A 106,115-nucleotide genomic window follows, 5' to 3' on the forward strand; every position below is an offset into this window, starting at 1 on the left:
CACATCGCGGAGTTCTACGAGCTGAAGCGGTGATTCCTGTCTGATGCGGTTCCGGCATCCGCCGGAATCTTGAGCCTAGCCGCCCTCTCCCCCGCCCTTCCACCCTTGAGGATACACTGCCGGGTGGAAGGGCGGGGGAGAGGGCGGCTAGGCAGCGCGGCAGCGCCGCAAACAAGCAACCCGGCTTGGCCCGAGGTTCCGGCAGAGTCCGGACGCCCCCGCAAGCAAACACTCCCTAATCCAGTTTCCGCACCGCCTGATGCCCCAGCGGGCCGCTCCCCGCGCCATAGCCCGGCGCGTGCCGGATCGCCTCGAGCACGAAGCGCCGCGCAAGCCTCACCGCGTGTTCGAGGCTCTGCCCGTGTCCGATCAGCGTCGCGATCGCCGAGGACAGCGTGCAGCCCGTCCCGTGGGTGTGGCGGGTCTCGATCCGGGCGTGGTCGAACTGGACCGAGCGGCCCTCGGCGGGAATGAGGATGTCGATGATCCGCGCGTCCTCGGTGTGCCCGCCCTTCGCCAGCACCGCGCAGCCATATCCCGCGACCAGCTCGCGCGCTGCGCCCTCGACCAGTTCGGTGGTCCTGAGATTGCGTCCGGCGAGGTGTTCGAGCTCGGGCAAGTTGGGCGTCACCAGCGTGGCGCGCGGGAAGAGCCGCTCCTTCATCGCCTCGACCGCGTCCGGCGCGATCAGCGCCGCGCCCGAGGTCGCGATCATCACGGGGTCGAGCACCAGCGGCACGCGGCTGTCGACCTCCTCGAGCGCTTCGGCCACATGGGCGATTATGTCGGCATCGTGCAGCATCCCGATCTTGATCGCGTCGACCCCGATGTCGCGGATGCACGAGCGCACCTGCTCGGCGACGAAGGGCCCGGACAGCGGCGTGATCGCCTGCACCCCGGTGCTGTTCTGCGCGGTCGCCGCGGTGATCGCGGTCATGCCGTAGCCGCCGAGCATGGCGATGGTCTTGAGGTCGGCCTGGATGCCTGCGCCGCCCGAGCTGTCGGACCCGGCGATGGCGAGGATGCGGGGAGGGGCTTTCGTGGTCATGCGCGCGCCTTAGCAAGTCCGCGCGGCCGAGCGGGATATTTTTGCGCCGTCCCCTCGATCACAGGCGATAGGCGCGGCGCAGCACGCCGAGCGCCTCGCCGACCAGCTTCTCATCTCCGAGCCCCGCAAGGGCGAGCGCCGAGGAGCCACCGTTGAGAGCGAGGAGGACGGGTTCGCCGACGATGCCGTGCAGGTTGAGCCACTGGTTGAATTGCCCGCGCTGAAGGCCCGTGTCGGGCGTGTAGAGCCACGTCGCATCGTCCCAGAAGACCCGGTCGAACTTCAGGTAGAGCTTGTCGAGCACGCCCATCCCGATGCGCCCGATCGCCGCGCGCTTTTCCTCCGGTAGCGGCGGGTCAAAGGCGATGCTGCCTGCCTTCAGCACCCCCAGCGGGACGGTGACGAGGGCCGCGTCGAAAGGGCGGCGGCCTATGCCCTCGACCTCCAGCGTGACACCCGCCGCGTCGAGCCGGACCGCGCGGACCGGGTGCGAGAGGTGGTAGCCGTGTCCGCGCTTCAGCCCGCCCAGCAGGCGGTCGTATCCTTCGGGCAGGATCATGTCCGCGCCTTCGTAACCGTCGCCCTTGTCCAGCGCCTCGGGGGCGAGGAGGTCGATGTCCGCGCCGAAGGCGATCTGCGCTTCCGCCTCGCGGAACAGCCAGTCCGGCTGGTTCGCCGCGCGCACCCTGCGTCCGGCGCCGTCCCGCACCGCGTAGCTCTCGCCGGTCTCAACCCGCGAAAGGCCGAGCCCGTCGGCCAGCGCGGTCAGCGGATTGCCTGTCGCCCCGTGGATCCAGCTTGCCCCGAGATCGAGCGGGAGGCCGAGTTCGCGCGAGGTCCGGATGCGCCCGCCGATCCGCTCGCTTGCCTCGAACACCACCACCTCGTGCGCGCCCTGCGCGAGCGCCTGGGCCGCGGCCAGACCCGCGATCCCGGCTCCGATCACGGCGATCCGCCCGTGCCTTTGCGCGAGCATTCGGGAAGCGGCGGCGATGCCCGATTCGTAAGCCGCATGGACCGTGCCGCCGTAGTCCGGGTGGCAGGCTTCGCCGGCGAAGAACAGGCGGCCCGCGACCGGCTCGGCGAGGGTCCGGCGGTCATCCGGCCGCTCGCCCCTTGCGACATAGGAATAGGAGCCCAGCGCGAAGGGAGCGCGGCTCCAGTTCGTTCGCAGGTGGCCGACGAGCCGCGCGCCGCCGACCGGCTCCGCGCGGAGCGAGGCCGAAGGCAGGGTGAACCCGGCAGCGAGGGCGGCGAGCATGGTCCGGCGATCGAGGTTCATCGCACGGCCCCGTTCCTGTCAGCCCCTGAACTTGCGCTCTGCCGAGGGCGGAAACTTGCCGTGCAGCGCCTTCGCCCGGGTCGGCCGGTCCATCAGCTCGCCCCGGCAATTGGGGCACAGGTCGTCGAGCGCATCGGCGCAGGAAGCGCAGAAGGTGCATTCGAACGAGCAGATGAAGGCTCCCGGCGCTTCTGCGGGCAGGTCCGCGCCGCAGCGTTCGCAGTCGGGGCGCATTTCCAGCATCAGGCCGCCTGCCGCACGGCTTCGCAGATCGAATCCACCACCTGCTCGACCTCGCCGGGGTCGTCGCCTTCGGCCATGACGCGGATGACGGGTTCGGTCCCCGAGGGGCGGATGACGAGCCGCCCGTGGCCTTCGAGCACTCGCTCCGCCTCGGCGATCGCCGATTTCACCGCGCCGTCTTCGAGCGGCTTGCCCCCGTCGTAGCGCACGTTCTTGAGCAGCTGCGGGACGGGGTCGAACAGGTGCAGGATCTCGCTCGCCGGCCGGCCTTCGCGCACGAGGCTGGCGAGGACGCGGAGGGCCGCCACGGTCCCGTCTCCGGTGGTCGCGTGGTCGATCAGGATCATGTGGCCAGACTGTTCCCCGCCGACATTGAACCCGCCTTCGCGCATCTTCTCCAGCACATAGCGGTCGCCGACCTTGGTGCGTTCGAGCGAAAGGCCGATGCCAGAAAGGTATCGCTCGAGGCCGAGATTGCTCATCACCGTGGCGACCACGCCGCCGCCGGTGAGCGCGCCCTTTTCGTGCATCCGGGTGGCGATCAGCGCCATGATCTGGTCGCCGTCGACCGCGCGGCCCTTTTCATCGACCACGATCAGCCGGTCCGCATCGCCGTCCAATGCGATGCCGATATCCGCGCCTTCCTCGACCACTTTCGCCTGCAATGCCTCGATCGCGGTCGAGCCGACCTTGTCGTTGATGTTCGTCCCGTTGGGCGCGACGCCGAGAGCGACCACTTCGGCCCCCAGTTCCCAGATCGCGGACGGTGCGACCTGGTAGGCCGCGCCGTGAGCGCAATCGACCACGACCTTGAGCCCGTCGAAGCTGATGTCCGAGCCGATCGACCGCTTGACCGCGTGGATGTAGCGCCCGCGCGCATCCTCGATCCGCCGGGCGCGGCCGATCTTCTCGGCCGGGGCGAGCTGGGGCTCGGCATCCATCAGCCGCTCGATCTCGGCCTCGGTCTCGTCCGACAGCTTGAACCCGTCGGGGCCGAACAGCTTGATCCCGTTGTCGGGAAAGAGGTTGTGGCTGGCCGAGATCATCACGCCGAGATCGGCGCGCATTTCGCGGGTGAGCAGCGCGATGGCGGGGGTGGGCAGCGGCCCGGTCATGATGACGTCCATCCCGACGCTGGTGAAGCCTGCCACCAGCGCGCTTTCCATCATGTAGCCCGACAGGCGCGTGTCCTTGCCGATCACGACCCGGTGGCGATGTCCGCCGCGTACGAAATGCGTGCCGGCCGCCTGCCCGACTCGCATCGCCGTCGCCGCAGTCATCACGCCTGCATTGGTGCGTCCGCGGATCCCGTCCGTGCCGAAAAACCTGCGTGTCATGCGGGAAGCGTCCCCCTCGTTCCTCGTGCGATTTGCCAAGCGGGTCATGGCGCGGTTATCGCCGCAAGGGAAGGGCAGTAACCTTGAAAGCGGGCGGATTTCCTTGAACGAGACAGCGGAGCCTGCCGGTAGCGGCGGGCGGACCTATGAACTGGTGACGATCCGCCTGCCGGTGGCGCTGACTTTCGCCGCGCTGGTCGCGGGGCTGGCGGGAGGCGTGCTGCTGGCGGACAGCGGCCTGCCCGAATGGCTGCGCGAGACGCTGGCGCTGATCGGCACGCTGTGGCTGCGCGCTCTGCAGATGACGATCATCCCGCTGGTCGCCTCGTTGCTGGTGCTGGGCCTGACGCAGACCGTGCGCGCGGCCAGCGCGGGGCGGGCGGCGCGGCGGTTCCTGCTGCTGGTCTTCGGCGTGCTGATCGCAGGCGGGCTGTTCACGGCGCTCGCCCTGCCGGCGCTACTGGCGGCCTTTCCCATCCCGCCGAGCGCCTCGGGCTTTCTCGCCGAGGCGCGCGAGGCGCAGGAAGTGCCGGGCATTCTCGATTTCCTCGCCAGCCTCGTCGCGCCCAATATCATAGCCGCTGCCGCCGAGACGGCGATGCTGCCGCTGACGATCTTCTTCGCGCTTTTCGCCGTCGCCATCACCCGCCTGCCCGACGAGCAGGGCGAGCGCCTCGTCGGGTTCTTCCACGCGCTCGCCAATGCCATGCTGCTGGTGATCGGCTGGGTGCTGTGGGTCGCGCCCGCCGGCGTGTTCGCGCTCGCATTCGGGGTGGGGGCGAGGAGCGGGGGCGGGGCCTTCGCGGCGCTCGGCCACTACATCCTCGTCGTCTCTGCCATGGGGGGCTTCGTGCTGGTGCTGGCCTATGCGCTAGCGGCGGTTCTGGGCGGGATTTCGCCATGGCGTTTCGCGCGCGCCGCGCTGCCCGCACAGGCGGTGGCGGTGTCGACGCAGAGTTCGCTCGCAAGCCTTCCCGCCATGCTCGATTCGGCCTCTCGGCTCGGCCTGCGCGCGGCGACGGCGGAATTCGTCCTGCCGCTCGCGGTCGCCATTTTCCGCGCGACGAGCCCGGCGATGAACATGGCGGTCGCGCTTTATGTCGCGGCGCTCGCCGGCATCGAAATCACGCCGGTCGCGGCGCTTGCGGGGATCATGGTCGCGCTGGTCATATCGGTCGGCTCGGTCAGCCTGCCCGGCTCGATCAGCTTCGTCGTCTCGATCGGGCCGATTGCGCTTGCCATGGGCGTGCCGGTCGAACCGCTCGCGCTGCTGGTCGCGGTCGAGATGCTGCCCGACATCATGCGCACGCTCGCCAATGTCACGATGAACCTCGCGGTCACGAGCGCGGTCGACCGGACCGGCAGATGACGCAATATGCGCGGCACGATCCGCAATCCTCATCTTGCAACCCTTCGCGCGGCCGCGCGTTGGTGCTAGGAGCCCGATACAAGTTCATCCAAGCAAACCATCCGGAGGATTTATGGCATTTCAATTGAGCCCGCTTCCCTATGCCCCCGACGCGCTCGACCCGGCGATTTCGGCCGAGACGCTGTCGTTCCACCATGGCAAGCACCACCAGGCCTATGTCGACAAGACCAACGCCGCGATCGAAGGCACGGACCACGACGGCAAGTCGCTGGAGGCGATCATCGCCGCATCGCGCGGCAGCAATGCGGGCCTGTTCAACAATTCCGCCCAGACCTGGAACCACGCGTTCTACTGGAACTCGCTGTCGCCCGACGGCGGTGAGCCTTCGGCCGAACTCAAGGCCAAGATCGACGAGGCTTTCGGTTCGATGGACGAGCTGAAGAAGGCGCTCAAGGAACGCGGCGCGGGCCATTTCGCGTCGGGCTGGGTGTGGCTCGCGGAGAAGGGCGGCAAGCTCTCGATCGAGGAATCGCACGATGCCGACACGCTCGCCGACAGCGAATTCAACCCGCTGCTGACGATCGACGTGTGGGAGCACGCCTATTACCTCGACCACCAGAACAAGCGGCCGAGCTATCTCGACGCGGTCGTCGATGGAAAGCTCAACTGGGCCTTCGCCAGCGAGAATCTCGCGCGCGGATCGACCTGGACCTACGGCTGAGTTCATCGCCCGCGATGAAAGGAGAGGGCCCGCCGCGCTTCGCGCGAGCGGGCCCTTTTCTTGTGCGATTTGGCGCGCGGCGGCTTCAGCCCTTGGCGGCGGCGACCCCCTTGCCCGCGGCGACGTCGTCGAGCTCCTCGAGGATCGCGCGATGTGCCGTGTCGTCGTCGACCGAACGCTGGGGGATGTCCCCGTCCGCGAGCATCGAGTTCAAGGCGGCGCGGGCGCGGCCCACGCGGCTCTTGATCGTGCCGACCGCGCAGCCGCAGATCTGCGCCGCCTCTTCATAGGAAAAGCCGCCCGCACCGACCAGCAGCAGCGCCTCGCGCCGTTCGGGCGGCAGCGTGAGCAGGGCGCGGTGCATATCGGACAGGTGGAGCGGTTCCTCCTGCCCGGCGGGCGCGGTCAGGATGCGTTCGGCCACGCCTTCGTCGTATTCGCCGCGAAAGCGGTTGCGGCGCATATCCGTAAGATAGGCATTGCGCAGGATCACGAAGGTCCAGGCGCGCATCGACGTGCCGGGTTCGAACCTTTCCTGCGCGGCCCACGCCTTTAGCAGGGTCTCCTGCACGAGGTCGTCGGCCATGTCGGGCCGTCCGCACAGGCCGCGCGCGAAGGCGCGCAGGTGCGGCACGACCTCTGTCAGTTCGCGCTTGAACTCGGCCTTCTGGGCGGGGGTGCGCTTGATCGGTTTCTTGTTTTTCTTTTCGGCCATTACGCTCCGCCCCCTTTCGAAGGGGGCTTGTCGGAAGTCTCCCCGGCGTTGTCGGTTTCCGGGCCGACCTCGTCGGGGTCGGTTTCGTCGAGCTTGTCGAGCAGGGCCTTGAAACTGTCGGGGAGGTCTTCCTCCACCACCGAATCGTAAAGCTGCCTGAGGCCATGGCTCCAGTCGGGCTTTTCGCCTTTCGCGGGGTCGCCTGCGGGCTCGCCCGCTCCCGGCCCAGCCTTGCCGCTGCCCGGTTTCGCCCCTGCTTCGCGTGATGTTTCCTGTGACGCCATATGCGTGTCTGTCTGTCCTCGATCCCGTTCGGCGCGCCCTGTGCTTGCTCGCGGCCCCCCGCCGCTCATCTCGTGTCCCGGTCACAGGCGAACTTTCGCATGATGCCGGAAGGCGCGTGTTGTGGGAACGTAGCGCGCGGTGTTTGGTTCCGTCCACACACCAAGGCAAATCTATCCTCCATGACACCAACAGGCGCACCATCCGGCCCTTCGGCACAAGGCGAAGCCGCATCCGGCCCCGACCGGGCTCCGGCCCCGGTCGAGGGGCAGGCTGATGCGCGTGCCGGGGCGCTCACCGCGCCGCCGCCGCAGGCGAGCCGCGCGCGGCGCTGGCTGGTGAGCTATCCGCGGGCCATTCCGGTCGCGATCTTCATCGCCATCGCCGCGATCACCGCGCTCAGTGTCTTCGCCATCGAGAGCAATGCCCGCGCGCGCGAAAAGGCGCAGATGCGTGAATATGCGCAGGCCATCGCCTCGGCGCTGGACCGGAGAGGCACGAGCTTTTCTTCCTACCTGCGCGCCGGGGCGGCACTGTTCTCGAGCCTCGAGGAGGTCAGCCCGCGCACCTTTCGCCAGTTCGTGAGCGAGTTGCGCATCGACCTCGACTATCGCGGGGCGGAAGGGATCGGCTGGATCGAGATCGAGCAGGCGCAGGAGACGGGGGCAAGGCGCGCGGTGGTGCGCTATGTCTGGCCCGATACCGAACGCAACCGCCGCGCGGTCGGTTTCGATATGTATTCCGAAGGCGTGCGCGCCGCCGCGCTGGAAGAAGCGCGCCGGACCGTGCGCCCGACCGCTTCGGGCCGCATCGTTCTCGCGCAGGAAGGGGGCGGAAGCGAACCGGGTTTCCTCATCGCCATGCCGGTCTTCGCGGGCGATCCGACGATGCGCGACAGCGAACGGAGCCTTGCGGGCTTTGTCTATTCGCCCTTCGACGCCGACGAATTCCTCAGCTCCGCGATCGCACAGGCCGCGCCGGCAGATCTCGGAGTGAGGCTCTACGACGGGGACGCGCGGACCGACAACCTGCTGGTCGCCCATTCGCTGCGCGGCGAGAACGTCCAGCGGACCGAGCAGGAAGTGACCATCGCCAACCGCGAGCTTCTGCTGGTGGTCGAGGCCGCCCAGGCGCAGGCGCTCGCCCCGCTGTCGATGGTGACGCTGCTGTTCGGGCTCGCCGTCGCCAGCCTGCTGATGCTGCTCGCGCGGCTGTTGACCCAGCAGGCTTACGAGGACCAGGCCCGGCTCGCCTTCTTCGAGGAGCAGCATTCGATCCGCAATTCGCTGAGCCGCGAGCTCAACCACCGGGTCAAGAACACGCTCGCCAACGTGCTGTCGATCCTGTCGCTCACGCGGCGGCGGTCGAACAGTCTCGACGAATTCGCCGACAGTCTCGAAGGGCGAATCAGGGCGCTTTCCGCGACGCATGACCTGCTGACGGGGACCGACTGGAGCACGACCCCGCTCGAAGCAGTGGTCGACGCCGAATTGCAGCATTTCCGCGCAGGGTCCGATGATGCGGTGACGGTCGAAGGGCCGCCCGCGCAGCTCGCGCCGAACGATGCGCTCAGTTTCGGACTCGCTATCCACGAACTCGGCACGAACGCGGCGAAATACGGCGCGCTCAGCGTGCCGGGCGGGCGGGTGTCGATCACGTGGCGGCTGGTCGACGAGAGGCTCGCCGAGGTGGAATGGCGCGAGACCGGAGGGCCGCCGGTCGCGCCGGAGCGCAAGCGGGGCTTTGGCACGGAATTGATCGAAAAGATCGTCGCTCACGAACTGCGTCACAAGGTGACGCTTGATTTCGAGCCCGACGGGGTGCGCTGCGTCATGCGCGTCCCCGTCCGCCGCCGCGGCGATTTCCGTATCCGCGAGGGCGCGGCGCGGGTGCGCAAGCCCTAGGGCTTGCCGCCCACGCCGCGCCCCTGCTCAGCCGCCTTCCAGCGGGCGGCTCGATCCGAAGAACAACGCCTGGCTGATCGCCGCGCGCACGGTCGCTTCCTGGAAGGGCTTGGTCACGAGATAGGTCGGTTCCGGCCGGTCGCCGGTCAGCAGGCGTTCGGGATAGGCGGTGATGAAGATGACGGGCACGCTGGTTATGGCAAGGATGTCGTCCACCGCGTCGAGCCCGGATGAGCCGTCGGCCAGCTGGATGTCGGCAAGGACGAGCCCGGGGGTCTTTTCCGCCACAGCTTCCTGCGCTTGCGTGCGGGTCGCGGCGGTTCCCGCGATTTCGTGGCCGAGCGAGGAGACCAGGTCTTCGAGCTGCATCGAGATCAGCGGTTCGTCCTCGATGATGAGCACGCTGGTCGCCTGTTCGCGGTCGATCTCGGCGATGGCCTCGGCCACCAGCCGTTCGACCTCGGAGGTGTCGATCTCCATGATCTCGCCCGCCTCGCGCGGGGTGAAATCCTCGAGCGTGGTCAGCAGGAGCGCCTGCCGGTTCAAGGGCGTGATCGCCTTGAGGCGGTCCTGCGCTCCGGCTTCGTGTTCGCTCCCCGAAGCGCGGTCGGTCGCGGCCACATCGAGAAAGCCGGTCGACCAGACCTTGTTGAAGGCACGGTAGAGCGGGATGCGCCCGTTTTCGAGCGATCGCTTGACCTCGCTGTCAGCGAGCGCGGCTTCGAGCGTCGCGCGCACGAAGGCGTCGCCGGTGGCCTGAGAGCCGGTGAGGGCGCGCGCATAGCGGCGCAGGAACGGGAGGTTGGCGGCAACTTGCTCGCTCAGGGACATTGATGTCTCCCCTTGGAAAATATTCGTGTGGTCGCGTGATTCGAGGCCATAGCGGTTTGCGCAGCCACAGTCGCCCCCAGCACCCAGGCAGCGTCCCCGAAAGGGCCGCAGAACTGGGCCCGCCTCGCCCAATGCTCCATCCCGGAAAGGCCGACCTTAAAAAAAGTTGCAAAAAGGCTGGAACCGGTCCGCTCACCGCGCATTTAGCCCTTGTCACCGCCGAGACCCCCCTCCCGTCCAAGCGGCTGGTGATACGATCCCGAAGGCCCCCACCCGTTCGCGAGTGGGGGCCTTTTTTTCTCTTTCTTTCAGCCCGCCAGCGGCCTTTCGTAGATCGCATATTCGCGGTTGATCTCGCTCTCGATCGCGTCGGCGATGGCGACCATCCCCTTGTTGTCGTCGAGGATCCAGCCGATCTCGCCCAGTTTCGATCCATAGACCTCGTGCGCGTTGTCGCGGATCGCGCTGATCATCATGAAGGCGAGCTGGCTGGCGAGGCGCGAATTGTGGAGCTCCTTGAGCACCCCCATCAGCGGCACGCGCATATCCGATCCCGCCGGGTGCCGGAGCCAGCGCAGCATCTGCACCCAGCCGAGTGGGAAAAGCCGCCCGCCGATCCGCGCGAGCACGTCGTTGACGTCGGGAAAGGTCAGCATGAAGGCGACCGGCTTGCCGTCGAGCTCGGCGATCATGTTAAGGTCTTCGCGGATGATCGGTTTCAGCTTCTTGCCGGCATAGGCGACTTCTTCCGGCGTGAAGGGGACGAAGCCCCAGTTGTCCGACCAGGCATCGTTGAGGATCGCAAGTACGGTCTCGGCCTCTTCGTCCCAGCGCGCCTTGTTCACCCGGCGGACGGAAATGCGCGGGTTGCGCGCCCCCGACTGGACGATGCGCTGCACGATCGGGGGAAAGCCCTTCGGAATGTCGAGCTGGTAGGTGTAGAGCGTCTTGGCGCGGGCGTAGCCGGCGCTTTCGATCCAGGCGGCGTAATGGTCGGGGTGGTGGCCCATCATGATGCGCGGGGGATGGTCGCTGCCACGCACGAGCAGGCCCGGCTCCTCCCAGATCGACATCGAGATCGGGCCGAGCGCGCGGGTCATGCCCTCTTTCGCCAGCCATGCTTCCGCCGCGGCGAGCAGGGCGTGGGCGACCGCCTCGTCCTCGGCATCGAAATAGCCGAACATCCCCGTGCCGGGGCCGAAGCCCTGCTCGGCGGGCATGGCGAGCGCGAGTTCATCGATATGGGCGGAAATCCGACCCACGTCGCGCCCGCCGCGCGTCGCCACGAAGAGCTGCGCGCGGGCATGACCGAAGAAGGGGTTCTTCGCCGGGTCGACCAGTTCGAGCTGTTCGGAGCGCAATTGCGGCACGAAGTGTGGCACGCGGGCTGCAAAGGCGCGGCCGAGGTCCACGAAGCGCGCCCGGCCGCGCTTGCCGCCGACCTCTTCGATACCTATTTCAGCGTCCGTCACGCGGTCCTTCCCGTATTTGCCTCAGGTCAATGCACCTGTGCGGGGAAGCGGCAAGTCATGCAACCCGCCCGATCACTCTTGCCAACATTACCCGTTTGATAGCCGCGCCTGCATTGGGGTAAGGCTGCCACAAGCCGAGACGTTGCGACGATGAACATGGAACAGAACCTTTCGCCCCCCCGGGAGGCCCCGCCCGCAAGGGCCCGCGCGACGCGGCTCGATTTTCTGCACGCGGACGACAAGGCCATGCTGCGCGCCGCCCGCGACCTGACCAGGGGGCTGGGCGAGGCGAAGCCCGGCATCTACTGGCCCGACATGATCGCCTCGGCCCTCGTCGGCTATGGCGGCGTTGCGCTCGCCATCCTGACCGACAGCCTCGCCGTGGCGCTGGTTGCGGGGCTGATCGCCTCGCTCGCGCTCTACCGGGCGCTCATGTTCATTCACGAGCTCACCCATATCCATCGCGACGCGCTGCCCGGCTTCCGGCTGGGCTGGAACCTGATGGTGGGCATTCCGCTGCTGACGCCCAGTTTCATGTACGAAGGCGTCCACACGATCCATCACAAGCGCACGCAATACGGGACTGTCGAGGATCCCGAATACCTGCCGCTTGCCCTTATGAAGCCGTGGAGCCTGCCGGTCTTCGTGATCGTCGCGCTGCTCGCGCCTGTCGCCCTGCTGGTGCGGTTTGGCGTGCTGGTGCCGCTCGGTGCGCTGATCCCGGCGGTGAGGAAATTCACGTGGGAGCGGTTTTCCGCGCTCTCGATCAATCCCGATTTCCGCCGCAAGCCGCCGACCGGCGATTTCGCGAAGCGCGTGCGCTGGCAGGAAGCGGGGACGAGCCTGTGGGCGATCGCCGTCATTGCCGGCAGTTTCGCGATCGGCTGGCGGCCGCTGCTTATCGCGCTCGCCATCGTCAGCTTCACCGCTTTGCTCAACCAGCTGCGCACGCTGGTGGCGCACCTGTGGGAGAACGAGGGCGAGGCGATGACCGTCACCGCGCAGTTCCTCGACAGCGTCAACGTGCCCCCGCCCGGCATTGCCGCCGAGATCTGGGCGCCGGTTGGCCTGCGCTACCACGCGCTGCACCACCTCATGCCCTCGATGCCCTATCACGACCTGCCCGAAGCGCATCGCCGCCTCGCGCGGGAACTGGGTGCGGGTTCGACTTACGAAGGGGCGAACCATCCCGGGATGCTGACGCTGGTAGCCCGCATCGCGCGGAGCACGATGATCCGCCGCTGACGCGCGCGCACCGTCAGTAGTCGGGATCGGCCTTCTGCAATTTCGATCCTTGAGGCGGGGCGGTCGTCCCCGGCGGGTTCGATCCGCTTTCCATGGTCGGTGCCTCGGGCTCGCCGATCGTCTCAAGGTCGGGTTCGCCTTCGACCGTATCTTCACCCGCCTCCTCGTCGGCGGGAAGCGCGCCTTCGAGATCGCCCTCGGGCGGCAGCGCCTCGTCCGGCTGGTCGTTGCAGGCGGACAGGCCGAGCATGAGCGCGGCGGTGAAAAGGGCGGCGTGTTTCATCGGGGCGTCCTCTCTTGTGCCCGCGATCATAGCCGAACGCGCTCAGTCGAGAAAGCGGATCATCGCGCAGCGGCGCTCCGCCGGGAGACCGTGGTCCGCCTCCACGGCGAGTTCCCCGGCAAGCCGCGGATGGGCGTCGAGCGCGGTCACTTCCTCGAATCCGAGCCGTTCGTAGAAGGGCGCGTTCCACGGCACGTCGCGAAAGGTCGTCAGCGTGATCGCCCTGAAGCCCGAATTGCGCGCATCGATCATCGCCGCGCGCAGCAGGCCCGCCCCGATCCCGCGCCGCTGGTGATCGGGATCCACGTCGAATTCCCACACGTGCAGCTCGCGCCCGAACGGCTCGGTGACGATGAAGCCGATGATCGTGCCTTCCTCGTGCGCGACGAGGCAGTGGCCCTTGCGGATATAGCGCCGCAGCCGCTCGAGCGGGATCGTGTGCTGCCCCGCGATCCCGGCAAGCCCCTCTATGCCCTCGAACATCCGGCCCGCGCGCGCCTCTATGGGAGGCATCGCCTCGGCATCCTCGATGCGCGCGAGGCGCAGCGACCAGTTCTTCGCCTGACCCATGCCTATTCCTCCGTCCGGATGAGCACGGTTTCGCCCACCAGCAGGAACAGGAAGAACGGCGCCCAGGCGGCGAGGAAAGGCGGGTATCCGCCGAAGCTGCCCATCGCCAGCGCGGCGTTGTCGACCACGAAATAGGCAAAGCCCAGCGCCATGCCGATGATCGCACGCACGAAGAGCTGTCCCGAACGGGCGAGGCCGAAGGCGGCAATCGATCCCAGAAGCGGCATCAGCAGCGCCGAAAGCGGCCCGGATATGCGGTGCCACCAGCTCGCCTTCATCTCGCTGGTGCGCCGTCCGACCGCCTCGAACGCATCGATGGTTTCGGAAAGTTCTAAGAAGCCGAGCGAATCCGGGTCGAGCGCCTGCAGGTCGATGCGTTCGGGCGTCAGCGCTTCGCCCACCACCAGCGTCCCGACGGCCTCGGTCTCCGCGGTGCCGACGTCGAAGCGTTTCGCGTCCTCGAGCCGCCAGCCCGGCGCGGCATAGGTCGCGCGCGGCGCGCGGGTGAATTCGCGGATGATCCCGCCCGGCGCGCGCTCGTACCAGGTGACATCGGTGAACGTGATCTCTTCGCCCGAACCGACCAGCGAGGCGGCGGTGAGGATATTGGTCCCGTCGCTCAGATAGACATTGGCGCGCGCCCCAGTTTCGTCGGGGATGGCGGCGTATTCGGCCGATTCCCACGCCTTCAGCGTCGAATTGGCGCGGGTGACGATCCGCTCGTTGAACGCGAAACTGGCGAGCGACACCAGCGCCGCCGTCAACAGCAGCGGGGCGAGCACCTGGTGCGCGGACAGCCCGGCGGCCTTCATCGCCACGACCTCGCTGTTCTGGTTCAGCGTCACCAGCGTGATGAGGGTCGCGAGCAGCACTGAATAGGGCAGGAAACGGCTGACGAGCTGGGGCACGCGCAGGCTCACGTATTTCAGGACTTCGGCCTGCCCGTTGCCCTCGACCGCGAGGATCTTTCCGGTCGCCCCCAGCAGGTCGAGCGCCATCAGGACCACGACCAGCATCACGAGCACGGCAAGGATCCGCACGATGAAGAGCCGGGCGAGATAGAGCGTCAGCGTGCGCGACGGGAAGAAATCGAGCTGCATCGCGCGCCTATTCCGCCGGGGCGTATTGCGGGGCGGTGCCGGGGCGCTCGCGGCGCTTGAACAGCTTGCCGAGGCGCTTGGTCAGCTTGGCGAAGGCGGTTTCCAGCGCGCCGATCGCCTGTCCGCCCGGGACATAGGCGACGCGGTAATACATCCAGATTATCAGCGCCGCGAAGAGGAAGAACGGCCCCCATAGCGCGATGATCGGGTCTACCCGCCCGAGCGCGGCGATATCCTCGCCGTATTCGTTGACCTTGTGATAGGCGACCACCATCACGATCGAGACGAACACGCCCAAGGCGCTCGAGGACCGTTTCGGCGGGATCGCCAGCGCGACCGCGAGCAGCGGCATCAGCAGCATCATCACGATTTCGACCAGACGGAAATTGAACGAGGCCTGGCTTGCATCGCGCTGGCTCGGCGGGGCCTGCGCGCTCCAGCCGATGCGCAGCAGTTCGGGCAGGATGAACTCGCGCGTCTCATCGCCGCGGGCGCGGAATTCCTCGATCGCGGGAAGGTCGATCGGCAGGTCGTGACGGCTGAAGGAAAGCACGCGCGGGGTCTCCTCGCCCGCTTCGTCCAGTCCCTTGTCCTGCACGATGGTGCCTTCGGTCAGGCGCAGGATGATCGTGTCGGGATCGTCGCTGGTCGCAAGGAAGGCGCCTTCGCGCGCGCTGATCGAGAGGACCTGCCCCTCGCTGTTCGAGACGCGCGCGAAAATGCCCATCAGCCGCCGCCCGTCATCCTCGCTCGCCTCGATGCGCAGCGCCATGCGGTCGGCCAGCGTGGTGAATTCCCCGACCTTGATCGAGGCTCCGAGCGCGCCCGAGCGCAGGTCGTATTCCATCTGCTCGTAATAATAGCGGCTGACCGGCTGGATATAGAACACCAGCGCGACATTGACCGCGAGCAGGACCAGCGTGATCGCATAGGGCACGCGCAGCAGGCGGTTGTAGGACAGGCCCACCGCGCGCATCGTGTCGAGCTCGGAGGAGGTGGCGAGCTTGCGAAAGGCGAGCAGCACGCCGAGCAGCAGCCCGAGCGGGATCGCGAGGCTGGCGTATTCGGGAATCAACGCGCCCAGCATCTTGAACACGACCGCGACCGGGCCGCCTTCGACCGCGACGAAATCGAACAGGCGCAGCATCTTGTCGAGCAGCAGCAGCGAGGCGGCGAGTGCGAACACGCCGAGCATCGGCACGATCGTCAGCCGGAAGATATACCGGTCGATGCTGGGCAGGAAATTGAACACTTCGGGTCGTCGGGCCTTCTTGCCGGGCTTGCGCTCGCCGCCTTGTCGCGCGGGGCGGATTCCTCTCGCTCGCCAGCGCCCATAGCGCCAATTTGAGGCGCGGTCATGCCCCGTTTGTGCCGGAAAGCCCTGCCGGCGCGCCTACCAGAAGCGGCTGCCCGGGCCGCCCTTGAACGGGCCGGCCTCGTAGCGGCTGATCCAGCCGCCGTAGAACTGTCCCGGCTGGGGCGTGATTTTCTCCCCGTCGATGAGGCAGGCATCGAAGGGGTCGGGATAGAAGGCGAGGTAATTGGCGATGCCCGCAAAGCTAGCCGAAGGTTCGGGATAGGCCCAGACCGCAGCCTCGATCCGTTCATCGCCAATCACGACGTCGAAATAGCGCGCCTGCCCCTTCCATTCGCACAGCGAACGGCGCGACGGGTTCGCCTCGAGATATTCGCGCGCGACGTCCTCGGGCGGGATGTAATAGGTCGGCGGGTGGCTGGTTTCGAGCGTGCGCCACGCCTTGCGGCTGTCGGCGAGGGTTATGCCGCGGTGGATCACCTGGACATAGCGCGAAGTCGGTTCGGCGATGGCGGGGCGGGGGTAGTCCCAGACGCTTTCCTGGCCGGGGCCGACGGGATCGGGTTCGGGATGGAAGGGCTGTCTCAACGTCCGGCGCGCGTCACGCCTTTTCGAGCGTGCATTGCAGCGGATGCTGGTTCTGGCGGGCGAAATCCATCACCTGGTTCACCTTGGTCTCGGCGACCTCGTAGGTGAAGATGCCGCACACGCCGACGCCCTTCTGGTGGACGTGGAGCATGACGCGGGTCGCCTGTTCGAGATCCATGCCGAAGAAGCGTTTGAGAACCATCACCACGAATTCCATCGGGGTGTAGTCGTCGTTGAGCATCAGCACCTTGTACTGGCTCGGCTTCTTGGGCTTGGTGCGGGTCTTGGTCGCGATGCCGACCTGGCTGTCGCCGTCGCCGGGCGTTCCCTTGCCGGGGTCATCCTCCCCCGCGGCGCGCACCACGAAAGCCCCGCAGGAGGGCAGGGCCACGTCGGGCAGGCGTTCTGGCGCGGGCAAGTGCGGGGGACCCATCATCGCCTCACATTATGGGATTCGTTTGCGCGGACGCAAGATGGACATTTCGCGGATGTCCGGGAGGGGGATGATTCCGGCAGGTGCGCGCGGGCGGCGCAAAAGTAATGGGCCGGACAGACGGGAGAGGTCTGTCCGGCCCAGCGCCGGTTGGGCGCGCTTTCTTGGACCGGTTTGGGAGAGAGAGGAGAGGTCCGGTCCAGGAACTTGTGCAGTCGGCGCTTACGCGGCCTTGGTCATCTTTTCGGTGGCGACGCTGACGCGGTTCGAAATCGGCGCGAAGGCATCGTTGTAGAGCTTCAGCCAGGCTTCGGTGCGCTGCGAGCCGAAGGAGACGATCGCGTCGAAGTTGCGACGGGCGATCTCGCCCTGGAACTGCATGAGTTCGGTCGGCGACTTCATCGAAGCCATCTTCTTGGCGTCTTCGGTCAGCGTCTCGACGACGGTCTTGCCGGTCTCGACATTGTCACGGACGAGATCCTGCGCGCCGGTGAAGAAGATCTTGCCGCTTTCGACCATCGCGTCGAGGTTGGCCTTGTTGAATTCGCCCACTTCGCCGGCGAGCTCGCCGGTCTTGCCGTAAGCGGCCTTGACGCGCTCCTGCATATCGGTGGCGAAATCCTTGACGGTGGCGGTGAAATCGGTGGTCTTGGCGGTGGCCATGATGGTGTCCTTGAGCTTGGTTACGGGGTTCGGGGCAGTCTTGGTCTTCGCAGCCGCCGGAGCGGCCTTCTTGGCAGGCGTCTTCTTGGGAGAAGCCGCCTTGGGGGGCGAAGCCTTGGCCGGAGCCCTCTTCGCCGTGGTCTTTTTCGCGGGGGCCTTCTTTGCAGGCGCCTTCTTGGCCGCGGTCTTCTTGGCCGGAGCCTTCTTCGCCGGGGCCGCGACGGCTTCCTTAACCGCCTCTACCTTCGCTTCAGCCTTCGGAGCGTCCGCCTCGACCGCTTCGGCCACGCCCTTGGCTACGGGAGCCTTGGGCGAAGTCTTGGCGGCCGCTTCGGCGTAAGCCTTTTCGGCGGCGGCATCGATTTTCGACTTGGCCGTGGTGTCGGCGGTGTCAGCCATGTTTCCCTCGCGTCATGTTGCACCGCACAAAATAGGCGCTGCAAGCGCGAAGTCAAGCCTTTTTGTGCAGCGCACAATGGCGCGTGCAAGCCCCGGTAAAGAAGGCGAAATTCGCGGGCTTTCGCGAAAGCTGGACGGGGCGAATCGTCAGCGCGTCTTGACGTAGCGGCCCGGCGCGTCCTCGATCACCTTGTCGCCGCGCCCGCCCGGCTTGCGCTTGCCCGTGGCCTTCACCTTATCCGGTGCCTGCCGCTCCAGCCATGCAAGCCAGTGCGGCCACCAGCTGCCCGGATGCTCCTCGGCGCTTTCGATGAAAGCTTCGAGCGAGGGAGCCGAACTGTCGCCGAGCCAGTACTGATACTTGTTAGCGGCAGGCGGATTGACCACGCCCGCGATGTGGCCCGAGCCAGCGAGCAGGAATTCGAGCGGGCCCTTGAAATGTTCGGTGATCCGCCAGACGCTTTCGGCGGGTGCGATATGGTCCTCGCGCCCGGCCTGCACGAACGTCGGGGTCTCGACCCGGGTGAGGTCGATCGGCGTTCCGTCGGCGGAGAGCGCGTCGGGCACGACCAGCTTGTTGTCGCGGTAGAGGTCGCGCAGGTAGTCATTGTGCCACTTGGCGGGCAGGTTGGTGACGTCGCCGTTCCAGTGCAGCAGGTCGAAGGCCGGGTAGTCTTCGCCCAAGAGGTAGTTGTTGACGACGTAGTTCCAGATCAGGTCCTTGCCCCTGAGCGCGTTGAAGGTCGCGGCGAGGTAGCGCCCGTCGAGATAGCCCTGCGGCGACAACTGCCCGATCATTTCGAGCTGGCCGTCGTCGATGAAATGCTTGAGGTCGCCCGACTTCTCGAAATCGACCTGCGCGGTGAAGAAAGTGGCGCTCTTCACCTTGTCCGCCTCGCCCCGCCGGGCAAGGATCGCGAGCGTCGCTGCCAGCGTCGTTCCGGCCACGCAATAGCCGATCGTGTGGACGTGGGGGACTTTCAGCCGCTCGCGGATGAGGTCGATCGCTTCGATCTGGGCGCGGATGTAATCGTCCCAGACGACATCGGCGAGGCTTTCGTCGGCCGATTTCCAGCTGACGACGAACATCGTGATCCCCTGATCCACCGCCCACTTGATGAAGCTCTTCTTGGGCGTCAGGTCGAGGATGTAGAAGCGGTTGATCCATGGCGGGAAGACCACCAGCGGAACCTCGTAGACCTCCTCGGTCGAGGGCGAATACTGGATCAGCTGGTAGAGCGGCGTTTCGTGCACGACCTTGCCCGGCGTCGCGGCGAGATTCTCGCCCAGTGTGAAGGCGTCGGGGTCGGTGTGGGTGAGCTGGCCGCGCTTCAGATCGTTGATGAGATGCTGCATCCCCCGCACGAGGTTCTGCCCCCGCGTCTCGAGCGTGCGCTTGAGCACCACCGGGTTGGTCAGCAGGAAATTGCCCGGGCTCATCGCCTCGGCCAGCGCATTGACCGCGAATTCGAGCTGGCGGCGCTTCTCGCGGTCGATCCCGTCCATCGCGCGGACCGAACCCCGAAAATAGTCGGCCAGCATGAGATAGGTCTGGTGCATCAGCGCAAAAGCCGGGTGTTCGCGCCATGCCGGGTCGGCGAAGCGGCGGTCCTTGCGCGGCAGGTCCACCGCGCGCTCGGCATCATTCCCGGCCGCCCCGCCGAGCGCCGGACCCATGAACCTCGCCGCCATTCCCTGCCACAATTGCAGGCTTTCCTCGGCGAGCTTGCCCTGCGCCTCGAACAGGCCCTTGGGCATCTGCGAGAGCATGGACTGGGCGAGCACCATCCACTGCGCCGGGTCCATCGGGTTCGCGCTCGCTCCCGCCGTGGCCTTTTCGCTCGCCTCGCGCGCCTGGTGCGCGGCGAAATCGAGCCACAGGCGCTGCAATTCGCCGCTTGCCTTGGCCCATTCGGCCAGTTCGCCCGCGTCGGTGCCCTGCGGCATCATCGCCGCAAGGCCCGTCCCGCCCGGGGACGCCCCGGCAAAGGCACCCGCGAACAGTTCGCGCATCGCCTCTCCCTGCATATCGAGAAAGGCCGCGACAGCGTCCTCGCCCGGTTCCTTCGTTGGGTTGTCGTTGGCCATGGCTCGTGAGAATCCTCCAATGCGCCTCGCCACCCTAGCGAAAACGGATTTCAACTTCGACCGATAATCCCCTAAGCTGGCGCGCGCCGCGCCCCTGCGGCAAGACGTAAAGACTGCCCGGACACTCGATGAACGACCAATTCTACCGCATGAAGCGGCTGCCGCCTTACGTGATCGCTGAAGTCAACGCGATGCGGCACGCGGCGCGCCGGGCGGGCGAGGACATCATCGACCTCGGCATGGGCAATCCCGACCAGCCCCCGCCGCAGCACGTCATCGACAAGCTGTGCGAAGTGGCGGCCAAGCCCGACGCGCACGGCTATTCGCAGTCCAAGGGCATTCCCGGCCTGCGCCGCGCGCAGGCGAATTACTACGCGCGCCGTTTCGGGGTGGAACTCGATCCCGAAAGCGAGGTCGTGGTCACGATGGGTTCGAAGGAGGGGCTCGCCAGCCTCGCCAACGCGATCACCGCGCCGGGCGACGTCGTGCTCGCGCCCAATCCGTCCTATCCGATCCACACCTTCGGCTTTATCATCGCGGGCGCGACGATCCGATCGGTCCCGACCACGCCCGACGAGGAATACTGGCGCGCGCTCGATTCGGCGATGCATTTCACCGTCCCGCGCCCGACCGTGCTGGTGGTGAGCTATCCTTCCAATCCCACCGCCGAAACGGTCGATCTCGCCTTCTACGAAAGGCTCGTCGCCTGGGCGCGGGAGAACGAGGTCTGGGTGCTGTCCGACCTTGCCTATTCGGAACTCTATTACGACGGCAACCCGACGCCCTCGATCATGCAGGTCGACGGCGCGAAGGAGGTCGCGGTCGAATTCACCTCGATGAGCAAGACCTATTCGATGGCCGGGTGGCGGATGGGATTCGCGGTCGGCAACAAGGCGCTGATCGCGGCGATGACGCGGGTGAAGTCCTATCTCGACTATGGTGCCTTCACGCCCATCCAGGCCGCCGCCTGCGCCGCTTTGAACGGGCCGCAGGACATCGTCGAACAGAACCGCGACCTCTATCGCAAGCGCCGCGACGTCATGGTCGAGGCGTTCGGCCGGGCCGGCTGGGAGATCCCGCCGCCGGCCGCCTCGATGTTCGCTTGGGCCCCGCTGCCGCCCGCGCTCGCCCATCTCGGCAGCCTTGAATTCTCGAAACAATTGCTGACTGAGGCCAAGGTCGCGGTTGCGCCCGGCGTCGGCTATGGCGAAAAGGGCGAAGGCTATGTGCGCATCGCCATGGTCGAGAACGAACAGCGCCTTCGGCAGGCGGCGCGCAACATAAAGCGTTACCTGTCGGGGGTCGGGGCGTGAGTGCCACCGGTCCGAAAGACCTTGCGGCCAGCGGCCCGATGAAAGACCATGTTAGCCTCGCACAAGGGGCCTTCCCGCGCTTGCAAAAGGGCATACAGCATTAACTTTTGTTAAGTGCTATAGGGAAGGCATTGGTCAGGATATGGAGGACCGGATGCCCCTGCGACCCCAGCGACCGCTGACCGAAAGGCAGCAGGCCGTGATGGAGCGCATCGACCGCCGCGTGCCGATCAAGGTCATCGCGCAGGAACTGGGCGTGTCCGAAACCCGGGTGAACCAGCACATCCGCGCCCTGAAGGATATCTTCAGTGCGGAAAATCTCGGGGATCTCGTCGAGAGCTACCGCGCCAGCCTGCCCGAAGAACCGGCCTCGCAGCCCGTTGAACCGCCTGCCGAAAAAGGGGCCTCGCGTGAGCGAAGCCCTGCCGATGCAGCAAAGCTCAAGGGCTTGAGCGAAGCTTCATACAGGAAAAGTCAGATGGGCGGGGCCGTCGCCGATCGGGATGAAGAGAGCCGGGTCGACCACGGCGAACTCGTGCTGGGCGACGTCATGCCGCTGGTGGAACAGGCGCCATGGCTGAAGCCGCGCGAACCGCAGGTCGTCCCCGGGTTGCTCGATGGCGAGAACGCCGTCCTGTTCCGGCTCGTGACCATAGTCGGCATCGCGTTCGGCTGTCTTGCGGCGGTCGTTCTCACGGTGACGGCAGCGGTGACGCTGAGCGAGGCGCTGGACGGCAGGGCTGCCATCCCCGAGGAAAACCAGGGTCCGTCCTGAGGAGCACGGGACGGGTTCGGAGACACGACCATGACCGACCGTATCCGCACCGACGCTCTCAAGCTCAAGAAACTGATCCGCGAAGCCGAAGCGCTCGCCGACGAATCGATGATCGCCTGCGCCCGCCTGCGCCAGGCCATGCTCGCCGCCCGCCAGAACCCGGCGGTCGAGGTGACCACCGGCCAGCGCGCGCTCATGCGCCTCGCCCAGGCCGAAGGCCAGGCGCTCGCCATGTCGACCAACCTCTTGCGCGTGCACGACGAACTCAGCAAGGTCGCGCGCGAGATGATGGGCGACGACGACATTCCGACCGAGGTCCTGCCCGAAGCGCTGGAGCTCGCGGGCGAAAGCGAAGCCCCGGTCCTGGCCGACGCCTGAGACACGCCGAGACGATGCTGTCACTGGTCTTTTCCGACTATCGCCTGATCGCGCAGGACGTGCTGGCCTTCGCCCTCATCCTCGCCGCGTTCATCTGGGGCGGTGGCCCGGAAAAGGCCGTGGCGGCGGTCTGGCTGATCGTCTTCGAGGTGATCGGCCGCGTGCACAAGGCGCTGTTCGGCGCGGACTACCTGCTGCTGGATGTCGATCCTTTCCTCGCGGGAAAGGACATCGTCGCCGGAGCGCTGTGGCTCGCCATCGCCCTCTACGCCAATCGCAACTGGACGCTTTGGGTCGCCGGTACGCAACTGCTCGCGGTGGGCGCACACATCGCACGCGCCCTGGCCGATGCGGTGTCGCCGGTCGGCTATGCCGTGATGATCGCCGCGCCCGGCTGGGCCCAGCTGCTCCTGCTCGGCGCGGGTACGCTGCGACACGTCCTGCGCGAGCGCGAATATGGTGAATATCGCCAATGGCGCATCGGACCTGGCGCGGGACCGAGTGGGCGCACCCTCCCGGTCGTCGCGCGCGTCGTTGGATGGAAGCGCGCCGTTGTGCAGGCGCTTCCGGGCAGGGGCGGCTCGGGAGAATGAGGGCGAACCGCATGAAACCCGGCATGGACCGGTCGGACCCGCGCGATACCCATGTCGCCGCGATGATCGACTATCTGCGCCGCAGCCTGATCGTCCAGCGCGGCGAGGACGAGAAGTTCCACGCGATCTTCCTCGACCGGCGCAATGCCTATCTTGGCGATGCGGGTTTCGGCACGGGCTGCGGGCCTGCGCTGTCGCTGCGTATGCGCGAGCTGTTCTCCCGCGCGCTCGAACTGGGAACCGCGAGCATTGTCGTCGCGCACAACCATCCCTCGGGCATCTGCCGACCGTCTGAGACCGACATCGCCGCAACCCGCCGCCTGCACGCGGTCGGAGCGGCGCTCGACATCGAATTGCTGGACCATCTCGTCATCACGCGGGATGCGGTCTTTTCCATGCGTGCAGGGGGCCTTCTGTGACCGAGCACGAGCCTGATCCGCAATTTCCCGCGGCCGACACGCATATCCCGCGCTTTCGCGAGGCGGGCGAGGTGACCCTCGATCTCGTCAATCGCGACGGGCGGGTGGCGGATCGCTGGCTCGGCTTCCGTCCGCGCGAGTTCGAGGTGCTCTGGCGGCTCGCGGAACAGCCGGGCGAGCGCATGACCCGGCGGCAATTGCTGCAGGGCGTCTGGCGGCTGGGCTTCGATCGCGAGGGGCGCAGCCTGTCCGTGCTTGTCGCCCGCATCCGGGCCAAGCTCGCGCCGTTCGGCCTCTCGCAGCTGGTCGCGAGCCACGCGCAGGGAGGCTATTTCCTCGACCCGGCGACCTGTCCCTGCGCGTTCGACATCGCGCTCGCCCCTTCGGCCTGACGCGCGCCTGCTGGACAGGTCGCGCCGCATCCTGCACCTTTCGCCTCCGAAACAAGCAGATTCGAGGGATCCGTGACCGAGACCGCAACCCAGACCGCCGACAAGGCCCCTGCCACCGCTTCCGACGCCGAAAGCCGCGTCGTCATCGACCTGTCGCCGAGCGGGGTGGCCCATGTCCGCCTGACCCGCGCCGACAAGATGAACGCGCTGGATCCGGCCATGTTCGCAGGGATAATCGATGCCGGCCGCCGACTCGCCGAAATGCAGGGCGTGCGCGTCGTCGTGCTCTCGGGCGAGGGCAGGGCGTTCTGCGCCGGGCTCGACCTGTCCAATTTCGGCAAGGCTCCGTCCCCCGACTCCCCGCCCCTGACCGAGCGCACCCATGGCAATGCCAACACCTTTCAGGAAGTGGCGATGCAGTGGCGCAAGCTGCCCGTGCCCGTCATCGCGGCGGTCCACGGCGTGTGTTTCGGTGGCGGCCTGCAGATCGCGAGCGGGGCGGACATCCGCATCGTTCACCCGGCGACCCGTATGGCGATCATGGAGCTCAAATGGGGTCTCGTTCCCGACATGGCCGGATATGCCCTGTGGCGCGGTCTGGTCCGCGACGACGTGCTGCGCGAGCTGATCTACACCAACCGCGAATTCTCCGGCGAGGAGGCGCAGGCGCTCGGCCTTGCGACGGAGACGAGCGAGGATCCGCTGGCGCGCGCGATGGAGCTGGCCGAGACGATCGCCAACAAGAACCCCCACGCGATCCGCGCGGCCAAGCGGTTGCAGGAGACCATGCTCGAGGAAGACACCGACGCGATCCTGATGGCCGAAAGCGTCGAGCAGCAGGCGATCATGCGCACGCCCAACCAGGTCGAGGCGGTGATGGCCGAGATGCAGAAGCGCAGGGCGAATTTCGAGGACGTCTGAGGCCCGTTGGCCTCGGGCCTCCTACCCGAACACCGCCACGCATTGCAGGCCGTCGAGCACCTGCCGGCCTTCCATGTCCCACATCCTCAACCGCTCCGAGGAATAGCCCGCGCCCGCGTGCTGGCTCGCGTTCTCGGCGAGATACCATCCGCCTTCGGAACGCGATTCGGGGTCGAGCACGTTGAACGACCAGTTGATCGAGCTGATCGGGCCGATCCGCTGCATGATCCGCATCGCGCCCGGCGGCATGACGTCGCCCATCAGGACGAGCCTCGAGACAGGATCGAGCTCGTGCTCTTCGGTCAGGCGCGCCCAGCGCCGCACGGTCGCGCCGTGATCCTCGCCCTTGGACTGGCCGAAGCGAAGCTCGAAATTGTTCTGGATGAAGGACGGCCCTTCGCCTTTCATCGCCTGCGCGTTGTCCTGGGGCGGTCCCGGCCAGTCGGCGGGCGGATCGCTGGGGCGCACGGCATTGGCCTCGCGCTCGGCGGCGAACAGCCAGAAAGCGGTGAGCGCGAGCTTGCCATCGGCGTGAATCTCGCTCCGCACCTGCGTCACGTTGCGGCCTGCACGCACGATCTCGGCCGAAAGCTCGATCTCCTCGCCCACCGGCGCGACGAAGCCGATCTGCCCCGCGCGCAGCGGCGGAAGGCCGGGAAAGGCGCGCTGCGCCATGGTGAAGGCGATGAGCGCCGAGGCGCCGCCATAAAGCGTGCGCCCCTGCATCCATTCCGCGGCATGGGTAAGGCGGCAGGCACCGGGCTGTCCGGTCACGGGTTCGAGCAGGCTTGCGATGGTCATGGCCGCAAGCCTGTGCCTTGGCCGGGCGCGGCGGTCCAGTGTGACGTTGCGTAAGGTCGCCGCAAGATAGCCCCGCAGGCCGCGCCCCCCATCGCTTCTCGCGCCCCGCGCGAAAGGCGCATTGCCTTTGCCGCGGCGAATCGCTAGGTGCCGCGCTCTGTCCGAGCAAGCTGCGGCTCGCTTGGGGCAGACCGGCCCGATGGCGGAGTGGTGACGCAGCGGACTGCAAATCCGTATACGCCGGTTCGATTCCGGCTCGGGCCTCCAGCTATGGTGCGCGTCCTCACCTGGCCGTACCGATACAGAGTGCCGCTTTAGCTCAGTTGGTAGAGCACATCATTCGTAATGATGGGGTCACGTGTTCGAGTCACGTAAGCGGCACCATAACTTCAAGGGGTTAGAGGCGATATTGCGTCGTTCCGCACTTCCCAAAACAATATAATTACAACACCAACCAAGAAAAACGGCCCGATGGCTATAGCCACCGGGCCGAGATGGCGCCCTTTTACAGGCTCCGGCGGACAGTGATTTCCGCCGTCATGCCATGGTTCAGCATGAGCCCGAGCAGGTCGTCGATTGAATCGAGCGCGGCGGCCCAGAATTCGCCTGAGTCACTGAAGATCGGGCACTCGAAGTCGGACCGATCCTTGTGCCGGAGCCACTGATCGAACGTAGGCGCACGGAACACGATGGTGTTCGCATACGCATTCTCGGTCTGGTTGTCTTCTGCTTCCATTGAAATAGTCCTTCTCAAGCGCCGCCGCGGCCACGCGCGGCGAACGTCAGCAAAGGAGAAGGTGCCGTGGCACACCCCACGCAACAGCAGGCCAGAAGGCCCGCCGGATTCAGTTGCGTAGAATGGGTGCGCTCGTGTGCATGGGGGCAACCTGTCGGATCAACTGGCCCGGCGCAACCGCTGCGCTCTCTTCGTCCCAGATTGCGACAGCTAGCGGGCGTTGCTCAAACGCGCTGAACCAAGTACTTGCTTACCCACAATTAGGGGAGCCGCATGAAAGATATCGAGAGCTACCGCGATAAGGTATTTACGGACCTGTTCGCGTCCAAGACGGCAAAAGCGGCTTGGCCAATCTGGGAACCTGCGCTTCTGTCTAAGAGCGCCAATTTCAGTGATCCCAAGAAGGTGCTCTCTATCGGGTCTGATTTGGCGACGATATTCAAATCAACTGGCACAGCCGGACGCGGTCAGGGCACATTATCAGCCGCTGGGCATGCTTGGGAGACCCTGGTCTGCTGGTACTTGAATGTCGTTCTTTCAGGTTCAAGGGCAATCGCCATCAAGCAGAAAAAAGCACTAGTGCCCGAATGCGTATCCGACAGCGCAACGATTTCCTACGGCGTCGATCAGACCAACACGGAGTCTGATTTGATCGTCATAGTGTTCCCAGATGGTTTCAGCTTTCCGGGTGGCGGCATTGCTGACCTTTCGAACGCAATGGAGAACCAGCTATCGAAATTCGAACTCGGCATCATCCAATGCAAAACCAACTGGAACGACAACGCTCAAATTCCGATGCTTTGGGACATGGTTTATCGAGCGAAAGGCTTTCAAGGGCACAACGTCACCATTGGCAGGAATCACCACACCATTGGCGACTATCGCAGGTTCACCTATGCGTTCGTCACTGTCCCCTCGCAAAGTGGTGGCTACTCGCCGCAGGATATGTCCGTAAAGCGCGTCAGGAACCTCTCTGGCGGCAATTATTGGGGGCATCCAACACAGAACGGTGTGGCATTTAGCCTTTCCGAGATTTTCGCGCGAAATTTCGGCTCCGCCTTCAACCAGCCAATCCCTCAGCAATTGGCCGCTGCAATATCCACAAAAACTGGCTGGTTCAGCCGATACTGAGGCCTGGATTTCCTCGTTCGATGTGCTACAAACGCTGGAGAACAGTTGCAGAACGAGGCCGACTTGAACGCTAGCGTAGCACTCCGCGAAAACCCTGCTCAATCTCGGGATGCCGCACCCGGTAGAAAAATGATTGACCTATTTGCTGGGTGCGGCGGCCTGTCGCTCGGCTTCGAGATGGCAGGCTACACCCCGGTATTCGTCAACGAGTTGAATGACGATGCGCGTGAGACCTACTTGATCAACCGTTCTCACGATCTAGGAGGCTTGCCTTTCAACGAGAACAAGGAACTACACTCCGCCGACATCGGGGAGGTCGATTCCAAAACGATTGCGGCTTTACGCTCCAATCTAAACTCTATCAGCACAGGTCTTGGCGATGCTTTCGGTGTTGATGTTTTGACCGGAGGCCCGCCTTGTCAGGGCTACAGCGGCATAGGCCATCGCCGCTCATACTCGGTCGATAGAATCGAATTGCCGTCGAATCAGCTTTATGGCCGTATGGCGTGGTTCATTGAGCAGATCAGACCAAAGTTATTCCTTTTTGAAAACGTGAAGGGGTTGTTGTCGTCGCGCTGGCGCGCTGGTGGCCAAAAGGGCGAGATTTGGGATGACGTTTTCAAGCGGTTCCAGCGTCTAGGGGATGAGCACGGTTACTACGTCAAGTGGTCACTCGTTCATGCGTCAGACTACGATGTCCCGCAAAATAGGCCGCGCGTTTTGATTGCGGGCATCAGCAAAGAAGTGGCTAATGCTGCTCAGGGTGTTGTCGATCTCCAAAGCAGTTCACTCGACGCTGTTGAGTGCGGATTCCTGCCTCCTCCTTCAGGCAACCGTGCTCCCAACCTGAACGAGCTTCTTTCTGATCTTGAAGACCCTGACGCGCTGGTGGCGCTTCAATCCGGCGAATACCCAAAGCCATTTGAAACCACAGCCTACCCTAGGGATGCGGCTGGGGTTCAGGAGTGGTTTCGCCCGGGCGACTTAGCTCATGCAGGGGCGAAGGTAACTGACCAAGAGTACAGCCGGCATGCTAGGCAAATCGTCGAGAAGTTTCTTGCGATGCACGAGACAGGCGGTGAAATTCCGAAAGAATATCGAACCAAGAAATTTGCGCAGCGTCTGCTACCACCAGAATGGGGTAACCGGACACCTTGGATTACTGCAACGTCGATGCCTGACGATTATGTCCACTACAGCCAACCACGCATTTTGACCGTGCGAGAATGGGCGCGTCTCCAAACATTCCCTGACTGGTATCAGTTTGCGGGCAAGAGAACGACTGGCGGACTACGTCGCGCAGGTAATCCGAGAGAAGGTAACTTCGACCGTGAGGTTCCGAAATACACGCAGATTGGCAACGCAGTGGCGGTGAAGCTGGCAGAGCATGTCGGTCGCCACTTCGACAAGATACTCACGGCTTCTGCAAGCTAATTGGCCGACATTTTCTCCAAGGAAAAGCGCGCTAATATCATGCGCGGTTCAAAAGCAAAGAACACCAAGCCAGAGCTTGTGACGAGGCGGCTACTCGCATCGCTCGGCTACCGCTTTCGTGTCAACTACAAAGGGCTCCCAGGCAAGCCAGACATCGCCTTTACGAAACGAAAGCGGGCGGTCTTTGTTCATGGCTGCTTCTGGCATGCCCATGATGACCCGAACTGCCCAATTACGAGGATCCCAACTTCTAATGTTGAATTTTGGGAGCAGAAGTTCGCTCGAAACAAGGAGCGGCACGATAAGGTCTTGCAGAAGCTGGCTGAGGCTAACTGGGAAGTAATGACTATCTGGGAATGTGAGCTGGCTGACGTTGACCGTTTGGCAGCAAAGCTGACCAGGTTTCTTGGCCCGACTCGTATTTGAATGGGACGATATGCTCACGCTGCTGGCCGCCGCCACACTGTCCTGCGTTGCAGTGGATGGCGATAGCCTGCGGTGTGACGACGAGCGGATACGGCTACTTGGCATTGATGCACCAGAATTTTCATGCCCTCGCAATAGACGATGTGTGCCGGGTGATCCGCAGGCTGCAAAGGACTATCTGGCGCGATTGATAGCAGGCCGCTCGGTCGAAATAGTGCGACATGGCGAGGATCGGTATGGGCGTACCCTCGCTGTCGTTTACGCTGGTGGAATGAACCTGTCCTGCGCCATGATCCAAGCGGGTCATGCGGCCTATATCCAGCGCTGGGACAACGGCGGGGCTATCGCCCGCGATTGCTAGTTAAATCCACCCCTGCAACTGCCCTTCGCCAACAAAGCCCCGGGTTAGGTTCTCGGACGCGAAGAACGCGAGCGAGAGGGCAATCGCCATGTCCGCATGGTGCCCTTTCCCGCCGCCTTGCAGGACGAGGTTCCCGGCAGCAGTGCTGGCGAGTTCGAACGATGCGATCTCGGCCATAAGTTGATGGCGCAGCGGCAGGTCATGGGCGATCTGCAAGGAGCCAGTTTCGAAGGCACCGGCGAGCGTTTCAAGCAGCACGTTCTTCGACACGGACACGCGGTGGCCCTTGCGCGACCATGCGGCCCCAGCGGTCATGGTAATCGCATAGTGGTCGATCCCGCCTTCGGTCAGCACATCGCAGAACGGCCCGCCAAGGCCCGTAGCATCGACAGAGAGCGTCGTGCGTCCGTGCAAGTCAGGCTTGGCAAGCACTTGCGCCACATGCGCCGCTATGTCGGTGTAGGCAGTTGCGCGGATGCGGTCAGCATAGACCACGGTGCGCGTCCGGTCGCCAAGGCGCTGGCGATAGCCGTTCTCCCATTCGGGCAAGCAGGTATCGCGCACGATCACGATGGCGGAAGGGTCGTTTCGACCAAGGTCGAGGCCCATGAAGAAGCGGTCGTGGCCCGTCACGCGCTCGATGGCAGGGTCCGGCCCTGCGCATAGATTCACGCGACCGCCTCCGAGGTGGATCAGATCAAGCATAACGCAGGCCTCTCGCTGATCGCTCGATCGAGCACGTCGCGGGAGATCAGAGGCAGCCCGCCGCCAAGAAACTCGCACAGGTGTTCCGCCCGAAAGCGGATTTCGCTCATGAAGCGGCGGTCATATTCGACCTTCGATGCGAGCCGAGGAATGTCGACCGAGCGGGCGAATATCCGGCGCGTCCTTCCAGCAGACCACGTATCGTGAAAGAAGCCTTCTCGGCCTCGGGGCGTGCTCATCATCAGCACGCGCCCGTCGGGCTTCCGCATCGGCAGTAGAGCGGCGATTGCGTCATCGTCCAACCATGCCGCTTCATCGAGGATGAGCGTGTCGCAGGTGAACCCGCGCGCGCCGTCGGTCGCCGGGATCGAGATGACGCGCCCCCCGTCCGACGTTTCGATCTCCGACAGGGATGACCGCACGAGTTTCGGCGGCACTGGGTCACTTTGCACGAACGCGGTGATCCGGCGAAGCAACTCCTGACTTTGGCGCTGGCTAGGGGCGGCGAGAAGGCACGTCTTGCCTCGCGTGACGTCATCGTAGGCAAGACACCCGATAGTTGTGCTCTTGCCCGTTTGCCGGGACGCTAGGACGGTCACGAACTGGTCTTCCGGCTGGCCCGACGGATCGGTCAGGAGCACCTCGCGCTGCCATTCGTCCGCATCGCCTATGGCGCGCTCGAAGCGGGCTACAGGATCGAGGCCGACGACGAGGCCTTCGAAGAATTGGCGCAGCGCGTCATCCATGACCGATCTGCAACCGCTGCATCTCGCCTAGGAAGTCGGCTTTCGCGTCCGGATGGCGGTCGAGGACGCGCAGGATCATCTGCCGCAGGACGATAAATTGCGGGCTCTCGTTGAGGTTCACGTTGACAGTGAGTTCGTTCTGAAGAGTGCCCGTCAGCTTCGCGAGGTCCATGAGCGCGTTCCTCATTTCGCGCAGCGACATGAGCGCAAGCGGATCGTTACCGTCTGCCTTGGCCCGCTGGAGCAGCGAGTCGATCTCCGTGACGACCCGCTTTAGGCTACGGTGGATTTCAACATCGCCTTCGTTCAGCGCGTCGGCCACTGCCTGCGCGCGCTCCGTTCGGAGCGCCAACGTTATTTCGCGCCGCTGCTCCTCGTCCAGGTGATTGTCGGCATGGCGACGGATGGCGTCAGGCTTGAGGCCGTACCGCCGCGCCACCTCCGCGTTGGTGACTCCAGCGACTAGGTCGCGGTTCAGGCTGGCAATGCGGGGATGGGCGCAGGCGGTGCAGGGCCTTGCCATCAGCTTTCCTTGGATCGCAGTTGCGCGTCTAAGTAGTCTGTCGCAAAAGCGTTCGAGCGCAGCAAATAAAGTAGGGCTTTGCGATGATCATTTTCAAAAAAGACATTCTCATCGAAATGGAATCCGTGGAGCGGTCGCTTCTTGAAGAAGCTTTCACGAAGATCGGCTCCGGTTTTCGAACCTGTAGCGAAGTCTGCAAGGACGAGCGCCTGCGCAAAGACTTCCGGTCCCTTTCCGTGTGAGAGCAGGTTGTAACGATCTGTCTGAGGCGGGATGCCCTCGAGTTGAGGCGGTATCGCTGTCACGCGCCCCCGCTTGTTGATCTTAGCCTCCGCCCAGCCTTGCGCTTCCACGGCGAAGAGAAAGTGACCGACCCAAGTCGGATGCAATTGGTCGAGGCGTATCACCAGTGCTCTCCATTCTTGCTATCGAGGAGAGCCTGCTGGTGCGCCTGTTGCATGTTGTCGGGTAGATCACGAGCGGAACGGAATGTGCGCGCCTCTTTGTAGCCGCGCTCTCGCGCGATCTCCTTGATCCGCGCCACGCCGACGCGGTCGCGGACCGCTGCATTGACGTAGAGCACACCGGCGTCGTCATCGCCAAGCGAGTGAACCGGCGATGCCGGTGGCGGGCCGCTATGCGCAGCAGCAGGTTGGTCGTCGACGATGCGCAGGGTCTTACCCTGCTCGGCGGCGACCTCCTTCATCCGCGCATAGACCTGCGGGTCGCGAGATGCCGACCGGGTGATGAACAGTTCAGTGGCGGTTCCCTTCAACGCCTTGTCGGGCCGTCCCTGCAGCAGGCGCTTTTCGCGGATTAGGGCTTTGCGGTTCTTCTCGGTGCGCTCAAGTTCTGCTTCGAGTTCGGCATTCTCGGCCTCAAGCTGCTTGAGCTTCTCGGCCAGTCCAAGCGAACCGGGTTCGGTCGCAAGAAACTTCTTCAATCTTTCATTCGACATGACAAGCCTCATGTCGACGGACTAGCCGCACCGCCTATTCGGAACGGCTATCCGCCGATTTCTGAACGATGGATCGAGAACTATTCCTGCTCAACCGCGCTTTGAGAAATGCCGCTGCGCCTGTTCTTGGAGCCACGTAGGGTCGAGGTCGGCTAGGGCGCACCAATAGGCACGCGCTTCGGCCCAACTCCCGTATGCGGCGGTCAGAAAAGCGATGGCTTCACGGTCGCCTGCCTTGGCATCCTTCCATGCCGCGCGGATCACTTCGAGGCCGAGCGCCTTGATGCCTGCAACCTCGGCATGATCGTCAATCGGCGCGGGCAAGTGCTGCGGACGCGGCGGTGATGGCTTCAGTTCACGCTTGTGTTCGATCAGCCCAATCTCGACCAATTCCTTGGCAATCGGTTCGCGCTTCGGTCTCGGTTTGCGGGGACGGAATTTTTCAGCGTCGAACTCGCCCGCTTTCACCGCCGCTTTCACGCGCGCTGCCAAGTCCTTTTCGTCGAGAGACAGCTTCCGTTCGAACCGGGCACGGACGTGGTGCGGAGGTTGCCGCTGCCGCTCGCACGAAGAGACAGGCAGGCCGACAGCGCGCAGGGCGACTTCGAACTCGGGCGCGGGTAGCATATCTTCCCAACGCCCCATCAGGACGCGTGTTGGCACTCTCGGTCGGGGAGGAGGTTTTCAGCCTGTTCGCGCTGCTCTGGCGTAGGCGAGCGCCGCCATTCGATGACAGCAGTGACCGGGTGCTCGCAGTCATGGGTGACGCGCTTCACTGGGAGGTTAGCGGCGGTCAGGACCGCCTTCGCATTGTGATCGAAGATGCGGGGCGGCGGGCTTGGGTTGGGATTGTGCGAGGTGGGCGGTCGGTATCTCATACCGACTTATCGCACCTCTCACCGGGGCGGCGTTACCACAATTTAAGAATGACGGCCTAGCATTGTGATGATCTCGGCAGGGCTTTACTTTCGGCATTCCGGCGCAGGTAGATCGACCCGCGAGACTGCTTCGAAAAGCGAGATGAGCGCAGGTGCGAATAGGTTTATCTTCCGTTATTTCCGACGTGGCTTCCGAACCCGTCGCAGCGTCCTCATCAAGGGAGCAAGCACTCGCCATTGCCTTGCTTTCGGGCTCGATCGCACTCTATCTTTCTTTGGGAGAATGGCCTGCGGCTTTTTACGATGCGGCTCGATGGGCCGTGTTTGCCTTATCGTGCTTCGTTTGCGCGTGGGCATGGTCGAAGAAGAGATGGGGTTGGATCGCATTCGCGAGTTTCGGTGCCTTCTTTTTCAACCCATTTATTCCTCGTCTCGGGAACGAAGGCTGGGATGTGATTGGGCTCGCTTACATGTGCGGTTATGCCGCTCTTGGCATATCACTGGTTCATCCTCGGATGGCCGGTGTCGCAGGCGGAGCCTTCGCGGCTTACGGGATGGCTTTGTTGGCCCTTACCCACTACGTGAATCACTACATGCCGCATGGGCCAATGTATTGGACGGGCGATTACGTTTGCCTGCATGATGGGCGAGGGCCGTGCGGCCCTGAGATGCTCGAAGATATGACAAAGCTCGACATACCTGAATGGGCGAAGTTTCTGCGGTCCAAGGCCTTTTTGACATTTTTGTTCTTCGGGATAAGTTCGAGTCTCCTGCTTCAGAAATTCAATAGCAACAGGTAACGTTGAAATTCGGCTTGGCCCGCTTGGCGCTTTGATCGTGTAATACACTCATTGTTGAATATTTGTAGGGCATAAGGTGCAACATGTTCCGGCTTTTGATGCTCCTTGCCCTACTTTATTCGACACCAGCCGTTGCCCAGGTGATCGAAGGCACTGCTACCGTAGTCGATGGGGATACCATCGACATGACGGGCACCCGGATCCGTCTTGCGCATATCGACGCGCCTGAAGCGAAGCAGGTTTGCGAGAAAGACGAACAAGAATGGGCTTGCGGTTTCGAAGCGACCGCAATCCTTGCCTCTCTCGTTGATGGCCAGAAGCTGTCCTGCACTGTTCTCGAACACGACATCTACGGTCGAGCGGTCGCGACCTGTCAGACTCGGTCGTTCAACCTCGGTACGGAGATGGTGCGGCGGGGCATGGCAGTCTTGGGCGAGGACGCCCCCTACGACTACGCGGCGGCCCTCGGTGTCGCCAAGCGAATGAATTGGGGTCTGTGGGCCTCGACCTTTCAAGAGCCTGCCGAGTGGCGCGCTGCCAACCCGCAACATGCTTCACGTGCCGCGGGAAGGGCAGAGCGCGGGCAGGTTCGTGCGACTAGGGTTCGGGAGCGGGTCTATCGCAACCAATACGGCTGCGCCATCAAGGGCAACCGCAGCAGGCGAGGCGAGTGGATTTATCACCTGCCGGGCCGCCCCTACTACGATGCGACCCGCGCCGAAGAGTTGTTCTGCACCGAGAGCGAGGCGCAGGCTGCTGGCTATCGGAGGTCGCGGGCGTGAAAAAGCTCTCGATTGGTTTTCAACTTGTCGCGTGGGCCGGATTAGTTGCGCTTGCAACGTGGCTTTGCCTCATGTTCGTGAAGATGGCTATCGAAGCCTTATTCGGCAATGCGCCTGCCGAGATTTGGGCAGTCTTGATGGCAATAGCCTATTTTTACGCGCTTGGATCGACTTCCGAGAACATTTGCGAGATTGCTCGACAAGGAGACGACCTGCATTCGCCAGAGCGTTCTTCGCGTCATCTTTAATTTTTGACAGCGCACCGTGGAAAGAGCACCGGCGAAAAGTATGGGGAAGCTGTTGCGCCCGCCGGTCATTTGGCAAAGAGCCGCATGGCCGCCCGCGCCTTTTCGGCAGTCCACCAGCCTCGCCCCGAGGCGGTCGGCACACCCAGCCCGTTGAGGCGGTCCGCTATCGCCGCTGGGGGCATGCTCTCCCACCCGTCAACCTGCCCTAGGGCGATGCGCGCTCGTTCTGCTGCTCTGCGCCGCCTAGAGGCCGCAGAGCGGGCTCGAGCGTCGTCAGATGGTATTCCACCCCTATCGCCGCCCAGTTTCGCTCCCTGCGCCTTTCTGACCGCGAGAGCAGCCTTCGTGCGCTGGCTGATAAGGCGGCGCTCGTGCTCCGCGACGACAGCAAGGATCGCGACGGTGAACTCGTCGGCCTGCGGCAGGTCGACGAAGCGGATCGCGATGTCCTCTTTTCGCAGGGTCAAGATGAAGGCAGCGTCGCGCGATAGGCGGTCGAGGCGGGCAACGATAAGGGTCGCCCCATAGGCACGGCAGACATCAAGCGCGCGGGCAAGCTGCGGGCGGTCGTCCCGCGAACCTGACTCGACCTCCTCGAAATATCGGCCGGCGATCAGGTCATACCCATACTGCTGAGCGAAGGCGTCGACGGCTCGGCGTTGCGCCTCGATCCCGAGAGGTTGGCGATCCGTGCTGACGCGCAGGTATCCGACAGCGAGGGGCATGGTGGTCCTCTATGGCAACGTTCGTTGCCACATGTCGTGGACGGCGACCCCGGTGGCGATCAACCGCGGCGAAGCGGTGAAAATGCGCTCGCCCCGGTAAACGGCTTGGGTCGAGCAAGGGGCAGAACCGTTGCGGCTCTGCGTTCCGCGCATCGGGTCGATAAATCGCGGAAGTCGATCAAGCGGTGCGGTTTCAATCGGATCGATCAATCTATCTTGTGGGGATGGTGTGCCCGCCCATGCAGCCCATAAGAGTGCCCATGCGAAATTCGTCCGCAATATCAACGGTATCATGGGAAGTATGGGCTTTATGGGCACATTCCGAGCGTGTCGCGTCTGTGCGCATTCGCCAAGCGAATGACCGATTCAGCAACTGACCGCATAAAGTGCCCATAGTTACCATACTGCCCATCAAATTATTGAACTCACTCACGTTTTTCTCATGGGATGCCCTATGGGACGCATGGGCCCCCTGCTACTCCTCGGCTTCGAGCCACCACCGCGTGCTGTTGCAGGACTGCCGCGAGCGGAGCGAGTACCGCCTTGGTCCATCGCTCGTCTCGACTTCGATGATGCGGTCCCTGAATTGCCTCAGCCTGTCCCCTAAGGCGCGCGCAGGATCCTTCCACCCGTCGCCTATGTCGACCTCCAAGCAGTCGAGCATGGCAGCGATCTCCTTGGCCTTGCGCGGCTCGTTCCAGTCGAGGTTCATGTCATGCACCCCGCCAGCGCGAGACGTGATCGGAACCCGCCGATGCATGCACCGTAGCCACGCGATGACAACCTCTCGAATCCATTCTGTGGCCTCATCCTCGGGCCTTCGCTCCTTCGGCGTATCGAGAAAGCCCACGACCCCCGCGTGCTCAATAATGCCCGACATCACCCGCGCCCATCGCTCGAACGACGCTTTCGACTTCGAGCCATCCGGCATTCCGGCGTTCACCCAGGACCGGATTACCGTCAGCGCGGCAGCGACGAGGCCCGGCCTGTTGTCTTTCAGCCAGCCCTTTAGGTCTGGAATGGCGAATGCCTCCGACGGGCGATCTTCGGGGTTGGCCTCGCGCGCGTCCATGCGGATGTCGACGCAGCGGCGGTAGATTTCGTTTTCGATGTCGGGGTTGTTGCCCGTCGTCACCCACGTGACGCGGACGGGCAGGCTGACCATGCGGGAGTACCCAAGTATGCGCGCCTTGTAGGTTTCGGCAGTGAGCGTGGCAGCAAGGGCTTGGCTCTTCAACTTGGTCGCATTGTCGAAGAACACGACCTTACCCCCGTCCATGAGGATCGAGGTCAGGGTCTTCTCCATCTCCTCTTCCTGCTGTGGAGGCTTGGTGGCCGGCGGCGCGCTGCCAAGGGCGGGGTAGAGGCAGGCGTGGACGAGCAGCGTCGCGCCTGTTCCCGCCACGGGCTTGTTGAGGTAATACATGGGCGCGATGTCGAACAGGTCGCGCACATAGGGTTCGAGGCACATGGCGAGGGCGTTCGCGCGGTCCGACTCGTCTTCGAAGGGAAAGTCGGCAAGCGGCTTAAGCAGCAACTCGACGGCTGCCTGAACCTGCTCTTCGGTGGGTTCAGCAGGCACGTCCACTTCGATCTTCGCGGCGAGGTATATTTGGGCCGCTTCATCGTATCCGCGCGTGTCGAGAAGCCGCCCGTCTCGGGTGAAGATTGGAACGTTCACGACTTCTTTCAGGCAGGGAAGCGTGATTTCTTGCGAACGGGCAGCGAGCATGTCCTTCACAACCGCAGCAGGCGCATTCGAAGGCTTCCATCCGTCGTCCCCAATAGGCTTGAACCACGTGGCCGCGCGGTTCAGTTCATAGGTGAACTCGGGCTCCTCGAGCGGCTGGACGTGATCGCGGTCGATACGGGCGAACGCCTCGCCGTAGGCATAGACCCCGGGCGCACCGTCGACCTCGTATTCGGCGAGCGCCGCCCAAGCCTGCCGCGAGGTGTCGATAATCAGGCCCTTGTCGAAGATCGCCTGCCCCTCGCGCCGCCGCCGAATGCCGAGCCACACGGCGACCTCGTCGATCCACTCCTTCGGCAGGCCGAGCAGCTTCGACATGGACGTGAGGCCACGGAGGGTTCGGTCGTCATCCAGCCGCTGCCGCGCCTTCGTTATTATCTGTTCCGCGCGGCGGCCTGTTCGCTCATCGTCTCCGGCCTCGGACGCGACCAGTTCCAGAAAGTTCCGCGCGATTTCGTCTGACCATCCGGCGCGGACCAATGCCCCGGCCAAAGCGAGCGCGAACTCGTCCCGACCACCTTCGGCGGGATAAAAGCGAACGAAGAAGGTGGCGGCTGCGAGCAGGCCCGCCCTTCGGTTCAATTCGTCTCCATCCACAATGCTCGGAATAGGCTCCCATTGGTCCCACCAACACAGTTGTTCACCATTCGGATGAACGGAAGGCGAGACCATGACGTGGTATGGCTCACCGTCACGGGAGGTCCGCAATTGCAGGACCGTGTAGGCGTGCGGGCCCGCGAGTTCATGTCCGTCGACCTTAGGCAGTTTGAAGTCGATAGGCTTGTCGATCTCGGCCCGATAGATCGCATGGCGCATGCTGCCATCGGACCTATGGACGGTGCATCGCGTGCGCGGCAGGAGCGCCCCAGCAATCCGATTTGAGATATCCCAGTCGAGGTCAACGTCAACGTGGTGTTCGTCGATAATCAGTCCGACATTGCCGGTCAGATCGTCAAGGGAATAGCCGCGCGTCGCATAGCCCGCATCGCGCGGTTGCTTGCCGTTTTTACCTGACTGGAGCGGGATCAAGCGATAGCCAAGGTCGATCAGCGCGGAGAGCGCGTTCTTGTCAGATTCTTCCATTTTCGATCACCTCAGTCACCGAGGCGTCGTTCCTGAAAGCGCGGTTGAACAGGCGCGGCAGAGCACGTAAAATCCAGGCCTCGCGTGAGGGCGAAACGACACCTCCGAGGGCGTAGCGGTTCAGGCCGCTGCGCCCTCCTTCGTTTCAACACGATGCTTGCGAGCCCAAGCTAGAACGTCGTCTCGTTCGTAGCGAACAGTCTGCCGGGAAAGCTGGATGAATGGCGGCCCGATGCGCGTTTTCCGCGCTTGGAACAACCATTCGGATGACAACCCGAGCAGGTCCGCGACCTGCCTCGTCGTCATGATAGGCGGGTAACGTTCTGCTTCAAGCGACACGCGCACTTCGGAAATAAGATCTTCAATCGTCATAGCTCACCTTTTGGTTGAGCCATGAGCCGCACCGCTATCCGACTGTCAGGTTCACCTGCTAGAACAGTGCGGCCTCATTCCAGAACGGGTTAAAAACTTCTAGAATGGGGCGTTGACGATCAAAAACTAAGCAACTGCTACGGCGTCCGCAACTGGAATCTTGCACCTTTTCAGGATGACTGTGGATACTGCGTTCGCCGCTTCCCGCTGACTGTCGAGATCGTCGACCTGACCGTAGTGACCAAGCATATCAACCTCGCCAGCCTTGAGGTTTTGACCATTGAGCCAGCGCATCATGTAGGGCGGTGTTCCCGCTATCATTGCCGCGTCGTGCCAAAGATGGCGAAGGTCGCCAGGGCAAGTAAGCTTAAGGCGGTCGAGCTGATCGATGTGAACGTTCTTTCGAACAGAGGGGAAAACCCAAGTCTTGTGGAGACCCTTCAGGCGCTCAAATAGCGCCTTGGTCGCGGCGCTCATCGCGATTGTGCGAGGGCTCTCGTCCTTCTTGAGCCGAGGAAACGTCATTGTTCCTTGGCCGAGATCGACATCGCGCCAAGTGAGCGCGCGAAGCACATTTTCGCGGCTCCCGGTGTGCCAGCGGATAAGCCAGCAGGTTCGGATGACCAAGTTGTCGATGGCATCGATCTCTGCCAGCCTGTCCGCCCACGGGATCGAACGATCCAATTTGCGACGCTGCATCTTCGTCTGTTCCTTGAGGCGTGGCGGGTCGAGCTTCACGTGCCGATCATGTCGGAAAACAGCGCCGACTAGAACATGAAGCTGTTGGGCAGCGTAAGGCTTCCTCGCCTGCAATTCGTCCATGTGCTGCTCAACCTCCGGCACAGAAATTTTGTCGAGAGGTTTATCCGCCCATTTCGCGAAATGGTTGTCGATGCAGCCGCGATACTCCTTCGCCGTCTTCGGCTTGAGTGGCGCCCTGCCGGACTTTCGATCAGCCGAGCGGAAGGCGATGTAGCGTTCAAGCTGCTCTAGGAAGGTCGGCAGCGCTTCTTGCTCGTCTGTACCGTTGTCGATGCGCGACGCTTTGACCTTGGCCTCTCGCCAAGCCATGTCGCGCGTCATCGCTGGGAAGCGGCCTAGCTTGATCGAGCGCGTCTTGCCTGTGCGAGGGTCGCGCTTGGACAGGTACCACGTTTTCGCCGTCTTGGTGACAGCCATGCGCAAACCGGGGTAACGGTCGCCTTTGTGCGAGTACCATTTCAGTGGCCCAAACTTAAGTCGGTCGACCTCGGTATCGTTGAGCGAAATCTGCGGCATGATGTTCTCTACGAGACAACGGATTTACAACATGGGTGTGCAATCACATTGGTCAGCGCTTGGAGTCATGCAACCGAAGATGTTGAATTAGCTGCGTCTTTCCGATCTCTTTGGATCGTGTTGGACCCGTCAGATATTCTTCGTAATGATGGGGTCACGTGTTCGAGTCACGTAAGCGGCACCACTTATCAGCCAGTATTCGTAACGCTCGCGCGCCTGGCCCCTGCTTGTCCGATTGGCTTGGCTCGAGCCCTATTGCGTCCTTCCGGTTGAACCGACGGGGCAACCATGGTTGAAGCGGCGATGTCATAACTTCACCGCGAGCGAGAGCGGCGTTTTGAAAACGGCAGTTTTCAGTTCCAAACGATATGATCGCGAGTTCCTCGAACGTGTCAACGAGGCGACTGGCGCGGGGCATACGCTGGCTTTCTTCGATACTCGGCTCAATCCCGACACAGCGAGCCTTGCCTGTGGACATGACGCTGTCTGCTGTTTCGTGAATGACAGACTCGACCGGGCCGTGCTCGAAAGACTTGCAGGTGAAGGCATTCGCCTGGCTGCCCTCCGCAGCGCTGGTTTCAATCACGTGGATCTCGCCGCGGCGCGCGATCTCGGCATTACGATCGCGCGCGTCCCCGCCTATTCCCCCGAGTCCGTCGCCGAGCACACCGCCGCGCTGATCCTTGCGCTCAACCGGAAGATCCACAGAGCCTATCTTCGGGTGCGCGAGGGGAATTTCGCGCTCGACGGCCTGCTCGGGTTCAACCTTTCGGGCAAGACCGTGGGGGTTATCGGCACAGGAAAGATCGGCATCTGCGCGGCCCGCATCATGCGGGGGTTCGGCTGCGCCATTCTCGCCTGCGATCCGCAGCCCAGCGAGGAGCTAGACGAAATCGGTGGTTGTTATGTGGACCTGCCGGACCTGCTCGAACAGGCCGACATCGTGACACTTCATTGTCCCCTGACCCCTGAAACGCACCATCTGATCGATGCAGAGGCCATCGACCGGATGAAGCCGGATGCCATGCTGATCAACACGAGCAGGGGAGCCGTCGTCGACACGAAAGCGCTGATCGAAGGTCTGAAGGGCCGCAGTCTCGGTTCGGTCGGCCTCGATGTCTACGAGGAAGAGGGCGACCTGTTCTTCGAGAACCTGTCCGACACGATGATACAGGACGATGTTTTCGCGCGCCTGCTCACTTTCCCGAACGTCCTCGTCACCGGCCACCAGGCATTCTTCACGCGCGAAGCAATGGAAGCGATCGCAACGACCACGATACGCAACATCTCCAGCTTCGAGGAGACGGGAGCGGCGCTGCACGAGGTGTCGGTCGAGAAACTGGCTTGAGCCGTGAGAAATTTCCTTGCGCTGTTGCCGCTTGTCGCATTCGTCCTTTGGCTGGTCGGATTTCGAAGGTCGGCAGCGATGGCCGGGATCTGGAGCGCCGCCCTGTGCGCGGCCCTGGCGGTCGGCGCTTTCGATTATCCCGTCGACGCATCAAGCGTGCTCGGCCCGCTTGCGGAAGCCCTGTTCGCCTGCGCGACCATTGTCTGGATCATATTCCCGGCGCTGGGCATATACGAATTCCAGAAGGATACCGGCGCGACGCAGACGATCGGGCGCTGGCTAGCGGGAGTTTCGGGCAAGCCACAGGTTCAGGCCCTGCTCATCGCCTGGTTCTTCGGCCTGTTTCTTGAAAGCGCCGCCGGTTTCGGCGCGGCGATCGGGAACATCATCACGCCGCATAACATCGTCGCCGGCGCTGCCACGGTCGGCGCGGTCGGTCGCAAGGGCGAAGTGCTGAGGCAAACCCTGCCGGTATGCGCGATCTATGCGGCGGTCGGAGGGTTGCTCCTGTTCGCCTTGGGGCATTTGCTATGACATCGATCCAGGCGAGACCTTTTTGAAGCAGAACGATAGCATCGGCGCGCTGCTTTCACGGAGGATGAGGTGAAGCCGGACAGGTCGAAGGAATGGCACGCGATCGAATTCGATGAGGCTGTCGAGGCGCTTGAATCGCACCCCGGAGGGCTGAGCGAGGAGCGCGCGCGCGAACGGCTTGCCCAACATGGCCCCAACCGCCTTCCCGAACCGAAACCTGTGCATCCGGTCTTGCGCTTCCTCGCGCATTTCAACAGCCCCCTGATCCATTTCCTCCTCGTTGCGGCGGCAGCGGCTTTCCTGCTCGATCACGCGGTCGACGCGGTCGTGATCCTGCTGGTGGTGCTGGTCAACGCGGCGGTCGGATATGTCCAGGAGGGCAGGGCCGAAGAGGCCCTGGCAGGGATGCGCAGCCTGATTTCGCCGCGCGCTGTCGTGCTGCGTGGCGGCGAGAAGCGCGTCGTCGATGCCGCAACCCTTGTTCCGGGCGACATTGCGGTGATCGAAGCGGGCGATCGGATTGCCGCCGACGTGCGCATCCGGCGCGCGCGCGGGTTCGCGGTCGAGGAAGCGGCTCTCACCGGCGAGTCCGTCGCAGCCGAGAAGCGGCCCGATCCGGTTCCCCCCGAAGCTGCGCTGGGGGACCGCTCTTCGATGGCCTATTCCGGCACGCTGGCGATCAGGGGGCAGGCGACCGGGCTGGTCGTCGCGACCGGCGCCGATACCGAGATCGGCCGGATCAGCGGGATGCTCCAGGAGGTGCCTGCGCTCGTGACCCCGCTGCTGCGGCAGATCGATTCCTTCGCCCGATTGTTTACGCTTGTCATCCTCGCGCTCGGCGCAGCACTGCTCGCTTTCGCGGTTATGGTGCGCGGCTTCGAATGGGGCGATGCTCTCATCGCGGTCGTGGCGGTGTCCGTCGGCGCGGTTCCGGAGGGTCTGCCCGCCGTCATCACCATTACGCTCGCAATCGGAGTGCAGCGCATGGCGGCGCGAAAAGCGGTGATCCGCAAGCTTCCGGCTGTCGAATCGCTCGGAGCGACCAGCGTGATCTGCAGCGACAAGACCGGGACTCTCTCCCGTAACGAGATGAATGCGGTTCGCCTGGTGACTGCCAAGGGGGAATTCTCGGTCAGCGGGAAGGGGTACGCGCCCGAAGGAACGATCGCCCCTCGCGCCTCGGGGCAGGCTGATCAGCCGCTGCCCGAAGACCTGATCCGCTGCGGCGCGCTTTGCAACGATGCGCGCCTTGTCAGAGACGCAACTGTCGGCGACGAAGGCGGGCCATGGAGCGTTGCGGGCGACCCGATGGAAGGGGCGCTTCTGGCGCTCGCCGGGAAGGCGGGTTTGGATCGGGACTGCCTCGAGGCCGAATGGCCGCGGCTCGATGAAATCCCCTTCGATGCCGAACATCGCTACATGGCGACGCTGCACGAAGGGCCGAACGGCCAGGCGGTGGCAATGATCAAGGGCGCGCCGGAAGCGGTGCTCGACCTGTGCGATACGGCCTCGCACGAGGTCGACTGGGCCGGTCATGTCGAACGCGCGGCGGGTGAGGGCGAACGGCTGCTCGCCTTCGCCATGCTTGGCTTCGAAGAGCCGCGCGGTTGTCTTGCTCACGAAGACCTCGAAGGCGCCACCATGCTCGGTCTTATCGGTTTCATCGATCCCCCGCGCGAGGAGGCGAAGCGCGCGATCGCCGAATGTCGCTCCGCCGGCATCGCGGTGAAAATGATCACCGGCGATCACGCCGCGACCGCGCTCGCCATCGCCCGGCAGCTCGACCTCGCCGACTGTCCGGAGGCCATGACCGGCGCCGATGTCGAGGCGATCGACGATTGCGAACTGGCCCGGCGCGTGGAGCGGGTGTCTGTCTTCGCCCGGGCCAGCCCGGAACAGAAACTGCGCATCGTGCGCGCGCTGCAGTCGCACGATCACATCGTCGCAATGACCGGCGACGGGGTGAACGATGCGCCCGCATTGAAGCAGGCCGATGTCGGCACCGCGATGGGCGTCACCGGGACCGAGGCGGCACGCGAAGCGTCCGAGATGGTCCTGCTTGACGATAATTTCGCCTCGATCGTCGCGGCCGTGCGCGAGGGCCGCACGGTCTATGACAATATCCGCAAGGTGATCGCCTGGACCCTGCCCACGAACGGCGGCGAGGCAATCGTTATCGTGCTCGCGATCCTTGCCGGGTTCGCCCTGCCGATGACGGCGACGCAGATCCTCTGGATCAACCTCGTCACGGCCGTGACGCTCGGGCTTGTCCTCGCCTTCGAGCCTCCTGAACCCGGCATCATGGAGCGACCCCCGCGAAAGCGCGACGCGCCGCTGCTGACGCGCCTCCTATTGTGGCGGGTAGCCTTCGTCTCCTTCCTTTTCGCCGGGGTCGCGCTGTTGATCTTTTTCGGTTCGCAATCGCTCGGCGTCAGCATCGAGAAGGCCCGGACCCTGACGGTCAATATGCTGGTGGTCTCCGAGATCGCCTATCTTTTCAACGTCCGCTTCCTGCATATGCGCTCGCTTACACTCAGAGGCGCGCTCGGCACGCGGCCGGTGCTGATCGCACTCGCGGTGGTGGTTCTTGCCCAGCTGGCTTTCACCTATCTCCCGGTCTTGCAGCGCGTGTTCGAAACCGAAGCGCTTTCGTTAGAGGAGGGCGCGGTCATCGTCGCCATCGGCTTCGGCCTGCTGCTTCTGCTCGAATTCGAGAAACTGGTCACGCGCAGGTTCGCCCTGTGATTTGCAATTCCACCGTGGAGGAGGATTGACCATGCTTCGCGCGCGCCGCGATCCGCCCCGCGACGTCTTTCCCCCCGACCCATGGGGATTGGCGGCGGTGCATTTCGATACCGATTGGCTGCTCGGCTATGTCGGGCAGGCGGAGACCATGTTCGCGTTGTCGAACGGCTATCTCGGAATCCGCGGCACGATGGAGGAGGGGCATCCGGTCGAAGAGCCGGGAACCTATCTCAACGGCTTCTATGAAAGTCGCCCGATCACCTACGGCGAAAGCGCTTATGGTTTTCCCGACAGCGGTCAGAGCATACTCGTCTGCCCCGACGGGGTTTCGATCGAGCTGGTGGTCGACGATGAACCCTTCGATCTCGTCCGCGCCGAAGTGCTCGATTTCTCGCGCCGGCTGGATTTCGCGAAAGGCGTGCTCACGCGAGAGGTCGCCTGGAGAACCGCGCGGGGCCGGAAGCTGACCTTGAGGACGACGCGGCTCGTCTCGCTCGCGATGAAGCACGTTGCGGCTATCTCCTGGGAACTTGTTGCCGAAGACGATGCGGACATCATCGTCACGTCGCGGCTGGTCGAACGGCCTCCCTTGCCGAGCGAGGCTCGCGACCCGCGGATCGCCGAACCGCCGGGCGAAAGCGTTCTGGAGCCGACCGGGGCGCGAGCCGAAGGTGCGCGCGCGATGCTCGGCTATGTCACCCGCCGCTCACGCCTCGCGCTCGGCTGCGGAATGGACCACGTGATCGATACATCATCCCCGCATGATCTTTCCGCGACGGCAAGCGACGAGGAAGCCGCCGTCACCATTCGCCTAAGCGCGCAATCCGGTGTGCCCATGAGGTTTACGAAGTTCCTGGCCTATCACCATGGGCATGAAGGGGCACAGGATATGCTCGAAGCGGTCGGCGGGAGCCTCGATGAGGCGATCGTCCGCGGCTTCGATAACCTGCTTTGCCGCCAGACGGAAATCATGGGCGAATTCTGGGACCGCGCCGATGTCGAAATCGAGGGCGATCCGGCAACCCAGCAGGTGATCCGCTGGAATATCTTCCAGCTGCTTCAGTCGGCGGCCCGGGTGCATGGCCACGGCATCGGCGCGAGAGGGCTCACCGGGCGCAGCTACGAAGGGCATTATTTCTGGGACACCGAAATCTATGTCCTGCCGTTTCTCACCTACACCGCCCCGGACATCGCGCGGGCCTTGCTCAAGTTTCGTTACGATATGCTGCCGCAGGCACGTCTGCGGGCTGCCGAACTCGGCCATCGCGGCGCGACTTTTCCCTGGCGCACGATCAACGGTCACGAAGCATCTGCCTACTACGCGGCCGGCACCGCGCAGTATCACATCAACGCCGATATAGCGTACGCGCTGGACAAATATGTGGCGATCACCGGCGATACGGAGTTCATGGCGCGATACGGCGCCGAAATCCTGATCGAGACCGCCCGCTTCTGGCTCGATCTCGGCTTCTTCTCGTCCCGCCGCGATGGCAGGTTCTGCATCAACGGCGTCACCGGACCGGACGAATACAACGCGCTCGTCGACAACAATTACTTCACCAACCTCATGGCGCAGCACAACCTCAGGCTTGCGGCCCGGACCCTGGCTACGCTCGATCCCGAGGCGAAAGCGCAAGTGGCCGCTGCGACGAACCTTGGTCCCGCAGAACCGGATGGCTGGCTCGAGGCGGCCGAGCGTATGTACCTGCCGCAAGACGAGCGGCTCGGCGTGCACCCGCAGGACGACAGCTTTCTCGACAAGGAGGTATGGGATTTCGCCAGGACGCCCGAGGAGAACTATCCCCTCCTGCTGCATTATCACCCGCTGAACCTGTATCGGGCGCAGGTCGTCAAGCAGGCCGATACCCTGCTCGCCATGTTCCTGATGAACGGCCATTTCAGCGCTGCAGAGAAAAAACGCAACTTCGACTACTACGACCCGATCACGACGCATGACAGCTCGCTGTCGGTGTGCATCCAGTCGATCATCGCAAGCGAGATCGGCTACGCTGACAAGGCCATCGACTATTTCGATTTCGCCGCGACGATGGACCTGTCCGACATCGGCGGCAATGTAAGGCACGGCGCGCACGTCGCCTCGATCGGCGGGACCTGGATGGCCCTGGTTTACGGCTTTGCCGGACTGCGCGACGGGGACGGCACGATCGCCTTCAGCCCGCGCCTGCCCGACAGGTGGAGCCGATTGTGTTTTGCGCTGACCATTCGCGGCCGACGCCTGCGGATCGCGATAGATCGGGCGCGCACGGTTTATCGGCTCGAACGCGGTGATCCGATCGAGATCGTGCACGAGGGGGAGGCATTGCGCCTCTCGCCGGAAGAACCCGAGATGACCCGCTCCAACCGGAAGTGCCCGCCGCCGCCCCGGCCCGGGCCGGGAGCGGTCGATCCGGCGATGCCCGAAGGCGAGGGCTGACGGGCCCCCTTACCCTACCGTCACACCGGAAAGGTCGCCGACAACTTCGTCCGCTCCCGCTTCGCGCAGGGCGTCGGCCCTTGCGTTCGGGCCCACGCCGATCACGCGAGCGAATCCGGCTCTGCGCCCTGCCTCGACCCCGGCAATTGCGTCCTCGAAGATGACCGCACGCTCCGCCTTTACGCCAAGCCGCCGCAGCGCCTCTTCGAACAGGGCCGGGTGCGGCTTGCCCGGCAAGTCGAGCCGCGACGCATCGATGCCATCGACCCTTGCCTGGACATGGTGGGCGAGTCCGGTCGCCTCGAGCACCTGGCGGGCATTGGCGCTGGAGGAAGCGACCGCGATCGCGATCCCGGAAGTGCGCAGGTCGCGCAGCAGGCGCTCGGCTCCGGGCAGCGCTCTGGAAGCCGTGCGAAGCCGTTCCTGCACCGCTTCGTTCTTTCGCCGCGACAGCCCCATCACGGTTTCGGCCCCGGGCGGATCGTCCTGCGCGCCTTCGGGCAACTTGATACCGCGCGACGCGAGGAAGGTGCGCACGCCTTCCTCGCGGCGCCTGCCATCGACGTAGAGCTGGTAGTCGTCCGGGCCGAACGGCGGTTGCCTGTCGTCCCATGTCCGGAGGAAGGCATCGAAGGTTTCCTTCCACGCCGCTTCGTGCAGGCTGGCGGTGTCGGTGAGGACGCCGTCGAGATCGAAGATCGCCGCGTCGAGCCGGGCGGGCGACAAATGCACATCCGACAAGTCTCGTCTCCCGCATTTCCTGCTATTCTTCCGACTCGACCGTATCCCTAGTTTAACCGGGTCGATAGCGCGATCCGGCTCACGATGCGCCGGGAGATGCTTGGCTCATGATGAATATTGCGACCGTCACGCTGAACCCGGCATTCGACGTCTCTTTCGAGGTCGATCGCCTGTTTCACACCTCCAAGATGCGCGGTGACAACGAAAGACACGCGCCCGGCGGCGGGGGCATAAACGTCGCGCGGGTTTTCGTGCGGTTGGGTGGGAATGCCCGCTGCCACTACCTGGCAGGAGGCGCGACAGGCGCTGCGCTCGACCGGGCGCTCGACCAGCATGAGATCGTCAGGAACCGGGTCGCGATCGCGGGCGAGACCAGGGTCAGCACTTCCGTCTTCGAACGCACCAGCAGGCGCGAATACCGCTTCGTCACGGACGGTCCGGAGATCGCCGAGGCAAAATGGCGTGAATGCGAAGCCGCGATCGCGCAGGCCGAATGCGATTACCTCGTCGCCAGCGGATCCCTGCCGCGCGGCGTACCGGACGATTTCTACGCCCGCATCGCGACCGCGGCGAACAACCGGGGCATTCGCTTCGTGCTCGACAGTTCGGGACGGGGTCTTGCAGGCGGGCTTGCGGCGGGCGGCGTATTCCTGGTCAAGCCGAGCGTGGGCGAACTGCGCGCACTTACCGGACAGGAACTGGAGAGCGAGGAGGAGATCGCCGCCGCTGCGCGCGCAATCGTGGAACGAGGACAAGCAAAGTATGTCGCGGTGACGATGGGTCGGGACGGGGGGATCCTGGCGAGCGCCGACGGGGTGATCCGACGAGCGGCCATTCCGGTCGAAGCCGCGAGTGCTGTCGGAGCGGGCGATTCCTGCGTCGCGGCGATGGTCTATGCTTTCGCACGCGGGCGGGCTCCGGCCGATGCCTTCGCCTTCGGGATGGCAGGAGGCGCGGCGGCGGTCCTGACGCCGGGAACCGATCTCGCCCGTGCCCGAGACATTCGGCGCCTTTACGAGGAAACGACCGGAACGCCGGCGCCATGAGACGCCCCGAGCGCTGCGTGCCCGGTGTCCGATACGAGCGGAGAGGACCATGAAAAACGAGCACGTGATCTGGTTCGAAACTCTCAAGCGCAGCGATCTCGCACGGGTTGGCGGCAAGAACGCCTCGCTTGGCGAACTGATCGGTGCGCTCCAGCCGAAGGGCATCAACGTGCCGCCCGGTTTCGCGACGACGGCGGCGGCCTATCGGCGCTTCATCGAACACAACGGCCTTGGCCCGGTCATCGAAAGCCGCCTGGCCGAGCTATCCTCCGGGCAGGCCGCGCTGGCCGAGTCCGGCGGAGCGATCAGGACCGCGATCCGGAAAGGCGAGTGGCCCGACGAGATCGAAGCAGCGATCCGCGCCGCCTATCGCAAACTCGCCGAGCTGGCCGGCGACAAGGCTCCGAGCGTCGCGGTGCGCTCCAGCGCGACCGCCGAGGACCTGCCCGATGCCAGTTTCGCGGGCCAGCAGGAGACGTTCCTCAATATCGAGGGCGAGGACGATCTCATGAACGCCTGCCGCCGTTGCTACGCCTCGCTCTTCACCGATCGCGCGATCAGCTACCGCGAGGCAAAGGGCTTCGCGCACGAGGATGTGGCGCTTTCGGTCGGAGTGCAGCGCATGGTCCGCTCGGACCGCGCGGGTGCGGGCGTGATGTTCTCGATCGACACCGAAAGCGGGTTCGAGCACTCGGTGCTCATCAACGCGGCATGGGGGCTCGGCGAGAACGTAGTCCAGGGCGCGGTCGATCCGGACGAATATCAGGTTTTCAAACCGCTGCTGGAGAACGAAGCGCTATCCCCCATCGTCGCGAAAAAGCGCGGCGCTAAGACGGTGAAGATGATCTACGCCGAGCGGGGCGAGACACCGACCCGCAACGTGTCGACTTCGAAAGAGGAGCAGGCGGCTTTCGTCCTTTCCGATGAGGAGATCCTCACGCTGGCGCGCTGGGCGGTGGCGATCGAGCGGCATTACGAATGCGCGATGGACATGGAATGGGCCAAGGACGGACCTGGCGGAAACCTGTTCATCGTCCAGGCGCGCCCCGAAACGGTGCAGGCGCAGCTCAAGAACGGCGGGCTGGAGTCCTACCGCCTTCGGAGCCGGGGCGAAACGCTCGTCAGGGGAGCGGCGATCGGCGAAGCGGTGGTGACGGGCCGGGTCGGCATTATCGAGAGCGCGAGCGAAATCTCGAATTTCGAGCCGGGCTCGGTCCTTGTCACCGGGACCACCGATCCCGACTGGGTGCCGATCATGAAACAGGCGGCCGCGATCGTGACCGACCATGGCGGACGCACTTCCCACGCGGCGATCGTCAGCCGCGAACTCGGCCTGCCCGCGATCGTGGGAACGGGGGATGCGACGCGCCTGCTTTACGACGGGCAGGACGTGACGGTGAGCTGTGCCGAAGGCGACGAGGGGTTCGTATATCAAGGCATTGCCGATTTCGAGGTCGAAACCCTCGACCTTGGCGACATCCCCGAAACGCGAACGAAGGTGATGCTCAATCTTGCCAACCCGGCGGCGGCCTATCGCTGGTGGCGCCTGCCTGCCGACGGAGTCGGCCTGGTTCGGATGGAGTTCGTCATCAACAACGAGATCAAGGTCCACCCCATGGCGCTGGTCCATCCTCAACGGGTGGATGCCGAGACGCGGGCGAGGATCGGGGATCTCACGCATGGCTACGCGGACGGGGGCGAATATTTCGTCGACCGCCTGTCGCGAGGGCTCGCCCGGATTGCGGCGGTCCAGCATCCCAAGCCCGTCATCGTCAGAATGAGCGATTTCAAGACGAACGAATATGCGGGCCTCGTCGGCGGGGCCGAATTCGAGCCGCGCGAGGAAAACCCCATGATCGGTTTTCGCGGCGCCTCGCGTTATTACTCGGAAGCCTATCGCGAGGGGTTCGCGCTTGAATGCCGGGCGATCAGGCGGCTGCGCGAAGAAATCGGCCTCAGCAACGTCATCGTGATGATCCCCTTCTGCCGTTCTACGCGCGAAGCGGACCGGGTGCTCGAGGAAATGGCGCGCAATGGCCTCGAACGCGGTGAGAACGGGCTGGAGGTCTACGTCATGTGCGAAATCCCGTCCAACGCGGTGTTGGCCGCCCCCTTCGCCGAGCGGTTCGACGGTTTCTCCATCGGGAGCAATGATCTCACCCAGCTCACCCTCGGCATCGATCGCGATTCCGAATTGCTCGCCGATCAGTTCGACGAGCAGGATGAGGCGGTGAAGTGGATGATCCGGCACGTGATCGAGGAAGCGCATCGGCATGGCACGAAGGTCGGACTGTGCGGTCAGGCTCCGAGCGATCACCCGGAGTTCGCCCGCTTTCTGGTCGAATGCGGAATCGATTCGATCTCGGTCAGTCCCGACAGCTTCATCGAGGTGAAGCGGCATATCTCGGCGGCCGAGAGCGCCAACTGAGCGTTCCCGCGACCTGTCGGCAAAGGGCATCCCGTCATGGACAGACGGGAGGTTCGGCTAGCCCCAAGGTTGTGTGGCGGTTGCGGGACAAGGCACGCACCCTGCGAACGAAGGCGGCTACTCGGGTGTGTTGGGGCTGATGAAGCCGTCGGCTTCGAAACCGGCTTTCTTCGCCCCCCAAGCAAGCCCTTGAAAGGTTCCAGTCGCATCCATTCCCTGCCGCTTCTGATCGCAAGCGGCATGATAGCTTTTTCCCGGGGGTGCTGCGTCGATGCTGTGCTGGGTGACAGTGGCCGTAAAACGAATGGAAGTTACCGCATCATAGGCTGTCTTGCGAAGGGCCAAGCTGAAGTGCCGATCGCCGCCTTTCCCCACTTGTCAGGCGGCGAGCGCATCGGGCGGCGGTTCCTCGCCCGCCCGGCCGGCTCCGGTCGAGAAGACCCCGACCTCACCCGCCAGTTCGTCCGCCGAACGGTAAAGGTCGCGGGCGATCTGTGAGCTTTCCTCGACCATCGCCGCGTTGCGATGCGACAGCTTGTCGAGATGCTGCATCGCAAGGCTGATCTCGCCCACCGTGCCCGATTGCTCGTCGAGCATCCCGACCAGCGTATCGAGCCGCCCGGCGATGGTCTCGATCCGCTCGAACATCGCCTCGATCGTCTCGCCCGCGCCGCGCACCGTGCCGACGCCGTCCTCGATATGGCGGGAATTCTCCGTGATGAGCGCGCGCACCTCGCCCGCCGACTGCGCGCTGCGCTGGGCGAGCGCGCGGACTTCCTCGGCGACGACGGCGAAACCGCGCCCGGTCTCGCCCGCGCGGGCCGCCTCGACCCCGGCGTTCAGGGCCAGCATATTGGTCTGGAAGGCGATGTCCTCGATCACACCGACGATGTCGGAAATCTTCCGCGATGAGCCCTCGATATGGTCCATCGAGGCGATCGCGCCGCGCACGACCTCGCTGCTCGCCGCGCGGGTGCCGCGGGCTTCCTCCATCACGTCGCGCATCGCGTGGGCCTGTTCGAGCGTGCCCGATGCATTGGAGCGGAACTGTTCCATCGCCGCCGCCGTCTGTTCGACCGTCGCGGCTTCGTTGGCGCTGCATTCGGCGAGCGAGGCGGACATCTCGCTGACCTTCTCGCCCTGTCCCTTGAGGTCGTTGCTCGCCGCCTGCACCCGCACCATGGCCGCGGCGATCCGGCGGCAGGCCTGGACGAAGGCACTGGCGAGCGCGTCGAATTCCTCGATCCCCGCCGGCGGCACGCGCTGGTCGAGCTCGCCCTTCTCGAAGCGTTCCATCGCGGCGACAATGTTCCTGAGCGCGCGCCGCGCCGGGGTCACGTCGGTCGCGATCTTGACCACGCGCACGATATTGCCCGCGGTGTCGCGCACCGGGCCGTAGGTCGCCTGGATCCAGATTTCGCGGCCCGACTTTGTCACGCGCGGATAGCGCGCGGTGAAGCTGCGGCCCGAGGCAAGGTCGTCCCAGAAGCGGCGGTATTCCTCGCTCGTGCGGACCTCCTCGGAGCAGAACATCCGGTGATGCTGGCCGACGATTTCGGCAAGGTCGTAGCCGACCGCCTCGCAGAACGCTGCGTTCGCGTCGATGACGATACCCTCGGGCGTGAACTGGATGACGGCCTGCGTCGTCTTGACCAGTTGCAGCAGCGCCCGGTCGAATTCCTGCCCGAGCCGTCCGCCCGCGGCTGCCTTGGCGATCCCGCCCTTTAGCAATCCCATTCCCAATACCTCCACGATCCCCGGTTCTGCAGACCTCTTTCCGCTCGTGCGTTCCGATCCCGCCCCTTGCCTTGCCGGTAAGCGGTTAGGATCGGGGCAAGGGCGCACACCGCAATTTCCCCTGTCCCTGCGGGAATGAAGCGGCGCGCGCGGGAACCCGGAGCCGCCCTTGCGGTTCCATTGAGTCATACCTGTTTCAGACCGTTCCGCCCGACATCATGCGCCTTATCCTGTTCTTCGCGGCGTGCCTGCTGCTCGCCGCCTGTTCCGCTGAAAACGATATGCGGCCCGACCGTTCGGTCGCCGTGATCGCCGAGCCCGTTGGCTTCCTGCCCGAGGAAGCCGTGGTCGAGGCGATCGGCACGGCGCGCGCGGCGCAGACGGCGGAGCTTTATCCCGAGGCGGCGGGAGAGGTCGTTGCGGTGCGTTTTGCCCCCGGCGATTACGTCCGCGCGGGCGCGCCGCTGGTCGAACTCGAAGCGCGCGCCGAGCGGCTGGCACTCAAACTCGCCGAGGTGCGGGTCGAGGAGGCCGAGCAATTGCTCGCCCGCTACCGCCGGATCGAGGACACCGGCGCGCTGTCGGAAAGCCAGATCGAGGCGGGCGAGACCGCGCTCGCCGCCGCCCGGATCGAGCGCGACCAGGCCGCCGACGCGCTTGCCGAGCGGACCGTGCGCGCGCCGTTCTCGGGCCATATCGGCTTCACCGAGGTTGATGTCGGCGACCGCATCACGCCCACCACGCTGATCGCCCAGCTCGACCGGCGCGACCGGCTGTTCGTTGAATTCAACGCGCCCGAGGCGGTGTTCCAGCGGCTCGGCGAGGGAACCAGCGTCGAACTCGTCCCCTTTTCCGAACCCGAACGCACCATCACGGCCCCGATCCGTGCGCGCGACACGGCGATCCAGCAGGACCAGCGCAGCTACCGCCTGCGCGCCGTGATCGCCAATGAAGGCGACCGCTACCGCCCCGGCATGAGCTTCACCGTGCGCTACACCGACCGCGGGCGGATGCGCGCCGCCGTGCCCGAAGCGGCGGTGGTGTGGGGCGGGGAGGGCTCCTCGGTCTTCGCGGTGCGGGACGGCAAGGCCGTGCGCGTCCCCGTCACCATCGCCGCGCGCCGCGACGGGCTGGCGCTGGTCGATGCCGAGCTCGAAGAGGGCGCGCTGGTGATCGCAGAGGGCGTGCAGAAGGTGCGCGAGGGGCAGGCGGTCGAACTGGTCGAGCCGCGCGAGCGCGAGGCGGCGGAAGTCGAGGCGGCGGCCGGATGACGGAAAAGACCGACCTGCCCATGCTCGCGGTCAAGCGGCCGCTGTTCATCATGGTTCTGAACCTGCTGATCGTGATCGCGGGGGCCGCCGCGCTGCTCGGCACCGAGGTGCGCGAACTGCCCAATGTCGACCGGCCGATCGTGACCGTGTCGGCGACCCTGCCGGGCGCTGCGCCCGAGACGATGGATTCCGAAGTCACCTCCGTCCTTGAAAACGCCGCCGCGCGCGTCAACGGCGTGCGCCAGATCCGGAGCTCGAGCGAGGAGAACAACACCCGCATCCGCGTCGAATTCACCCCCGGCACGGACCTCGACGCGGCTGCCAGCGACATCCGCGAAGCGGTCAGCCGGGTCACGCGCGAACTGCCCGACCGGCTCGAACAGGTGCGCGTCGTCAAGGCCGACGAGGACGCGCAGTCGATCATGACGCTGGCCGTGTCGAGCAACGCCTATGACGCGATGGACCTTACCCGGATCGTCGAGAACGACATCATCCCCGAACTGCTCGCGGCAGACGGCGTCGCCAGCATCGACACTTTCGGCACGCGCGAGCGGCAGCTTCGCGTCGCGGTCGATCCCGCCCGGCTCGCGCGCTATTCGCTGACCATGAGCGATGTGGCGGGCGCGCTCGAACAGGCGCCGTTCGATACGCCGGTGGGCTCCTTCCGCTCCGACCGCCAGCAATTGCTCGTGCGGGCCGAGGCCAAGGCGGCGGATCCGGAACGGATCGATGCGGTCGTGATCCGCGATGAAGTCACCATCGGCGACGTGGCGGAGACCTATTTCGCGCCCGCCGACGCGGAAAGCTATGTGCGTCTCGACGGTGAGCCGGTCATCGGCCTCGGCGTGATCCGGCAGGCCAATTCGAACACCATCGCGATTTCGGACGCGATCCGCGCGGCGACCGAGCGGCTCGACGAGCGGTTCGAGGACATCGACATCCGCGTCATCGCCGATGATGCCGTGTTCATCTCGACCTCGGTGCGCGAGGTGATCGTGACGCTCGCCTTCACCGTCGCGGTCGTGGTGCTGACGATCTGGCTGTTCTTCGGCCATGCCAGGCCGACGCTCATTCCCAGCACGGCCATTCCCATCGCGCTGGTCGGGGTGGTGTCCGGCATCTGGCTGTTCGGCTTCTCGATCAACCTTTTGACCCTGCTCGCCATCGTGCTCGCCACGGGTCTTATCGTCGACGATGCCATCGTCGTCCTCGAGAACGCGCAGCGGCTCCAGAAGGAGGAGGGGCTGGGGCGCAAGGCGTCGGCGGTGCTGGGCACGCGGCAGGTCTATTTCGCGGTGATCGCGACGACGGCGGTGCTGGTCTCGGTCTTCGTGCCGATCAGCTTCCTGCCGTCCGAGACCGGCCGCCTGTTCCGCGAATTCGGCTTCGTCCTTGCGATCGCGGTGATCCTGTCGACCTTCGTCGCGGTCAGCCTCGTCCCCGCGCTGGCGGCGAAGATCGACCTTGCGGGCGAGGGCGCGGACCCGAACCCGCGGTTGCAAGCCATCGCGAGCCGCTTTGCCGAGCGTTACCGCCACGGTGTCGAGCGCGCCATCGCGCGACCCTGGGTGACGGTCGGCCTCTCGCTCCTCGCGGTGGTCGGGGCGGGGCTGCTCTACACCCAGCTCGACGAGGAACTGGTCCCGGACGAGGACCGCGCGACTTTCTATGTCTGGGCGAGCGGGCCGGACGGTGTGGGCCTCGCCTTCATGGACCGCGAGATGGACGAGATCGAGGCGGTGCTCGAACCCTATGTCGAAAGCGGCGAGATCGAGAGCACGCTTTCCATCGTCGGGCGCTACGATCCCAACCGGGTGCAGGTCACCGCGAACCTCGCCGACTGGGACGAGCGGGCGCGCAGCCAGTCGGAAATCGTCGAGGAAGTGAGCGAACCGCTCGGCCGCCTGCCCGGTTCGCGCGCCTCGGCACGCGGACGCAGCACGCTGTCGGGCGGCTGGGGCAGGGGCGGCGGGCTGCAGGTCGCGCTGACGGGCGACAATTACGAGGGCATATACGCCTCGGCCCGCGCGCTGTCGGACGCCATCGCCACGCAGTCGGACATTCTTTCGGACCCTGAGATTTCCTACCAGCCGACCCAGCCGCAGCTTTCGATCGAAATCGACCGCCGCCGCGCGGCCGATCTCGGCGTCGACCTGTCGGACGTGGCGACGACCTTGCAGGCTATGGTCGACGGGCTCGAAGTGGTCGATCTCAACGTCGACGACCAGGCGATCCCGGTCTTCCTCACCGCCGAGACTGTGGCGATCACCCGGCCCGCCGATCTCGGCAATCTCTACGTGCGCGCGGGAAGCGGGGCGCTGGTGCCCGTCTCCTCGCTCACCCGCTTCGCCGAGGAAGGCGTCGCGGCCGAACTCGACCGCACCGAACAGCGCCGCGCGATCGAGGTCGAAGCCGCGATCGCGCCCGGCACCCCGCTCGCCGATGCGGTGGCGGAAATCGAGCGGCTGGCGGAGGAGGCGCTGGCCGAGGACATCGACATGATCCTGCAGGGCGAGGCGGAGCAATTGGAGGAAAGCTCGAACGAATTGCTGCTGACCTATGCCTTCGCGCTGCTGATCGTCTTCCTCGTCCTCGTCGCGCAGTTTGAAAGCCTCGCGAGCCCCTTCGTTATCCTCGCCTCGATCCCCTTCGCGCTGGCGGCGGCGATCTATGCGCTGTTCCTGTCGGGAACCTCGCTCAACATCTATTCGCAGATCGGGCTGGTCATGCTGATCGGGCTGATGGCGAAGAACGGCATCCTGATGGTCGAATTCGCCGACCAGAAGCGCGAGGGCGGGGCCGCGGTGCGCGAGGCCATTGCCGAGGCCGCCGCGATCCGCCTGCGCCCCATCGCGATGACGCTGATCTCCACCGTGCTGGGCGCGGTCCCGCTGGTGCTGGCGAGCGGGGCGGGGGCGGAAGCGCGGCAGGCGATCGGCTGGGTGATCTTCGGTGGGCTTGGCATCGCGGCGGTGTTCACCTTGTTCCTCGTGCCGGCGCTCTACACGCTGATCGCTCCGCTGACGAAGCCGCGGAGCGTCGACCTCGCCCGGTTCCGGCGCGAAATGGGCGAGGGCGAAGGGGGCCGAGAGAGCGCCGCCCCTTCCGGGGCGGCGGCATGAGGCGCGCGCTCGCCTGTGCCGGGCTCGCCCTGCTCGCGGGCTGCGTCTCACCCGACATCCCCGAGGTCGAGCCTGCGTCGGGCATCGCACTGCCGGACGACTATTTCGCCGATTCGCGCCCGCCCGCAGGGCTCGATGCGGCGTGGTGGCAAGGCTTCGGCGAGGCGGAACTCGATGCGGCTGTCGAGGAGGCGCTTTCCCGCAACCGCACGCTCGAGGCGGCGCGCGCGCGCCTTGCGGCGGCGCGCGCGGTGCTGCGCGCGGAAGAGGCGGATTTCCTGCCGACGGTGGACGGCGACGTGGCGTTCGGCGGGTCGGTGGACGATGGCGGCGGGGTGCTGGACGAGGCGAGCGCGGGGCTTGGCGGGGTGTGGACGATCGATCTCAACGGGCGGCTGTCGGCGGAACGGGCCGAGGCGCTCGCGGGCGTGCAGGCTTCCGAATATTTCCTCGCCGACCGCCGCCGCCTCGTCGCCTCGGCGGTGGCCAACCGCTTCGTCGAACTGCGCCGCACCGGCGCGCGGCTGCGGCTGCTCGACCAGTCCGCCGATCTCCAGCGCCAGACCCTGCGCATCGTGCAATTGCGCGAGGAGGCGGGCCTGTCCTCCAATTTCGACGTGCGCCGCGCCGCCGCCGACCTGTCGCGCACGCTCGCGCAGAGAGGCCCGCTGCTGCTCGCCCGCGCGCGCGCCGCCAATGCGCTTTCGGTCCTGACCGGCGAGCCGCCCGCCCCCGTGCCCGAAGCGGACGGAAGCGAGGACATCCCCGACTATGCGCGCGGCCCCGCGATCGGGCTGCCCGCCGACCTGCTGCGCGCGCGGCCCGACCTGCTGCTCGCCGAAGCCGACATCGCCGCTGCCGCCGCGCGCGTCGGAATCGAGCGGGCCGATCTGCTGCCCGCGCTGTCTCTGCCGGGCTTCGTCACGCTGGGCGACGGGAGCGTCGATGGGCTGTTTTCGCAGGCCATCGCCGGGCTTTCCGCAGTGCTCGGCGTGCCGATCCTCGACGGCGGCCGCCGCCGCGCCGAAATCGCCGCCGCCGAGGCCGGGCTGGACGCGGCGCTCGCCGATTACCGGCAGGTATTGCTCGAAAGCCTCGCCGACGTCGAAAGCGCGCTGGTCGCGATCCGCAGCGCCGAGGACCGCCGCGACGAACTCGCCACCGCGGTCGCGGAAAGCGAGGCCGCCTTCGAGCAGTCCAATGCGCTCTACCGCGAAGGGCTCGCCTCGCTGTTCGACGTGCTCGACGTGCAGCGCCAGCTGATCGGCAGCCGCGAGGCGCTGATCGATGCCGAGGCGAGCCTCGCGCAGGCCTATATCGACCTCTTCACCGCGACCGGCGCGCCCGCCGATGCTCCGGCCGACGCGCCGCCCGCCTGAGCCTCAGCGCACCCGCGAGGGCGCCACCAGCACCGCGTTGGCGATCATGAGGTCGAGCCCGTCGAGATAGGCGCGGGTCGCTGGATCATGCGCGAAGCCGATGGTCAGCCCCTCGCCCGTTTCCTGCGCCATGAGGAAGGGCTTGAACGCGAGCTGGCGGCGGTTCTCCTCCCAGACGTGACCCGACGCGACCAGCGCATCGGCCGGGGCGAAGCGCATCACGTTGGTCCCTGCTGCGCGGTCGAGCGGGTTGTAGATGAGCGACCCGCTGGCGAGCACCACGGCGCCCTCGTCATAGCCTGCGGACAGGAAATGTTCCGTGTCGGCAACCGTTTCGAGCAGCGCGCCGGGCAGGGTGTCGGGCAGGGCTTCCTCGTCCCTGATCGCCTCGCGGTATTCCGCCTCGCTGACGATTTCCGAACCCTTGGCGAGCGGCCTTTCGGCCCCGCCTTCCTCCGCGCCGTCCTCATCCGCGAACGGGTCGCGGCCCAGCGCCACTTCGCGCTTGACCGAGAGGAGCGGGGTGTCGCCCTCGCTGAACGCGCCGAGGCTGTCGCCCACCGCGACCAGCACCCCGCCGCGCTCGACGAAGGCGCGGATGGTCTTCATTCCCCCTTCGCCGAGCCGCGCCGCGGGATCGCCGTCAGGGACGATCAGCGCGTCGTATTCGGCAAGGTCGGCGCCGGCGAAACGGTCGGTGCGGATCGGGACCACCGGCAGGCCGAGCCGGCGTTCGAGGACATAGCGCATCGCGCCCGCGCTCAATTGCGACACGCCCTCGTCCCACGCCATCGCGACTTTCGGCAGGGTCAGCCGGACGAAGGCTTCGGAGCCGAGATTGGGCCCGTCCTCGACCCAGCCCGATTCCAGCGCGACGGTATGAGCGCCGACTTCGCGGGCGAGTTCGGCAAGGCGCGCCATGCGCTGCGGATCGTTCGCGCCCGCCGGGAAGACGACCGTGCCGCGCGGGAAGCTGCGTCCCTCGGCGGCGAAAGCCTCGTCCGTGACGCGCGCCTCGATCCCATCGCGCAGGGCGAGCGTGACGAGCCGCGCCTGTCCGCTGTCGGTCCACGGCACGGCCACGGCGAAGCTGCCCGCGCCTTGTGCGACCGGCGCGATCGGCGCGTCGGCGGCGAGCGGGTCGCCCGAAGCCGCGCCGCAGACGGCAACCTCGACGCCCGACATCAGCCCGACCGACCACGCGGTGACGTCATAGAGTTCGTGCGGCAGGTCCTGCGCGCGGCGGCGCTCCTGCTCGCTTAGAAACGCGCGCGGCAGGGGCGTGTCGCGGTCGAGCAGGCTCTTCGCCAGCCGCGCGGCGGGCTGGGCCTGCGGGACGGCGAGATAGCCTTGCGGGTAGGTCCGCCCGCAGGCGCTCGCCGGGCCGCCCTGGCGCAGCACCGCGATGCCCTGCGCGGCGAGGCGGCGGCCGAGCGCCTCGGCGTTCCAGCGGCGCTCGCCAAGGTCGATCACCCACGCCCCTTTGCCCGCCGCGCCGCGTGCATTGGCGGCGCGGTATTCGGTGAAATCGGAAAGGAAGCGCGCGGCGTTGTCGGCCACCGCCTCGGCGGTCGAAAGGCTTGCGACGAAGTGGTTGCGCACCCCGTCGGCATAGGTTAGCACGGTCCCGTCGCGGCGCTCCCAGACGAGCCCGCGCGCCGAGCCCTGTTCGTAAGTGCTCCCGATCGCGCCCTGGTGGGTGTTCCAAGTGTCGCCGTAGCCGGGATAGAACAGGTCATAGACCTCGCGCGTGAAATAGGGCTCGCCCATGGCATCGAAATAGCGCGCGTTGTTGCGCCCGATGATGTCGTAGGCGCGCTGCTGGGCGGCGGTGATGTTGGGATTGACCGGCTCGGCGGCGGGGCTGAAGAAATAGGTCTCGTCCCCGCCCATTTCGTGCAGGTCGACGACGACGACCGGGTTCCATTCTCGGATCGCGGCGACCTTGCCGCGGGTTTCGGGCTGAGACAAAGTGAACCAGTCGCGGTTGAGGTCGAACATATAGTGGTTGACCCGCCCGCTCGGCCACGGCTCGTCGTGCTCGGCGGCCTGGCGGTCGGCTGCGGGCGCGATGCCTTTCGCGGCGCGGAAGCGGTTGACGAAGCGCGCGCGCCCGTCCGGGTTCTGCAGCGGGTCGATGACGAGGATGGTTTCGGCGAGGATCTTCGCCGCGCGCGGATCGTCGGTTGCCGCGAGCAGGTGGTAGGCGGTCATCAGCGCGGCGTCGGTCGAGGAGATCTCGTTGCCGTGGACGCTGTAGGCGAGCCAGGTGACGGGGATCGCCGCGCCATTGCCGGGCCGGCCGGCGGCGATGGTCTGGAGATCGGCCCGGATCGCATCGAGCCGCGCCATGTTGTCGGGCGCGGTGAGGATCGCATAGACCAGCGGACGGCCTTCCCAGCTTCGCGCATATTCGACCAGCCGGATCCGGTCGGGCGCGGCTTCGGCGAGCGTCTTGAGGTAGCGCATCGCCTCGTCCGGCGAGGTGATCCGCTCGCCCGGCGCATGGCCGACCGTGTCGGCCAGAGTCGGGATCGCCGGGTCGAAATCGCCTTCGAGAAAGGATTGCGCGTGCACCGGCGCGGGAAAAAGCGATCCCGCCAGGATCAGGGCGGCGGCGATCAGGGCGTGGACGCCCGGCATTGTGTTCATGTCTGTCCCCGGTTGGTTCTGCGACCCTGGCTGCGAAGCGTTCGGTTGCGCGATCTCCGCAGGCCGGCCCCCGTGTGATGCCAAGATGAAGCGCGCCTGCCAATCCCGCTTTTCTTGAAGGCTTGGCGGGAGGGCCCAAGATGTGCTTGATTGCAGGGAACGGGGACAAAGGGATGGGAGGTTGCCACAGATGAACAAGGACACTGCGCCGCTTTGCATCGTCACCGGGGCGTCGTCGGGGATCGGGCTCTACGCCACGAAATCGCTCGTCATGCGCGGGTGGCACGTCGTCATGGCCTGCCGCGACACGGCCAAGGCCCAAGCCGCCGCGCGCGAGCTGGGCATTCCCGAAGAGGGCCGCACGATCATGCCGATCGACCTCGGCTCGCTCGCCAGCGTGCGCGCCTTCGTCGAGGCGTTCCGCGCCGCGGGCCGCCCGCTCGATGGGCTGGTGTGCAATGCTGCGACCTATATGCCGCGCCTCGTGGAGCCGCTGCGCTCGCCCGAGGGCTATGAGCTGAGCGTCGCGACCAATTATTTCGGCCATTTCCTGCTGGCGAACCTGCTGCTGGGCGACCTTGGCCGGGCGCGCGATGCGCGGCTCGTCACGCTCGGCACGGTGACGGCCAATTCGGAGGAATTCGGCGGCAAGATCCCGATTCCCGCCCCCGCCGATCTCGGCGATCTCGAGGGGCTGAAGGCGGGTTTCACCGAGCCGGTGGCGATGATCGACGGCAAGGCCTTCAAGCCGGGCAAGGCTTACAAGGATTCCAAGCTCGCCTGCATGATGATGAGCCGCGAGCTTCACGTGCGCTTCCACGACCGCACCGGCATCGTCTTCACCACGCTCTATCCCGGCTGCGTCGCCGACACCCCGCTGTTTCGCCACGCACCGCGCGCCTTCCAGCGCATCTTCCCGTGGTTCCAGAAGAATGTGACCGGCGGCTATGTCTCGCAGGAACTCGCGGGCGAGCGGGTCGCGGACGTGGTGGCAGATCCCGCCTTCGCGCGCTCGGGCGTCCACTGGAGCTGGGGCAACCGCCAGCGCGAAGGGCGCGAGGCTTTCGCACAAGGGCTTTCTCCCAAGGCGACCGATGCGGCGCGCGCGCGCGAGTTGTGGGATCTCACCGCTGGCCTCGTCGGGCTGGAGGAGCGCGTGGCCGAGCCTGCGTGAAATCGGGCGGGTGTGGCATTTATGCCTGCATTCGCCAAACCGCTGAAAACGCGGCCCTCTCGCCCCCCGTGTGACGAGAGCATGGCAGTGGTCGCATAAGCGCCGTCGAAGCGTCACCGAGCGGTCGCTCGCGCGTCAAGATCACCGCCTAACGGCCCCCTCGTGACCGTTTCCACGAGGGGGAATTTCATGACGCGCTTTCGCCTGCTTGCCGCCACCGCCGCCACCGCGCTCGCCTGCGGGATTGCCGCACCCGCCATCGCCGGCGAGGTCAGCGGGACCGTTGTCGATGCGAGCGAAACCATCGCGCTGCGTGCCGTGCAGGTCGAGATAGAGGAGCTCGGCCGGCAGGTGAACACCGAGCGCGGCGGGACCTTCACTTTCGGCGAGGTTCCCGCAGGCACCTACACCATCACCGCGCGCTATGTCGGGGCGGACCCGGTGTCGAAGCGCGTCACCGTGCCCGAAACCGGCGCGATCACGGTCGATTTCGCGCTCGGCCAGTCGGGCAGCCAGATCCTCGTCGTCGGCCAGGGCGCGAGCCAGGCCAGCGCCCTTTCGAGAAAGCGCGCCGCTGACGGCATTTCCGACGTCCTCACGCGCGATGCGATCGGCCAGTTCCCCGACCAGAACGTCGCCGAAAGCCTGCGCCGCCTGCCCGGCATCAACGTCCTCAACGACCAGGGCGAAGGCCGCTTCGTCGCGGTGCGCGGGCTCGACCCCAATCTCAACGCCACCTCGGTCAACGGCGTGCGCATCCCATCGCCCGAAGGCGATATTCGCGGGGTCGCATTGGATGTCGTCTCAAGCGAGATCATCGAATCGATCGAGGTGAAGAAATCGCTCACCCCCGACATGGACGCGGACACGATCGGCGCCTCGATCGAGATCAACACGACCAGCGCCTTCGACCGCAAGGAAGACCTCTATGTCGTCAAGCTGGGCGGCAGCTACAACGAATTGCGCGACACGCTGACCCCCGATCTCGGCGCGGATTTCTCCACCAAGCTGTCCGACAATTTCGGCGTTTCGGGCGGGATCAGCTTCTACAACCGCGAATTCCAGACCGATAACGTCGAGGCCGACGACTGGACCGAGGACGGCGGGCTGATCTACGCCGAGGAAGTCCAGTACCGCGACTACCTCGTCGAGCGCGAACGCATCAGCGCGACCCTGGGCTTCGACGCGCGCGTGGGCTCATCCACCGAGCTTTACCTGCGCGGCGTGTTCAGCCAGTTCGACGACCAGGAATTCCGCCGCCGCCTGACCTTCGACCTTGGCGATGCGAACGTCTCGGGCAATGGCCTCAGCCCCGTGTTCGACGACATCCGCGATCCGACCGACCCGGACGACGAGGCGGCAATCGCGATCGAGCGCGACATCAAGGACCGCTTCGAACGCCAGCGCATCCGCACCGTCACCTTTGGCGGGGAAAGCCGCTGGGACGGCCTGTTCGCGGAATATTCGGTAAGCTGGGCGAAGTCCTCCGAATTCGAGAACGGCTCGGTCGATCCCACGATCTTCGTCGGCGAATTCGAGGATTCGGGCCTCGGCATCGGCTTCGACTATTCGAACCCGCGCGTGCCCGCCTATAATGTCACCGGCAACACCGCCGACTTCCTCGACCCCTCCTTCTACGAACTCGACGAGATCGAACTGACCGCGCTGTCGGATGCCGAGGACGAGGAATTCGCCGCGCGCTTCGACCTCGGCCACGAATGGTACACCGAGGCGGGCACGATCACGCTGCAGGGCGGCCTCAAGGCGCGCTGGCGCGAAAAGCGCTTCAACGGCGAGATCGAGTTCTACGAACGCGACGACTACACGCTCGCCGATGTGCTGGGCGAAGGGCCGTCGAACACGCTAGCGGACCTCAACCCGCTGCCGGGCCTGACGCAGGCGACCGATTTCTTCCGGTCCAATTTCAACACCTTCGAGCTTAACGCCGTCGACACCGCGCTCGACAGCGCGAACGAGGACTATGTGGCCGAGGAAGACATTTTCGCAGGCTACCTCCTCGGCCGGTTCGAGAACGACCAGTGGCTCGTCATCGGCGGCGTGCGCTACGAGCGGACCGACAACCGCCTGTCGGGCTTCGAGACCGCGCTGTTCGAGGCAGGCCAGGACCTGCCCGGCGGCGGGGTCGCGGCCGACGACACGGTGATCGTCACGCCGGTCGAATTCGAGCGCGATTACGACCACTGGCTGCCCAGCCTCAACATCCGCTACACGCCGATGCCCGAATTCGTGATGCGCTTCGCCGGCTATCGCAGCCTCGTGCGTCCGAACCTCGAACAGCTCGCCCCGCGCTTCGAACTCGACGAGAACCGCGAGGCGGTGATCGGCAACCCGACGCTCCAGCCGTTCGAAGCCTGGAACCTCGATGCCAGCTTCGAATATTACATGAGCAGCAACGGCGCGATCACCGCGGCGGTGTTCTACAAGGACATCGACAATTACGTGACGACGCTGGTGCTCGACCAGCCGGGCAGCATTTTCGGGGTCGATTACGAACAGGGCGAGACTTTCGTGAACGGCCCGGCGGCGGAGATCTTCGGGATCGAGCTGGGCTTCTACCAGCGGCTCGATTTCCTCCCCGGTTTCCTCGACGGGCTGCTGGTGCAGGCGAATTACACCTACACCGACGCGAGCGGGCTGATCGCGGACGGGGACGTGGGCGACATCACCGCGGCGCCCACCTTCCGCGAGATCGCGCTTCCCGCCACCAGCGAGAACACGTTCAACGTCGCGCTCGGTTACGACAAGGGGCCGCTGAGCCTGCGCCTTGCCGGAACCTATCGCGACGGCTTCCTCGACGAGGTCAACGGCGACGGCCCGGAATTCGACCGCTTCACCGACAGCCTGTTCCAGCTCGATTTCACCGCGCGCTATCGCGTCACGAACAACGTCCAGGTCTATTTCGACTGGATCAACATCAACGACGCGGAATTCTACGCCTTCAACCGGCTCGGCGGGCGGCAGAACCTGTTGCAGTTCGAACGCTACAACTGGACGATGAAGGGCGGCGTTAGGCTGACCTTCTGATAGGGGGCGCACGATGCTGAAACCCTTTCACGCCTTTTCGCTCGTCACGCTGGGGATCGCGGCGGCCTGTGCCTCCATTCCCGTGACGGGCGACCCGGCGGTGACGGTGACGGCGGTGGCCGAGACCGTGCCGGTGGGGACCACCAACGAGGACGCCGCCGACGATCCCGCGATCTGGCGCAACCCGGCCGATCCGGCGAAAAGCCTGATCGTCGGGACCGACAAGAAAGGCGGGCTTTACGTCTACGACCTTGCCGGGCGCGAGGTTTCCTTCCTGCCCGCGCCGGGGCTCAACAATGTCGCCATCGCCGAATTGCCCGACGGGCGGGTGCTGACGCTGGCGAGCGACCGGAGCGATCTCGCCACGGCGCATATCCACGTCGCGCGGCTCGACACCGCGACAGGCTCGCTCACCCCGATGGCGCGCATCGCGGTCGGGCCGGGCGAGGGCTATGGCATCTGCATCGGCGCAGTCGATGCGGACGGCTCCTTCGCCGTGTTCAGCGCGCCCAAGGAAGGGACGATCTACCGCACCGCGCTCGCGCTGGAAGGGGAGAGGGTCACAGGCCGGACCGACACGCTCGCCACCGTCCCCTCCCAGCCGGAAGGCTGCGTCGCGGATCCGCGCACGAACACGCTCTATGTCGGTGAAGAGGCTGCTGGCATCTGGGCAATCGACATGGAAACGGGCGCGAAGGAGCTGGTCGCGCGCGTCGACAACCGCCTGCTGGTCGCCGATGTCGAGGGGCTGGCGCTCGCCCCCGAAGGCAGCGACGGCGGCTGGCTCGTCGCCTCCAGCCAGGGCGACAACGCCTATGCCGTCTTCCGCCTGCCCGGAATGGAGCCGCTCGGCCGCTTCCGCATCGGCGCGGGCGCTTTCGGCGGCACGGAGGAGACCGACGGGATCGAACTCGATGCGCGCTCCTTCGGCCCGGCCTTTCCGGGCGGGGCGTTCGTGGCGCAGGACGGGGTGAACGAAGACGCTGCGCAGAACTTCAAGCTGGTACGCTGGGACGCGGTTCTGGCCGCGCTCGAAGGGGCTGCGGGCGCGCGCTGAGCGGGCCTGCCGGGCGGCATTACTAACATAGGTTTCAGCGGTTTACCGCAAGAATGCTGCGCTGCAGCATGACTGAATTCTTGCGCTCGACTTGCCGCCATTTCCGCGCGAACGGCGAGCATGGCAAAATTGCAACATAGTTACGCCAAATATTTCAGCGGCATTACAATCTGGCGTAAGCGCCTTGACACCCTTCGCGGCTGCATCAATCCTGCTGCAATGCAACAGAAAAAGGGGCAGTCATGAACGTCGCGAAGCTCTCCACCCACGCTCTCCTGCTCGCCGCGGCGAGCGCCCTTCCGATGGCCGCCCAGGCGCAGGAAGCCCCCGACACCGCCGAACCCCCGGCCGAGGAAGAGAAGGCGATCATCGTCACCGGCTCGCGCATCGCGGTCGATCCCAATCTCGGCTCCGCCGCCCCGATTACCGCGGTCGACGGCGAAGTGCTGACCCAGTCGGGCACGGCCGACGTGGTCGACGTGCTGCGCGACGTGCCCGCGCTCTCGACCTCGACCACCACCGAAGCCTCGATCGACGGGGTCTTCGGCGAAGCGGTCGGCCAGTCGATCCTCAACCTGCGCGGCCTCGGATCGAACCGCACTCTGGTGCTGGTCAACGGCCGTCGTCACGTCTCGGGCGTCGCGGGCGAGCAGGCGGTGGACATCAACTCGATCCCCTCCGCCCTCATCGAGCGGGTCGAAGTGCTGACCGGCGGCGCGTCCTCGGTCTACGGCGCGGACGCGGTCACGGGCGTCGTCAACTTCATCCTGCGCGAGGATTTCGAGGGGCTCGAGGCGAACGTGCAATCCGGCCTCTCCTCGCGCGGGGACGCCTTCCGCATCAACGGCGACCTCACCTGGGGCATGAATTTCGCCGACGGGCGCGGCAATTTCGTGATCTCGGGCGAATATGCCTATGGCGAGGAGCTGCAGTTCGGCGACCGCTCCTTCACCCGCAACAACGGCATTTTCGACGACCAGGACAACCCCGCGCTGCGTTTCCAGGCGGGCGACATCGGCGCGGACACGCCCAATTTCGCGCAGTTCTATGCCGTGGGCGCGGGCGGTTTCCCGACCGGCTTTCCGATCCTCAGCGCCGATGCCTTCAGCCAGCGTTTTCTCGACCAGTTCGGGGTCGCGCCCAACCTGACGGCGGCGGAACTGGCGCTGATCGACCGCGCGGCCAATGCCCCGCGGCGCTTCATCGCGGCCGATCCGCGCTTTTCGCTGTCCTCGGCGGGCGGGGTGGTCGCGCCCGGCGACATCGGCCTGTCCGACGGCCCCGACATCAACGGCAACGGCGTGCCCGACTGCCTCGAAAGCTCGGTCGGCTTCAACTCGACTTTCAATCCCGGCGCTTTCGGCCTTGCGGGCGGCTGCGCGGTGATCAATCCCGACGGTTCGGTCGGGGTCTACCAGGACGGCACGATCACCGGCCTGTTCAACCAGTTCGGCGGCCCCGGCATCCAGAACAATTTCGACGTCAACTCGCTCATCCCGGAAACCGAGCGGTGGTCGGTCAACACCAACCTGACCTACGAAATCTCGTCCGAGGCGACGCTCTTCTTCGAGGGCAAGTATGTCTCGAACTCGGCCGAATTCCAGGCCCAGCCCAACACCTTCTACGACCTGCTGACGATCCGGGCGGACAACCCCTTCATCACGCCCGACCTGCAGCCCTTCGTCGCGCCGCTGTTCTTCGGCGGGGGCGAGGGGCTCTACATCACCCGCGACCCGGCGGACCTGGGGCCGAACCGCAACCGCAACGAGTTCGAGACCTGGCGCTTCGTCGGCGGGATGCGCGGCGACATCACCGACCATTTCTCCTACGAGATCGCGGCCAATTACGGCAAGTTCAACCAGACCACGAACGACGCCAACCGCGTCATCATGGACCGTTTCTTCGCCGCGATCGACGTGACGAGCGATGCGGCGGGCAACCCGATCTGCCGGTCCGACATCGACCCGACCCCGCCCGCGACCACGCCGTTCGGCATTCCGGCGGGCGATCCGGGCTTCTTCACCTTCAACCCCGGCGACGGGTCGTGCCGCCCGGCCAACATCCTCGGCGGGATCGGCGCGATCAGCCAGGACGCGATCGACTTCATCACCACCACGGTGGTCAATGAATTCGAGCTCGAACAGCTCGTCTTCAGCGCGATCTTCAGCGGCGACACCGGCGCTTTCTTCGAATTGCCGGGCGGCCCGGTCGGCTTTGCCGGCGGCTTCGAATTCCGCGAGGAGAAGAGCACCTCCGAATTCGACCCGCTGGTGCGCGGCGTCGTGCCGGTCAACACGCCCGATGCCAATGCCGGCGACCTCGTCTCCGACCTGCCGAACTCGCAGAACTCGCTGGTGTTCGATCCCGCCACGACGATCGCCAATGCGGGCGGCGAATTCACCGTCTACGACCTGTTCGCCGAAGTCCGCCTGCCGTTCCTTGCGGGCGTGCCCTTCGCCGAAATCCTCGAAGTGTCGGGCGCGGCGCGCTATTCCGACTATTCGACCGTCGGCAGCACCTTCACCTGGAACGTGAGCGGCCTCTACGCGCCGAGCGAGGACATCCTGTTCCGCGGCACCTATGCCAAGGCGGTGCGCGCGCCGAACATCAACGAGCTGTTCAACCCGGCGCAGGGCGCTTTCTTCCGCCCGTTCGACCCGTGCGACGTGAACAACCTCGCCACCGCGCAGGACCCGGCGCTGCGGCAGGCGAACTGCACCGCCTTCTTCGACCAGATCGGTTTCGACCCGACGCTGGGGACGGGGACCTATTCCTACGTCGATCCGCTGACCGCGCGCTTCTCGGGCTCGGTCTCGGGCAACCCCGACCTGCAGGAAGAAACCGCGACGACCTGGACCGTGGGCGTGCAGCTCACCCCGTCCTTCGTCCCCGGCCTCGCGGTCAGCGTCGATTATTACAATATCGAGATCGAGGACGCGATCAACGCCGTGGCGGCGCAGGACATCGTCGACAACTGCGTCGACAGCGCGACGATCGACAACGGCTTCTGCCCGCTGATCGACCGCAACCCGCTGACCGGCGGCTTCACCTTCCTGCGCCAGACTTCGGTCAACTTCGCGCGGCAGGAAACCGCCGGGATCGAGGCGGCGCTGCGCTACGGCTTCGACATCGGCGAGCACGGCTTCACGCTCGATGCGAGCGGGACCTGGGTCGACAAGCTCAACAACTTCTTCGATCCGGGCGATCCGACCCTGGTCGACCCCGAACTGGGCGAGCTGCAGCGCCCCGAATGGGCCGGCCGCGCCGCGCTCACCTGGGACTGGAAGGGCTTCTCGCTGACCTGGTCGACGACCTATTTCGACAGCATGGGCCTGCGCGCGGTCGAGATCGAGGAAGTCGGGACCACCGGCAGCGACACCTTCTCGCCCGCCAACGGCCTCGCCGACGACACCTTCATCCACGACATCGCCTTCACCTTCGACGTGAACGACACCTTCGACGTCTATGGCGGGGTGAACAACGTGTTCGACGAAAGGCCGTTCGTCACCGAACAGGCTTTCCCGACCAGCCCGGTCGGCACGCTGTTCTTCCTCGGGGTGCGCGCGCGTATGTGATCGCGCGCCCGCCGCGCGGGACAGCAGAAAGGGGCGGGGCGCTGCGGCGGTCCCGCCCCTTTGACATTGGGGCCCGCTTGCCTGCATGAAATCGCCTCAGGGATGACAGCGAAACGGACGGGGCGCTCGCGGTGAAACAGGGGGATGCACGCAAGGTGCTGCTGGCCGGGGCGAGCGGCACGATCGGCCGCGCGGCGGCGCGCGCGCTCATCGGGGCCGGGCACGAGGTTACCTGCGTGCTGCGCGACAGCGCCTCGGGCCGCGAGGCCGCCGAGGCGCTTCGCGACAATGGCTGCGCGGTCCGTTTCGCCGCGCTTTCCGACGCCGCCGCGCTCGATGCCGTTTTCGCCGAGGCGGCCCCGCAGGCGGTCATGTCGTGCATCGCCTCGCGCTCGGGCTCGCCAAGGGACGCGCGGGCGGTCGATCACGACGCCAACCTCGCCCTCCTCGAAGCCGCCGAGCGATCGGGCAGCGCCGAGCATTTCATCCTGCTGTCCGCGATCTGCGTCCAGCGCCCGCGCCTTGCCTTCCAGCACGAAAAGCTGCGCTTCGAGGCGCGGCTTGTCGAAAGCCCGCTGGCGCACACCATCGTGCGCCCGACCGCCTTCTTCAAGTCGCTGTCGGGGCAGGTGAAGCGGGTGCGCGCGGGCAAGCCCTTCCTCATCTTCGGCGACGGCGAACTGACCCGCTGCAAGCCGATTTCCGACGACGATCTCGGCCGCTTTCTCGCGCTCTGCGTCACCGATCCCGACAAGCGCGGGCAGATCCTCCCCATAGGCGGCCCCGGCCCGGCGATCAGCCTGAAGGAACAGGGCGCGATGCTGTGCGAGCTGGCCGGGCGCGAGCCCGCGTTCAAGTCGGTCCCGCCGGGGATGTTCACGCTCGCCTTGCGCGTGCTTTCGCTGGGCGCGCCCTTTTCCGAATGGTTCGCCGAGAAGGCGGAATACGCCCGGATCGCGCATTACTACGCGACCGAAAGTATGCTGGTGCTCGATCCCGCCAGCGGAACCTACAGCGCCGAGGCAACGCCCGAATTCGGGACGGAGACGCTGCGCGAGCATTACGCCCGGCTGCTCGGCGCACCCCTCTGACCGGTCCCTTTCGGGCCGCTGCGCAAATTTCGCGGGCCTCCACGATTTACACATATAAAAATATCTTTATATGATGGTCGGACCATGCAGATGGACGCCCTCTTCAAGGCTCTTGCCGATCCCACGCGCCTGCGCATCGCCCGGCTGCTGTCCGAAATGGAGCTGGCCGTGGGCGAGCTGGCGCAGGTCCTGGGGCAGAGCCAGCCGCGCGTCTCGCGTCATGTCGGCATCCTGTGCGATGCCGGGCTTGCCGAACGCCGCCGCGAGGGCAGCTGGGTTTTCCTCAGGAGCGCGAGCGGCCCGGGTGTCGATGCGCCGGTGATCGAGGCGCTCGAGAACCTGCTCGCCGTGGCCGAGGGCGAGGACAAGGGCTTCGCCGCCCAGTGCGAGGCCGACCGGCGCAAGCTCGCCGCGATCCGCTCCGCGCGTGAGGAGATCGCCCATTCCTATTTCGCCCGCCACGCGAGCGAATGGGACGAACTGCGCGCGCTCCACAGCCCCGACGAAAAGGTCGAGGAAGCCCTGCTCGAAGCGCTCGCCGGGCAGGCGCTCGGCACGCTGCTCGACATCGGCACGGGGACGGGGCGCATCGCGGAGGTCTTCGGCGACCATGCCGAGCGGATCGTCGCGCTCGACAAGAACCTCGAAATGCTGCGGGTCGCGCGGGCCAAGCTGCAGCACCTTCCCGCCGCCCGCGTCGACCTTGTCCAGGGCGATTTCGCCGACCTGCCGTTCGAAGAGGCGAGTTTCGACACCGTGGTGCTGCACCAGGTGCTCCATTTCGCGCCCGACCCCGCGCTCCCGCTGGCCGAGGCGGGCCGCGTGACCCGCGGCGGCGGGCGGATCGCGATCGTCGATTTCGCCAGCCACGACCGCGAGGAACTGCGCACCCGCCACCAGCACGCGCGCCTCGGCTTCACCGACGCGCAGGTGGCGAGCCTGCTGAAAGCGGCGGGCTTCGCCACGGCGGAGCCGGTCGCGCTCGAAGGCGGTGAGCTCGTCGTCAAGATCTGGCTCGGCACGCGCCGCGGCGCTGCGGGCAAGGGCGAAAAGCGCAAAGCCCCCGCCGCCGCGACGGCCGGCGAAGCCGTCACCGAATCCTCCTGAACCCACCCTTCCCGAGAAGGCGAAACCCATGACCCCGACCCTCGACCAGCTTCACGAACACCGCACCGCGGTCGAAACGCCGCTGTTCTCCGGCCTGCCCGGCGACATCGACGTGAGCTTCGAATTCTTCCCGCCCAAGACGGAGAAGATGGAAGCGCAATTGTGGGACGCGGTGCAGCAGCTGAAAGTGCTGGGGCCGCAGTTCGTTTCGGTCACCTACGGCGCGGGCGGATCGACGCGTGAGCGCACCCATGCGACCGTCTCGCGGATCATCAAGGAGGCGCACCTTCCCGCCGCGGCCCACCTCACCTGCGTCGGCGCGTCCAAGGCGGAAATCCGCGAAGTCGCCGAGCAGTACTGGGAAGCGGGCGTGCGCCACATCGTCGCCCTGCGCGGCGACGCGGGCGAGCCGGGCGCGCCCTTCACCCCGCATCCCGAAGGCTATGCCGGGGCGGCTGAACTGGTGAAGGGATTGAAGGAAATCGCAGATTTCGACATCTCGGTCGCCGCCTATCCCGAAACCCACCCGGACGCCGATTGCCCGCAGTCCTGCATCGACCATTTGAAGCGCAAACTGGACGCGGGCGCGAGCCGGGCAATCACGCAGTTCTTCTTTTCCGCCGAAACCTTTTTCCGTTACCGCGATGCGCTCGCCGCGAGCGGGATCGACAAGCTGGTGATCCCCGGCATCCTGCCCGTCACCAATGTCGCGCAGGCGCGCAAGTTCGCGGGCGCCTGCGGGGCGATCATCCCCGACTGGATGGACGGCCTGTTCGAAGGGCTCGACGAAAAGCCCGCCGCGCGCCAGCTCGTCGCCGCGACCGTCGCCGCCGAACTCTGCCGCCGCCTCTATGCGGGCGGGGTGCGCAATTTCCACTTCTACACGCTGAACCGCCCCGACCTCGCCTATGCGATCTGTCATATGCTCGGCAAACGCCCGGTCGCCGAGGCGGCTGCCGTCAAGCAGGGAGAAGCCGCATGAGCCTCCAGCCAAGCAAGGCCCGCCAGTCCTTCCTCGCCGAAGCCGCCAAGCGCGTGCTGATTTCCGACGGGGCTTTCGGGACGCAGATCCAGAACCGCAAGCTGTCCGAAGAAGACTACGCGGGCGATCTCGGCCTCGACGCCGACCAGAAGGGCAATAACGACATCCTCGCGCTCACCCGACCCGACGTGATCGCTGACATCACGCGGAACTATCTCGACGCGGGATCGGACGTGGTTTCGACCAACACCTTTTCCGCGAACCGCATCAGCCAGGCCGACTACAAGGCCGAAAGCAAGGTGCACGACATCAACGTCGCTTCCGGAAAGATCGCGCGCGAGCTTTGCGACGAATACGAAGCGAAAGATGGCCGCCCGCGCTTCGTCGCAGGCGCGATCGGGCCGACCAACAAGACGCTTTCGCTGAGCCCCGATGTCGAAGACCCCGGTTTCCGCGAGATCGATTTCGACGAACTCGTCGACGTCTATCACGAACAGGCCGCCGGGCTCGTCGAAGGCGGGTGCGACTTCATCCTGATCGAGACCGTGTTCGACACGCTCAATGCCAAGGCCGGCGTGATGGCGGTCAAGAAGCTCGAACGCGAACTGGGCCGCGAGGTCCCGGTGATGATCTCGATGACGCTCACCGACCTGTCGGGCCGGAATCTTTCGGGCCACACGGTCGATGCCTTCTGGTATGCCGTGCGCCACGCCAAGCCGGTGACGATCGGCCTCAACTGCTCCTTCGGCGCGGAACAGCTGCGCCCGCACGTGAAGAGCCTGTCGGGCCTCGCGGACACCCTGTTGATGGTCTACCCCAATGCGGGCCTGCCCAACGAGCTGGGCGAATACGACGAGGCGCCGGAAACCACCGCGGGCTTCGTCGCCGACTGGGCGAAGAACGGGCAGGTCAACGTGCTCGGCGGATGCTGCGGCTCGACCCCCGAACACATCGCCGCGATCGCCAAGGCGGTCGAAGGCGTCTCCCCCCGCTCCATTCCCACTCCAGAGGTCGCCATGCGATTGGCCGGCCTTGAATCCTTCGTGGTTGCTGCCTGAACATGAACGAACAAAGCTCGATTTCGCGCTTCATCAACATCGGTGAGCGCACCAATGTCACGGGCTCCGCCCGGTTCAAGAAGCTCATCATGGGCGGCGATTACACCGCCGCCGTCGAGGTCGCGCGCCAGCAGGTCGAAAACGGCGCGCAGGTGATCGACGTCAACATGGACGAAGGGCTGCTCGATGCCGTCGAGGCGATGACGACCTTCCTCAAGCTGATCGCCGCCGAACCCGACATCGCGCGCGTGCCGGTGATGATCGACAGCTCCAAATTCGAGGTGATCGAGGCGGGTCTGAAATGCGTCTCGGGCAAGCCGATCGTCAATTCGATCAGCATGAAGGAGGGCGAGGACGCCTTCCTCGAACACGCGCGCATCTGCATGGCCTATGGCGCTGCGGTCGTCGTGATGGCCTTCGACGAGGTCGGGCAGGCCGACACCAAGGCGCGCAAGGTCGAGATCTGCAAGCGCGCCTACGACCTGCTGGTGGCCGAGGGCTTTCCGCCTGAAGACATCATCTTCGACCCCAACATCTTCGCGGTCGCAACCGGCATCGAGGAGCATGACCGCTACGGATTGGACTTCATCGAGGCGGTGCGCGAGATCAAGGAGCTTTGCCCCCACGCGAAGACCAGCGGCGGGCTTTCCAATCTCTCCTTCTCCTTCCGCGGGAATGAGACCGTGCGCCGGGCGATGCACTCGGTCTTTCTCTACCACGCGATCCCCGCCGGGCTCGACATGGCGATCGTCAATGCGGGGCAATTGGACGTCTACGACACGATCGACCCCGAATTGCGCGAGGCGTGCGAGGACGTGATCCTCAACCGCGAGGTGGAAGGCGAGGAGACCGCCACGGAGCGCCTCATCAACCTCGCCGAAAGCTACAAGGGCAAGTCCAAGGAAGACGACAAGCAGGCCGCCGAATGGCGCGGCTGGGCGGTCGAAAAACGGCTCGAACACGCGCTGGTCAAGGGAATCGACGCGCATATCGTCGAAGACACCGAGGAAATGCGCGCCGCTACGGAAGAAAAGGGCGGGCGCCCGATCGAGGTGATCGAAGGCCCGCTGATGGACGGCATGAACGTCGTCGGCGACCTGTTCGGATCGGGCAAGATGTTCCTGCCGCAGGTGGTGAAATCCGCGCGCGTCATGAAGAAGGCGGTCGCCCACCTCATCCCCTATATCGAGGCCGAGAAAGACCTCCTTCCCGAAGCCGAGCGCAAGGCAAAGGGCAAGGTCATCATGGCCACGGTCAAGGGCGACGTGCACGACATCGGCAAGAACATCGTCGGCGTCGTCCTGCAGTGCAACGGCTATGACGTGATCGACCTTGGCGTCATGGTGCCGTGGTCGGACATCCTGAAGGCCGCGAACGACAACAAGGCCGACATGATCGGCCTGTCGGGCCTCATCACGCCCTCGCTCGATGAAATGGTGACCGTGGCCGAGGAAATGCAGCGCGCCGGCATGACCATGCCGCTGCTGATCGGCGGGGCGACCACGTCCAAGGTCCACACCGCATTGAAGATCGATCCGGCATACGAAGGCCCCGTCATCCACGTGCTCGACGCGAGCCGCGCGGTCGGGGTCGCCTCGCGGCTCCTGTCCGACACGCAGCGCGATGCCTTCGTCGAGGACACGGCGGCGGACTACGAAAAGGTCCGCGATGCCCGCGCGAACAAGGGCCAGAGCGAGCTGATGAGCCTCGAGGACGCGCGCGCCAACCAGTTCACCGCGCCGCAGCCCGAAAAGCCCGTCGCCCCGCAGAAGCCGGGCCTGCACGTCTACGACGACTGGGATTTGGCGGAGCTCGCCGAGTATATCGACTGGACGCCCTTCTTCCGCGCGTGGGAACTGCACGGCAATTATCCCGCCATCCTCGACGACGAGGTGGTGGGCGAGACCGCGCGCAGCCTCAAGGCCGATGCCGACGCCATGCTCGAGAAGATCATCTCCGAGAAATGGCTCACCGCGCGCGGCGTCGCGGGCCTGTGGCCCTGCGTGCGCGAAGGCGACGATGTGACGGTGCACGATCCCTCGCGCGCCAACGGGTCGAGCGGCGAGGTGCGCCTCCCGTTCCTGCGCCAGCAGGTCAGGAAGAGCCGCGAGCGGCCCAATATGTGCCTCGCTGATTTCGTCTCTCCCGAAGGCGACTGGATCGGCGGTTTCGCGGTCGGCATCCACGGCATCGACCCGCACATCGAACGCTTCCAGAAGGACAAGGACGACTACTCGGACATCCTCTTGAAGGCGCTCGCCGACCGTTTCGCCGAGGCTTTCGCCGAAAGGCTCCACCAGCACGTGCGCACGGACCTGTGGGGCTATGCCCCGGACGAGCAGTTCACCAACGAGGCGCTCATCAAGGAGCAGTATCGCGGCATCCGCCCGGCGCCCGGCTATCCGGCGTGCCCGGACCATTCATTGAAGCCGATCCTGTTCGACCTGCTCAAGGCGCAGGAGAACGTCGGGCTGGAGCTCACCGAAAGCTTCGCCATGTATCCGACCGCGGCGGTTTCGGGCTTCTACTTCGCCCACCCGGAAAGCCAGTATTTCGGCGTGGCGCGAATCGGGCGCGACCAGCTGGAGGATTACGCCGCCCGGCGCGGGGTCGATGTGGCCACCGCCGAACGCTGGCTGCGCCCCAATCTCGACTGAGAAAGGAGTTTATCCGCACGAAAGTTTCGCTCCACCCGAAATGGAGCATGAAAGATGCGCCCGGCGATTGACCTAACTCTTCGCGTGCGCAACATGACAAATGCCTGCCGGGAGCGATTCCGGCGTCTTTCGCGGGAGAGACTGGCCCCGGTGTCACGGCACGGGGGCATGGCGCCGAAGGAGCAACCGCCCCGGAAACTCTCAGGCCAAAGGACCGCGAACAGGCATGGGCACTCTGGAAAGCGTGTCGGTGGATTCCCGCCGCCACCACCGAAGGGGAATGCTGGGCATCCGGTCACGGACACCCCGCTAAGCTCTCAGGTTTCCCGACAGAGGGGGCAGGAACATTTTTGCGCCGCACGGCGCTGTTGGCCTGCCGCCACCTGACGGGGACATGATTTGAGCGACGACGACACTCTTGAAGAAGCCGAACTGGGCACGCTGCCGCTCGACGCGTGGCACCGCGCGAAGGGCGCGCGCATGGTCCCCTTCGCGGGCTATGAAATGCCGATCCAGTATGAAGGCGGCGGGATCGTCGCCGAACACAACTGGACGCGGGAAAGCGCGAGCCTGTTCGACGTTTCCCACATGGGCCAGCTTTCGGTCTCGGGCGAGAACGCCGCCGCCGAGCTCGAAAAGCTCGTCCCCGGCGCGGTCACTTCGCTGGGCGAGGGGCGGATGCGCTATTCGCTGCTGCTGACCGAGGCGGGCGGGGTGATCGACGACCTGATGATCACCAATGCGGGCCCGCACATCGCTCTCGTCGTCAACGGCGCGACCAAGTGGGACGACATCGCCCACCTGCGCGAACACCTGCCCGACGAAATCACGCTCACCCATTACGAGGACCAGGCGCTGCTCGCGCTGCAGGGGCCGAAGGCGGCCGAAGTGCTCGATGCGCTGGTCCCCGGCACGGGCGGGCTCACCTTCATGCGCGCCGCCGCCTTCGACTGGAACGGGGTGCCCCTGTGGGTCAGCCGCGCGGGCTATACCGGCGAGGACGGGTTCGAGATCTCGGTCCATGCCGACACGGCCGAGGCGCTGGCCGACGCGCTCACCGCGGACGAGCGGGTGAAGCCCGCCGGCCTCGGCGCGCGCGATTCGCTCAGGCTCGAAGCGGGCCTGCCGCTTTACGGCCACGACCTCACCACCGAAATCGACCCTGTCAGCGCGGGGCTCGGCTTCGCCCTGTCGAAAAAGCGCCGCGAGGCGGGCGGGTGGATGGGCCACCAGGCCTGCGCGGTGAAGCTCAAGGACGGCTGCGCCAGCACCCGCGTCGGCCTCGCGCTCGAAGGGCGCCTGCCCGCGCGCGAGGGCGCCCCGGTCTATGCGGGCGAGGAACTGGTCGGGAAAGTCACCTCCGGCGGCTTCTCGCCCACGCTCTCCCGCCCCATCGCCATGGCCTATGTCGGCGCGGATTACGCCGCCGAGGGAACGGCGCTCGAAATCGAGGTCAGGAACAAGCGCCTGCCCGCAACCGTCACCCCCATGCCTTTCGTCCCGCATCGCTATTACCGAGGGAGCTGATCGATGCCGCGTTACTTCACCGATGAACACGAATGGATCGATGTCGAGGGCGACAGCGCCACCGTCGGCATCACCGAATATGCCCAGGACCAGCTGGGCGACATCGTCTTCGTGGAACTGCCCACGGTCGGCGACACGGTCGAAAAGGGCAAGGAAGCCGCCGTGGTCGAATCCGTCAAGGCGGCGAGCGACGTCTACGCGCCGATCTCGGGCGAAGTGACCGAGATCAATTCCACGCTCGAGGACGAACCGGGCCTCGTCAATTCCTCTCCGGAAGAGGACGGCTGGTTCTTCCGCGTCAACGTCTCCGACGAAGGCGAGTTCGAAGGGCTGATGGACGAGGACGCCTACAAGGAATTTCTCGCCAACCTTTGAGGCTGCGGCTTCGTAGCTTCGTGCGCTTCGCCCACCTCTCCACCAACAGGGCCTGAAACCATGCGTTACCTTCCTCTCACCGACACCGACCGCAGCGAAATGCTGGCCAAGATCGGCGCGAAATCGATCGACGACCTGTTCGTCGACGTGCCCGCGGTCGCCCAGCTCGACGGGCCGATCCACGACCTGCCGATGCACGCCAGCGAGATGGCGGTCGAACGCCACATGAAGGCCCGCGCGGCGAAGAATCTCGCGGCGGGCGATGCGCCCTTCTTCCTCGGCGCAGGCGCCTATCGCCACCACGTGCCCGCGACGGTGGACACGGTGATCCAGCGCGGCGAGTTCCTGACCGCCTACACGCCCTACCAGCCGGAAATCGCGCAGGGCACGCTGCAGATGCTGTTCGAGTTCCAGACGCAGGTCGCGCGGCTTTACGGCTGCGCGGTGGCGAACGCCTCGCTCTACGACGGGTCGACCGCGTGCTGGGAAGCGGTGGCGATGGCGACCCGCGTGACGAAGAGGAAGCGCGCGGTGCTGTCGGGCTCGCTCCACCCGCATTACGCGCAGGTGGTCAAGACCATGGCCCAGTTCACCGGCGACGAGATCGCGGACGCGCAGCCCGCGATCACTCCGGAAGTCGATCTCGACGGCCTGATCGCGCGGATCGACGAGGACACGGCCTGCGTCGTGGTGCAATATCCCGACATCCTCGGGCGCGTGTGCGACCTCTCGAAAGTGGCCGAGGCGGCGCATGAAAAGGGCGCTCTGCTGGTCGCGGTCAACACCGAGCCGGTGGCGCTGGGCGCGCTCAAGTCGCCCGGCGAGATGGGCGCGGACATCGTCGTGGGCGAGGGCCAGTCGATCGGCGTCGGCCTGCAGTTCGGTGGGCCTTACCTCGGCCTCTTTGCCGTGCGCGATCCCAAGCACGTGCGCCAGATGCCGGGCCGGCTGTGCGGCGAGACGGTGGACGCGGCAGGGCGGCGCGGCTTCGTCCTGACGCTGTCCACCCGCGAACAGCACATCCGGCGCGAGAAGGCGACGAGCAACATCTGCACCAATTCCGGCCTGTGCGCGCTCGCCTTCAACGTCCACATGACTCTGCTCGGTGAAAAGGGCCTGCGCGAACTGGCGGCGGAAAACCACCGCCTCGCCTGCCTCGCCGCCGACCGGCTGGCGAAGGTTCCCGGCGTCGAAGTGCTCAACAATTCGTTCTTCAACGAATTCACCCTGATGCTCGGCGGCAAGCCTGCGCGCGAAATCGTGCGCGACCTTGCCGACAGGGGCGTGCTCGGCGGCGTGTCGCTGGGCCGGCTCTATCCCGGCGTCGAGGCTCTGGAACACGCGCTGCTCGTCGCCGTGACCGAGATGACGACCGAAGAGGACATCGAAACGCTCGCGAGCGAACTCGAAACACTGGTCAAGGAGACCGACTGATGAACGCGCCCAACAAGTCCGGATGGAAGCCCGCGATGGAAGTCGCCGAGGACGGGATGCATAATGGTCCCGCGACGACGACCGGCAACCGCGCGCTGATGCTGGAAGAACCGCTGCTGTTCGAAATCGGCCATGCCGAGACGACCGGCGTCGACCTTCCCGAAGTCGATCCCGAAGCGCCCAATCGCCTCGGCGGGTTCGAGCGGGCCGAGCCGATCGGCCTCGTCGGCCTGACCGAGCCGGAAACCGTGCGCCACTACACGCGCCTGTCGCGGCAGAACTACGGCATCGACCTCGGCTTCTTCCCGCTCGGTTCGTGCACGATGAAGCACAACCCGCGCCTCAACGAAAAGGTTGCGCGCCTGCCCGGTTTCGCCGACATCCACCCGCTCGCCCCACAGGCCACCGTGCAGGGCGCGCTTCAGGTGATCCATGAACTGGGCGAATGGCTGTGCAAGCTGACCGGGATGCCCGGCGTCGCGATGAGCCCCAAGGCGGGCGCGCATGGCGAGCTGTGCGGCATCCTCGCGATCCGCGCCGCGCACGAAGCGCGCGGCGACGCGCGCGAGGTCGTACTCGTCCCCGAAAGCGCGCACGGCACCAATCCCGCGACCGCCGCCTTCGCCGGATACCGGGTGGAAGACATCCCCGCGACCGCCGAGGGCCGGGTCGATCTTGCCAAGATCAAGGAGCGGCTCGGGCCGGACGTCGCCGCGGTGATGATCACCAATCCCAACACCTGCGGCCTGTTCGAAAAGGACTTCCGCGAAATCGCCGATGCGGTCCACGAGGCGGGCGGCTACGTCTATTGCGACGGGGCCAATTTTAACGCGATCGTCGGCCGGGTGCGCCCCGGCGATCTCGGCGTCGATGCGATGCACATCAACCTGCACAAGACCTTCTCCACCCCGCATGGCGGCGGCGGTCCCGGCTCCGGCCCGGTGGTCTTTTCGGAAGCGCTGGCTCCTTACGCCCCGCTGCCCTTCGTCAAGAAGCAGGGCGAGGACTATTACCTCGTCGAGGAGGAAAACCGCGAGGAGCGCGGGCCTTCGTTCGGCCGGATGACCGCCTTCCACGGGCAGATGGGGATGTTCACCCGCGCGCTGACCTATATGCTCTCCCACGGTGCGGACGGGCTGAAGCAGGTCGCCGAGGACGCGGTGCTGAACGCGAACTACATCCTCAGGAGCATGGAGGACATCCTCCACGCACCCTTCGCCGACAGCGGCCCGTGTATGCACGAGGCCCTGTTCGGGGACAGGGACTTCGGCGGCGACCTCTCGACGCTCGACCTTGCCAAGGGGCTGATCGACGAGGGCTTCCACCCGATGACGGTCTATTTCCCGCTGGTGGTCCACGGCGCCATGCTGGTCGAGCCGACCGAGACCGAGAGCAAGGCGAACATGGACCAGTTCATCGCCGCCTTCCGCAGCCTCGTCGAACGCGCGCGCGCCGGGGACGAGACGCTCAAGCACGCGCCCTACTATGCGCCGCGCCGCCGTCTCGACGAAACGACCGCGGCGAGGAAGCCGAAACTGAGCTGGACCGAAGACGCGTAAGGCTTACGGGCGGGGCCGGGCGTCCTCCGGCTCCGCCTCCTCGCCTTCCGCCATCGCCTCGCCCCCCACGGCCTCACCGACAAGGATGCGGATTTCCTTGAGGTTTAGGATCGCGACGTAAAAGCCGATCACGGCAAGGCTGCTCGCCCCCAGCACGGCGAAGGCCGCGCCCTTGGCCCCGTTCCAGTCGATCGCCACGTCGAGCAGCACCAGCGAAAGCACGGTCGGCACCGCGCGCACGATGAAGGCCGTGCCTGCGCGCCCCGCCGAAACGAGCAGCGATTCAAGGCTCGCGCCCACCAGTTCGACCGCGCCTGCAATGCTGAGAATGACCATCGCCCAGTAATAGGCGCTGAAATCCTCCTCCGCGATGGTCGCCAGCGCCCAGCGCCCGCCCAGCAGCGCCGCGACCACGGCGATCACGCCCGCGATCACCGCGATGTTCGCCATGCGCCGCGCGATCGACAGCGCGTTCTCCTCGTCGTGGACGAGCTCGGGCAGGATCGCCTTGGAGATCGTCTGGGCGAGCGTCACCAGCGCCTGCCCCAGCTGCGCCGCGACGCGAAAGCCTCCCGCCAACGCCGCCCCGCCGAACGTCCCGACCAAGAGCACGATCACCTGCTTGCCCGCGATGTTGAGCGAGCCCGACATATTGGTCGACCACACGAAGCGCCAGGCATCCGGGTGGCGCGCGGGAATGCGGGTGAGGCTGAGAGCGGAGAGGTCTATCGGCGCATCGCGCGTCGCGACGATCCATAGCGCGGCGGCGACCGCGACTTCGGCGGCGGCCCAGGCGAGGATGAAGCCGAGCACGTCGGGCATCATGAACCACGCCAGCACCGCCCCGCCGGCGCGGATCGCGGGCTGCACCGCCTCGGCCGCGGTCGCACTCGCATAGCGGAAACGCAGCCGCAAAAGCCCCGTCGGCGTGGTGCGGATCGCGGCCAATGAAACGACGCAATAGCCGAAAGCGACCCACAACAGGTCTTGCGGAAGCGGCAGCCACAAGGGCGCGCTCCATACAAGCAGCGCCGCCGCCGCGGTCCCCATGACCACCGAAAGCAGGTCCAGCGCGATGGCGAAGCCCGTCGCCTCGCCCGCGCGCGCCGGGTCCATCACCGGCTCGCCCTCGGCGTCGCGCCCCTTCGCCCCCCAGCGCACGATGAACTGCCACGTCTGGAAATTGGCGAGGCCGGTGACCGTCTGCCCCAGCGCGACGATGATCGCGAAATGGCCGAAGCTTTCGATCCCCAGCGCATTGGTGGCGAGGTAGATGTAGACGAGGCTCATCGCCGCGTTGAAGCCGCGCCCGCCGAGGAGCCAGCCGATATTGGCGAAGAGGCGCTTCATCGCATCCTGCTCTTGTCGTGCGCGCGGGGCTACGCCGCGGGAGCGCTCCCGCTCCGGTCCCCTTCACGGCGCTTCAGGATCTTCTCGGTCACGCCGAGCGTGCGCTCCTCGTCGACATCGATCGCGTAATGCCCGTCGGACAGCACCACGGGGACCAGCTTGAACCCGAAGCGGCGCGAGATCTGGGCGAACAGCTTTTCCTTCGTCCCCCAGCCGAGCCGGAAGCGGATCAGGTTGACGAGGCCGAACGCCTTGATGATGCGGCTGGGGTATTTCATGAACTGCCCGCCCTCGCGCATGATCTCGGCCGCCGACAGCGCCTCGCGGCTGCCGATCCAGTACATGTTGCAGTTGGAATAGCCGCCGTCGGAAAACTCGTAGAACCGCTTCTGCCCGACCGGGTCGGCTTCCTGCACCGCTTCGCGCGTGGCGAGCCCGGCGGCGCCCTGCGCGTCTTCGGCGAGGCACTTGGCGATGAATTCGCGGTAGCCTTCGGGGGTGACGAGGCAATTATCGGCGGTCGTGATGAGGAGCGGGAAATCCACCCCTTGCGCGCCCGACAGGACCGAATCGACGATGTTGAACCTGCCTTCGGCGAAAGCGAGGCGGCCTTCCTCCATCAGAGCGGCGATCAGCGGGATCGCGGCGATCTCGTCCGGTTCGTGCGCGACGATACGGATCGCGGCGACCTCGGGGCAGGCGGCGACCGCGGCGACGACGCGCTCGATCATCGGCACGCCGTTGACCGGCACGACCGCCTTCTGCGCGACGCCCGCCGCCTCGGCGAGGGGATCGAGCGCGCCCGAACGCTTGCCCGCCATGACGAGTGCGGTGACGGGGGCGGTGATCTTGGTGTGAGTGGCCATTGCGGAGCGCGCCTTAGACCGGGCGGGCGGGGTTGCCAAGCGACAGGCGCGCACCTTGTGCCTGTTCCCCGCGCGCGGCAGGGTCGGGGCCATGAAGATCGTGTTTTCGCGCAAGGGCTTCGACAGCAGCGCCGGGGGCGGGCCGTCCCCGATCGTGGCCACCAATGACGAATGGGGCCGCCCGGTCAGCCTGCCGATCCCTGCAGGCGCGGCGAGCGTCACGACCTATGGCGACCTCGGCCTCGGCGAGCACGCCGCGCGGGCGAGCCGGGGGAAGCTCGGGGCGGGGGACAAGTGCCATCACGACCCGATGTTCACCGAGGACGGCGAGTGCCTGTTCGGCCAGTGCGGCGCGGCGCAGACCCATCTCGAGCGGCAGGGCGTGGGCGTGGGTGACGTGTTCGTCTTCTTCGGGCTTTTCGCGGAGCAGGGGGGCGGCGAGCCGCATCACCGCATCTTCGGCTATCTCAAGGTCGAGGAGATCGTCCCGCTTGCGCCCGGCGCCCCGGCGGAGCTGGTCGAAAGGGGCCACCCCCACGCGCTCGCCTTGCACGCGCGGAACGACTGCATCTGGCGGGGCGAGGGGCGCGTTGCGACGCGCGCGAGCGAGGCGCTGCGCCTCACCGTGCCGGGCGGCCCGCCCAGCCTGTGGCGCCGCCCGGACTGGCTGAAGCGCGGGGGGCTGTCCTACCACGACCGGGCGGATCGCTGGTTGCGCGCCAAGAACGGACAGCGGCGGTTGAGGGCGGTGTCGCGCGGGCAGGAATTCGTCGCCGATGTCGGGCGACGACGTGCCCCGCGCGAATGGCTCGAAGCCGTGATCGCCGCAATCAGAGCGTCCTGATGATGCCTGAGAAATCCACCCCGCCGTGCTCTTCGGCAAAGGCTTCGTAGATCGCCTTGGCGTGGGAGCCGAGCTCGGCTTTCGCACCCGCTTTCTCCGCCGCTTCGATCGCTAGGCGCAGGTCCTTGACCATCAGCGCGGCGGCAAAGCCAGGGGCGTATTCGCGGTCCGCCGGGCTTTCCGGGCCGACGCCGGGGACCGGGCAATAGCTCGTCATCGACCAGCACTGGCCCGAGGACACGCTCGAGATGTCGTAGAAGGTCTGCGCGTCGAGCCCCAGCTTTTCGGCCATGGCGAAGGCTTCGGCCGTGCCGATCATCTGGATCGCGAGCAGCATGTTGTTGCAGATCTTCGCCGCTTGTCCGTTGCCCGCGTCGCCTGCGTGGATCACGGCCTTGCCCATCGCCTCGAGGATCGGCTTGGCGCGTCCGAACGCCTTGTCCGACCCGCCGACCATGAAGGTGAGCGTGCCCGCATTGGCCGCCGCGATCCCGCCGGAGACGGGCGCATCGACCATGTCGTATCCGTGCGCCTCGGTCACTTCGATGACTTCGCGCGCGGTGGCGACGTCGATGGTCGAGCAGTCGAGCATCACCGCGCCTTCGGGCGCATGGCCGATGACGTCGTCCCAATAGACCTGTTTCACGATTTGGCCGTTGGGCAGCATGGTGACGACCGCTTCGGCCTCCGCGCAGGCTTCCTTGGCGGTGTCGAAGGTTTCGCACCCCGCGTCCTTCGCCGCGGCGAGCGCGGTTTCGCTGAGGTCGAAGGCGCGCACCTCGTGCCCCGCCTTCACAAGGTTGGCGGCCATCCCGCCGCCCATGTTGCCGAGGCCTATGAAGGCGATTTTCATAGCTAGTCTCCGATCAGATTAGGAACGAGGCGATTCCGATGAGAATGAGGATGATGCCGAACACCAATAGCTGCTTGCCGAAAGCGAATTTCTCCATTCGTTTCCAGCCGATGGGCTGACCTTTCTTGTCGAACCCGACCATTGTAAGGAAAAAGGTCTGCTCGATGTCGTCCTCTTCCTCGGAACCTTGATCGTTAATCCAGCCGATCAGAGCCATCAGAGCACCTGCCGGAATTAAGAACCAACCGAGCACGCTAGCGCCCCTTCCAATTCCCCTCGCGCTTCTCGATGAACGCCGCCATGCCCTCGGCCTTGTCCTCGCTGGCGGTGAGGATTTGGAAGATGCGGCGTTCCACGATCAGCCCCTGGTCGAGCGTCATCTCGAAGGCGGAGTTCACCATCTCCTTGTTCGCGATCACCGCCATCGGCGGCATCGAGGCGATGGTGGCGGCGGTCTTGAGCGTCTCGGCAAGCAGATCGTCATGCGGCACGACCTTCGCGACGAGGTTCGCGCGTTCGGCTTCCTCCGCGCCCATCATCCGGCCGGTGAGGCACATTTCCATCGATTTCGACTTGCCGATCGCGCGGGTGAGCCGCTGCGAGCCGCCCATGCCGGGCGCGACGCCGAGCTTGATCTCGGGCTGGCCGAATTTCGCGTTTTCGCTCGCAATGATGAAATCCGCCATCATCGCCAGTTCGCACCCGCCGCCGAGCGCAAAGCCGTTGACCGCCGCGATCCACGGCTTGCGGGTCTTCTTGACGATCTCGCTCGTCCACGGGCTGAAGAAATCGTCGAGGTAGAAATCGGCCGCCGCCTTGTCGTGCATCTCCTTGATGTCCGCGCCCGCGGCGAAAGCCTTGTCGCCGCTGCCCGTCAGCACCGCGCACAGCTGGCTCTCGTCGGACTGGTAGTCGGCGAAAGCCTCGATCAGTTCGGCGAGCACCTGCGTGTTGAGCGCGTTCAGCGCCTTGGGCCGGTTGAGCGTCATCAGGGTGACGCCCTTCGACCCTTGCGCGTCCTTTTCGACCGTTATCGTTTCAAAGCTCATAGCGGTTTCCATTCCTCTTCAGGCGGGAGGGGGGCGAAGATCGCGTCGAGCAATTCCTCGCTCACGCCCTCGGGGGTTGCGGGGTCCCACTTGGGGTCGTTCGTCTTGTCCACGATCACCGCGCGCACGCCTTCGGCGAAGTCGGGGCGCAGCAGCACGCGGCTCGCGATGCGGTATTCCATGCGCATATTGTCGGCGAAGTCGGTCAGCTCGCTGGACGCGGCGATCTGGCGCAGCGCGACCTTGCAGGTCTGCGGGCTTTTCGTGCCGAGTGTGTCGCGCTCCTTCAGCGCCCAGTCGTCGCCCGCATCCGCCGCCTTGTCGAGGCTGGCGAGGATGTCCTCGTAGGTGTCGGAGGCGAAATGCTTGGCGATCTTGTCGGCATTGCCCTTGATCTTGGCCTCGGGCGGTGTGCCGGTGGGTTCGGAGAGGATCCCTGCGATCCGGTCGGGATGCTGGGCGATGCGCGCCTTGATGTCCTCGAGCAGGGCGTGCTCGACGTAATGCGTCGCGATGCCGGTCCACAGGCATTCCGATCCGTCGAGCCGCGCGCCGGTCAGCGCGAGGAACTGGCCGATCCGTCCGCCGATGCGCGCGAGATACCAGCCGCCGCCGACATCGGGGAACAGGCCGATCCCCGATTCGGGCATGGCGAAGCGCGTGTTCTCGGTCGCGACGCGGAACTTGGCGGGCTGCGAAATGCCCACGCCGCCGCCCATCGTGATGCCGTCCATGAAGGCGACGATGGGCTTGGCGTAGGTGAACATCTGGTGGTTCAATTGGTATTCGTCGTGGAAGAACCTGCGCCCCGAAACGCCGCCGTCGTTGAGCGCCGAATCGCGCAGCATGGCGATGTCCCCGCCCGCGCAGAAGCCGCGCCCCTCGGCATGGTCGAGGATCACCGCCTCGACCTCGTCGTCGTTCTCCCATTCGCTGAGCGCCGCGCTCATCGCGTGGCACATTTCCAGAGTCAGGGCGTGGATCGCCTTGGGGCGATTGAGCGAGATATGGCCGACGCGGCCCGTTTTCCTCGTGAGGACTTGGTCTGTCATTCCTGTTCTTTCGCTTCGATGAGGTCCCAGCGATTGCCGAAGGGGTCCTGAAATACGGCGACGAGGCCATAGGGCTCGTGGCGGGGTTCCTCTTCGAACACCACGCCCGATGCTGTAAAGCGTGCATTGCTTTCCGCAAAACTGTCGGTTTGGAGGAAGAACCCGACGCGCCCGCCCGCCTGCCGGCCGATGGCGGCGGCTTCGGTGTCGTTCTTGGCGCGGGCCAGCAGCAGCCGCCCGCCGCCCGGAGCCTCGATGACGACCCAGCGTTTCCCGCCGCCCATGTCGGTGTCCTCGACGAGCGCAAAGCCGAGCGCGCCGACATAGAATTCGAGCGCGGCGTCGTATTCGGGCACGATGAGCGTGGTCATGGTGAAGGCGAGGGTGGTCACTCGAACACCTCGGCGAGCGGCGCGACGGGCTGCCTCGGGGGATTGCGATACCACGCGATGAACCAGAAGGTCATGGCCGAGGCTACCGACGGCGCAGCCAGAGCGAACCAGGCCCATAGCTCACCGTTGCTGCCGAACCATTCCAGCAGGCCAATGACGAGCGCCGAGCAGGCGATTCCGGCGAGAAGGAAAACCCACCACGGCCCCTTGCCCCATCGCTCGGTCGCAAGGATTGTCGGCACCGCGACCGGGGCCGCGACCGTCGCTCCGAGGGCGGCAACGAAGACGGGAAGGATCGCGAGGAAGAAGGGCGACCCGCCGCCGTCGCGGAGGGCGACGATCGCAATAAAGGCAACACCGCCCGCCAGCGAGGCGGCGAGGTAGGCGAGCAGGAGGAGCGGCACGCGTCTCACTCGCGCCCGCGCTCCGGGACGACCTCCGGGGAGCGATGACGCAGTGCACGCATCCGGATGGACCGCTCGCTATCCCTCACTGCCGCAGCAGGTCCCGCCCGACGACCATCCGCATGATCTGGTTCGTCCCTTCGAGGATCGAATGGACGCGCAGGTCGCGCCAGAACCGCTCCACCGGGTAGTCCTGCAGGTAGCCGTAGCCGCCGTGGAGCTGCAGCGCGCGGTCGACGATGGCCGAGCCGCTGTCGGTCGCAAGCCGCTTCGCCATGGCGGAAAAGCGCGTCTTGTCGGGCGCGTTGTCGGTGACTTTCGCCGCCGCAAGATACAGGAGAGCGCGCGCGGCCTCGAGGTCGGTCGCCATGTCGGCGAGCGTGAACTGCGTGTTCTGGAACTCGGCGACCGGCTGGCCGAACTGGGTGCGCTCCTTGGTATAACGGATCGCCTCGTCGAGGCAGCGCTGCGCTCCGCCAAGCGAACACGCGCCGATGTTGAGCCGCCCGCCGTCGAGCCCCTGCATCGCGATGCGGAAGCCTTCGCCCTCGCCGCCGACGACGTTCTCGGCAGGCACGCGCACGTCCTCTAGGATCAATTGCGCGGTCGGCTGCGAGTGCCAGCCCAGCTTCTTCTCGTTCGCGCCGAAACTGACGCCGGGCATATCCTTCTCGATCACCATGCAGGTGATGCCCTTCGGCCCGTCCTCGCCGGTGCGGACCATGGCGACATAGACCTCGTTCTCGCCCGCGCCGGAAATGAACTGCTTGGTGCCGTTCAGGACATAGTCGTCGCCGTCCTTCCTCGCCGTGGTCTTGAGCGCGGCGGCGTCGGAGCCGCTCGAAGGCTCGGTCAGGCAGTAGCTCGCGATGTGTTCCATCGTGATGAGCTGGGGGAGATACTTGTCCTTGACGCGCTGGCTGCCGAAGCGGTCGATCATCCACGCGGCCATGTTGTGGATCGAGATGAAGGCGCTGGTCGAGGGGCAGCCATAGGCCATCGCCTCCATGATGAGCGCGGCTTCCAACCGCCCGAGGCCGATCCCGCCCGATTCTTCCGAGACGTAGATCGCGCCGAAGCCGAGTTCGGCGCTTTGCGTGATGACGTCGCGCGGGAAGATGTGCTTTTCATCCCATTCGGCGGCGTTGGGGGTGATGTTGTCGGCGGTGAAGCGGCGGGCGACCTCCTGGATCGCGAGCTGGTCTTCGGTGAGCTGGAACTGTCCTGTCATGGCCCATGCCCTTAGCGAGCGCGCGGGGGGAGGGGAAGGGCGCGCGGCGCGCGTGGCCTTGCAGTTTTTGCTAGCGCTTGCGCGGCTTGCTTGCGACACACGGGGGCATGGCCAGAGACGACGCTTCCGAACCCGCCGCCCGCCTGATTTTCGTCTACAATGCGGACAGCGGGGTGTGGCCTTGGATCGAAGGCATGGCGCAGAAACTGTTCGCGCCGGAGCGCTATCCCTGCTCGCTGTGCCTGCTCACCTACGGGCGGCTGATGATGTATTCGGACTGGCGCCGCTTCGTGTTCCGCCTGCCGCTGGAAAAGGTCTTCCTCCACCGCGACGAGGCGGCGAGGAAGGGGCTGTCGGCGGAATGGCCCGCGGTGCTGCTCGACACCGGGCGGGGGGAGCCGATCGTGCTGGTTTCGGCGGCGGAGTTGAACGCCATGCAACACAGGCAGGCGCTGATGGCGCTCTTGTTGGAGCGCTTGAAGGAAACCGGCGTGCTCGCGCGGTAGGATCGGCCCTCGGCGGTTCCAACAGCCGAAAACGCAAGGGCGTCAGGGGGTATGACCGACGCGCACTTGCACGGCCCGCACGAAAAGGGGTCAGTCGAGGATCGCCTCGGCTTCGATCTCGACCTTCCATTCGGGGCGGCACAGCCACGCGACGCCCGCCATGGTCGCTGCCGGGGGATGCGCGCCGAAGAAGCGAGCATGGACCGCGCCGACCGCGTCCTGCTCCGCCGGGTCGGTCAGCAGCATCCGGGTGCGCACGACGTGCCGGGCCGAGCCGCCGAGCTGCTCGATCGCGGCCACGATCAGGGTGAGGCAGCGCTCGGCCTGCGCGGCGGCATCGCCCGGCGTGGTGGTCCCGTCCGGCTCGATCGGCCCGGTCCCGGCGACGACGATCCGCTCGCCCGTCCGCACCGCGCGGCAGAAGCCGAAGGCGCTTTCGTAGGGCGAGCCGGAGGTGGCTCTTTGCCGGCTGCTCATCCGCAGGTGATCGCCTCTATGACCATGTCGTCGTCGTAGCGCACGTTCACCCGGTCGACCCGATAGTCCATCGTCCACGCGCTGCGCGGCGGCCCCCAGCGCAGGGTGCGCGCGCCGGTTTCGGAGAGGATGCGCTCCCCGATTTCGGGGGTGGCCTTCTCGCCGACAAGGTTCTGTACGGGACCGGCATCGCAGACCATTTGCCCGGGCTCGACCGGGTTCGGGTTCGGGGCTGGTGCAGGGGCAGGCTCGGCCATGGCGCAGCCCGCGGCGGCGAGGGCGGCAGGGGCGGCAAGGGCAACAGGGACAAGGCGGTGCATCATGCTCTCCTCTCGCCCCGGTATTGCCACGCAGGCGGCATCCCCGGCAAGGGTGTCCGCCTGCCGGTCACCCCATGGTCGGGATGACGAAGGCGTTGGACCCGTCACCGCCACCATCGGGCCAGCGCTGGGTGACCTTCTTCTTCTTCGTCCAGAAGGCGTATCCTTCGGTCCCGTACTGGTCGATGTCACCGAAGCCCGACCGCTTCCACCCGCCGAAGGAATGGTAGGCGACCGGCACCGGGATCGGCACGTTGATGCCGACCATGCCGACGTTCACCCGGTTCGCGAACTCGCGCGCGGCGTGGCCGTTGCGGGTGAACAGCGCGACGCCGTTGCCGTATTGGTGCTCGGACGGCAGGCGCAGCGCTTCCTCGAAATCCCTGGCCCGCACGATCTGGAGCACGGGGCCGAAGATCTCCTCCTGGTAGCTCTTCATCTGCGGGGTGACGCGGTCGATCAGGGTCGGTCCGACAAAGAAGCCGTCCTCGTGCCCCTGCAGGCTGAACCCGCGCCCGTCGATGACGATTTCCGCGCCTTCCGCTTCCGCAGTGTCCACCCACTGCTCGATCCGCGCCTTGTGTTCGGGCGTGACGACGGGGCCGTAATTGGCATCCGGGTCGGTCGAGACGCCGATCCTCAGCGCATGGATCGCGGGAATGAGCTTTTCCTTGAGCCGCTCGGCCGTGTCCTCGCCCACCGGGACCACGACGGGCAGCGCCATGCAGCGTTCGCCCGCCGAGCCGAAGGCCGCGCCCGCAAGGTCGTTCACCACCTGGTCGAGATCGGCATCGGGCATGACGACGCCGTGGTTCTTCGCCCCGCCGAAAGCCTGCACGCGCTTGGCCCGCTTGCAGCCTTCGGAATAGATGTAATGCGCGATGTCGGAGGACCCGACGAAGCTGATCGCGGGGATGTCGGGATGCTCGATGATCGCATCGACCATCTCCTTGTCGCCGTGGACGACCTGCAGCAGCCCCTCGGGCGCGCCCGCTTCGAGGAAGAGCTCGGCGAGCCGCACCGGCACGCTCGGGTCGCGCTCGGAAGGCTTGAGGATGAAGGCATTGCCCGCCGCGATCGCCATGCCGAACATCCACATCGGGATCATCGCGGGGAAGTTGAACGGGGTGATCCCCGCCCCGATGCCGAGCGGCTGGCGCAGCGAATAGACGTCGATGCCGGGGCCTGCCCCTTGCGTATATTCACCCTTGGAAATCTGGGGCACGCCGCAGGCATATTCGATCACTTCAAGACCGCGCTGGACGTCGCCCTTGGCATCGTCGACGACCTTGCCGTGCTCGCTCGACAGCAGTTCGGCGAGTTCCTGCATATTGGCCTCGACCAGTTCCTTGAACTTGAACAGCACCCGCGCGCGCTTCTGCGGATTGGTCGCGGCCCATTCCGGCTGGACCTTTTTCGCGGTCTCCACCGCGCGGTCGAGCAGCGCGGCATCGCCGAGCGCGACCTCGGCCTGGACCTCGCCGGTCGAGGGATTCCAGACCTTGTGCTTGCGGGTGGGGGCGGGGCTTTCGCCGACGATGAAATGGTCGATCTGGCGCATGGGGTGAGTCTCTTCCTGTGCGGTTCTGTCCTTGGCGGGCCAAATGCAACCCTGCCGCGCCGCTGGCAAGGGCAAGCGGCCTCTCCAAAGTGGCAGCGGGCCCATGCCGAAGGGCCGTGCGGGCGGATAAACCGGCGAACCGGTCAGGGGCCGCGATAGGGCACGGCGGGCAGGGCGGGCAGGTTGTCGAGATTCCCGCGCCGGCGGCGTTCGGCGATCAGGCTCCGGATGCCCGGATCGGCAAAAAGCGCGTGGTAGCGCGGGTGCGCGCGGACCGCTTCGGGCCATTCCTCGCGCGGGGTGTCGAGGAAATCCACCAGCCACCGGCGCATCATGCCGGGCCTGCGGAAATAGCCGCTGAGCCGGTCGAGCCCCGCCTCGTATTGCCCGAATTCGCCGAGATACATCCCCTCGTGGATCGTATCGCCGTATTCGGACAGGGGGAGCGGGTTGGGGCTCCCGTCCCGTATCGCCATGAGGACCGGGAAATACTTGTCGCTGACCGATTCGGGCAGGCCGATCGCGGTCATACGCTCGCGCACGCGCGGCACGTCGCGGTCGTAAAGTTCGGCCTTCCCGGCATAGGCGAGGGCGTGCAGCCAGTACGCCGACGTCACGGTGCAATAGACGCATTCGCCCGCGAATGTGCGGACCGCGGAATAATTGCCCGTGGCGAGCAGGCTTTCGGCGTAGCGATGGCGGGTCGGCCCATGGGCCGGATCGAGGTCGAGCGCGGTGCGATAGGCCGCGATCGCCGCCTCGTGCTCGCCGATCTCCGCCAGTGTCCGGGCATGGAAATGATGGGCGAGGCCAATCTCCGGCGCTTCGCCGGTGATGGCCTCGAACTCCAGCAGGGCCGCAGCGATGTCGCCCCCATAGACCGCCGGCAACCGCGCCCGCACAATCCGTGCGAGAAGGTTTTCACCGTCGAGCGCGAGCGCGGTCGCGATCGCCTTGGCCGCGATGGCCTGCCTCTTTTCGGCTTCGTACCCGGAGATGATCGCAAGCGCGCGCCCGGCATGGGCATCGGCGAAATCGGGATCGATCCGGCTCGCGCGGGTGAAATCGTCGAAGGCGTCCTGCTTGTTGCGGATGTCGCCCACGAGACTCTTCTGCAGCCCCTCCTGGAAGGCGGCATAGGCTTGCGGGTCCACTCCGTCGGGCGAGGGCATGGGAAGCGATCCGACACCGGCGTAGACCTGCAGGGCGCTGACCAGGGCTTCGAGCGCAAGGTCGCCGAGGGTGGGACGCGAGATCGCGTCGGTGAATCGGTCGCGCCACAAGATCGTCCCGCTCCCCGCCTCGACCAGCGCAAGGTCGAGGAAGGTCTGGTCGAGCGCCGTGCCGACTTCGCCGATGACGAGATGGGTCGCGCCGAGCGACTGTGCGAGTTCGGCCTGGGTCCGCGTCGTCTCGGCCGCCTCGGTAACGCGCGGGCCCGGCACGAGGGCCATGCGTTCGATGAGGGCGAGATGGCCCGACATGGTCCGCGACAGGTCGGTCGCGAACTGCCGCACATCCTCGCCGTCGGTCTCGGCGGTTTCGAAGGGCAGCACGGCGAGCGTGACCTTGCTTGCCGCCCCTCCGGTATCGCCGGACGTCGGCGCGCCGAGGAAAGCGTAGAGGCCAAGGGCCAGCGCGACGACGACCGCCAGCACCGCTGCCGCGAGCGGCCAGCGCCGCCGTCCTGCCTCCGGCGCTTTTTCCGCCGGTGTCGCTTTTTGCGTCGCCGGCGCCGCCTTCGCCGGAACGGGGCCGGGCTCGGCGGCGGCAGGAGCGGCTTTCGCTTCGCCGCCTGCCGGTTCGCCGCGCGCGGCGTGCCCTTCGTGCAGGCAATAGCCGACGCCGCGAATGGTCTCGAGCAACGCCGCGTCCTCGCCCAGCGCCTTGCGCAGCGAGGCGATGTGGACCTGCAGCGCGTTCTCCTCGACGATCGTGTCGGGCCAGACTGCCGCGAGCAGTTCGTCCTTCGTCACGACCTCGCCCCGGCGGCGGGCGAGAACCGTCACGATCCCGAGCGCGCGGGGGCCGATCGCGACTCGCTCGCCGTCCTTCAGCAGCTGGCGATCCGGCTGCAGGATGTGGGATCCGATCGCTTGCTGGTCCATCGCCCGCCCGTTCAGACTTTCGCTCGCCTTAAGCTTATGCCGCCTCCTCTCGCCCTGTCACCCCCGGCGAAGATTTCAGGAAGGGAAAACAGGACGGCGCGGTCAATCGAGTGATCCTGTAAATCGCTGATACCGCGTGATTAATTCGCACACCTTCAGGAAAACAACAGGTTTCAGGCGCTCTTCACGCAAGCTTCACCGGAACGCCAAGGATCGAATTGGGGGGCTGGCCTAGTCCTTGGGTCGTCGCCGGGACACAGCGCCGCACAGCACAGCGCATCGCTCCGGGGCAGGACACAGGCAAACGCACGACCACACAGGAGACTATCGATGTTCAAGACCCTTTACGCCGCCGCCGCTCTCGCCACCCTCGCCGTCGCGGCCCCCGCCAGCGCCAAGGAAGAAGCGGTGAGCGTCACCGTCAGCTTCGCCGGCCTCGACATTGCGAGCAAGGACGGCTTCGCCGCGTTCGAGCAGCGCATCGACACCGCGATCGACCGCGCCTGCCGCATCAACGGGCGCCGCACCCTCGCCGAAATGCGCGCGGTCCGCGACTGCAAGGCGAGCATGACCACGAGCGCCGAACTCGCGGTGGCCGAACTGCTCGCATCGCCCGAACGCTTCGCCTCGGCGAACGAAATCACCCTTCGCGGCTGATCTTCACGTCCCCGAAGACCAACCCGCGAGAAACGGGAAGGGCGGCGCCAAAGCGGATGGCGTCGCCCTTTCTTTCGTCTGCGGCAAGTCGCGCCTGACGCGCGGCCCGGGTCACAGCAGCGCCGGTTTCGCCAGCATCCAAAGCGCCATGCCGATCATGAAGAGGTTTTCGGTCAGCGAGACGAAGCCCAATGGCACATTGCTGTCCCCGCCGACACAGGCGCACTTGAGTTCGCGCTTTTCGACATAGACCGCCTTGAACACGCTGACAGCGCCGATGGTGCCGATCGTGAGCGCGAGCGGGATCGAGACGATGTCGAGCACGTGCGCGGTCATCAGGAGCCCCGCCAGCCCCTCGGCGTGCGGATAGACATAGCCATAGGGCACCCAGCGCTTCGCCAGCAGGTCGTAATTGAGGAACATGGTCGAGAAGCTCTCGACATCGCGCAGCTTGAGGTAGGCGAGGCCGACCATCGAGAAGCTGACGAACCATTCCGCGGCAAGGAGCGAGAACGCCGCGCCGGTCGCGACATAAGCCGCACCCGCCGCCATCAGCGCCATCAGCGCGAACAGCGCGATCACGGGGCGGTAGGTCGTCCCCTCGGTCTTCGCGGGCTTGCCGAAATGCGCGGCGAGATCGGTGTAACCGCCGATCCGCTCTCTCCCGATGAACGCCTGCGGAGTGGTCTTGACGCCGTGCTCGGCCTTGAAGGCGTCGGTTTCGGCGCGGGTCGTGAGGTGGTGGTCCTCGACCGCATAGCCCTCGCGTTCGAGCAGCCATTTCGACTTGATGCCGTAGGGGCAGACATGGCCCGGCATGACCATGCGGTAGAGTTTGGCGGTGCGGGGCTGTTTCATTGTGAATCAGTGCCTTACTTGCGACCTCGTTCCAAAAGGTCGACCAGTTCCTCGAACTTGGCGCGCTGCTCGGCCTCGTCGCCGCTGGCGATCGCCTCGGCGACACAGCAGGCGGCGTGGTCCTTCAGGACCTGGCTTTCGACCTTGGCGAGCGCGGACTTGATCGCGGCGATCTGGTGGAGGATGTCGATGCAGTAGCGGTCGTCCTCGATCATCTGCGCGACGCCGCGCACCTGGCCCGCGATGCGGTTCAGCCGCTGCACCTTGGCCCTGGTCTTCTCGTCCATCACGATCGCCTCCGCTTGATACCCTAGGGGGGTATGTAGACGTCCGGAGCCGGATGGCAAGCCCGCAAGGAGGCTGCACGAAAGCCGATCAGTGTTCGTGGCCGCCCTCGAAGCCCGCATATTGCTCCGCGGTCATGCCGGGCATGGCCTTGACGAAGGCGGCGATGTTCCAGAGCGTCCTATCGTCATGGGGCGGGCCGAAGGCGGGCATTCCGCTCATCTTGACCCCGTGCTTCACCATCCAGAAGATCTCGCGCTCGCTCCATTGATCCGCCACTCTTGCGAGTGCGGGCGGATGAGGCCGCATCCCGGCGGCCCATCCGGCCTTCCCCGCGCCGACGCCGCCGTGGCAATGGGCGCAGTATTCCTTGTATTCGCCCGCCCCGGCCTCGATCATCGCGGGGGTGAACTGCGGCGGAGGCCCGACATCGCCCGCGCGCGCCTCGACCCCGTTGTGCATCGCGGTGTCGAGCGCCCAGCCGACAGCGGGATTGTGGCGGTCGGTCGCGGCGACATTGTAGGCGCCGGTCAATATCACCGCGAGGCCGATGGCGAGAAGCAGCACCAGCATTCCGATCGCTCCGACGAGTGCGCCCTTGGTGGATGGCTTCATGTCGCATTCCTTTCCGTGCAGTCGACGAAGCCGGCATATCCCAGTTCGTCTTCGGCCCCGGGAACGAGGACGATCATGTCCATGCCCGAAAGCCCGGCATCGCCGCGTTCGTCGCGCGGTCGCAGGAGGACGCTGAGGTCGCCCCTTGCAAACCGGCCTTCGCCCGCGGCGGGAAGCGGGACGAGCTTGCCGTTCAGCTTGATCGTGCCGGTGCCGCCCGGTGCGAACACGAAGGAGGGATAGGCGAGTTCGGTCAGCCGGACGGCGCATCGCCCCGCCAGACCACCGACCGCCGAAAGGTCGGCCACCGACATCGTCTCGGGCTTGACCAGCGCGGGCGAGACATTGGCGAGCGTGGCTTCGGGGGCCATGACCGGCGCCGGGCTCGGTGCGGCCTCAAGCTGGGCTTCGCGGTCGTTGCCGATCGCGGTGTTGCGGTTGCAGCCGGCGAGCGCGAGGATCATGGCGACAAGGGCGATCGCTCTCATTGCCGCGCCTCCTCGGGCAGCCGCTCGGCGACCCGGACCCCGTTTTCCTCGATGTCCTCGAGAAGGTAGCGCATCTGCGCGATCTCGCGCCGCTGGGCGAGGATGATGTCGTGGGCGAGCTTGCGCACGCGCGGGTCGCGGATGTGGGCGCGTTCGCTGGTCATGATCGCGATCGAATGGTGCGGGATCATCGCCGCCATGTATTCGCTGTCGGTCACGGTCGTCTGGCTCCGCAGCAGCCAGAGCGCGACCGAGAACACCAGCGCCGCCACGGCGAGGATCAGCGCGTTCTTCGCCCGGCTCGGATACAAGCTCCACATGAAGAGCAGCATCACAACCATCATCGCCGACCCCATCACGAAGGCCATCCAGAAGCGCGTCTCGCTCCAGAACACGTGGTCGATGGTGAAGGTGTTGATATACATCAGGCCGAACATCACGGCCGTGCTGGTGCCGATCATCGCCATGAAGCGCCAATAGGGATCGCGCCTCTCGCTTTCGCCGCTTTTGCCCTGTTCTTTCAAACTTCTTCTCCCTGTCGATGGGGCAACGGGGCGGGCCGTGGAAGGTTCGCCCGTCAGCGGCGCACCGCGCCTGATGGGCCGCGAGCCGAGTGCCTTCGTCGATCCTCTTGAAATACCCTCGGGGGGTATATATTCGGCCTGTATGAGCAAATCCCCCCGGCTCGCTGCGCCCGTCTCGCGCCGCGGCCTCATCACCAGCACCGCCGCCCTTGCCGCCGCCGCCGCGCTGCCCATGCCCGGCTGGGCGAAGGGCCGCTCACTGTCGCGCGCGGCGCAGGGCTTCGGCGAGCTTTCGGGCGAGGACATCGCGCTCACCATCGGCGAACATCACTTCATGACCGGCGGACGCGCGGGGCACGCCGTGGCGGTGAACGGGTCGGTTCCCGGCCCGCTGATCCGGCTGCGCGAAGGGCAGGACGTGCGGCTCCACGTCACGAACAATCTCTCTGAGGACAGCTCGATCCACTGGCACGGCCTGCTGCTGCCGTTCCAGTTCGACGGGGTGCCGGGCGTCAGCTTTCCCGGAATTCGCCCGGGGGAGACTTTCACCTATTCCTTCCCCGTCCGCCAGAGCGGGACCTACTGGTGGCATTCCCATTCGGGGCTGCAGGAACAGGCGGGGCATTACGGCCCGCTGGTGATCGAAAGCGCCGATCCGGACCCGCGCTACGACCGCGACTATGTCGTGCTGCTGTCCGAATTCACCCCGCTCCACCCGCACGACATCATGCGCAAGCTCAAGGTCGGGGAGCACTACTTCCAGCGTCAGATGCAGACCGCATCCGAAGGCGAGATGCCGGGCGATATGCGGCGGATGTGGGGCCGGATGCGGATGAATCCGCGCGACATCGCGGACGTGACGGCGAACACCTACACCTATCTCGTCAACGGGCACGGGCCCGCCGACAAGCTCGAATTGGCGTTCCGCCCGGGCGAGCGGGTGCGCCTGCGCGTCATCAACGGCTCGGCCATGACTTTCTTCAACGTCCGCATCCCCGGCGTGCCGATGACCGTCATCGCCGCCGACGGGCAGGAGGTGGACGAGGTCGAGGTGGACGAATTCCAGATCGGCGTCGCGGAAACCTACGATGTGATCGTAGCGCCCCCCGCCGGAAGCCACGCGATCGTCGCCGAAAGCATGGATCGGAGCGGCATGGGCGTCGCCAGCCTCACCAGCCACGCCGGCCATATCGCGACCCCGCCGCCGCTGCGCGAAATCCCGACGCTCACCATGACCGACATGGGAATGGGCGGGGGCATGATGGACCACGCCGCGATGGGTCACGACATGGAGGGGATGGAGGGCATGGACCACTCCATGCGCGACACCTCGCTCCTGCCCGCCGACGTCAAGGCGGGGCCGGGCATGGACATGGTCGCGCCCATGCCGTCCGACCGAATGAATTTTCCCGGCCTCGGCCTCGACGAGGTCGAGCACCGCGTCCTGCGCTATACAGACCTCAGGGCGAAGCGGATGAACCCGCACCGCGAGGTCGACCGCGAGATGGAAATCCACCTCACCGGGAACATGGAACGCTATATGTGGTCCTTCGACGGTCGGAAATTCACCGCCGTCACCGATGACCCGATCCGTTTCGGCTATGACGAGCGCGTGCGGGTGAAGCTCGTCAACCAGACCATGATGGCGCACCCGATCCACCTCCACGGCCATTTCTTCGAGCTTGTGAACGGGGCGGACCATATGCACCAGCCCTTGAAGCACACCGTGGTGGTCCAGCCGGGCGGCACGGCGACCTTCGATCTCACCGCCAACGAGCCGGGCGACTGGGCGTTTCACTGCCACCTCCTCTATCATATGCACGCCGGCATGATGCAGGTCGTGACCGTGCGGCCCTTCCCGCAGAACGGGCGGGCGTGATGCGCCTTTTCCTGCTGGTTCCCGCCGCGCTCGTCGCGGCGCCCCTGCACGCACAGGACCATGCCGGCCACGGCGCGCCCCCTGCCGAGACCGCGAGCGAGCTGGACCACTGCGCGATGGGCCACCTGCCGCCCGAACAATGCCCGCCGCAGGACGAAGCCGAGGAAGATCATTCGGCCCACGGCGCGATGGAAGACATGGCCGAGGACGAGAGCGCCATGCCCGGCATGGACCACTCCGCCCACGAAGCCGCGCCCGACAAGTCCGCTCCCGGTGCCGCGAGCGAAACCGCCGTCCCGCCGCGGGCCTTCGAAGGCCCGCGCCACGCCGCCGACGCGGTCTGGGGCGAGGCGGCCATGGCCCCGGCCCGCGCCGCGCTGGCGCGGGACAGCGGCGGATTTCGCACCGGCATGGTGATGATCGAACGGTTCGAAGCGCGCCTTGCCGCCGATGGCGGCGCCGATGCTTTCCTGTGGGACGCCCAGGGCTTTTACGGCGGCGACATCAACCGCTTCGTCATCAAGACCGAAGGCGAGGGCGAGTTCGGCGGCGATCTCGAAAACGCCGAGGCGCAGGCGCTCTACAGCCGGGCGATCGGCCCGTTCTTCGACCTTCAGGCGGGCGTGCGCGTGGACGACGCACCCGACACGCGCGCGCACTTTGTCGCGGGCATACAGGGGCTTGCGCCCTATATGTTCGAGCTCGACGCGGCGCTGTTCCTGTCCACCGAGGGCGACCTCACGGCGCGGATCGAGGCCGAATACGACCAGCGCATCACCCAGCTCCTGATCCTCCAGCCCCGCATCGAGGTCGAGCTTGCCGCGCAGGACATTCCCGAGCGTGCGATCGGCGCAGGCTTCACGAAAATCGAGCCGGGCGTGCGGCTGCGCTACGAATTCCGCCGCGAATTCGCGCCCTATCTCGGCATCGAATACGAAGCGAAGGCCGGGCGCACAGCCGACATCGCGCGCGCCCGCGGGGGAGGACCCCGACGGGATCAGGCTCCTCATCGGCCTGAGGACATGGTTCTGACCCGAAAGGGCCACCGTCGAACCTGTATTGACCGCTTGCGAATTATCGTGCCAAGGGGCGAGCGCATTGCGGGTGTAGCTCAATGGTAGAGCAGAAGCTTCCCAAGCTTAAGACGAGGGTTCGATTCCCTTCACCCGCTCCAGCCCCCGCGGCATTTCCCCGCCATCCTCGCCGAGCCGACGCTGCCTAGCCCGCCTGTGCCGCCTCTTCCTTCATGAAGCCGAGGTCGGGTTCGTCGAAATTGCCGATATTGGGCGAAACGAGCGGGATCTCGGCGTCGGACACGCCGAACCACTTTGCCAGCGTTGCCGAATACTGGTCGACCGATGTCGTCGGCAGCAGGCGTCCCTGGCCCACCTGTCCGTCGTCCTCGACCGAGATCGTCGGCGCGGTGCCGTAGAACTGCCCTCCCCGGACCGCTCCGCCGAGCACGAAATGATGCGATCCCCAGCCATGGTCCGAGCCGTCGCCGTTCGAGGACAGCGTGCGCCCGAAATCCGATGCGGTGAAGGTCGTCACCCGGTCCGCGACGCGCGATCTCGACCATTGCCCGGTAAAAGGCGTCGAGCGCGAAATCGACACCGGCGAGCAGACCCTCATGCGTGCCGATCAGGCCGTCATGGTTGTCGAAACCGCCCGTGGCGACGAGGAAGACCTGCCGCTTCACGCCCAGCTGGTTGCGGCCCGCGATCAGCCGCGCAACGATCTGGAGTTGCGAGGCGAGGCTGTTGCCGCTGCCGAAATCGGTCGCGAGGTTCACGCCCGAAATCGCGTCGTTGATGAAGCCCGAATACTGGATCGAGCGGGCGTTCATCGTCGCATAATCGGCCGCGAACACGTGGTTGCCCTGGGCCGTGATCAGACTGCGCAGCGCATCGCTCGCCGCCCCGGAGCCATAGAAATTGCGCCCGAGCGCGCCGATCTCGATCGCGCCGGCCGGAGCAATGCCGTAAGGCTGCACCTCGTCGCCTGAAAGGAACACCGCATTGCCGGTCGCATTGATCGCGGTGAACATCGAATTGGTGTTGCTGCTCGCCGCGAGGTCGCCGATCCGCCCGCCCCAGCCCGAGGTCGACCCTTCGGGCCGGCCCGATTGCCACGTCGATTGCTGGTCGTTGTGAGAGAACAGCTTTGCCGGGCGGGGGAAACTGGTGATGTTTTCGCTTTCGAACTGCGCCCTTGTCAGCGGCACGATCAACGGGCCGACATTGAGCAGGGGCGCCATGGCGCCCTGGTCGAAGCGCGATTTGAGCCGCGGCATGGTGGGGGCGAGCGCGAGCTGCATATCGTCGGTCAGGGTCTGCTCTTCGAGCGGGCTGAGCACCTGTCCCGTAAGCGCCGCGCGGTCGATCGCGATGCCTCCATTCGCCGGCAACCCGCCCCGGATCGCGGAATAGCGCGCATAATTGGCGGCATCGAAGGGGATAAGCGTGTTGGCGTGATCGTTCCCGCCAAGCAGGAACACGCAGACCAGCGCCTTGTAGCCGTCGCCGCTCGCAAAGGCCGCCGCGTCGGACAGGCCGGCCAGGCCGAGCGCATAGCCCGATGCCGCCCCCATCATCGCGAGCTGCCCCGATCGCCGCATGAAGGCGCGGCGCGATATTTCCCCGGCCTTGCCGATATGGACCATCCGCCGCTCCTCTACTTCTGCACCAGGTAATCGTTCGAGACCATCACTAGCAGCACCGCGCGGTGGATCTGCGCAAGCTTCGCCGCCTCGCTGCTCGCCGGGCTCACCGGAGTGGCGCCGAGCGCATCGGCAATGGTCGTGCGGGTCGATTGCGACAGCTGCCCGGCGGTGAGCAGCAGGTCGAGGCGGTCGAGCAGGGCATCGATATCGTGCACGATATCGAGTTCCTGGGCGTAGGTCGCCCTGACATCGAACATCCATCCCCCGCGCCCGTCGATCGTGCGCTCCATGAAATTGATGTAGCTGGCAGCCGTCGTCTCGTTGACGATCTGGAATTCGGGCGCGACGAGATCCGCCGCGGCGGCCTGCGAATTCGCGGGCGTGTAGCCGGGGCGGAAGAAATTGAAGACCGACGGCGAGCGAAGCGGCGACTGGCCGAGCCGGTTCGCGCTCTGCGACAGGTTCTGCATCAGCCACGCGCCCGTGTCGCTGCGCGCGCCGAAGGTCCGGCCCCACTGGGCGAAGCGCAGCATGGGCTCGCGCAGCTTGCCGAAGGTCGTGCTGGTGAGCGAGGCGGGCGAAAGCGCCTCGTCGTCGAGCAGCACCGCCTTGAACACGGCCCTGAGGTCGCCGCGAACGCCCGAACCATTGTCGTCGAACGCCTGCGCGACCCGGCGGACGTAATCAGGCGAGGGATTGCTGGTGACGAGGCGCTGGATCATCTGCCGGCCGAAGAACGGCCCGACATTGGGGTGATTGAACAGCGTGTCCATCGCGATCCGCAGCGATTCGGGCGCCCCCGTCCCGGCGGGGATCGTGGTGCCGAGGAAGCGCTTTTCCTCCAGCGAATGCGTGTCGCGGCCGAAGGGAAAGCGGCGCGCCGGGTCGGCCGTCATCGGGGCGCGCAGCAGCCGGGCTTCGGGCACGTCGAGGTCGGGCTGGGACGGCGGGGAGGCGAACTTGATGTCGCCCGAATAATCGTAATTATACCCGGTGAAGACCTTGGCGATCCCGGTCACGTCGTCATTGGTGTAGGTCTCGATCGGCTCGCCCGCGCCATCGGTGCGCACCGTGCCGTCGGCGTTGAGCTCGAACAGCCCGATCGAGAACAGCTGCATGACTTCGCGGGCGTAGTTCTCGTCGGGGACGCGGCCCGTCGTCGGATCGGCTTTCTGGTTGCCGAGCGTGTTGAGGAAGACGCCCATCGCCGCATTGAGCGTGATCGCCTCGATCAGGTCGCGGAAATTGCCGAAGGCGTGGCTCTTGAGGATGTCCCAATAGGCGCCGATCGCGCTGCTCGGCCAGATCGTGATGTTGTTGACCGAGACGACGAAGAATTCGGACAGCGCGAGCGCAATGCGCTTGCGGACCGAATTGCGGCCCGACAGCAGCTGGCTCCAGATCATGTAGTCGGCCGGGTCCGAACGGAAGAACCACTGGTTGTCGTCGACATCCTCGAAGCCCAGGCCCGAGAGGAACTGCTCGGCGGTCTGTTCGATGGACTGGTTTATCTCGCGGTCGAGCCACGCCTCGTAGCCTTCCGAGCGCAGCTCGAGAACGTCGCCGGGGCTCACCGAAAGCCCGGCGTGCAGGGCGAAGCGGGCCGCTTCCTCGTCGGTCTGCGGCTTCAGCACGGTGGGCGGGGCCGCGCCGCCGCCCCCGCCTGCCGAGGCGGAGCCGCCAGGCGATCCCGAACCGCCACCCCCGCAGGCCGCCGTGGCAAGACCGAGCGCGAGCGCGGCCGTGCCGGGCGCGGCGATTCCGGCGGGCTTTGCGGGTTCGTCCTGCGTGTTGGAGGAAGGTTCCGGCGACCCGGCGGGGCCGCTTTCGGCCGCTATGCGCTCTTCGGGCTGTTCCAGCGTGTCGGACACTCGCGCTCCCCCTCCCTGTCGTCGCGCTATCAACGTGAAAGGAACGGGCGGGTCTGTCAAACCCTTCGCCGGGCAAGGTTATTGCAGGGTCGCGCCCTTCGCCGGATCGCCCGCGCGGAAGATCAGGGTTTCGACTTCGGTGCCGCTGCCGATGTTCACCCGGTTCTCCTGCCGCGCCCACACGTCGGTGAGGATCAGCGAGCGCACGGTGAGGCGCGCGCCGGGCCGGGCGAGGGCGCTTCCTGGTAAATGACGAGGCTGCCCCCGTCGATCTCGCTGCCGAGCAGCGTGAAGGCGACCGGCTCGCCCGCGTGGGTGACGGTGAAGCGTTCCGCGATGTAGCGCACGAATTCGCGGCGGCTGGGGATGTCGCCGATGATGTCGGGCGCGGCGATCCCGCGCCGCTTCAATGCGTGTTCGGCATCGTGGAGCGGCACGCGGTGGACCACTTCGAGCATCCCCGTGCGCGCATTGTGCGAGACGATCGAGATCGCGGTCTTCTGCTGGTGCGCCGATGCCGGCAGCGCCAGCACCAGCGCCGCGAGGAGCGCGAGCAGCCAGCGGATCATTGCGAACCCTGGCTTTCCGCCATCAGGTCGCGGCCCGTGCGCGAGCTTGCCTCGGGCGACTTGAAGGCTTCGACCCGGCTTTCGATGATGCGGCGCGGATAGTAGTTGTTCTCGACGTCCGCATCGGCGGTTTCCCAGTCGGGATCGACGACGACGCTGGCGAGCCGCTTGCCCTTGGGAAAGACGAGCAGCTTGCTCAC

Annotated in this window: 104 protein-coding genes, 3 tRNA genes and 1 riboswitch (1 of these 108 cut by a window edge); of the genes, 52 read left to right on the forward strand and 55 right to left on the reverse strand. The window is 65.8% G+C overall.

What is annotated here, in order from left to right; translation table 11 throughout:
• Positions 1-33, forward strand: the 3' portion of a protein-coding gene (locus G9473_RS15505) for an LOG family protein (protein WP_291134629.1). 852 nt of this gene lie to the left of the window's left edge; only the last 33 of its 885 coding nucleotides appear in the window; its start codon lies beyond the left edge, outside the window; its stop codon occupies positions 31-33.
• Positions 34-235: 202 nt separating this feature from the next.
• On the opposite strand, the gene thiD is transcribed toward G9473_RS15505, so the two are convergent.
• Genes thiD through glmM form a run of 4 tightly spaced genes read right to left on the reverse strand, consistent with a single transcriptional unit; the run spans position 236 to position 3,910 of the window.
• On the reverse strand, positions 236-1,048 hold the full coding sequence (gene thiD / locus G9473_RS15510; RefSeq protein ID WP_291134631.1) for a bifunctional hydroxymethylpyrimidine kinase/phosphomethylpyrimidine kinase: 813 nt from the start codon (positions 1,046-1,048) through the stop codon (positions 236-238).
• 58 nt (positions 1,049-1,106) lie between these two features.
• Positions 1,107-2,330 (reverse strand): FAD-dependent oxidoreductase, encoded by a 1,224-nt coding sequence (locus G9473_RS15515; protein ID WP_291134633.1) that lies wholly within the window; start codon positions 2,328-2,330, stop codon positions 1,107-1,109.
• A gap of 18 nt (positions 2,331-2,348) precedes the next feature.
• Positions 2,349-2,573, reverse strand: coding sequence for a DUF1272 domain-containing protein (locus tag G9473_RS15520; RefSeq protein WP_291134635.1), 225 nt, complete (start codon positions 2,571-2,573; stop codon positions 2,349-2,351).
• Positions 2,573-3,910: a phosphoglucosamine mutase gene (glmM, locus tag G9473_RS15525; RefSeq protein WP_291134637.1), complete on the reverse strand. Its 1,338-nt coding sequence runs from the start codon at positions 3,908-3,910 to the stop codon at positions 2,573-2,575. The genes G9473_RS15520 and glmM overlap by 1 nt, the downstream gene beginning before the upstream one ends.
• Positions 3,911-4,013: 103 nt before the next feature.
• Here glmM and G9473_RS15530 point away from each other — a divergent pair, with 103 nt between their 5' ends.
• A complete protein-coding gene (locus G9473_RS15530; protein ID WP_291134639.1) occupies positions 4,014-5,279 on the forward strand; it encodes a cation:dicarboxylase symporter family transporter in 1,266 nt (421 codons plus the stop codon).
• Between the two features lie 112 nt (positions 5,280-5,391).
• On the forward strand, positions 5,392-6,000 hold the full coding sequence (locus G9473_RS15535) for a superoxide dismutase (RefSeq protein WP_291134641.1): 609 nt from the start codon (positions 5,392-5,394) through the stop codon (positions 5,998-6,000).
• A gap of 85 nt (positions 6,001-6,085) precedes the next feature.
• Here G9473_RS15535 and G9473_RS15540 read toward each other — a convergent pair whose 3' ends face one another.
• Entirely contained in the window at positions 6,086-6,715 is a 630-nt protein-coding gene (locus tag G9473_RS15540; protein ID WP_291134643.1) for a sigma-70 family RNA polymerase sigma factor, read from the reverse strand.
• Positions 6,715-6,999 carry a NepR family anti-sigma factor gene (locus G9473_RS15545; protein ID WP_291134644.1) on the reverse strand — a complete coding sequence of 95 codons (285 nt, stop codon included), beginning with the start codon at positions 6,997-6,999 and terminating at the stop codon, positions 6,715-6,717. Before G9473_RS15545 ends, G9473_RS15540 begins: the two co-directional genes overlap by 1 nt.
• A gap of 180 nt (positions 7,000-7,179) precedes the next feature.
• On the opposite strand from G9473_RS15545, the gene G9473_RS15550 reads away from it, so the two are divergent.
• Positions 7,180-8,901 (forward strand): CHASE domain-containing protein, encoded by a 1,722-nt coding sequence (locus G9473_RS15550; RefSeq protein ID WP_291134646.1) that lies wholly within the window; start codon positions 7,180-7,182, stop codon positions 8,899-8,901.
• Between the two features lie 27 nt (positions 8,902-8,928).
• Here G9473_RS15550 and G9473_RS15555 read toward each other — a convergent pair whose 3' ends face one another.
• Together G9473_RS15555 and G9473_RS15560 are read right to left on the reverse strand one after the other, a co-directional pair.
• Complete coding sequence (locus G9473_RS15555; protein ID WP_291134648.1) at positions 8,929-9,732, reverse strand: response regulator; 804 nt, start codon at positions 9,730-9,732, stop codon at positions 8,929-8,931.
• Positions 9,733-10,040: 308 nt separating this feature from the next.
• Positions 10,041-11,204 carry an N-acetyltransferase gene (locus G9473_RS15560; protein ID WP_291134650.1) on the reverse strand — a complete coding sequence of 388 codons (1,164 nt, stop codon included), beginning with the start codon at positions 11,202-11,204 and terminating at the stop codon, positions 10,041-10,043.
• A 156-nt stretch (positions 11,205-11,360) separates the two neighbouring features.
• On the opposite strand from G9473_RS15560, the gene G9473_RS15565 reads away from it, so the two are divergent.
• A complete protein-coding gene (locus G9473_RS15565) occupies positions 11,361-12,449 on the forward strand; it encodes a fatty acid desaturase (RefSeq protein WP_291134652.1) in 1,089 nt (362 codons plus the stop codon).
• Positions 12,450-12,462: 13 nt separating this feature from the next.
• On the opposite strand, the gene G9473_RS15570 is transcribed toward G9473_RS15565, so the two are convergent.
• The 8 genes from G9473_RS15570 to G9473_RS15605 form a co-directional block, all read right to left on the reverse strand.
• Positions 12,463-12,732 carry a hypothetical protein gene (locus G9473_RS15570; protein ID WP_291134655.1) on the reverse strand — a complete coding sequence of 90 codons (270 nt, stop codon included), beginning with the start codon at positions 12,730-12,732 and terminating at the stop codon, positions 12,463-12,465.
• Between the two features lie 42 nt (positions 12,733-12,774).
• Complete coding sequence (locus G9473_RS15575) at positions 12,775-13,302, reverse strand: GNAT family N-acetyltransferase (protein WP_291134657.1); 528 nt, start codon at positions 13,300-13,302, stop codon at positions 12,775-12,777.
• 2 nt (positions 13,303-13,304) lie between these two features.
• Positions 13,305-14,402 (reverse strand): LPS export ABC transporter permease LptG, encoded by a 1,098-nt coding sequence (gene lptG / locus G9473_RS15580; protein ID WP_291134659.1) that lies wholly within the window; start codon positions 14,400-14,402, stop codon positions 13,305-13,307.
• Positions 14,403-14,409: 7 nt separating this feature from the next.
• Positions 14,410-15,654 (reverse strand): LptF/LptG family permease, encoded by a 1,245-nt coding sequence (locus G9473_RS15585; protein WP_291134661.1) that lies wholly within the window; start codon positions 15,652-15,654, stop codon positions 14,410-14,412.
• Between the two features lie 141 nt (positions 15,655-15,795).
• A complete protein-coding gene (locus G9473_RS15590) occupies positions 15,796-16,305 on the reverse strand; it encodes a DUF427 domain-containing protein (RefSeq protein ID WP_291134664.1) in 510 nt (169 codons plus the stop codon).
• A 13-nt stretch (positions 16,306-16,318) separates the two neighbouring features.
• Positions 16,319-16,741, reverse strand: a complete 423-nt coding sequence (clpS, locus tag G9473_RS15595; protein WP_291134666.1) for an ATP-dependent Clp protease adapter ClpS — start codon at positions 16,739-16,741, stop codon at positions 16,319-16,321.
• A gap of 219 nt (positions 16,742-16,960) precedes the next feature.
• Positions 16,961-17,800 (reverse strand): phasin family protein, encoded by an 840-nt coding sequence (locus G9473_RS15600; RefSeq protein WP_291134667.1) that lies wholly within the window; start codon positions 17,798-17,800, stop codon positions 16,961-16,963.
• Between the two features lie 147 nt (positions 17,801-17,947).
• Positions 17,948-19,888, reverse strand: a complete 1,941-nt coding sequence (locus tag G9473_RS15605; RefSeq protein WP_291134669.1) for a class I poly(R)-hydroxyalkanoic acid synthase — start codon at positions 19,886-19,888, stop codon at positions 17,948-17,950.
• Positions 19,889-20,016: 128 nt separating this feature from the next.
• On the opposite strand from G9473_RS15605, the gene G9473_RS15610 reads away from it, so the two are divergent.
• The 7 genes from G9473_RS15610 (at position 20,017) to G9473_RS15640 (ending at position 24,679) form a co-directional block, all read left to right on the forward strand.
• Positions 20,017-21,201 (forward strand): LL-diaminopimelate aminotransferase, encoded by a 1,185-nt coding sequence (locus tag G9473_RS15610; RefSeq protein WP_291134671.1) that lies wholly within the window; start codon positions 20,017-20,019, stop codon positions 21,199-21,201.
• Positions 21,202-21,403: 202 nt separating this feature from the next.
• The gene (locus G9473_RS15615; RefSeq protein ID WP_291134673.1) at positions 21,404-21,976 is read left to right on the forward strand and encodes a hypothetical protein; all 573 of its coding nucleotides are present in this window, start codon (positions 21,404-21,406) and stop codon (positions 21,974-21,976) included.
• A 30-nt stretch (positions 21,977-22,006) separates the two neighbouring features.
• Positions 22,007-22,354 carry a hypothetical protein gene (locus G9473_RS15620; RefSeq protein ID WP_291134675.1) on the forward strand — a complete coding sequence of 116 codons (348 nt, stop codon included), beginning with the start codon at positions 22,007-22,009 and terminating at the stop codon, positions 22,352-22,354.
• Positions 22,355-22,368: 14 nt separating this feature from the next.
• Entirely contained in the window at positions 22,369-22,947 is a 579-nt protein-coding gene (locus G9473_RS15625; RefSeq protein ID WP_291134677.1) for a hypothetical protein, read from the forward strand.
• Positions 22,944-23,366: a JAB domain-containing protein gene (locus G9473_RS15630; RefSeq protein WP_291134679.1), complete on the forward strand. Its 423-nt coding sequence runs from the start codon at positions 22,944-22,946 to the stop codon at positions 23,364-23,366. Before G9473_RS15625 ends, G9473_RS15630 begins: the two co-directional genes overlap by 4 nt.
• Complete coding sequence (locus tag G9473_RS15635) at positions 23,363-23,758, forward strand: winged helix-turn-helix domain-containing protein (protein ID WP_291134681.1); 396 nt, start codon at positions 23,363-23,365, stop codon at positions 23,756-23,758. Before G9473_RS15630 ends, G9473_RS15635 begins: the two co-directional genes overlap by 4 nt.
• Positions 23,759-23,902: 144 nt before the next feature.
• On the forward strand, positions 23,903-24,679 hold the full coding sequence (locus G9473_RS15640) for a crotonase/enoyl-CoA hydratase family protein (RefSeq protein ID WP_291138532.1): 777 nt from the start codon (positions 23,903-23,905) through the stop codon (positions 24,677-24,679).
• Between the two features lie 21 nt (positions 24,680-24,700).
• Here the strand turns inward: G9473_RS15640 and G9473_RS15645 are convergent, their stop codons facing one another.
• Positions 24,701-25,480 (reverse strand): thioesterase family protein, encoded by a 780-nt coding sequence (locus tag G9473_RS15645; RefSeq protein WP_291134683.1) that lies wholly within the window; start codon positions 25,478-25,480, stop codon positions 24,701-24,703.
• A 193-nt stretch (positions 25,481-25,673) separates the two neighbouring features.
• Here G9473_RS15645 and G9473_RS15650 point away from each other — a divergent pair.
• Both G9473_RS15650 and G9473_RS15655 read left to right on the forward strand, forming a co-directional pair.
• Positions 25,674-25,747 (forward strand) — tRNA-Cys (locus G9473_RS15650).
• A 41-nt stretch (positions 25,748-25,788) separates the two neighbouring features.
• Positions 25,789-25,864, forward strand: a tRNA-Thr gene (locus tag G9473_RS15655).
• A gap of 121 nt (positions 25,865-25,985) precedes the next feature.
• On the opposite strand, the gene G9473_RS15660 is transcribed toward G9473_RS15655, so the two are convergent.
• Positions 25,986-26,216, reverse strand: a complete 231-nt coding sequence (locus G9473_RS15660) for a hypothetical protein (protein ID WP_291134685.1) — start codon at positions 26,214-26,216, stop codon at positions 25,986-25,988.
• A gap of 273 nt (positions 26,217-26,489) precedes the next feature.
• Here G9473_RS15660 and G9473_RS15665 point away from each other — a divergent pair, with 273 nt between their 5' ends.
• The 4 genes from G9473_RS15665 (at position 26,490) to G9473_RS15680 (ending at position 29,568) form a co-directional block, all read left to right on the forward strand.
• Positions 26,490-27,347: a hypothetical protein gene (locus G9473_RS15665; RefSeq protein ID WP_291134687.1), complete on the forward strand. Its 858-nt coding sequence runs from the start codon at positions 26,490-26,492 to the stop codon at positions 27,345-27,347.
• A 129-nt stretch (positions 27,348-27,476) separates the two neighbouring features.
• Entirely contained in the window at positions 27,477-28,781 is a 1,305-nt protein-coding gene (locus G9473_RS15670; RefSeq protein ID WP_291134689.1) for a DNA cytosine methyltransferase, read from the forward strand.
• Positions 28,782-29,207: a very short patch repair endonuclease gene (locus tag G9473_RS15675; protein ID WP_291134691.1), complete on the forward strand. Its 426-nt coding sequence runs from the start codon at positions 28,782-28,784 to the stop codon at positions 29,205-29,207. It abuts the gene before it with no gap.
• Between the two features lie 10 nt (positions 29,208-29,217).
• Positions 29,218-29,568: a thermonuclease family protein gene (locus G9473_RS15680; RefSeq protein WP_291134693.1), complete on the forward strand. Its 351-nt coding sequence runs from the start codon at positions 29,218-29,220 to the stop codon at positions 29,566-29,568.
• Here G9473_RS15680 and G9473_RS15685 read toward each other — a convergent pair whose 3' ends face one another.
• The 6 genes from G9473_RS15685 to G9473_RS15710 form a co-directional block, all read right to left on the reverse strand.
• Positions 29,569-30,273 (reverse strand): hypothetical protein, encoded by a 705-nt coding sequence (locus tag G9473_RS15685; protein ID WP_291134695.1) that lies wholly within the window; start codon positions 30,271-30,273, stop codon positions 29,569-29,571.
• Positions 30,261-31,019 (reverse strand): terminase family protein, encoded by a 759-nt coding sequence (locus tag G9473_RS15690; RefSeq protein ID WP_291134697.1) that lies wholly within the window; start codon positions 31,017-31,019, stop codon positions 30,261-30,263. The genes G9473_RS15685 and G9473_RS15690 overlap by 13 nt, the downstream gene beginning before the upstream one ends.
• Entirely contained in the window at positions 31,012-31,542 is a 531-nt protein-coding gene (locus G9473_RS15695; RefSeq protein ID WP_291134699.1) for a hypothetical protein, read from the reverse strand. Before G9473_RS15695 ends, G9473_RS15690 begins: the two co-directional genes overlap by 8 nt.
• A complete protein-coding gene (locus G9473_RS15700; protein ID WP_291134701.1) occupies positions 31,542-31,949 on the reverse strand; it encodes a hypothetical protein in 408 nt (135 codons plus the stop codon). Before G9473_RS15700 ends, G9473_RS15695 begins: the two co-directional genes overlap by 1 nt.
• Positions 31,946-32,485, reverse strand: coding sequence for a hypothetical protein (locus tag G9473_RS15705; protein ID WP_291134703.1), 540 nt, complete (start codon positions 32,483-32,485; stop codon positions 31,946-31,948). The genes G9473_RS15700 and G9473_RS15705 overlap by 4 nt, the downstream gene beginning before the upstream one ends.
• Before the next feature lie 105 nt (positions 32,486-32,590).
• The gene (locus G9473_RS15710) at positions 32,591-33,145 is read right to left on the reverse strand and encodes a hypothetical protein (protein WP_291134705.1); all 555 of its coding nucleotides are present in this window, start codon (positions 33,143-33,145) and stop codon (positions 32,591-32,593) included.
• Between the two features lie 418 nt (positions 33,146-33,563).
• On the opposite strand from G9473_RS15710, the gene G9473_RS16055 reads away from it, so the two are divergent.
• From G9473_RS16055 to G9473_RS15720, 3 genes are all read left to right on the forward strand, one after another.
• Entirely contained in the window at positions 33,564-34,178 is a 615-nt protein-coding gene (locus tag G9473_RS16055; RefSeq protein WP_367159112.1) for a DUF6804 family protein, read from the forward strand.
• Positions 34,179-34,261: 83 nt separating this feature from the next.
• The gene (locus G9473_RS15715) at positions 34,262-34,960 is read left to right on the forward strand and encodes a thermonuclease family protein (protein ID WP_291134707.1); all 699 of its coding nucleotides are present in this window, start codon (positions 34,262-34,264) and stop codon (positions 34,958-34,960) included.
• Positions 34,957-35,208, forward strand: a complete 252-nt coding sequence (locus tag G9473_RS15720) for a hypothetical protein (protein ID WP_291134709.1) — start codon at positions 34,957-34,959, stop codon at positions 35,206-35,208. The genes G9473_RS15715 and G9473_RS15720 overlap by 4 nt, the downstream gene beginning before the upstream one ends.
• Positions 35,209-35,273: 65 nt before the next feature.
• On the opposite strand, the gene G9473_RS15725 is transcribed toward G9473_RS15720, so the two are convergent.
• The 4 genes from G9473_RS15725 to G9473_RS15740 form a co-directional block, all read right to left on the reverse strand.
• Entirely contained in the window at positions 35,274-35,933 is a 660-nt protein-coding gene (locus G9473_RS15725) for a recombinase family protein (protein ID WP_291134712.1), read from the reverse strand.
• A 475-nt stretch (positions 35,934-36,408) separates the two neighbouring features.
• Positions 36,409-38,766, reverse strand: coding sequence for a hypothetical protein (locus G9473_RS15730; RefSeq protein ID WP_291134714.1), 2,358 nt, complete (start codon positions 38,764-38,766; stop codon positions 36,409-36,411).
• Positions 38,767-38,886: 120 nt separating this feature from the next.
• On the reverse strand, positions 38,887-39,138 hold the full coding sequence (locus G9473_RS15735; protein ID WP_291134716.1) for a helix-turn-helix domain-containing protein: 252 nt from the start codon (positions 39,136-39,138) through the stop codon (positions 38,887-38,889).
• Between the two features lie 126 nt (positions 39,139-39,264).
• Complete coding sequence (locus tag G9473_RS15740; RefSeq protein WP_291134718.1) at positions 39,265-40,416, reverse strand: integrase arm-type DNA-binding domain-containing protein; 1,152 nt, start codon at positions 40,414-40,416, stop codon at positions 39,265-39,267.
• Positions 40,417-40,753: 337 nt separating this feature from the next.
• Between G9473_RS15740 and G9473_RS15745 the strand changes: the two genes are divergently transcribed.
• The 4 genes from G9473_RS15745 to G9473_RS15760 all read left to right on the forward strand — a co-directional run bounded on the left by G9473_RS15745 (position 40,754) and on the right by G9473_RS15760 (position 47,477).
• Complete coding sequence (locus G9473_RS15745; protein WP_291138536.1) at positions 40,754-41,764, forward strand: 2-hydroxyacid dehydrogenase; 1,011 nt, start codon at positions 40,754-40,756, stop codon at positions 41,762-41,764.
• Positions 41,765-41,767: 3 nt separating this feature from the next.
• Complete coding sequence (locus G9473_RS15750; protein WP_291134720.1) at positions 41,768-42,298, forward strand: L-lactate permease; 531 nt, start codon at positions 41,768-41,770, stop codon at positions 42,296-42,298.
• A 69-nt stretch (positions 42,299-42,367) separates the two neighbouring features.
• Positions 42,368-45,043 (forward strand): HAD-IC family P-type ATPase, encoded by a 2,676-nt coding sequence (locus G9473_RS15755; RefSeq protein WP_291134722.1) that lies wholly within the window; start codon positions 42,368-42,370, stop codon positions 45,041-45,043.
• Positions 45,044-45,074: 31 nt separating this feature from the next.
• On the forward strand, positions 45,075-47,477 hold the full coding sequence (locus G9473_RS15760) for a glycosyl hydrolase family 65 protein (RefSeq protein ID WP_291134724.1): 2,403 nt from the start codon (positions 45,075-45,077) through the stop codon (positions 47,475-47,477).
• Between the two features lie 9 nt (positions 47,478-47,486).
• Here the strand turns inward: G9473_RS15760 and G9473_RS15765 are convergent, their stop codons facing one another.
• Positions 47,487-48,209 (reverse strand): HAD family phosphatase, encoded by a 723-nt coding sequence (locus G9473_RS15765; protein WP_291138539.1) that lies wholly within the window; start codon positions 48,207-48,209, stop codon positions 47,487-47,489.
• A gap of 116 nt (positions 48,210-48,325) precedes the next feature.
• Between G9473_RS15765 and G9473_RS15770 the strand changes: the two genes are divergently transcribed.
• Together G9473_RS15770 and ppsA are read left to right on the forward strand one after the other, a co-directional pair.
• Entirely contained in the window at positions 48,326-49,264 is a 939-nt protein-coding gene (locus G9473_RS15770) for a 1-phosphofructokinase family hexose kinase (protein WP_291134726.1), read from the forward strand.
• A 49-nt stretch (positions 49,265-49,313) separates the two neighbouring features.
• Positions 49,314-51,692 (forward strand): phosphoenolpyruvate synthase, encoded by a 2,379-nt coding sequence (gene ppsA, locus G9473_RS15775; RefSeq protein WP_291134728.1) that lies wholly within the window; start codon positions 49,314-49,316, stop codon positions 51,690-51,692.
• Positions 51,693-51,809: 117 nt separating this feature from the next.
• Here the strand turns inward: ppsA and G9473_RS15780 are convergent, their stop codons facing one another.
• Positions 51,810-52,037 (reverse strand): hypothetical protein, encoded by a 228-nt coding sequence (locus tag G9473_RS15780; protein ID WP_291134730.1) that lies wholly within the window; start codon positions 52,035-52,037, stop codon positions 51,810-51,812.
• A 33-nt stretch (positions 52,038-52,070) separates the two neighbouring features.
• A complete protein-coding gene (locus tag G9473_RS15785) occupies positions 52,071-53,429 on the reverse strand; it encodes a methyl-accepting chemotaxis protein (protein WP_291134732.1) in 1,359 nt (452 codons plus the stop codon).
• Between the two features lie 218 nt (positions 53,430-53,647).
• Between G9473_RS15785 and G9473_RS15790 the strand changes: the two genes are divergently transcribed.
• From G9473_RS15790 to G9473_RS15800, 3 genes are read left to right on the forward strand one after another with little or no spacing between them, the layout of a single operon-like run.
• Positions 53,648-54,700 (forward strand): efflux RND transporter periplasmic adaptor subunit, encoded by a 1,053-nt coding sequence (locus tag G9473_RS15790; RefSeq protein WP_291134734.1) that lies wholly within the window; start codon positions 53,648-53,650, stop codon positions 54,698-54,700.
• Positions 54,697-57,822, forward strand: coding sequence for an efflux RND transporter permease subunit (locus G9473_RS15795; RefSeq protein ID WP_291134736.1), 3,126 nt, complete (start codon positions 54,697-54,699; stop codon positions 57,820-57,822). Before G9473_RS15790 ends, G9473_RS15795 begins: the two co-directional genes overlap by 4 nt.
• On the forward strand, positions 57,819-59,201 hold the full coding sequence (locus tag G9473_RS15800; RefSeq protein WP_291134738.1) for a TolC family protein: 1,383 nt from the start codon (positions 57,819-57,821) through the stop codon (positions 59,199-59,201). Before G9473_RS15795 ends, G9473_RS15800 begins: the two co-directional genes overlap by 4 nt.
• 3 nt (positions 59,202-59,204) lie before the next feature.
• On the opposite strand, the gene G9473_RS15805 is transcribed toward G9473_RS15800, so the two are convergent.
• Positions 59,205-61,853 carry a M14 family metallopeptidase gene (locus G9473_RS15805; protein ID WP_291134740.1) on the reverse strand — a complete coding sequence of 883 codons (2,649 nt, stop codon included), beginning with the start codon at positions 61,851-61,853 and terminating at the stop codon, positions 59,205-59,207.
• 190 nt (positions 61,854-62,043) lie between these two features.
• On the opposite strand from G9473_RS15805, the gene G9473_RS15810 reads away from it, so the two are divergent.
• The 13 genes from G9473_RS15810 (at position 62,044) to gcvPB (ending at position 82,494) form a co-directional block, all read left to right on the forward strand.
• Positions 62,044-63,027: a protochlorophyllide reductase gene (locus G9473_RS15810; protein ID WP_291134742.1), complete on the forward strand. Its 984-nt coding sequence runs from the start codon at positions 62,044-62,046 to the stop codon at positions 63,025-63,027.
• 189 nt (positions 63,028-63,216) lie between these two features.
• A complete protein-coding gene (locus G9473_RS15815) occupies positions 63,217-66,072 on the forward strand; it encodes a TonB-dependent receptor (RefSeq protein WP_291134744.1) in 2,856 nt (951 codons plus the stop codon).
• Between the two features lie 13 nt (positions 66,073-66,085).
• Entirely contained in the window at positions 66,086-67,129 is a 1,044-nt protein-coding gene (locus G9473_RS15820) for a phytase (RefSeq protein WP_291134746.1), read from the forward strand.
• 242 nt (positions 67,130-67,371) lie between these two features.
• Complete coding sequence (locus G9473_RS15825) at positions 67,372-70,704, forward strand: TonB-dependent receptor (protein ID WP_291134748.1); 3,333 nt, start codon at positions 67,372-67,374, stop codon at positions 70,702-70,704.
• Between the two features lie 131 nt (positions 70,705-70,835).
• Positions 70,836-71,795, forward strand: a complete 960-nt coding sequence (locus G9473_RS15830) for an NAD(P)H-binding protein (RefSeq protein WP_291134750.1) — start codon at positions 70,836-70,838, stop codon at positions 71,793-71,795.
• Positions 71,796-71,879: 84 nt separating this feature from the next.
• Positions 71,880-72,902: a metalloregulator ArsR/SmtB family transcription factor gene (locus G9473_RS15835; RefSeq protein ID WP_291134752.1), complete on the forward strand. Its 1,023-nt coding sequence runs from the start codon at positions 71,880-71,882 to the stop codon at positions 72,900-72,902.
• Positions 72,903-72,930: 28 nt separating this feature from the next.
• Positions 72,931-73,884, forward strand: coding sequence for a methylenetetrahydrofolate reductase [NAD(P)H] (gene metF / locus G9473_RS15840; RefSeq protein WP_291134754.1), 954 nt, complete (start codon positions 72,931-72,933; stop codon positions 73,882-73,884).
• Entirely contained in the window at positions 73,881-74,942 is a 1,062-nt protein-coding gene (locus G9473_RS15845; protein WP_291134756.1) for a homocysteine S-methyltransferase family protein, read from the forward strand. The genes metF and G9473_RS15845 overlap by 4 nt, the downstream gene beginning before the upstream one ends.
• A gap of 2 nt (positions 74,943-74,944) precedes the next feature.
• Positions 74,945-77,599 (forward strand): methionine synthase, encoded by a 2,655-nt coding sequence (metH, locus tag G9473_RS15850; protein ID WP_291134758.1) that lies wholly within the window; start codon positions 74,945-74,947, stop codon positions 77,597-77,599.
• Between the two features lie 122 nt (positions 77,600-77,721).
• A riboswitch (glycine riboswitch) is annotated at positions 77,722-77,826 on the forward strand.
• A gap of 172 nt (positions 77,827-77,998) precedes the next feature.
• Entirely contained in the window at positions 77,999-79,126 is a 1,128-nt protein-coding gene (gene gcvT / locus G9473_RS15855) for a glycine cleavage system aminomethyltransferase GcvT (RefSeq protein WP_291134760.1), read from the forward strand.
• A gap of 3 nt (positions 79,127-79,129) precedes the next feature.
• Positions 79,130-79,501 (forward strand): glycine cleavage system protein GcvH, encoded by a 372-nt coding sequence (gcvH, locus tag G9473_RS15860; protein ID WP_291134762.1) that lies wholly within the window; start codon positions 79,130-79,132, stop codon positions 79,499-79,501.
• 60 nt (positions 79,502-79,561) lie between these two features.
• Positions 79,562-80,935 carry an aminomethyl-transferring glycine dehydrogenase subunit GcvPA gene (gcvPA, locus tag G9473_RS15865; RefSeq protein ID WP_291134764.1) on the forward strand — a complete coding sequence of 458 codons (1,374 nt, stop codon included), beginning with the start codon at positions 79,562-79,564 and terminating at the stop codon, positions 80,933-80,935.
• A gap of 35 nt (positions 80,936-80,970) precedes the next feature.
• Complete coding sequence (gcvPB, locus tag G9473_RS15870) at positions 80,971-82,494, forward strand: aminomethyl-transferring glycine dehydrogenase subunit GcvPB (RefSeq protein WP_291138542.1); 1,524 nt, start codon at positions 80,971-80,973, stop codon at positions 82,492-82,494.
• 3 nt (positions 82,495-82,497) lie between these two features.
• Here gcvPB and G9473_RS15875 read toward each other — a convergent pair whose 3' ends face one another.
• Positions 82,498-83,844: a lipopolysaccharide biosynthesis protein gene (locus G9473_RS15875; RefSeq protein WP_291134765.1), complete on the reverse strand. Its 1,347-nt coding sequence runs from the start codon at positions 83,842-83,844 to the stop codon at positions 82,498-82,500.
• 29 nt (positions 83,845-83,873) lie between these two features.
• Positions 83,874-84,710 (reverse strand): NTP transferase domain-containing protein, encoded by an 837-nt coding sequence (locus tag G9473_RS15880; protein WP_291134767.1) that lies wholly within the window; start codon positions 84,708-84,710, stop codon positions 83,874-83,876.
• Between the two features lie 91 nt (positions 84,711-84,801).
• Between G9473_RS15880 and G9473_RS15885 the strand changes: the two genes are divergently transcribed.
• A complete protein-coding gene (locus G9473_RS15885) occupies positions 84,802-85,554 on the forward strand; it encodes a hypothetical protein (RefSeq protein ID WP_291134769.1) in 753 nt (250 codons plus the stop codon).
• Here the strand turns inward: G9473_RS15885 and mmsB are convergent.
• From mmsB to G9473_RS15920, 7 genes are all read right to left on the reverse strand, one after another.
• Positions 85,541-86,407: a 3-hydroxyisobutyrate dehydrogenase gene (gene mmsB / locus G9473_RS15890; RefSeq protein WP_291134771.1), complete on the reverse strand. Its 867-nt coding sequence runs from the start codon at positions 86,405-86,407 to the stop codon at positions 85,541-85,543. The genes G9473_RS15885 and mmsB overlap by 14 nt on opposite strands.
• A 13-nt stretch (positions 86,408-86,420) precedes the next feature.
• The gene (locus G9473_RS15895) at positions 86,421-86,660 is read right to left on the reverse strand and encodes a hypothetical protein (RefSeq protein ID WP_291134773.1); all 240 of its coding nucleotides are present in this window, start codon (positions 86,658-86,660) and stop codon (positions 86,421-86,423) included.
• A gap of 1 nt (position 86,661) precedes the next feature.
• Complete coding sequence (locus G9473_RS15900; protein WP_291134775.1) at positions 86,662-87,456, reverse strand: enoyl-CoA hydratase-related protein; 795 nt, start codon at positions 87,454-87,456, stop codon at positions 86,662-86,664.
• Complete coding sequence (locus G9473_RS15905; RefSeq protein ID WP_291134777.1) at positions 87,453-88,508, reverse strand: enoyl-CoA hydratase/isomerase family protein; 1,056 nt, start codon at positions 88,506-88,508, stop codon at positions 87,453-87,455. The genes G9473_RS15900 and G9473_RS15905 overlap by 4 nt, the downstream gene beginning before the upstream one ends.
• Positions 88,505-88,879, reverse strand: coding sequence for a VOC family protein (locus tag G9473_RS15910; protein WP_367159826.1), 375 nt, complete (start codon positions 88,877-88,879; stop codon positions 88,505-88,507). Before G9473_RS15910 ends, G9473_RS15905 begins: the two co-directional genes overlap by 4 nt.
• A gap of 17 nt (positions 88,880-88,896) precedes the next feature.
• The gene (locus G9473_RS15915) at positions 88,897-89,313 is read right to left on the reverse strand and encodes a hypothetical protein (protein ID WP_291134781.1); all 417 of its coding nucleotides are present in this window, start codon (positions 89,311-89,313) and stop codon (positions 88,897-88,899) included.
• 76 nt (positions 89,314-89,389) lie between these two features.
• A complete protein-coding gene (locus G9473_RS15920; protein ID WP_291134783.1) occupies positions 89,390-90,535 on the reverse strand; it encodes an acyl-CoA dehydrogenase family protein in 1,146 nt (381 codons plus the stop codon).
• Positions 90,536-90,642: 107 nt separating this feature from the next.
• Between G9473_RS15920 and G9473_RS15925 the strand changes: the two genes are divergently transcribed.
• A complete protein-coding gene (locus tag G9473_RS15925) occupies positions 90,643-91,041 on the forward strand; it encodes a hypothetical protein (RefSeq protein ID WP_291134785.1) in 399 nt (132 codons plus the stop codon).
• A 90-nt stretch (positions 91,042-91,131) separates the two neighbouring features.
• On the opposite strand, the gene G9473_RS15930 is transcribed toward G9473_RS15925, so the two are convergent.
• From G9473_RS15930 to G9473_RS15945, 4 genes are all read right to left on the reverse strand, one after another.
• Positions 91,132-91,518: a RidA family protein gene (locus tag G9473_RS15930; RefSeq protein WP_291134787.1), complete on the reverse strand. Its 387-nt coding sequence runs from the start codon at positions 91,516-91,518 to the stop codon at positions 91,132-91,134.
• Complete coding sequence (locus G9473_RS15935) at positions 91,515-91,775, reverse strand: I78 family peptidase inhibitor (RefSeq protein ID WP_291134789.1); 261 nt, start codon at positions 91,773-91,775, stop codon at positions 91,515-91,517. The genes G9473_RS15930 and G9473_RS15935 overlap by 4 nt, the downstream gene beginning before the upstream one ends.
• Positions 91,776-91,905: 130 nt before the next feature.
• Positions 91,906-93,399, reverse strand: a complete 1,494-nt coding sequence (locus G9473_RS15940; protein WP_291134791.1) for a CoA-acylating methylmalonate-semialdehyde dehydrogenase — start codon at positions 93,397-93,399, stop codon at positions 91,906-91,908.
• A 143-nt stretch (positions 93,400-93,542) separates the two neighbouring features.
• Entirely contained in the window at positions 93,543-95,507 is a 1,965-nt protein-coding gene (locus G9473_RS15945) for a winged helix-turn-helix domain-containing protein (protein WP_291134793.1), read from the reverse strand.
• A gap of 330 nt (positions 95,508-95,837) precedes the next feature.
• Between G9473_RS15945 and G9473_RS15950 the strand changes: the two genes are divergently transcribed.
• Positions 95,838-96,164, forward strand: coding sequence for a UrcA family protein (locus tag G9473_RS15950; RefSeq protein ID WP_291134795.1), 327 nt, complete (start codon positions 95,838-95,840; stop codon positions 96,162-96,164).
• 111 nt (positions 96,165-96,275) lie between these two features.
• On the opposite strand, the gene G9473_RS15955 is transcribed toward G9473_RS15950, so the two are convergent.
• The 5 genes from G9473_RS15955 to G9473_RS15975 form a co-directional block, all read right to left on the reverse strand.
• Positions 96,276-97,022 (reverse strand): glutaredoxin, encoded by a 747-nt coding sequence (locus tag G9473_RS15955; RefSeq protein WP_291134797.1) that lies wholly within the window; start codon positions 97,020-97,022, stop codon positions 96,276-96,278.
• A gap of 14 nt (positions 97,023-97,036) precedes the next feature.
• The gene (locus tag G9473_RS15960) at positions 97,037-97,309 is read right to left on the reverse strand and encodes a metal-sensitive transcriptional regulator (protein ID WP_291134799.1); all 273 of its coding nucleotides are present in this window, start codon (positions 97,307-97,309) and stop codon (positions 97,037-97,039) included.
• A gap of 88 nt (positions 97,310-97,397) precedes the next feature.
• Positions 97,398-97,922 (reverse strand): cytochrome c, encoded by a 525-nt coding sequence (locus G9473_RS15965; protein WP_291134801.1) that lies wholly within the window; start codon positions 97,920-97,922, stop codon positions 97,398-97,400.
• Positions 97,919-98,410 (reverse strand): DUF6692 family protein, encoded by a 492-nt coding sequence (locus G9473_RS15970; protein ID WP_291134803.1) that lies wholly within the window; start codon positions 98,408-98,410, stop codon positions 97,919-97,921. The genes G9473_RS15965 and G9473_RS15970 overlap by 4 nt, the downstream gene beginning before the upstream one ends.
• On the reverse strand, positions 98,407-98,871 hold the full coding sequence (locus G9473_RS15975; protein WP_291138545.1) for a DUF305 domain-containing protein: 465 nt from the start codon (positions 98,869-98,871) through the stop codon (positions 98,407-98,409). Before G9473_RS15975 ends, G9473_RS15970 begins: the two co-directional genes overlap by 4 nt.
• A gap of 205 nt (positions 98,872-99,076) precedes the next feature.
• Here G9473_RS15975 and G9473_RS15980 point away from each other — a divergent pair, with 205 nt between their 5' ends.
• From G9473_RS15980 to G9473_RS15990, 3 genes are all read left to right on the forward strand, one after another.
• Positions 99,077-100,813 carry a copper resistance system multicopper oxidase gene (locus tag G9473_RS15980; RefSeq protein WP_291134804.1) on the forward strand — a complete coding sequence of 579 codons (1,737 nt, stop codon included), beginning with the start codon at positions 99,077-99,079 and terminating at the stop codon, positions 100,811-100,813.
• Positions 100,813-101,934, forward strand: coding sequence for a copper resistance protein B (locus G9473_RS15985; RefSeq protein WP_367159828.1), 1,122 nt, complete (start codon positions 100,813-100,815; stop codon positions 101,932-101,934). The genes G9473_RS15980 and G9473_RS15985 overlap by 1 nt, the downstream gene beginning before the upstream one ends.
• A tRNA-Gly gene (locus tag G9473_RS15990) sits at positions 101,914-101,987 on the forward strand. The genes G9473_RS15985 and G9473_RS15990 overlap by 21 nt, the downstream gene beginning before the upstream one ends.
• Before the next feature lie 44 nt (positions 101,988-102,031).
• On the opposite strand, the gene G9473_RS16060 is transcribed toward G9473_RS15990, so the two are convergent.
• Positions 102,032-102,445 (reverse strand): DUF1501 domain-containing protein, encoded by a 414-nt coding sequence (locus tag G9473_RS16060; RefSeq protein ID WP_367159114.1) that lies wholly within the window; start codon positions 102,443-102,445, stop codon positions 102,032-102,034.
• On the opposite strand from G9473_RS16060, the gene G9473_RS16065 reads away from it, so the two are divergent.
• From G9473_RS16065 to G9473_RS16075, 3 genes are read left to right on the forward strand one after another with little or no spacing between them, the layout of a single operon-like run.
• Positions 102,444-102,818 (forward strand): hypothetical protein, encoded by a 375-nt coding sequence (locus tag G9473_RS16065; RefSeq protein WP_367159115.1) that lies wholly within the window; start codon positions 102,444-102,446, stop codon positions 102,816-102,818. The genes G9473_RS16060 and G9473_RS16065 overlap by 2 nt on opposite strands.
• A gap of 13 nt (positions 102,819-102,831) precedes the next feature.
• Positions 102,832-102,966, forward strand: coding sequence for a hypothetical protein (locus G9473_RS16070; RefSeq protein ID WP_367159116.1), 135 nt, complete (start codon positions 102,832-102,834; stop codon positions 102,964-102,966).
• Positions 102,963-103,505 (forward strand): hypothetical protein, encoded by a 543-nt coding sequence (locus G9473_RS16075; protein WP_367159117.1) that lies wholly within the window; start codon positions 102,963-102,965, stop codon positions 103,503-103,505. The genes G9473_RS16070 and G9473_RS16075 overlap by 4 nt, the downstream gene beginning before the upstream one ends.
• On the opposite strand, the gene G9473_RS16000 is transcribed toward G9473_RS16075, so the two are convergent.
• The 4 genes from G9473_RS16000 to G9473_RS16015 all read right to left on the reverse strand — a co-directional run bounded on the left by G9473_RS16000 (position 103,487) and on the right by G9473_RS16015 (position 106,115).
• Positions 103,487-105,346, reverse strand: coding sequence for a DUF1800 domain-containing protein (locus G9473_RS16000; RefSeq protein ID WP_291134806.1), 1,860 nt, complete (start codon positions 105,344-105,346; stop codon positions 103,487-103,489). The two genes, G9473_RS16075 and G9473_RS16000, sit on opposite strands and share 19 nt — an antisense overlap.
• A gap of 78 nt (positions 105,347-105,424) precedes the next feature.
• Positions 105,425-105,553 carry a hypothetical protein gene (locus tag G9473_RS16005; RefSeq protein WP_291134808.1) on the reverse strand — a complete coding sequence of 43 codons (129 nt, stop codon included), beginning with the start codon at positions 105,551-105,553 and terminating at the stop codon, positions 105,425-105,427.
• A complete protein-coding gene (locus tag G9473_RS16010) occupies positions 105,541-105,915 on the reverse strand; it encodes a DUF6702 family protein (RefSeq protein ID WP_291134810.1) in 375 nt (124 codons plus the stop codon). Before G9473_RS16010 ends, G9473_RS16005 begins: the two co-directional genes overlap by 13 nt.
• Positions 105,912-106,115, reverse strand: coding sequence for a hypothetical protein (locus G9473_RS16015; RefSeq protein ID WP_291134812.1), 204 nt, complete (start codon positions 106,113-106,115; stop codon positions 105,912-105,914). Before G9473_RS16015 ends, G9473_RS16010 begins: the two co-directional genes overlap by 4 nt.

This window comes from Erythrobacter sp., from assembly GCF_011765465.1.
In the GTDB taxonomy this organism is placed as follows: domain Bacteria; phylum Pseudomonadota; class Alphaproteobacteria; order Sphingomonadales; family Sphingomonadaceae; genus Erythrobacter.

Coding starts and splice junctions, on each gene's coding strand:
- thiD (WP_291134631.1), bottom strand. CDS start 1,048: ATGACCACGAAAGCCCCTCCCCGCATCCTCGCCATCGCCGGGTCCGAC.
- G9473_RS15515 (WP_291134633.1), bottom strand. CDS start 2,330: ATGAACCTCGATCGCCGGACCATGCTCGCCGCCCTCGCTGCCGGGTTC.
- G9473_RS15520 (WP_291134635.1), bottom strand. CDS start 2,573: ATGCTGGAAATGCGCCCCGACTGCGAACGCTGCGGCGCGGACCTGCCC.
- glmM (WP_291134637.1), bottom strand. CDS start 3,910: ATGACACGCAGGTTTTTCGGCACGGACGGGATCCGCGGACGCACCAAT.
- G9473_RS15535 (WP_291134641.1), top strand. CDS start 5,392: ATGGCATTTCAATTGAGCCCGCTTCCCTATGCCCCCGACGCGCTCGAC.
- G9473_RS15540 (WP_291134643.1), bottom strand. CDS start 6,715: ATGGCCGAAAAGAAAAACAAGAAACCGATCAAGCGCACCCCCGCCCAG.
- G9473_RS15545 (WP_291134644.1), bottom strand. CDS start 6,999: ATGGCGTCACAGGAAACATCACGCGAAGCAGGGGCGAAACCGGGCAGC.
- G9473_RS15550 (WP_291134646.1), top strand. CDS start 7,180: ATGACACCAACAGGCGCACCATCCGGCCCTTCGGCACAAGGCGAAGCC.
- G9473_RS15555 (WP_291134648.1), bottom strand. CDS start 9,732: ATGTCCCTGAGCGAGCAAGTTGCCGCCAACCTCCCGTTCCTGCGCCGC.
- G9473_RS15565 (WP_291134652.1), top strand. CDS start 11,361: ATGGAACAGAACCTTTCGCCCCCCCGGGAGGCCCCGCCCGCAAGGGCC.
- G9473_RS15570 (WP_291134655.1), bottom strand. CDS start 12,732: ATGAAACACGCCGCCCTTTTCACCGCCGCGCTCATGCTCGGCCTGTCC.
- G9473_RS15575 (WP_291134657.1), bottom strand. CDS start 13,302: ATGGGTCAGGCGAAGAACTGGTCGCTGCGCCTCGCGCGCATCGAGGAT.
- lptG (WP_291134659.1), bottom strand. CDS start 14,402: ATGCAGCTCGATTTCTTCCCGTCGCGCACGCTGACGCTCTATCTCGCC.
- clpS (WP_291134666.1), bottom strand. CDS start 16,741: ATGATGGGTCCCCCGCACTTGCCCGCGCCAGAACGCCTGCCCGACGTG.
- G9473_RS15600 (WP_291134667.1), bottom strand. CDS start 17,800: ATGGCTGACACCGCCGACACCACGGCCAAGTCGAAAATCGATGCCGCC.
- G9473_RS15605 (WP_291134669.1), bottom strand. CDS start 19,888: ATGGCCAACGACAACCCAACGAAGGAACCGGGCGAGGACGCTGTCGCG.
- G9473_RS15610 (WP_291134671.1), top strand. CDS start 20,017: ATGAACGACCAATTCTACCGCATGAAGCGGCTGCCGCCTTACGTGATC.
- G9473_RS15615 (WP_291134673.1), top strand. CDS start 21,404: ATGGAGCGCATCGACCGCCGCGTGCCGATCAAGGTCATCGCGCAGGAA.
- G9473_RS15620 (WP_291134675.1), top strand. CDS start 22,007: ATGACCGACCGTATCCGCACCGACGCTCTCAAGCTCAAGAAACTGATC.
- G9473_RS15625 (WP_291134677.1), top strand. CDS start 22,369: ATGCTGTCACTGGTCTTTTCCGACTATCGCCTGATCGCGCAGGACGTG.
- G9473_RS15630 (WP_291134679.1), top strand. CDS start 22,944: ATGAGGGCGAACCGCATGAAACCCGGCATGGACCGGTCGGACCCGCGC.
- G9473_RS15645 (WP_291134683.1), bottom strand. CDS start 25,480: ATGACCATCGCAAGCCTGCTCGAACCCGTGACCGGACAGCCCGGTGCC.
- G9473_RS15660 (WP_291134685.1), bottom strand. CDS start 26,216: ATGGAAGCAGAAGACAACCAGACCGAGAATGCGTATGCGAACACCATC.
- G9473_RS15665 (WP_291134687.1), top strand. CDS start 26,490: ATGAAAGATATCGAGAGCTACCGCGATAAGGTATTTACGGACCTGTTC.
- G9473_RS15670 (WP_291134689.1), top strand. CDS start 27,477: ATGATTGACCTATTTGCTGGGTGCGGCGGCCTGTCGCTCGGCTTCGAG.
- G9473_RS15680 (WP_291134693.1), top strand. CDS start 29,218: ATGCTCACGCTGCTGGCCGCCGCCACACTGTCCTGCGTTGCAGTGGAT.
- G9473_RS15685 (WP_291134695.1), bottom strand. CDS start 30,273: ATGCTTGATCTGATCCACCTCGGAGGCGGTCGCGTGAATCTATGCGCA.
- G9473_RS15690 (WP_291134697.1), bottom strand. CDS start 31,019: ATGGATGACGCGCTGCGCCAATTCTTCGAAGGCCTCGTCGTCGGCCTC.
- G9473_RS15695 (WP_291134699.1), bottom strand. CDS start 31,542: ATGGCAAGGCCCTGCACCGCCTGCGCCCATCCCCGCATTGCCAGCCTG.
- G9473_RS15710 (WP_291134705.1), bottom strand. CDS start 33,145: ATGGGGCGTTGGGAAGATATGCTACCCGCGCCCGAGTTCGAAGTCGCC.
- G9473_RS15715 (WP_291134707.1), top strand. CDS start 34,262: ATGTTCCGGCTTTTGATGCTCCTTGCCCTACTTTATTCGACACCAGCC.
- G9473_RS15725 (WP_291134712.1), bottom strand. CDS start 35,933: ATGCCCCTCGCTGTCGGATACCTGCGCGTCAGCACGGATCGCCAACCT.
- G9473_RS15730 (WP_291134714.1), bottom strand. CDS start 38,766: ATGGAAGAATCTGACAAGAACGCGCTCTCCGCGCTGATCGACCTTGGC.
- G9473_RS15735 (WP_291134716.1), bottom strand. CDS start 39,138: ATGACGATTGAAGATCTTATTTCCGAAGTGCGCGTGTCGCTTGAAGCA.
- G9473_RS15740 (WP_291134718.1), bottom strand. CDS start 40,416: ATGCCGCAGATTTCGCTCAACGATACCGAGGTCGACCGACTTAAGTTT.
- G9473_RS15760 (WP_291134724.1), top strand. CDS start 45,075: ATGCTTCGCGCGCGCCGCGATCCGCCCCGCGACGTCTTTCCCCCCGAC.
- G9473_RS15770 (WP_291134726.1), top strand. CDS start 48,326: ATGATGAATATTGCGACCGTCACGCTGAACCCGGCATTCGACGTCTCT.
- ppsA (WP_291134728.1), top strand. CDS start 49,314: ATGAAAAACGAGCACGTGATCTGGTTCGAAACTCTCAAGCGCAGCGAT.
- G9473_RS15785 (WP_291134732.1), bottom strand. CDS start 53,429: ATGGGATTGCTAAAGGGCGGGATCGCCAAGGCAGCCGCGGGCGGACGG.
- G9473_RS15790 (WP_291134734.1), top strand. CDS start 53,648: ATGCGCCTTATCCTGTTCTTCGCGGCGTGCCTGCTGCTCGCCGCCTGT.
- G9473_RS15795 (WP_291134736.1), top strand. CDS start 54,697: ATGACGGAAAAGACCGACCTGCCCATGCTCGCGGTCAAGCGGCCGCTG.
- G9473_RS15800 (WP_291134738.1), top strand. CDS start 57,819: ATGAGGCGCGCGCTCGCCTGTGCCGGGCTCGCCCTGCTCGCGGGCTGC.
- G9473_RS15805 (WP_291134740.1), bottom strand. CDS start 61,853: ATGAACACAATGCCGGGCGTCCACGCCCTGATCGCCGCCGCCCTGATC.
- G9473_RS15810 (WP_291134742.1), top strand. CDS start 62,044: ATGAACAAGGACACTGCGCCGCTTTGCATCGTCACCGGGGCGTCGTCG.
- G9473_RS15815 (WP_291134744.1), top strand. CDS start 63,217: ATGACGCGCTTTCGCCTGCTTGCCGCCACCGCCGCCACCGCGCTCGCC.
- G9473_RS15820 (WP_291134746.1), top strand. CDS start 66,086: ATGCTGAAACCCTTTCACGCCTTTTCGCTCGTCACGCTGGGGATCGCG.
- G9473_RS15825 (WP_291134748.1), top strand. CDS start 67,372: ATGAACGTCGCGAAGCTCTCCACCCACGCTCTCCTGCTCGCCGCGGCG.
- G9473_RS15835 (WP_291134752.1), top strand. CDS start 71,880: ATGCAGATGGACGCCCTCTTCAAGGCTCTTGCCGATCCCACGCGCCTG.
- metF (WP_291134754.1), top strand. CDS start 72,931: ATGACCCCGACCCTCGACCAGCTTCACGAACACCGCACCGCGGTCGAA.
- G9473_RS15845 (WP_291134756.1), top strand. CDS start 73,881: ATGAGCCTCCAGCCAAGCAAGGCCCGCCAGTCCTTCCTCGCCGAAGCC.
- metH (WP_291134758.1), top strand. CDS start 74,945: ATGAACGAACAAAGCTCGATTTCGCGCTTCATCAACATCGGTGAGCGC.
- gcvH (WP_291134762.1), top strand. CDS start 79,130: ATGCCGCGTTACTTCACCGATGAACACGAATGGATCGATGTCGAGGGC.
- gcvPA (WP_291134764.1), top strand. CDS start 79,562: ATGCGTTACCTTCCTCTCACCGACACCGACCGCAGCGAAATGCTGGCC.
- gcvPB (WP_291138542.1), top strand. CDS start 80,971: ATGGAAGTCGCCGAGGACGGGATGCATAATGGTCCCGCGACGACGACC.
- G9473_RS15875 (WP_291134765.1), bottom strand. CDS start 83,844: ATGAAGCGCCTCTTCGCCAATATCGGCTGGCTCCTCGGCGGGCGCGGC.
- G9473_RS15880 (WP_291134767.1), bottom strand. CDS start 84,710: ATGGCCACTCACACCAAGATCACCGCCCCCGTCACCGCACTCGTCATG.
- G9473_RS15885 (WP_291134769.1), top strand. CDS start 84,802: ATGAAGATCGTGTTTTCGCGCAAGGGCTTCGACAGCAGCGCCGGGGGC.
- mmsB (WP_291134771.1), bottom strand. CDS start 86,407: ATGAAAATCGCCTTCATAGGCCTCGGCAACATGGGCGGCGGGATGGCC.
- G9473_RS15900 (WP_291134775.1), bottom strand. CDS start 87,456: ATGAGCTTTGAAACGATAACGGTCGAAAAGGACGCGCAAGGGTCGAAG.
- G9473_RS15905 (WP_291134777.1), bottom strand. CDS start 88,508: ATGACAGACCAAGTCCTCACGAGGAAAACGGGCCGCGTCGGCCATATC.
- G9473_RS15910 (WP_367159826.1), bottom strand. CDS start 88,879: ATGACCACGCTCATCGTGCCCGAATACGACGCCGCGCTCGAATTCTAT.
- G9473_RS15920 (WP_291134783.1), bottom strand. CDS start 90,535: ATGACAGGACAGTTCCAGCTCACCGAAGACCAGCTCGCGATCCAGGAG.
- G9473_RS15925 (WP_291134785.1), top strand. CDS start 90,643: ATGGCCAGAGACGACGCTTCCGAACCCGCCGCCCGCCTGATTTTCGTC.
- G9473_RS15930 (WP_291134787.1), bottom strand. CDS start 91,518: ATGAGCAGCCGGCAAAGAGCCACCTCCGGCTCGCCCTACGAAAGCGCC.
- G9473_RS15935 (WP_291134789.1), bottom strand. CDS start 91,775: ATGGCCGAGCCTGCCCCTGCACCAGCCCCGAACCCGAACCCGGTCGAG.
- G9473_RS15940 (WP_291134791.1), bottom strand. CDS start 93,399: ATGCGCCAGATCGACCATTTCATCGTCGGCGAAAGCCCCGCCCCCACC.
- G9473_RS15945 (WP_291134793.1), bottom strand. CDS start 95,507: ATGGACCAGCAAGCGATCGGATCCCACATCCTGCAGCCGGATCGCCAG.
- G9473_RS15950 (WP_291134795.1), top strand. CDS start 95,838: ATGTTCAAGACCCTTTACGCCGCCGCCGCTCTCGCCACCCTCGCCGTC.
- G9473_RS15955 (WP_291134797.1), bottom strand. CDS start 97,022: ATGAAACAGCCCCGCACCGCCAAACTCTACCGCATGGTCATGCCGGGC.
- G9473_RS15960 (WP_291134799.1), bottom strand. CDS start 97,309: ATGGACGAGAAGACCAGGGCCAAGGTGCAGCGGCTGAACCGCATCGCG.
- G9473_RS15965 (WP_291134801.1), bottom strand. CDS start 97,922: ATGAAGCCATCCACCAAGGGCGCACTCGTCGGAGCGATCGGAATGCTG.
- G9473_RS15970 (WP_291134803.1), bottom strand. CDS start 98,410: ATGAGAGCGATCGCCCTTGTCGCCATGATCCTCGCGCTCGCCGGCTGC.
- G9473_RS15975 (WP_291138545.1), bottom strand. CDS start 98,871: ATGATCGGCACCAGCACGGCCGTGATGTTCGGCCTGATGTATATCAAC.
- G9473_RS15980 (WP_291134804.1), top strand. CDS start 99,077: ATGAGCAAATCCCCCCGGCTCGCTGCGCCCGTCTCGCGCCGCGGCCTC.
- G9473_RS15985 (WP_367159828.1), top strand. CDS start 100,813: ATGCGCCTTTTCCTGCTGGTTCCCGCCGCGCTCGTCGCGGCGCCCCTG.
- G9473_RS16065 (WP_367159115.1), top strand. CDS start 102,444: ATGCGTGCCGATCAGGCCGTCATGGTTGTCGAAACCGCCCGTGGCGAC.
- G9473_RS16060 (WP_367159114.1), bottom strand. CDS start 102,445: ATGAGGGTCTGCTCGCCGGTGTCGATTTCGCGCTCGACGCCTTTTACC.
- G9473_RS16010 (WP_291134810.1), bottom strand. CDS start 105,915: ATGATCCGCTGGCTGCTCGCGCTCCTCGCGGCGCTGGTGCTGGCGCTG.